Source organism: Pseudomonas sp. Y3 TE3536 (genome assembly GCF_053629175.1).
Genome location: NZ_JBRJHU010000001.1, coordinates 2298944 through 2414286, shown reverse-complemented (window position 1 = coordinate 2414286; position 115343 = coordinate 2298944). Strand labels below are relative to the sequence as shown.

General features: G+C 62.8%; 85 protein-coding genes and 2 pseudogenes (2 of these 87 running past the window's edge). 37 read left to right on the top strand and 50 right to left on the bottom strand.

All coding sequences use genetic code 11. The features are described from left to right. From AB7M33_RS10860 to AB7M33_RS10850, 3 genes and pseudogenes are all read left to right on the top strand, one after another. Positions 1–71 (top strand): annotated as a pseudogene (locus AB7M33_RS10860) (methyl-accepting chemotaxis protein) (its annotated part extends 970 nt beyond the left edge of the window); the annotation flags it as partial. A 9-nt stretch (positions 72–80) separates the two neighbouring features. Beyond that, positions 81–974 carry a methyl-accepting chemotaxis protein gene (locus tag AB7M33_RS10855; RefSeq protein ID WP_371097099.1) on the top strand — a complete coding sequence of 298 codons (894 nt, stop codon included), beginning with the start codon at positions 81–83 and terminating at the stop codon, positions 972–974. A gap of 205 nt (positions 975–1179) precedes the next feature. Continuing rightward, positions 1180–2160 carry an RHS repeat-associated core domain-containing protein gene (locus AB7M33_RS10850; protein WP_454242830.1) on the top strand — a complete coding sequence of 327 codons (981 nt, stop codon included), beginning with the start codon at positions 1180–1182 and terminating at the stop codon, positions 2158–2160. Positions 2161–2287: 127 nt separating this feature from the next. Here the strand turns inward: AB7M33_RS10850 and AB7M33_RS10845 are convergent. From AB7M33_RS10845 to pip, 8 genes and pseudogenes are all read right to left on the bottom strand, one after another. Continuing rightward, positions 2288–2587, bottom strand: a pseudogene (locus tag AB7M33_RS10845) (peptide ABC transporter ATP-binding protein); the annotation flags it as partial. A gap of 325 nt (positions 2588–2912) precedes the next feature. Further along, positions 2913–3647, bottom strand: a complete 735-nt coding sequence (locus AB7M33_RS10840; protein WP_027592407.1) for an amino acid ABC transporter ATP-binding protein — start codon at positions 3645–3647, stop codon at positions 2913–2915. Next, on the bottom strand, positions 3640–4602 hold the full coding sequence (locus AB7M33_RS10835; RefSeq protein ID WP_027592406.1) for an amino acid ABC transporter permease: 963 nt from the start codon (positions 4600–4602) through the stop codon (positions 3640–3642). Before AB7M33_RS10835 ends, AB7M33_RS10840 begins: the two co-directional genes overlap by 8 nt. Before the next feature lie 78 nt (positions 4603–4680). After that, positions 4681–5478, bottom strand: coding sequence for a transporter substrate-binding domain-containing protein (locus AB7M33_RS10830; protein WP_027592405.1), 798 nt, complete (start codon positions 5476–5478; stop codon positions 4681–4683). 273 nt (positions 5479–5751) lie between these two features. Beyond that, positions 5752–8325 carry a glucans biosynthesis glucosyltransferase MdoH gene (gene mdoH / locus AB7M33_RS10825; protein ID WP_027592404.1) on the bottom strand — a complete coding sequence of 858 codons (2574 nt, stop codon included), beginning with the start codon at positions 8323–8325 and terminating at the stop codon, positions 5752–5754. After that, positions 8318–10042: a glucan biosynthesis protein G gene (locus tag AB7M33_RS10820; protein WP_216642083.1), complete on the bottom strand. Its 1725-nt coding sequence runs from the start codon at positions 10040–10042 to the stop codon at positions 8318–8320. The genes mdoH and AB7M33_RS10820 overlap by 8 nt, the downstream gene beginning before the upstream one ends. Before the next feature lie 262 nt (positions 10043–10304). Further along, positions 10305–10742, bottom strand: a complete 438-nt coding sequence (dtd, locus tag AB7M33_RS10815; protein WP_186677192.1) for a D-aminoacyl-tRNA deacylase — start codon at positions 10740–10742, stop codon at positions 10305–10307. Beyond that, positions 10739–11710 carry a prolyl aminopeptidase gene (pip, locus tag AB7M33_RS10810; RefSeq protein WP_027592401.1) on the bottom strand — a complete coding sequence of 324 codons (972 nt, stop codon included), beginning with the start codon at positions 11708–11710 and terminating at the stop codon, positions 10739–10741. The genes dtd and pip overlap by 4 nt, the downstream gene beginning before the upstream one ends. 206 nt (positions 11711–11916) lie before the next feature. Between pip and AB7M33_RS10805 the strand changes: the two genes are divergently transcribed. After that, positions 11917–17481, top strand: coding sequence for a dermonecrotic toxin domain-containing protein (locus tag AB7M33_RS10805; RefSeq protein WP_454242829.1), 5565 nt, complete (start codon positions 11917–11919; stop codon positions 17479–17481). A gap of 95 nt (positions 17482–17576) precedes the next feature. Then, positions 17577–23234 carry an NEL-type E3 ubiquitin ligase domain-containing protein gene (locus AB7M33_RS10800; protein WP_454242828.1) on the top strand — a complete coding sequence of 1886 codons (5658 nt, stop codon included), beginning with the start codon at positions 17577–17579 and terminating at the stop codon, positions 23232–23234. Between the two features lie 38 nt (positions 23235–23272). Here AB7M33_RS10800 and hutG read toward each other — a convergent pair whose 3' ends face one another. The 7 genes from hutG to hutC all read right to left on the bottom strand — a co-directional run bounded on the left by hutG (position 23273) and on the right by hutC (position 31827). Beyond that, positions 23273–24076 (bottom strand): N-formylglutamate deformylase, encoded by an 804-nt coding sequence (gene hutG, locus AB7M33_RS10795; protein ID WP_265969953.1) that lies wholly within the window; start codon positions 24074–24076, stop codon positions 23273–23275. A gap of 10 nt (positions 24077–24086) precedes the next feature. Further along, complete coding sequence (gene hutI, locus AB7M33_RS10790) at positions 24087–25292, bottom strand: imidazolonepropionase (protein ID WP_265969954.1); 1206 nt, start codon at positions 25290–25292, stop codon at positions 24087–24089. 16 nt (positions 25293–25308) lie between these two features. Continuing rightward, positions 25309–26712, bottom strand: a complete 1404-nt coding sequence (locus AB7M33_RS10785) for an amino acid permease (protein WP_265969955.1) — start codon at positions 26710–26712, stop codon at positions 25309–25311. A gap of 167 nt (positions 26713–26879) precedes the next feature. After that, on the bottom strand, positions 26880–28412 hold the full coding sequence (gene hutH, locus AB7M33_RS10780; RefSeq protein WP_027592396.1) for a histidine ammonia-lyase: 1533 nt from the start codon (positions 28410–28412) through the stop codon (positions 26880–26882). A gap of 69 nt (positions 28413–28481) precedes the next feature. Then, on the bottom strand, positions 28482–30155 hold the full coding sequence (hutU, locus tag AB7M33_RS10775) for a urocanate hydratase (protein ID WP_027592395.1): 1674 nt from the start codon (positions 30153–30155) through the stop codon (positions 28482–28484). A gap of 392 nt (positions 30156–30547) precedes the next feature. Then, positions 30548–31120 (bottom strand): HutD/Ves family protein, encoded by a 573-nt coding sequence (locus AB7M33_RS10770; RefSeq protein WP_454242827.1) that lies wholly within the window; start codon positions 31118–31120, stop codon positions 30548–30550. Beyond that, entirely contained in the window at positions 31117–31827 is a 711-nt protein-coding gene (gene hutC, locus AB7M33_RS10765) for a histidine utilization repressor (RefSeq protein ID WP_172960436.1), read from the bottom strand. The genes AB7M33_RS10770 and hutC overlap by 4 nt, the downstream gene beginning before the upstream one ends. Before the next feature lie 143 nt (positions 31828–31970). Here hutC and AB7M33_RS10760 point away from each other — a divergent pair, with 143 nt between their 5' ends. Next, positions 31971–33335, top strand: coding sequence for a formimidoylglutamate deiminase (locus tag AB7M33_RS10760; RefSeq protein ID WP_454242826.1), 1365 nt, complete (start codon positions 31971–31973; stop codon positions 33333–33335). Positions 33336–33448: 113 nt separating this feature from the next. Here AB7M33_RS10760 and AB7M33_RS10755 read toward each other — a convergent pair whose 3' ends face one another. The 5 genes from AB7M33_RS10755 to AB7M33_RS10735 form a co-directional block, all read right to left on the bottom strand. Beyond that, positions 33449–34021, bottom strand: a complete 573-nt coding sequence (locus AB7M33_RS10755; protein WP_186677171.1) for a lipocalin family protein — start codon at positions 34019–34021, stop codon at positions 33449–33451. After that, positions 34018–34272 (bottom strand): outer membrane protein assembly factor BamE domain-containing protein, encoded by a 255-nt coding sequence (gene bamE / locus AB7M33_RS10750; RefSeq protein ID WP_079230016.1) that lies wholly within the window; start codon positions 34270–34272, stop codon positions 34018–34020. The genes AB7M33_RS10755 and bamE overlap by 4 nt, the downstream gene beginning before the upstream one ends. A gap of 203 nt (positions 34273–34475) precedes the next feature. Beyond that, positions 34476–35072, bottom strand: coding sequence for a DUF924 family protein (locus AB7M33_RS10745; RefSeq protein ID WP_454242825.1), 597 nt, complete (start codon positions 35070–35072; stop codon positions 34476–34478). 3 nt (positions 35073–35075) lie between these two features. Beyond that, positions 35076–36086 carry a class 1 fructose-bisphosphatase gene (locus AB7M33_RS10740; protein WP_027592388.1) on the bottom strand — a complete coding sequence of 337 codons (1011 nt, stop codon included), beginning with the start codon at positions 36084–36086 and terminating at the stop codon, positions 35076–35078. A 267-nt stretch (positions 36087–36353) separates the two neighbouring features. Beyond that, entirely contained in the window at positions 36354–38804 is a 2451-nt protein-coding gene (locus AB7M33_RS10735) for a glycogen/starch/alpha-glucan phosphorylase (protein WP_027592387.1), read from the bottom strand. Between the two features lie 198 nt (positions 38805–39002). Here AB7M33_RS10735 and AB7M33_RS10730 point away from each other — a divergent pair, with 198 nt between their 5' ends. Then, positions 39003–39407, top strand: coding sequence for a YkgJ family cysteine cluster protein (locus AB7M33_RS10730; protein ID WP_016712459.1), 405 nt, complete (start codon positions 39003–39005; stop codon positions 39405–39407). 193 nt (positions 39408–39600) lie between these two features. Here AB7M33_RS10730 and typA read toward each other — a convergent pair whose 3' ends face one another. Then, positions 39601–41424, bottom strand: coding sequence for a translational GTPase TypA (typA, locus tag AB7M33_RS10725; RefSeq protein ID WP_027592386.1), 1824 nt, complete (start codon positions 41422–41424; stop codon positions 39601–39603). A 128-nt stretch (positions 41425–41552) separates the two neighbouring features. Beyond that, the gene (gene thiI, locus AB7M33_RS10720; RefSeq protein WP_027592385.1) at positions 41553–43007 is read right to left on the bottom strand and encodes a tRNA uracil 4-sulfurtransferase ThiI; all 1455 of its coding nucleotides are present in this window, start codon (positions 43005–43007) and stop codon (positions 41553–41555) included. A gap of 491 nt (positions 43008–43498) precedes the next feature. On the opposite strand from thiI, the gene glnA reads away from it, so the two are divergent. The 3 genes from glnA (at position 43499) to ntrC (ending at position 47766) form a co-directional block, all read left to right on the top strand. Continuing rightward, positions 43499–44905, top strand: a complete 1407-nt coding sequence (gene glnA / locus AB7M33_RS10715; RefSeq protein ID WP_008095432.1) for a type I glutamate--ammonia ligase — start codon at positions 43499–43501, stop codon at positions 44903–44905. A gap of 342 nt (positions 44906–45247) precedes the next feature. Further along, positions 45248–46333 (top strand): nitrogen regulation protein NR(II), encoded by a 1086-nt coding sequence (gene glnL / locus AB7M33_RS10710; RefSeq protein WP_027592384.1) that lies wholly within the window; start codon positions 45248–45250, stop codon positions 46331–46333. Then, on the top strand, positions 46330–47766 hold the full coding sequence (gene ntrC, locus AB7M33_RS10705; RefSeq protein WP_027592383.1) for a nitrogen regulation protein NR(I): 1437 nt from the start codon (positions 46330–46332) through the stop codon (positions 47764–47766). Before glnL ends, ntrC begins: the two co-directional genes overlap by 4 nt. A 459-nt stretch (positions 47767–48225) precedes the next feature. On the opposite strand, the gene AB7M33_RS10700 is transcribed toward ntrC, so the two are convergent. After that, entirely contained in the window at positions 48226–48663 is a 438-nt protein-coding gene (locus AB7M33_RS10700; protein ID WP_027592382.1) for a hypothetical protein, read from the bottom strand. Here AB7M33_RS10700 and trmL point away from each other — a divergent pair. Next, positions 48662–49123 carry a tRNA (uridine(34)/cytosine(34)/5-carboxymethylaminomethyluridine(34)-2'-O)-methyltransferase TrmL gene (gene trmL / locus AB7M33_RS10695; protein ID WP_027592381.1) on the top strand — a complete coding sequence of 154 codons (462 nt, stop codon included), beginning with the start codon at positions 48662–48664 and terminating at the stop codon, positions 49121–49123. The two genes, AB7M33_RS10700 and trmL, sit on opposite strands and share 2 nt — an antisense overlap. 154 nt (positions 49124–49277) lie before the next feature. Here the strand turns inward: trmL and secB are convergent, their stop codons facing one another. The 3 genes from secB to AB7M33_RS10680 are packed head-to-tail and all read right to left on the bottom strand — an operon-like array spanning position 49278 to position 50472. Then, positions 49278–49763 carry a protein-export chaperone SecB gene (gene secB / locus AB7M33_RS10690; protein WP_027592380.1) on the bottom strand — a complete coding sequence of 162 codons (486 nt, stop codon included), beginning with the start codon at positions 49761–49763 and terminating at the stop codon, positions 49278–49280. 39 nt (positions 49764–49802) lie between these two features. Continuing rightward, positions 49803–50057, bottom strand: a complete 255-nt coding sequence (grxC, locus tag AB7M33_RS10685) for a glutaredoxin 3 (RefSeq protein WP_265969994.1) — start codon at positions 50055–50057, stop codon at positions 49803–49805. Position 50058: 1 nt separating this feature from the next. Beyond that, positions 50059–50472 (bottom strand): rhodanese-like domain-containing protein, encoded by a 414-nt coding sequence (locus AB7M33_RS10680; RefSeq protein WP_027592379.1) that lies wholly within the window; start codon positions 50470–50472, stop codon positions 50059–50061. 206 nt (positions 50473–50678) lie between these two features. Here AB7M33_RS10680 and gpmI point away from each other — a divergent pair, with 206 nt between their 5' ends. The 4 genes from gpmI (at position 50679) to AB7M33_RS10660 (ending at position 55921) form a co-directional block, all read left to right on the top strand. Further along, positions 50679–52214 carry a 2,3-bisphosphoglycerate-independent phosphoglycerate mutase gene (gene gpmI, locus AB7M33_RS10675; protein ID WP_027592378.1) on the top strand — a complete coding sequence of 512 codons (1536 nt, stop codon included), beginning with the start codon at positions 50679–50681 and terminating at the stop codon, positions 52212–52214. Between the two features lie 207 nt (positions 52215–52421). Further along, positions 52422–53726 carry a murein hydrolase activator EnvC family protein gene (locus AB7M33_RS10670; RefSeq protein WP_027592377.1) on the top strand — a complete coding sequence of 435 codons (1305 nt, stop codon included), beginning with the start codon at positions 52422–52424 and terminating at the stop codon, positions 53724–53726. A gap of 102 nt (positions 53727–53828) precedes the next feature. Next, a complete protein-coding gene (locus AB7M33_RS10665; RefSeq protein ID WP_027592376.1) occupies positions 53829–55145 on the top strand; it encodes a S41 family peptidase in 1317 nt (438 codons plus the stop codon). An 8-nt stretch (positions 55146–55153) separates the two neighbouring features. Then, on the top strand, positions 55154–55921 hold the full coding sequence (locus AB7M33_RS10660; RefSeq protein WP_265969995.1) for a divergent polysaccharide deacetylase family protein: 768 nt from the start codon (positions 55154–55156) through the stop codon (positions 55919–55921). Between the two features lie 5 nt (positions 55922–55926). Here AB7M33_RS10660 and AB7M33_RS10655 read toward each other — a convergent pair whose 3' ends face one another. Then, a complete protein-coding gene (locus AB7M33_RS10655) occupies positions 55927–60588 on the bottom strand; it encodes a hypothetical protein (protein WP_454242824.1) in 4662 nt (1553 codons plus the stop codon). Between the two features lie 406 nt (positions 60589–60994). Next, positions 60995–62998 carry a BCCT family transporter gene (locus AB7M33_RS10650; RefSeq protein WP_374707412.1) on the bottom strand — a complete coding sequence of 668 codons (2004 nt, stop codon included), beginning with the start codon at positions 62996–62998 and terminating at the stop codon, positions 60995–60997. A gap of 478 nt (positions 62999–63476) precedes the next feature. Between AB7M33_RS10650 and betI the strand changes: the two genes are divergently transcribed. From betI to selO, 6 genes are all read left to right on the top strand, one after another. Then, on the top strand, positions 63477–64133 hold the full coding sequence (betI, locus tag AB7M33_RS10645; protein WP_027592372.1) for a transcriptional regulator BetI: 657 nt from the start codon (positions 63477–63479) through the stop codon (positions 64131–64133). 38 nt (positions 64134–64171) lie between these two features. After that, complete coding sequence (gene betB / locus AB7M33_RS10640; protein ID WP_027592371.1) at positions 64172–65644, top strand: betaine-aldehyde dehydrogenase; 1473 nt, start codon at positions 64172–64174, stop codon at positions 65642–65644. A gap of 77 nt (positions 65645–65721) precedes the next feature. Then, on the top strand, positions 65722–67419 hold the full coding sequence (gene betA / locus AB7M33_RS10635) for a choline dehydrogenase (protein ID WP_265969999.1): 1698 nt from the start codon (positions 65722–65724) through the stop codon (positions 67417–67419). Between the two features lie 255 nt (positions 67420–67674). Continuing rightward, positions 67675–69417 (top strand): potassium/proton antiporter, encoded by a 1743-nt coding sequence (locus tag AB7M33_RS10630; RefSeq protein WP_027592369.1) that lies wholly within the window; start codon positions 67675–67677, stop codon positions 69415–69417. A 36-nt stretch (positions 69418–69453) separates the two neighbouring features. Continuing rightward, positions 69454–72771, top strand: coding sequence for a mechanosensitive channel MscK (gene mscK, locus AB7M33_RS10625; RefSeq protein ID WP_186677130.1), 3318 nt, complete (start codon positions 69454–69456; stop codon positions 72769–72771). A gap of 180 nt (positions 72772–72951) precedes the next feature. Further along, entirely contained in the window at positions 72952–74412 is a 1461-nt protein-coding gene (gene selO, locus AB7M33_RS10620) for a protein adenylyltransferase SelO (protein WP_454242823.1), read from the top strand. Between the two features lie 110 nt (positions 74413–74522). On the opposite strand, the gene AB7M33_RS10615 is transcribed toward selO, so the two are convergent. Together AB7M33_RS10615 and AB7M33_RS10610 are read right to left on the bottom strand one after the other, a co-directional pair. Continuing rightward, the gene (locus AB7M33_RS10615; protein ID WP_454242822.1) at positions 74523–75296 is read right to left on the bottom strand and encodes a ParA family protein; all 774 of its coding nucleotides are present in this window, start codon (positions 75294–75296) and stop codon (positions 74523–74525) included. A 110-nt stretch (positions 75297–75406) separates the two neighbouring features. Further along, on the bottom strand, positions 75407–76306 hold the full coding sequence (locus tag AB7M33_RS10610; protein ID WP_186677123.1) for a LysR family transcriptional regulator: 900 nt from the start codon (positions 76304–76306) through the stop codon (positions 75407–75409). 165 nt (positions 76307–76471) lie between these two features. Between AB7M33_RS10610 and AB7M33_RS10605 the strand changes: the two genes are divergently transcribed. Beyond that, positions 76472–77659, top strand: coding sequence for an MFS transporter (locus tag AB7M33_RS10605; RefSeq protein WP_238215769.1), 1188 nt, complete (start codon positions 76472–76474; stop codon positions 77657–77659). Between the two features lie 99 nt (positions 77660–77758). On the opposite strand, the gene AB7M33_RS10600 is transcribed toward AB7M33_RS10605, so the two are convergent. The 11 genes from AB7M33_RS10600 to pilM form a co-directional block, all read right to left on the bottom strand. After that, the gene (locus AB7M33_RS10600; RefSeq protein ID WP_099430675.1) at positions 77759–78106 is read right to left on the bottom strand and encodes a YgiW/YdeI family stress tolerance OB fold protein; all 348 of its coding nucleotides are present in this window, start codon (positions 78104–78106) and stop codon (positions 77759–77761) included. Positions 78107–78220: 114 nt separating this feature from the next. Next, on the bottom strand, positions 78221–79285 hold the full coding sequence (hemE, locus tag AB7M33_RS10595; protein WP_027592362.1) for a uroporphyrinogen decarboxylase: 1065 nt from the start codon (positions 79283–79285) through the stop codon (positions 78221–78223). 235 nt (positions 79286–79520) lie between these two features. After that, positions 79521–80939 (bottom strand): FAD-dependent oxidoreductase, encoded by a 1419-nt coding sequence (locus AB7M33_RS10590; protein WP_454242821.1) that lies wholly within the window; start codon positions 80937–80939, stop codon positions 79521–79523. 122 nt (positions 80940–81061) lie between these two features. Beyond that, on the bottom strand, positions 81062–85507 hold the full coding sequence (gene gltB, locus AB7M33_RS10585) for a glutamate synthase large subunit (RefSeq protein WP_099430677.1): 4446 nt from the start codon (positions 85505–85507) through the stop codon (positions 81062–81064). Between the two features lie 372 nt (positions 85508–85879). After that, on the bottom strand, positions 85880–87505 hold the full coding sequence (locus tag AB7M33_RS10580) for an SPOR domain-containing protein (protein ID WP_027592359.1): 1626 nt from the start codon (positions 87503–87505) through the stop codon (positions 85880–85882). Between the two features lie 15 nt (positions 87506–87520). Continuing rightward, positions 87521–88618, bottom strand: coding sequence for a 3-dehydroquinate synthase (gene aroB, locus AB7M33_RS10575; protein ID WP_027592358.1), 1098 nt, complete (start codon positions 88616–88618; stop codon positions 87521–87523). A gap of 96 nt (positions 88619–88714) precedes the next feature. After that, entirely contained in the window at positions 88715–89233 is a 519-nt protein-coding gene (gene aroK, locus AB7M33_RS10570) for a shikimate kinase AroK (protein WP_027592357.1), read from the bottom strand. Between the two features lie 4 nt (positions 89234–89237). Further along, positions 89238–90506: a type IV pilus secretin PilQ gene (locus AB7M33_RS10565; protein ID WP_085272249.1), complete on the bottom strand. Its 1269-nt coding sequence runs from the start codon at positions 90504–90506 to the stop codon at positions 89238–89240. Then, complete coding sequence (locus AB7M33_RS10560; protein WP_454242820.1) at positions 90430–91413, bottom strand: pilus assembly protein PilP; 984 nt, start codon at positions 91411–91413, stop codon at positions 90430–90432. The genes AB7M33_RS10565 and AB7M33_RS10560 overlap by 77 nt, the downstream gene beginning before the upstream one ends. Positions 91414–91442: 29 nt before the next feature. Beyond that, entirely contained in the window at positions 91443–91979 is a 537-nt protein-coding gene (locus AB7M33_RS10555; RefSeq protein WP_454242819.1) for a PilN domain-containing protein, read from the bottom strand. Further along, a complete protein-coding gene (gene pilM / locus AB7M33_RS10550; protein WP_027592353.1) occupies positions 91976–92839 on the bottom strand; it encodes a type IV pilus biogenesis protein PilM in 864 nt (287 codons plus the stop codon). Before pilM ends, AB7M33_RS10555 begins: the two co-directional genes overlap by 4 nt. A gap of 181 nt (positions 92840–93020) precedes the next feature. Here pilM and AB7M33_RS10545 point away from each other — a divergent pair, with 181 nt between their 5' ends. After that, positions 93021–95471, top strand: coding sequence for a penicillin-binding protein 1A (locus tag AB7M33_RS10545; protein WP_454244214.1), 2451 nt, complete (start codon positions 93021–93023; stop codon positions 95469–95471). Between the two features lie 218 nt (positions 95472–95689). Here AB7M33_RS10545 and AB7M33_RS10540 read toward each other — a convergent pair whose 3' ends face one another. The 3 genes from AB7M33_RS10540 to rpmE all read right to left on the bottom strand — a co-directional run bounded on the left by AB7M33_RS10540 (position 95690) and on the right by rpmE (position 98176). Then, positions 95690–96958: a malic enzyme-like NAD(P)-binding protein gene (locus AB7M33_RS10540; protein WP_027592351.1), complete on the bottom strand. Its 1269-nt coding sequence runs from the start codon at positions 96956–96958 to the stop codon at positions 95690–95692. Positions 96959–97136: 178 nt separating this feature from the next. Beyond that, positions 97137–97958 (bottom strand): thermonuclease family protein, encoded by an 822-nt coding sequence (locus AB7M33_RS10535; protein ID WP_454242818.1) that lies wholly within the window; start codon positions 97956–97958, stop codon positions 97137–97139. A 2-nt stretch (positions 97959–97960) separates the two neighbouring features. Beyond that, complete coding sequence (gene rpmE, locus AB7M33_RS10530) at positions 97961–98176, bottom strand: 50S ribosomal protein L31 (protein WP_027592349.1); 216 nt, start codon at positions 98174–98176, stop codon at positions 97961–97963. A 168-nt stretch (positions 98177–98344) separates the two neighbouring features. Here rpmE and AB7M33_RS10525 point away from each other — a divergent pair, with 168 nt between their 5' ends. The 3 genes from AB7M33_RS10525 (at position 98345) to AB7M33_RS10515 (ending at position 103114) form a co-directional block, all read left to right on the top strand. Then, entirely contained in the window at positions 98345–100564 is a 2220-nt protein-coding gene (locus AB7M33_RS10525) for a primosomal protein N' (RefSeq protein WP_027592348.1), read from the top strand. Positions 100565–100677: 113 nt separating this feature from the next. Further along, the gene (argS, locus tag AB7M33_RS10520) at positions 100678–102414 is read left to right on the top strand and encodes an arginine--tRNA ligase (RefSeq protein WP_027592347.1); all 1737 of its coding nucleotides are present in this window, start codon (positions 100678–100680) and stop codon (positions 102412–102414) included. A gap of 1 nt (position 102415) precedes the next feature. Further along, on the top strand, positions 102416–103114 hold the full coding sequence (locus AB7M33_RS10515) for an SPOR domain-containing protein (RefSeq protein WP_027592346.1): 699 nt from the start codon (positions 102416–102418) through the stop codon (positions 103112–103114). 111 nt (positions 103115–103225) lie between these two features. On the opposite strand, the gene AB7M33_RS10510 is transcribed toward AB7M33_RS10515, so the two are convergent. Next, positions 103226–103645 (bottom strand): NINE protein, encoded by a 420-nt coding sequence (locus AB7M33_RS10510; RefSeq protein ID WP_085272247.1) that lies wholly within the window; start codon positions 103643–103645, stop codon positions 103226–103228. A 167-nt stretch (positions 103646–103812) separates the two neighbouring features. Between AB7M33_RS10510 and AB7M33_RS10505 the strand changes: the two genes are divergently transcribed. Beyond that, a complete protein-coding gene (locus AB7M33_RS10505) occupies positions 103813–104439 on the top strand; it encodes a C40 family peptidase (protein ID WP_454242817.1) in 627 nt (208 codons plus the stop codon). A gap of 112 nt (positions 104440–104551) precedes the next feature. Here AB7M33_RS10505 and AB7M33_RS10500 read toward each other — a convergent pair whose 3' ends face one another. Continuing rightward, a complete protein-coding gene (locus tag AB7M33_RS10500) occupies positions 104552–105541 on the bottom strand; it encodes a type IV pilus twitching motility protein PilT (RefSeq protein ID WP_454242816.1) in 990 nt (329 codons plus the stop codon). Positions 105542–105606: 65 nt separating this feature from the next. Between AB7M33_RS10500 and AB7M33_RS10495 the strand changes: the two genes are divergently transcribed. From AB7M33_RS10495 to AB7M33_RS10455, 9 genes are all read left to right on the top strand, one after another. Then, positions 105607–106293 carry a YggS family pyridoxal phosphate-dependent enzyme gene (locus AB7M33_RS10495; RefSeq protein WP_238215592.1) on the top strand — a complete coding sequence of 229 codons (687 nt, stop codon included), beginning with the start codon at positions 105607–105609 and terminating at the stop codon, positions 106291–106293. 38 nt (positions 106294–106331) lie between these two features. Then, positions 106332–107150 (top strand): pyrroline-5-carboxylate reductase, encoded by an 819-nt coding sequence (proC, locus tag AB7M33_RS10490; protein WP_454242815.1) that lies wholly within the window; start codon positions 106332–106334, stop codon positions 107148–107150. Positions 107151–107160: 10 nt separating this feature from the next. Further along, positions 107161–107751 carry a YggT family protein gene (locus AB7M33_RS10485; protein WP_027592340.1) on the top strand — a complete coding sequence of 197 codons (591 nt, stop codon included), beginning with the start codon at positions 107161–107163 and terminating at the stop codon, positions 107749–107751. Between the two features lie 102 nt (positions 107752–107853). Further along, the gene (gene metX, locus AB7M33_RS10480) at positions 107854–108993 is read left to right on the top strand and encodes a homoserine O-succinyltransferase MetX (RefSeq protein WP_099430689.1); all 1140 of its coding nucleotides are present in this window, start codon (positions 107854–107856) and stop codon (positions 108991–108993) included. A gap of 7 nt (positions 108994–109000) precedes the next feature. Further along, positions 109001–109621 carry a methionine biosynthesis protein MetW gene (gene metW, locus AB7M33_RS10475; protein WP_008092977.1) on the top strand — a complete coding sequence of 207 codons (621 nt, stop codon included), beginning with the start codon at positions 109001–109003 and terminating at the stop codon, positions 109619–109621. Between the two features lie 22 nt (positions 109622–109643). Beyond that, on the top strand, positions 109644–110078 hold the full coding sequence (locus AB7M33_RS10470; RefSeq protein WP_274882729.1) for a DUF4426 domain-containing protein: 435 nt from the start codon (positions 109644–109646) through the stop codon (positions 110076–110078). Next, complete coding sequence (rdgB, locus tag AB7M33_RS10465; RefSeq protein ID WP_099430691.1) at positions 110075–110671, top strand: RdgB/HAM1 family non-canonical purine NTP pyrophosphatase; 597 nt, start codon at positions 110075–110077, stop codon at positions 110669–110671. Before AB7M33_RS10470 ends, rdgB begins: the two co-directional genes overlap by 4 nt. Further along, positions 110668–111855 (top strand): radical SAM family heme chaperone HemW, encoded by a 1188-nt coding sequence (gene hemW, locus AB7M33_RS10460; protein WP_099430692.1) that lies wholly within the window; start codon positions 110668–110670, stop codon positions 111853–111855. Before rdgB ends, hemW begins: the two co-directional genes overlap by 4 nt. Before the next feature lie 9 nt (positions 111856–111864). Beyond that, positions 111865–112191 (top strand): DUF3392 family protein, encoded by a 327-nt coding sequence (locus AB7M33_RS10455; RefSeq protein WP_027592335.1) that lies wholly within the window; start codon positions 111865–111867, stop codon positions 112189–112191. Positions 112192–112479: 288 nt separating this feature from the next. On the opposite strand, the gene trmB is transcribed toward AB7M33_RS10455, so the two are convergent. The 4 genes from trmB to AB7M33_RS10435 all read right to left on the bottom strand — a co-directional run bounded on the left by trmB (position 112480) and on the right by AB7M33_RS10435 (position 114735). Beyond that, entirely contained in the window at positions 112480–113202 is a 723-nt protein-coding gene (trmB, locus tag AB7M33_RS10450; RefSeq protein WP_027592334.1) for a tRNA (guanosine(46)-N7)-methyltransferase TrmB, read from the bottom strand. A 9-nt stretch (positions 113203–113211) separates the two neighbouring features. Next, positions 113212–114006: a thiazole synthase gene (locus AB7M33_RS10445; protein ID WP_454242814.1), complete on the bottom strand. Its 795-nt coding sequence runs from the start codon at positions 114004–114006 to the stop codon at positions 113212–113214. A gap of 54 nt (positions 114007–114060) precedes the next feature. Continuing rightward, on the bottom strand, positions 114061–114261 hold the full coding sequence (gene thiS / locus AB7M33_RS10440) for a sulfur carrier protein ThiS (protein ID WP_033693942.1): 201 nt from the start codon (positions 114259–114261) through the stop codon (positions 114061–114063). 102 nt (positions 114262–114363) lie between these two features. Further along, positions 114364–114735, bottom strand: coding sequence for a DUF423 domain-containing protein (locus AB7M33_RS10435; RefSeq protein WP_027592331.1), 372 nt, complete (start codon positions 114733–114735; stop codon positions 114364–114366). 64 nt (positions 114736–114799) lie between these two features. Between AB7M33_RS10435 and mtgA the strand changes: the two genes are divergently transcribed. Beyond that, positions 114800–115343 carry the 5' portion of a monofunctional biosynthetic peptidoglycan transglycosylase gene (gene mtgA / locus AB7M33_RS10430; RefSeq protein WP_027592330.1) on the top strand. The gene runs 167 nt beyond the window's last position, so only the first 544 of its 711 coding nucleotides appear in the window; it begins with the start codon at positions 114800–114802; its stop codon lies off the right edge, out of view.

Below are 115343 nucleotides of genomic sequence, written 5' to 3'. Positions count from 1 at the left end.
TGCGCCAGACGCTGACCTTGGCCGCCCGTATCGCCAAGGGCGACCTGAGCCAGGTCGAGCCGGTGCTGCGCCGCGACGAGATGGGCCAGTTGCAGTCCAGCATGCGCGACATGACCGTGAGCCTGCGCGAGCTGATCGGCGGCATCGACCAGGGTGTCGGCCACCTGTCGCAGGCGGCCTCACAGCTGGCGGCCAGCAGCGAAGACACCAAGCTGCGCATCAGCCAGCAACGCGAAGAAACCGACCAGGTCGCCACCGCCATGAACCAGATGAGCGCGACCGTGCAGGAAGTCGCGCAAAATGCCGAGCAGGCCTCCATGGCCGCGACCAACGCCGACCAGCAGGCGCAGATGGGCGATCAGGTGGTGGCCGAAGCCATCGGCCGCATCGAGCAACTGGCCGGGCAGATGGACCATTGCCTGGCGGCCATGCAGCACCTGGCGGGCGAGAGCCAACGCATTGGCAGCATCCTCGATGTGATCAAGTCGGTGTCCGAACAGACCAACCTGCTTGCCTTGAACGCGGCGATCGAAGCGGCACGGGCTGGTGAAGCCGGGCGTGGCTTTGCCGTGGTGGCCGATGAGGTGCGGGGTTTGGCCCAGCGTACCTCTACGGCAACCGAAGAGATTGGACAGCTGATCGACAGCCTGCACAGCGGTACTGACGAAGTAAACCGTTTACTGGACAGCAGCAAGAGCCTGACCGAGCAGAGCGTGGAGCTGAGCCGCAAGGCCGGGCATGCGCTGGGCCAGATCACCGACACGGTGTCGAGTATCCAGGGCATGAACCAGCAGATTGCCACGGCCAGTGAAGAGCAAAGCGTGGTGGCCGAACAGATCAACCGCAGTGTGCTGAATGTGCGCGATGTGTCGGACCAGACCAGTGCGGCCAGTGAACAGACGGCGGCTTCCAGCGGGGAGCTGGAGCAGTTGGGGCGGCAGTTGCGGGGGATGGTGGGGCGGTTCAGCCTTTAATACTGCTTGTGTTCATGCGCCCCCTGTAGGAGCAGCCTTGTGCTGCGAAGAGGCCGGAGGCATCAGCTGTCCCGGCCTCTTCGCAGCACCAGGCTGCTCTCGAAAGACTGCAGAGTCCGGAGGGTGCGACCTGTTAATAATGCTAGTTGCATGGCTTTGTGAGTTCGGCCAAAAATAAAAAACCCATACTTCAGAGCTGACGGTCATGAAAAACATAAAACACGTCAACAGAATTCATTACCAGAATCAAAAGCCTACCACACTGACAAGCGCTACCCTGTCCATCTCTCTATTCAGGTGTAACCTTGGGCCATTAGCGTTTTCGACGTCTGATGGATCCGCAACGGTCATCGCAAGAGATCAAAGCAACACTGTCATTAATACCAGCACGGCTGAGAGGCGACAAAGCCACACCTATTCCCCGTATGGCTATAGCCCTTCCGTAGACAACTGCCCACTCGGATATAATGGAGAACTGATAGACCATACGCTCGGTGCATACCCCTTAGGTAAAGGCTTCCGATTTTATCTACAAGACCTCGGGCGCTTCAACTCGCCTGACACCGTGCCACCCTTCAGCTCTCTGAATGCTTATGCCTACTGTGGAAATGATCCAATCAATGCGATCGACCCGAGCGGTCATATCATGGAGATGGTGTACAAGCAAACCCCAAGGGATATTTTTACGATTACCACTACCACTATAGTCGAGCACAGAACGCCAAGTTTGTGGACCGCACCAAAAACACACTCACTGGCTTATCGCGCATTAAAATATGCTGACGACATAAGCAAACTTATAACCCAAAAGAAGGATCAAAAGGCATTAATGGCATCAGAACAATCCACAATAAAGGGATATCAATCAGATTTGGATTATGCACGGGGCGATTCTAGGGGATGGAAACATGAGAACAAAATTCAATGGAACATAAAATATCATACAAAAAATCTTCGAAAGATCACAGCATTAGCTCAACCAATAATAGATCAAGTCAACACTGAAATCCCTAACGCCCTACAGAACCTTAATGCCACTGTTCGAGCACTCGGGCTTACACCCTTCGAACAGGGGACTTCCTTTAAGACGTACAAGGACGCACTCGCGGCTCAGATCCGTGCCTCCAAACCCATTGAAAGAACAATAAACAGAAAAACCCGCACTTATCAATTAGGAGTCGCTTAAATACAAAAGAGAGGGGTGAGCTGCACCCATTTATACCAACGTCGTGCGACGATACATTTGAGAGCCCCGGTTCAATTGGCAATTTCAGCTTTTAGAACTGGGGCACTATAAAGGGGTCGGCCTGCGGTTACAGCACCTGACGCAGAAACGCCTGCGCGCGCGGGTCTTTCGGTGCACCGAAGACCCGCGCCGGCGAGGCATCTTCCAGCAATTTGCCGTGATCGAAAAACAGCACCCGATCCGCCACTTCACGGGCAAAGCCCATTTCGTGGGTGACGCAAACCTTGGTCATGCCTTCCTGGGCCAGGGTCTTCATCACGTCCAGCACTTCACCTACCATTTCCGGGTCGAGCGCCGAGATTGGCTCGTCGAGCAGCATCACCCTCGGCTCCATCGTCAGGGCGCGGGCGATCGTCATCCACTGCTGCAAGAGCTGACCCAGCAGAACGTGGCTGAGCCGCAAGGCCGGGCATGCGCTGGGGCAGATCACCGACACGGTGTCGAGTATTCAGGGCATGAATCAGCAGATCGCCACGGCCAGTGAACAGACGGCGGCGTCGAGCGGGGAGCTGGAGCAGTTGGGGCGGCAGTTGCGGGGCATGGTGGGGCGGTTCAGCCTTTAAAACTGCTTGTGTTCATGCGCCTCCCTGTAGGAGCAGCCTTGTGCTGCGAAGAGGCCGGTAGACTACCCGTGATCTTCGCAGCGCTTACCGGCCTCTTCGCAGCACAAGGCTGCTCCTGCAGGGCTGTCGTTACAGTACCTGACGCAGAAACGCCTGTGCGCGCGGGTCCTTCGGTGCATCGAAGAACTGCGCCGGCGAGGCATCTTCCAGCAATTTGCCGTGATCGAAGAACAGCACCCGGTCCGCCACTTCACGGGCAAAGCCCATTTCGTGGGTGACGCAAACCATGGTCATGCCTTCCTGGGCCAGGGTCTTCATCACGTCCAGCACTTCACCGACCATTTCCGGGTCGAGCGCCGAGGTCGGCTCGTCGAACAGCATCACCTTCGGCTCCATCGCCAGGGCGCGGGCGATCGCCACCCGCTGCTGCTGGCCGCCAGAGAGGCGCGACGGGTACTCGTTGGCTTTCTGCGAAATACCCACTTTCTCCAGCAGCGCACGGGCCTTGGCCTCGCGCTCGGCCTTGCCGCGCTTGCGCACGACTTTTTGCGCCAGGCACAGGTTTTCCAGCACGGTCATGTGCGGGAACAGGTTGAAATGCTGGAACACCATGCCGACTTCGCGGCGGTAGGCGTTGATGTCGGTCTTCGGGTCGGCCAATTGCAAGCCGTCGATGGCGACAACGCCTTCGTCGAAATGCTCCAGGCCGTTGAGGCAGCGCAGGAAGGTCGACTTGCCCGACCCCGAGGGGCCAAGCACCACCACCACTTCGGCCTTGGCCACGCGCGTGGTGACGTTGTCCACCGCACGCACGACGTGGCCGCGGGTGTCGAAGACTTTTACCAGATCACGGACTTCAATCACTTTGCGCAAGCCTCCGCTCGAGCCGGCTGGCCAAATGCGACAGCGGCAGGTTGATCAGCAGGTACAAGCCTGCCACGCAGAACCAGATCTCGAACGTCGAGAACGAGGTGGTGATGGCCTCGCGGCCGCTCTTGGTCAGTTCGGTAATGGCAATTACCGACACCAGCGAGGTGTCCTTGACCAGGCTGATGAACTGGCCAGCCAAGGGCGGCAGCACACGCTTGAAGGCCTGGGGCAGGATCACGTGGCGCATCGACTGGCTGGCATTCAAGCCCAGCGAACGGGCCGCCTCGTTCTGGCCGCGGGCAATGGACTGCACGCCGGCACGCACGATCTCGGCGACATAGGCGCCGGTGAACAGCGCCAGCGCAGCCACCCCGGCGAACTCGCGGGACAGGTTGAGCACAGTGCCGATGAAGAAGTAGAAGATGAAGATCTGTACCAGCAGCGGTGTACCGCGCACCAGTTCGACGTAAACGGTCGACAGGTCACGCAGGGTCGGGTTGTTCGACAGCCGGCACAGGCCCGCGAACAGGCCGATCACCAGGCCCAGGGCACCAGACACCACCGACAGCCACAACGTGGTCCACAGGCCCCACGCCAACGGGCCTGCCGCCCAGTGGCGGGTTACGCCGATCTGGTCGCCCTCGGCAACATCATCGCCACGGCTCAGCAGCAGGCTGTTGCTGTCGACGTCGAGCACCTGCTCGGCGCCCCCTTCTTCTTTCAGCGTTACGCGGGCAGTGTCACCGGAAACGACGATGTCCTGCACGGTGCCGTAGCCGGCCGCGCGCTGGGCTTCTTCGGCCTGGTAGGCAAAGTACTGCGGGACGCGGTTCCAGCGCCACTCGTAAGACATCATCGAGGTGGCCAGGTACAGGCTGACCGCCAGGCCCACCAACACCAGCGCGGTCAGCGCGTGCCAGGGCCACTGGGCTTTTTTGTGTTTGATCACGTGGGGTACTTCCGTAAATGCGAACGCGCAGGGTTTGCCTGCGCGTTGGGGTCAAAGGCTGGGCTTGTGGCCTGGGCCTTATTCCATTTCCTTCAGCCAGTCCTTGTTCTTGAACCACTTGTCGTGGATACGATCGTAGGTCCCGTCATGCTTGATCTGGTGCAGGAAGTTGTTGATGAAGTTGATGCTGTCGTAATCGCCCTTCTTCAGGCCGAACGCCAGTGGCTCGTAGGTGAAGGGTTCTTCGAGGAACAGCAGCTTGCCAGCGCCGGCCTTTTCCACCGCCACCACGTTGTACGGCGCATCGTAGACGAAGGCATCGGCCTTGCCGTTGACCACGTCCATCACCGCTTCCTGCTCGTTGTCATAGCCGTGGTACTTGGCTTTGCCGATCAGCTTCTTGGAAACCATCTCGCCGGTGGTGCCGAGCTTGGAGGTGATGCGGTACTTCTCGTTGTTCAGGTCTTTGTAGGTCTTGATCTCGCCTGCCAGCTCCTTGCGGATCAGCAGGGTCTGGCCGACCACGATGAAGGGTTCGCTGAAGTTCAGGCGCAGGTTGCGTTCCTGGGTCAGGGTCATGCCGCTGCCGATCATGTCGAACTTGTTGGTCAGCAGGGCTGGGATGATGCCGTCATAGGCGGTGGAGACCGTCTCCAGCTTGACGCCCATGGACTTGGCCATGGCCTTGAGGATATCGACTTCGAAGCCGATGATCTCGCCACGCTTGTTGGTCATCTGGAACGGCATGTAGGTAGGGTCCATGCCCACTTTCAGGGTGCCGCGCTTGACCGCGTCTTCGATGGCGCCAGCCTGGGCTGCCGAGACCGCGACCAGGGCGGTGACACCGACCAGCAGTCGCGAAAGGTATTTCTTGATCATCACCAAGTCCCCTAGCAAGAAAAGAAGCAAATCTTATTGTTGGCACGGCCGTACGGCCGAAGCGTTCTATCGGAGAGGGATGCTAACGCATGGCGGCCCGGGGACCTAGAGCTGGGGGGGACTTTGTTGGCCAAAATCGAGTAGCGGGGGATATTGCTGGCGAGGGCTGCGCCCTCGTTCGCGGCACAAGGCCGCTCCTACAGGATATGCATGCCTCTGTAGGAGCGGCCTTGTGCCGCGAATGGGCCGCAGTGCGGCCCCAGGGGTCTATCAGGCGCCGACGAGTGCCGGTTGGCCTTCATTCTCCGGATGCAACGGCAACAACGGCGAGTGCGGGTCGTTGTCGATCGACGCACGCCACACATCGATCCACGCCGCGTTCTGCCCGGCCCAGACCTGCTCATGCAGGCGCGACAAGGCAACCGGGTCGCTGAGCAAGGCCAGGCGGGTGCTGAGGTCGAGCCCTTGCGGCCCCACTTCCAGCGCCTTGGCCACACGCTCGGCACGCAGCGCTTCGATCGGCGCTGCCTGGCCATGGCGAGCAGTCGCCATGGCGCAGGCCAGGGCGTTCTGCCGTGGGTCGACCACTGCCCGCACGAAGCCGTCATGCAGGGCATGCCAGCGGTTTTCGTGGGTGTACTGGTCGGTTGCCAGCAGCTCTTGCGGCGTGGCGTATTCCTCAGGGATCAGGAACAGCTTCTCGTCCTTGGCCGCCAGGCCCAGGCGGGTACGGCTGGAAATCACCGACACCGGGATCGACAGCACCAGCGAACCCACGATCGGCGCCAGCCACCACAGGAAGCTCGGGTTCAGCCAGGCCACCAGCGCTGCCCAGGCAAAGCCCAGCAGGGTTTGCGGGCCATGGCGGCGCACGGCTTCGCTCCACGGCGTGGAGTCGTCGTCACGCTGCGGCGAGTTCCAGGTCGCGGCCCAGCCGAGGAACGCGGCCAGCACGAAGCGGGTGTGGAAGATCATGCGCACCGGCGCCAGCAGCATGGAGAACAGCATCTCCATCAGCATCGACAGGGTGACCTTGATGCGCCCGCCAAACTCGACCGCGCCCTTGGCCCAGATCAGGATGATGCTGAGCAGCTTGGGCAGGAACAGCAGCACGATGGTGGTGGAGAACAGCGCGACGGCCTTCTCCGGGTGCCATTGCGGCCACAGCGGGTAAAGCTGGTACGGCTCGATGAAGTACTGCGGCTCCATCAAGGTGTTGGTCGCCAGCAGCGCCGTCGACAGCACCAGGAAGAAGAACCACAACGGCGCCGACAGGTACGACATCACGCCGGTGAGGAACACCGCACGGTGCACCGGGTGCATGCCCTTGACCAGGAACAGGCGGAAGTTCATCAGGTTGCCGTGGCACCAGCGGCGGTCGCGCTTGAGCTCGTCGAGCAGGTTCGGCGGCAGCTCTTCGTAACTGCCCGGCAGGTCGTAGGCAATCCACACGCCCCAGCCGGCACGGCGCATCAGCGCGGCTTCGACGAAGTCGTGGGAGAGGATCGCACCGGCGAACGCACCCTTGCCCGGCAACGGCGCCAAGGCGCAGTGCTCGATGAACGGCTTCATGCGGATGATCGCGTTGTGGCCCCAGTAGTGCGACTCGCCCAGCTGCCAGAAGTGCAGGCCGGCGGTGAACAGCGGGCCATACACGCGGGTGGCGAACTGCTGCATGCGCGCATACAGGGTGTCCATGCCCGACGCCTTGGGCGCGGTCTGGATGATGCCGGCGTCCGGGTTGGCCTCCATCAGGCGCACCAGGCTGCTCAGGCACTCGCCGCTCATGACGCTGTCGGCGTCGAGCACGACCATGTACTTGTACTCGCCACCCCAGCGACGGCAGAAGTCGTCGAGGTTGCCGCTTTTGCGCTTCACCCGGCGCCGACGGCGGCGGTAGAAGATGCGGCCAAAGCCTTTGGTCTCGCGGCACACGTCCAGCCAGGCCTGTTGCTCGGCCACGGCGATGTCGGTGTCGTTGGTGTCGCTGAGCACGAAGAAGTCGAAACGGTCGAGGTTGCCGCTGGCGGCCACCGACTCGAACGTTGCCCGCAGGCCGGCGAACACGCGCGGCACATCTTCGTTGCAAATCGGCATGACCAGCGCGGTGCGTGCCTCGGGTGCGATCGGCTCATTGCCGGCACTGCTGCCGGAAATGCGGTATTTGTCGCGCCCGGTGAGCAGCTCGAGGAAGCCCATCAACGCGGTCCAGAAGCCCGCCGACACCCAGCAGAACAGGATGCCGAACAGAATCAGGATGGACGTCTGCAAGGCATACGGCCAAACCTGCACGACGGTATCCCACAGCGGCTGGTTGACCACCTCGTCGAGGTCGACGAACGACCAGCCCTGGTACGGCAGGATGCCCTTCATGTACCAGCCGGCAACGATGGTCTGGCCGATCATCAGGGTCAGCAGGATATAACGGCGGATCGAGCCGACCGTGCGCCAGCGGGCCTTGGGCAGCTCGCGCTGCTCTGGCTGCGGCGCGTTGGTGCGCCCGGTCATGCGGCGCCACATGCGGATCAGCACGTTGGTGCGCCAAGGCTCGGGCACGACACGGGTGCGCTTGATCGGCGGTGCGATTTTCAGGCACAGCCGGCCGCTGCCGTCGACGCCGAGCATTTCGGCGTCTTCGAGTTCGGCGGCGCTGCCCACGGTCAACCGCGGGCCCACCGAAGCCTGCACGGCCTCGGCGGCGTTGGCGGCCGGGTTGGCCGCCAGGCGTTGGTGCAGCTCACTGAACGAGGTGCAGCTGGCGAGTTCCGCGCGCTGCTCATCGCTCAGTGGGAGGTGGGCCAGGTATTCGCCAAGCGATACCGGCCTTGCGCTTGAGTTACTCATCGGCAGGCAACTGATAGGTCCAGGTCTCGGTCAGCACTTTTTCGGTGGTGGCCGGGGTACCGTTGGTGGACGCCGCATCGGCGGCAGGTTGTTCGGCCTTGGCGTCTTTCTCGGCCTTGGCATGCTTGGCAGCGGCCTTGTCCTGCTTGGCGTCCTTGGCAGCAGGCTTGGCAGGCTCGACAGGCACGTCGCGCACCAGCGCAGCGCGCATTTCCGTCGATTTGTTGGCTTCCTTGACCTTCAACCGCAGGGTCAGGCGCCAGCCTTTGCTCTCTGGGTTATAGCGCAGGTTGTTCTCGACCACCTCGGCGTTGTCGCCGACGCTGACCTGGCTACGTACCGCGGCGTCTTCCGGCAGGGCTGCCAGGTTGGCACCGGCGAAGTCGACGATGAACGCCACGCTGCCGTCAGGCTGACGGATCAGGTTGGACTGTTTGACGTCGCCCGTGGAACGCAGGGTCTGGGTGACCGAGGCCAGGTCCTGGGCCTGGAACTGGGCTTCCTGGATGGTCCAGTGCAGGCGGTAGTCGTACTCGAACGGCTTGCCTGGCTCCGGCAGGGTCTCTGGGCTCCAGAAGGCCACGATGTTGTCGTTGGTCTCGTCGGCAGTCGGGATTTCGACCAGGTCGACGGTGCCCTTGCCCCAGTCACCTTTTGGCTCGATCCAGGCGCTTGGGCGCTTCTGGTAGTTGTCATCGAGGTCTTCATAGTCCTTGAAGTCGCGATGACGCTGCATCAGGCCGAAACCACGCGGGTTCTCGACGCTGAAGTTGCTCACGGCCAGGTGTTTCGGGTTGTTCAGCGGGCGCCACAGCCACTCGCCGTTGCCGGCATGGATCGACAGGCCTTCGGAGTCGTGCAGCGCCGGGCGGTAGTTCATGACCCGGGAAGGCTGGTTAGGGCCGAACAGGTACATGCTGGTGAGCGGCGCGATGCCCAGGCGGCTGACGTGGTCACGCAGGTAGACCCGCGACTTGACGTCGACCACGGTGTCGCTGCCCGGACGCAGGGTCAGTTTGTAGGCACCGGTGGAGCGCGGCGAGTCCAGCAGGGCGTAGATCACCAGGTGCTTGTCGGTAGCCTTCGGCTTCTCGACCCAGAACTCGGTGAACCGCGGGAACTCCTCGCCCGACGGCAGCGCGGTGTCGATGGCCAGGCCACGGGCCGACAGGCCGTACACATGGCCCTTGCCGACCACGCGGAAATAGCTGGCGCCAAGCAGGGTCATGATCTCGTCCTGCTTGTCGGCCTTGTTGATCGGGTAAAGCACGCGGAAACCGGCATAGCCCAGGTTCTTGGTGGTTTCCGGGTCGTGCGGCACGTCACCGAACTCGAAGCGGCTCGGGTCGTACTTGATTTCTTCGACCTTGGTGGCGGTGACTTCGTTGATTTTCACCGGGGTGTCGAAGTGCATGCCCTGGTGGTAGAACGACAGCTTGAAGGGGGTCTTGTCCTTGGCCCACTCGGCCTTTTCCTGCAGGAAGTGAATCTTCTGGTAGTCGGCGAACTTCATGTCGCGGAACACCGCAGGCAGATTGCTCTTCGGTGCTTCGTACTTCTGGCCGGCCAGATCCTTTGCCTTGGCTGCAACATCGTCAAGATTGAATGCCCACAGCTGGCCCGCGTTCATCAGGCCGACCAGTGCCACACTGGCCATCAGGGCCTTACGTAGCCGAATGCCGGGGATTCTTGATGCTTTATGGGGACTAACAATCACGAGCAACCCTCGCCGAAAACAGATCATGAAACCAACGGCCAGCGACTAATGCCGGGTTGGCGAGCACTGTTCGGACCCCGTGAGGGCGTAATGATTCCCCAAACGGATCCAGACAATGCTCGAGTCAGAGTGAAACGAACCTGCGAACGCAGGTCCATGCAGCGCGCGATTATCCAGCAGGTCGCGTGACAACGCATCAGGCTGGACTAACTATTTATCGTACAAAACCCCTTGTTCTCCTACAAACAAGGGGTTTTTGACCTCATATTTGTAACATAAATGTTACGGGGCCATCATTGACCAGGTGCACCTGCATGTCCGCACCGAAGCGCCCACTCGCCACCTCGGCGTGCTGGCCCTTCGCTTGCGCTAAAAGATAGTCGAACAACTCGGCACCGAGGGCAGGCGGTGCTGCCGTCGAGAAGCCCGGCCGCATGCCGCTGCGCGTGTCCGCCGCCAAGGTGAACTGCGACACCAGCAGCAAACCGCCCCCGACATCCTTGAGCGACAGGTTCATCTTGCCCTGCTCGTCGCTGAACACGCGATAGTTAAGCAGCTTGTGCAACAGCTTATCGGCATGTTCCCGGGTATCTTCAGGTTCGACGGCCACCAGCACCAGCAGGCCCTGGTCGACGGCGCCGACGATCTCGCCGGCCACCTCTACCCGCGCGCCACGCACGCGTTGCAACAGCCCCTTCATGCTTCTTCCAGGGGCAGGTCGAGCAAACGCCGGGCCATCTGGTCGGCGGCGCGCACCAGGGCATCGGTGATGCCGGGTTCGGAGGCCGCATGGCCGGCATCGCGAATGACTTTCAGCTCACTGTTGGGCCAGGCCTGGTGCAGGGCCCAGGCGTTGTCCAGCGGGCAGATCACGTCGTAGCGGCCGTGCACGATCACCGCCGGCAGGTGGGCGATCTTGGGCATGTCGCGGATCAACTGGTCCGGCTTGAGGAAGGCATTGTTCATGAAATAGTGGCATTCGATGCGGGCAATCGACAGCGCCCGCTGCGGCTCGGAGAAGCGGTCGACCACCAACGGGTTGGGGCGCAGCGTGGCCGTACGGCCTTCCCAGGTGGACCAGGCCTTGGCGGCGTGCATCTGGGCGATCTGGTCGTTGCCGGTCAGGCGCTTGTGGAAGGCCTTGACCAGGTCGCCGCGCTCTTCTGGCGGGATCGGCGCAATGTAGTCCTGCCAGTAGTCGGGGAACAGGCGGCTGGCGCCTTCTTGGTAGAACCATTGGATTTCCTGCGGGCGGCACAGGAAGATGCCGCGCAGGATCAGGCCGTGCACCCGCTCGGGGTGGGTCTGGGCGTAGGCCAGGGCCAGGGTCGAGCCCCACGAGCCGCCAAACAGCACCCACTTGTCGATGCCCAGGTGCTTGCGAATGCGTTCCAGGTCTTCGACCAGGTGCCAGGTGGTGTTGTTCTCCAGGCTCGCGTGGGGCGTGGAGCGGCCACAGCCGCGCTGGTCGAAGGTGATGATGCGGTACAGGTTGGGGTCGAAGTAGCAACGGCTCTGCGCGTCGCAACCGGCGCCCGGGCCACCGTGGATGAATACCACGGGCAAACCTTCCGGCGAGCCACTTTCGTCGACATACAGCACATGCGGCGCTTCCACGGCCAGATCGTGCCGGGCGTAGGGTTTGATCTGCGGGTAGAGGGTCTGCATTGCGCACTCCGTGTGAGGATTAAGTCTGCCGTTGGGCATCATAAACCTGAATTGCGCTTTGAGCATGTCCTGTTGCCATCCTTGGCCCTATCACGCTTGCGAGGCGGATGGCGGCGCCCGTCAGCCCGGCAAAAACACATAACTACCTCAGTGGCCCCGGCCTGCTGAACATACTTGCGAGCCCACCCAAGCTTGGAGGCTCTTGTATGAACCCGTCTTCCCCTACCCCCTCGCGCAACACGCCTTTGCACGCCGCACGGATAGGCCACGCCACCCCACAATGGCTGAAGGCTGCCTCCAGCGAGGCATACCAGTCGCTACGCGACGCGCAGGGCAAGGTACCGCCGTGGTTTGCAGCAGCGCTGCAGGATCAACCAGACATCGCACGCGCGCTGGCTCAAGAACATGCCCAGCACCGCAGCCACGCAGCGCAGGTCCAGGCGCTGTTCGCCTCGCTGCCAGACCTGCACACCTTTGCCAGCGAGCAACTCACGCAGGCCATCAAGGCACGCTTCGACCTGGATGTTGAGGTGTCCAGCACCTACCTGGTCGATGCCAGGCTGATCCAGACCGAACACGCAATCGATGCCCGACACGCCGTCGACCGGGCAACCCGGTCGCTCCTGCAATGGGCATTGCACAACTTTGATGCTGACGCGTGCGCAGCGGATGGCATGGATGCGCCCCAGGCCTTGCTGAAAAAGTCGGTGGTGCTGGACCACCGGCGCTTCATGGGCACCGTGCCCTTGACCAATACCGTGGCGATTCCCCCCCACGCGTTCGCCGAGCTGTGCCGTACCTTGGATATCGGCGGGCGCTATCACCAGCAGGTCTATGACATTTACTACCCGGCCCCAACCGGCGACCAAGGGCCCCATGAGGCGGCCCTGCAGGTGTACGAAACGCTCGCCCGTGCCGAGCAATCCGCGTTCAGGCAAAGCCTGCACAGCGCCTGGTTGCAGGGGCATATCAGCCAGGGCTTTTATGACGCGGCGCTGGCCGCCCCGCTGGACGCGCCTCTGCCGCACACGGGCAGCTCACTCACGTTCAGCCTGCTGACATTGTGGGAGGTCGAAATTGTCGGCATGGCAGTGCTGCAGTTGCAGCCCGACAGTGGCTCACAAAACGCCAGGGTCGCACTGTACAACCCCGACGACCCGCACACCCCGCTGAAGGAATACGCCTCTTTCGACGCACTGGAAGCCGCGCTGCGCGACGCGCTCCGACTGGACATCCATTACCTGGACAACTGCCTGGCGGCCCGGGACAAACCGTCGATCCAGCAAAAGCTCCAGGACCGGTTGACCCCCATGGGCTGGAGCACCCGCGGCCTGCATGAGCGGGTCACAGACCCGCAGGCAACGCTCGAACCGATACCGCACAAGGCCAGGTACTCGTTTCTAGGCACCTTGGTGACACAAAAGGTGGCCCGTCATGAAAAGGACGCCCTCTTCCATGCGGTCCCCACCTGGGCTGTCGACCTACTGTCTGCCAAGCGTCACCGAGAGGCCATCGCCGGGAAAATACTGACCACGCTGAACATCGCGGGCTTTTTCGTCCCCGGCCTTGGCGAAGCGATGCTCGCGGTGTGCATCGCGCAGCTGGGTTACGAAGTCTATGAGGGCATCGAAAGCTGGAGCAACGACGACAGGGAGCAAGCCCACCGCTACCTGATCGATGTGATGGAAAACACCGCTACCCTGGCTGCCTGGGCGGCGGCGGGCTATGTCGTGAAGGAAGGGATCGGTGCTGTGCTGGCAGGTAAGCCAGAGGCCCCCGTGCTTGAAATCCCCGAAGTGGATACCCCTTCTTACATCGAGGAACTCGAAGAAGTCGATTTGCCGGATGGCGACACCCGGTTGTGGAAACCCGACCTTGCGCCCTTCGCCCACGATACGCCCTTGCCAGCGGGCCTTGAGCCGGATGAAACCGGGCTGTACAGCCATGCCGGCAAGCGTTGGCTGATGCTGGAGGGCCAGCTGTATGCCGTGAAGCAAACCCCGCCGAGCAATGCCTACCGGATCGAACACCCGCGCAGGCCCCAGGCCTACACACCTGCCTTGCAGCACAACGGCGCCGGCGCCTGGCTGCATGAGCTGGACAGGCCCCTGGCGTGGCAAGGCATGGCGCTGTTCCGGCGGGCCGGGCACCTTTCTGCGGCGTTCGATGAAGCAACAGCGACACGAATCCTGCAGGCCTGCGGTATTGACGAAGCGGTGTTGCGCCGGTCGGTCGCTGACAGCCAGCGCCTGCCCGCGCTGCTGGAAGATACCTTGACCCGCTTCAACCTGGACCAGCAGATCGGGCAATTGCCTGCGGACGCTGAGCCTGGCCTGCCAGGCGCCGAGTTCGAAAGCCGCTATCGCCAGCTACCTGCCACCCAGGCTCCTGGCGCCAGTGTGATCCAGCACATTTATCCACAGCTTCCCGACACCATCACCCAGGAGTTGTTGCGCAACGCCAACCCGCTTGAGCTGCAACAGTTGGTGGCCGGGCGAGTGCCCCTGCGCATTGGGCAAGAGATCCACCTTTATCAGGCGAACGTCCGGCTAACGCGTGCGTATGAAGGGGTGTATCTGCAGAGCCTACGCAACTGGGACACCGATCAACTGGTCGTGCAGACGCTCGGGCAACTGCCCGCCTGGCCAGCCGATACCACCCTCGTGCTTGAACAGCGCCAGCACTCACCTATCCAGCTCACGCGTCTCGGGCCGCCGGACGGACCAGGCCGCACCACGATCGTCAGCGCCAGAGCAGGCTATCTCGTGCTGGGCAATGACCACCCGGATGCACGGGTTGTCACGCACAATTCCCTGTACGGCGCGCTGTTCGAGGTGCTGACTGCCGCTCAACGCGAAGCACTGGGTATCGTCGACGAGCAAGGCCTCAGGCACTTGGTTCAACAGGTGCCGCCGATGCCACGTTCGGCCCTGCGCAAGGTGCTCGGCATGCAACCCGTGCGCCCAGGCTTTCGCTCGCCACTGCGCTTGGCCGATGGCCGCCTTGGCTATCCCCTTGGCGGCATGCGCCACCGCGCCGCAAGCATTTCACGGCACACCTTGCTCAGCTCGATCCGACAGATAGGCCAACACGCCCCCAACCCCCGGCCTGCCGAGCAGATTCTCACCGCGCTGGAGCACAGGGCCCTCACCCGCGCCGACATCGAAGAAAGGCTCAGCACCTTGCTGGAACAACGTGATGAACTGCACAGCCGGCTGGACGACTGGCGACAGATAGCGGCGCTGGCGCCTAGTCAATCCCCGGATGACTTCGAGCGGGTGTTGAATGCAATCGCTCAGCATTGGTACGAACGTGCATTTATGACGCCCACCGACATCGCGCCCCCCCTTCGCCTGGAACGCCTGTCACTGCACGATTTCCCGCTCAACCTGCCGGAATTCTTCACGGCCAACGTCACTGACCTGCAATTGATCGAAACAACCCCCGAAGACTTTGCCGGCTGGAGCCACCACGCCCCCCACCTCAATGGCCTGCTGCGACAGTTCGCAAACCTGCGGTCGCTGGAGATCAGCCGCGCCTACCGGCCTGGGGCCTTGCCTTCGCCGTTTCAGTTCAGCCTGCCGGTGATTGCCCAGCACCTGCCCGCGCTCGAATCGCTGAGCCTGACCCATCAGAACCTCTCGCTGTCCTCGACCGACATCGACAGCCTGGCGGGGCTCACTCACCTGCGCCGGCTGGACCTGAGCGGCAACCGCTTGTCCGAGCAGTACCCCCCGCGTTTCAACGAACTGTCACTCGACTACCTGGGCCTGGACAACCTGGCGCTGGACCACTGGCCAGAGGGGGTTGGGTTCAACGCCGTGACCCAAATACGTCACATTGGGCTGCGCAATAATCAGATCACGATGCTGCCACGCTTCCTGCTGGACAACCGAATCCACCTCGCCGATCACGCCGTGCTCTCACTGCAGGGCAATGCCCTGTTCGAGGACGACCTGCTGCGCGTGATGATGAGCGAAGATGGCCGCGCCTCCCGCTTCGAGGTGGACCGCAGCGAAGCCTTCAGCGCCCGCCTGGCCCTGCAACTGCAACGTCGCCAGCAGTTACGCAATGTGATCGACGACTACGTGAACGCCTCCAGCTCCAGCACGCCGGTCAGCCAGGCCGTGATGGCCACCAGGACCCGTGTGGCAACGGCATTGAACGAATTCTGGCATTACCAGGAGATCGGGCTGACGCGGGCAGCCCTGCGCCTGAACGACATTGCACTCGAGCATTTCCCCAGGCTGTTGCCGCCATTTTTCACCGAACAGGTGCATAACCTTGCACTTGAGCGGGTAAGCGGCTCTACCGCCCAGCTCGACGGGCTGTTCCGCCAGTTCCCGCAGGTGACGCGCCTGTCCGTCGATGCTTATCAGCAGGCAGAGCAGACACTGCCTTCGGCCCTGCTGCGCCTGCCCGGGCTGACTGACATTGCCTTGCGCAACGCTGGCCTGGTGATCGACCAGCAGGTGATCAATACGCTCGGTCGCCTGCCCACGCTTAATTCGTTGGACCTCACAGGCAACCGCATGGGGCTGATCACACAGGCGCCTGAAGCGCTGCAAACGCTGCGCCGCCTCGACCTGAACGCCATGGCCCTGGAACAGTGGCCGAGCTGGGTGGACAGCCTACTGCCGCTAGAGCTGCTAGACCTCAGTGAAAACCGCCTCACCGAATTGCCTGCGCACATCCTGGCCAACCTCGACAACAACTTCCCCATCAGCTCGATCTTGCTGTTCAGCAACCCGCTGAGCGACGAAGCCGTCATGCGCGCTCGCGCGTCCTCGGATAGCCAGCACAGCTTTACCTTTGGCATCGACCTCTCGGACAGCATGAGTGAGTCCTCGACAGAAGGCGCGATGGCCGGCCACTTCCACTTACCCTTCCTGGACCCCGCTGCCGATGCGCCCAACCTGCAGGACTGGCTGCTCGCCTCGGACGTCGAAAACGAAGCCCTGAAAGATTGCTGGGACGCCCTCCAGGCATCGGGCAATGCCGGGAACCTTCTGGCGCTGGTAGGCCGCCTGCGCAATGCCGCCCCTTACCAGAATGGCAAAAGCCGTGTGGCGTTCTGCGCACGGGTGCGCAAGGTGTTGGTGAGTGCGGTGGTCAACCCGGACGACCTTGCGCTGTTCAACCATCAGGCCAATGAGGCACTGCTGCAGGAAAACGGCGACCAGACCTGCCACGACGGCGCCTTGCTGGTGTTCCAGAATATCGAGCTGTATATCGCCAACCAGCGTTTGCAGTTCGATGCGGCAGATACCGAAGGCAACCTCTACCGGGAACTGCGCCGTTTGTATCGCCTGCAGGCACTGGATGAGATCGCCAAAAGCGAGACTGCCCGCCGGGATGAAGCAGAGGTGCGCCTCACCTACCGACGCGAGCTGAACACCCCGCTTGACCTGGGCCAACCCGAAGACACCCTGCGTTACGCGATCAGTGCCAGCATCGATGAGTTGGCGCATGCCGAGCTGCAGGTCCAGCGCGGCGAGCTTGGCGAGGATTTCCTGAATTTTGCGGCCGCCAACGCTCGGTGGGTCCAACATTTGCGCCAGGCCTACGCCGGTCGCTTTGCTGAAATCGAGCACAGCTACCAGGCTCAGGTAGCGGACCTGCCGGATCAGTTTCCGGACAGGCCCCTCGATACCCTTACCGAGGCGTTCACGGCCCTGGAGCGAAGTAAGCAAGCGCGCGAGGCACGCCTGATTCGCGAACTCACCTCGTTCGCCAACCCAGACCGCAGGCCACGTTCCTCGACTGAGTAGCCCCCACCCGGCAACCGTCGCAGGTAACTAATTACCACTTGGCGATAAGCCCCCGCAGACAGACTCCGACACTGACCAATCAATCGGAGTCTCTCATGCCTGCCATCACTGCCCCTGTCGGAATCGTCGGCGACGACGCCATTAACCCCGCCTACTCACTGATCGCAGGGCTCGTCCCCGATTGGTTCAAGGCACTGCCGACGCACCAGCACGCGGCCTTGCGCAGTGCTACCCAGCAGCCGTTGGACTGGTATGAACAGGCATGCCTGCAGATGCCGGAGACCGTCGCGACCTTTCACGCCGAGCATGCCCATTTCCGCTGGCTCGAATCCCAGAAGCAACACGCCTTGGGGCAACTGACCACCCTTGAAGCCTTCGCCGAACCCCTGCTCAAAACAGCCATCACACAGCGTTTTGGGCTGGAGGTGGACGTTCGTCGGGCCGTCCTGTTCCACCCCAAGCTTGCGGACACGCCCTGGTCTTTCGCGAACCTGTCGAAAGACCCAGCAGTGGAGGCCGCCGCCGCCGTGCGCCGAGCCACCCAGCCCTTGCTGACCGCCGCGCTGCAAAACTTCGTGGCTGGCGACACTCAGGCTGGGGGGATGGACCTGAGGCGCATGAAAGCAGTCATCTACGACCCCGCCAATGAGGACCACACGCTGGCGATCGCCCCCCATGAATTCGCCGCACTGTGCCGGGAACTGGACCTGGGCGGGCAGTACCAGAAAACCCTCGAAGCCGTGTTCAACCCCGCCTCTTCGGCCGACCAGGCGCCGGGTGCAGCCGCCTTCAATCAGCTCGGCCTGCTCAAACGGTGCGAAAGCTCGACGCTGAAGCTGCATGCCTGCGTGGCGTACATGAAAAAGCACATCAGTGAACGCACGTACGGTTTGCTGCTGGACGTTGCGGATAACAAGCGCGTTGTGCAAGACGCCAGCCCACTGCTGAGCCGTAACCTGCAACTGCGGGATGTCGACCTGACCGGCGTGGTGGCCATCGGCCCGTCGGACGACCAAGGCGGCCTGCGCGGGCCCTTCACGGTCTACATTCCCGAAGACCCAGTGTGCCCTCTCAAGGAGTACACCTCCACGCTCGACTTCGTCAGCGACTTGCGCGACCGAATGTTCAGCCCAGGCTACCTGGACTTCTTCCGTGGCCTGGTGGCCGATGAGCAAGCCGACGCCCTGTTCGCCACCCTTACCGATCGCCTCTATCCGCTGGTATGGGCCGAGGGCGGACAACTGAAGGTTCGCCGCCCGGACCGACAGGCCAAGCTGCACGTGCGCATGCACGACTACAGCCAGTCATTCCTGACCGAGTTCACCCGGCGCAAGGTTCGAAAACTGCAAATGGATGCGCTTTACCATGGCGTGCCCACTGCGGTGATGGACGAAAAGGTACTGGAAGCCCGGCTCGCGTATTTCGCCGGCGGGGTGCTGCAGGCACTGAACATCGGCGCCTTCTTCGTGCCCGTGCTGGGCCAGGTGATGATGGTTGTCACCACCGTTCAGCTGGCCTATGAAAGTTACGAGGGTATCGAAAGCTGGAGCCGTGGCGAGCGTGAGCAGGCCTTTGGTTACCTCATGGACGTGGTCGAGAACGTCGCCTTGTTCGCCGCACTCGGCGCCGCTGGTGCCGGTGCTGGCACCACGCCCGCCCTCGAGCGGATACCGGTCGAAACCCCATCGTTCATCGAAGAGCTGCAAAGCGTTACCTTGGCCAATGGCAAGACACGCCTGATCAAGCCCGATATCACGCCCTTTGCCCATGACATCCTGTTGCCCGCCGGCTTGAAACCTGACGCGTTCGGCCTCTATCACTACCAGGGCAAGACTTGGCTGGCGCTGGAAGACCGCGTCTATTCAGTCAAGACCTCGCCAGGCAATCCACCCCAACAGCGCATTGAGCACCCAACCAAAGCCATCAGCTACGAGCCCTTGCTGCGCCATAACGAAACCGGTGCCTGGCAGCATGAGTTCGAGCGCCCGCGCCAATGGCAGGGCCACACGCTGTTCCGACGCCTGGGGCCTTCGGCCAGCGGGTTCTCTGAAGAAACCGCCCGACGCATCCTCGCCGTCAGCGATACCCATGAAACCGTCCTGCGCCAGGTCCTGACCGAAAACCAGCGCCCGCCAGCACTGCTGGAAGACACCCTGCGCCGCTTCAGGCTCGATCAGGAAGTGTCACAGGACTTGGCCGGCACAGACGCGAACACACGTATCACTGCCTTTCAAACGCGCTACCAGACACCGCCCGTCGATCAAGCCCCCAGCACCCAGACCATTACCCGCCGCTACCCCGCGCTGCCCGTTGGTATCGCGGACGAGTTGGCACGCCATGCCAGCCCAGCGGAGCTGGAGCAGTTGCTGGCGGGCAAGGTGCCGTTGCGTCTGGCTCAAGAAATCCATACCTACCAACAGCAGGTACGCCTGGCGCGCGCCTACGAGGGGCTCTACCTCGACAATGTGAACAACCCGGACACCGACAGGCTTGTTTTGCACAGTGTGGCGCGTTTGCCTGGCTGGGCTGACGATATCTGCATCGAGGTCCGCCAAAGCAGGTTCACCGGCCCCTTGATCGATCAGGTAGGCGCGCCAGACGGGCCTGTTCGCAAAGTGCTGGCTCAACACGCCGATGGCTACCAGGCCTACGATGGCGAAGGGCACGAACTGCATGGGCGCGACACGCTCTACTCGGCCATCTTGCATGCTTTGCCCGACGCGAACCGGGCAGCGTTGGGCTTTCCCAATACCTGGGAAGGCCCCGCGCTCAAGCAGCACGTGCAGCAGTTACCGTTACTGCCACGGCCCGCGTTGCGCAAGGTGCTCCACATGCAACCGGCCAAACCAGGCGCAAACTCGCCCATGCGCCTTGCCGACGGACGAGTGGGCTACCCATTGAGCGGCCGCGGCACGCTCGCCAGCACGGTCTTGAGGGAAGACCTGCTGTATCTGATTCGGCTGCTGGCGCTTGAGCAAGACACGCAGAGCGCCGAAGCGGTACTGGCCGCCCTGGAAGGCGCAGGGCTGTCACGCGTGCAGATCAGCGAGCGCTTGAATGAGCTGATGGCCGAGCGTGATGCCCTGGATCAGAGCCTGACCGCCTGGAGCGACGCAGCCCTTGATCTGCCCGACCTGAACAGGCGCCTGGACAGCCGGACCCGCATTCAGGACGCCCTATGGCAGCATTGGCAGGCCACCCACCTACCGGAAATTGGGCGGGGCGCTGCCACGCTGCGCCTGGAGCGCATCCTGCTGATCGACTATCCCGCACAGCTACCCGCCTTTTTCGAGCAACGCATCGTGCGCTTGCAGCTGGTTGATTACCAAGGCACGGGCCTGCTGAACTCGCACACCCTGGGCGCGAACATCGGCCCGGAACTGCAGGCGGTAGACAACTTCCTGCAGCGCTTCCGGCACCTCACATCCCTGGAAGTCAGCAGCCCTCAAGGGCTCACCTACAGCACCTTGAACCTGCAACCCCGGCAGGCGTTTGCGACACTGCGCGAGCTGCGGCTGCACGACACGCGCCTGGGCCTGAGTGGCGGTTACATCGCAGGGTTGAGTGACCGTTTCCCAAACCTGGAGGTGCTCGACCTGAGTGGCAGCCCGATCAACTACTTCGAGGACACGCCGAACATCGGTAATGTCCGTTTACGTTATCTCGGCCTGGACCGCACAGGCCTGGCACGCTGGCCTGCGTGGCTCAACAGCCAATCGCTCGCCATGATCGATCACCTTTCCATGCGCGATAACGCGCTGACCAGCGTGCCGGACGAGATCGCCCTCGCACCACTAACAGCACAACCACGTGGGCGCATATCCCTGCAAGGCAACCTGCTATCGCGCCAGGCCATTCTAACGCTGTTGGCTGATCAGGCACCCGAGGCGAGGCAGTTCGAACTGGCATTCGACACCCCTCCCAGCATTCAGCAAAGTGCGCAGGCCTACCGGCGGGATCAGCAGGAGGTGCTGGCCATCTTCGACAACTGGGCCAATGCCTCAAGCTCGTCCAACCCCTTGAGCGAACAGGCAACCGCAGCCAGAAGGCAAATCGGCGAGGCATGGCTCACATTCATGCGCACTGACTTCCTGGGGACCACGGGCCCGTTGCAGTTAACCGACATTTCGCTGAGTAACTTCCCACCGCAATTGCCGCCGCACCTGTACGCCCGCGTGCGCGAACTACAGCTGCTGCGCATGACCGCCACCCGCGAGCAGCTCGACAGGCTCCTGGGGCACTTCACACAACTGGAAGCACTCACCCTCGATGGCCAGGTTGCACCGACTGGCGCGCTTCCCAACTTGCTTGCGTCCTTACCGGACCTACACCACCTGACAATCCGTATAGAGGGTGGTCAGATCGATGACGACGCCATGGCAATGTTCGCGCGCATGCCCCAGTTAGAATCGCTCAATCTGGAAGGCAACCGCCTGGCCGCCTCTTTCGACAATGAGAATCTGCGCACGCTGGGCCATCACCTGACCCGGCTCACCTTGGCCAACACCGGCCTGCAAACGTGGCCGGAGTGGGTGGATAACCTTCTGCCCCTGGACATTCTGGACCTCGACGACAACCAGATCGTGAACCTGCCGGACCACATCCTGTACAACCCTCGCAATGACCATGCGCACACGGAAATATCCCTGCGTGGCAACCCGCTGAGCGATTTCACGATGTCCCGCGCCCATGGCTCTGAAGCGCGTAACAGGTCGTACAGTTTTCTGATGGACCTGCCCGACGAAATTCTTCAGGAGCATTGGCGCGAGCGTCACGACTCGGACAGTGAGTCCGATGACAGCGACGATGATGACAGCGTCAGTTCCGGCGACCATGGCCATGCCCACAGCCCCGCCCTGGAACCTGAAATGGATGCCCCCGACGTCGACGACTGGCTCATGGCAAGCGTGGAGGAAAACGAGGCGCACCGCACGGTGTGGGAGACGTTGCAGCAGGGCGGCGAAGCGCCGGCATTGCTCGAACTGGTAGGCCGCCTGGCGCACACGGCCTCGTATCGCACACTGGCCACCCGCGCCGATTTCGTCGCGCGCGTCTGGCGCATTCTGGAGGTCGCCGGCAACAGCGCCGAGGAACGTGCACTGTTCAACGGCATGGCCTACGCGGGCGTCGAGCGCAATGGTCAAGGGCTATACCAGACCTGCCACGACGGCGCCTGGCTGGTGTTCAACCAAATGGAAATCAAGGTCTTCACCGAGCAGGCGCTCAAGGCGCTGCCCGAGCAGTCTCGCGGCCAGGCACTGTATCGGCTGGTACTGCGCCTCTATCGGTTGGAGGCCGTCGAAACCATCGCCCGCGAACGGGCCGGTACCAGGGACGAGGCCGAAGTGCGCATGGCCTACAAGCTGAACCTGGCAGAGGCTTTGGAACTGCCGCTGGCACCCAAGAAAATGCTCTATCAGGCCTGCGCCAACGTCAGTCCCGCAGAGCTGGATGCTGCTCGCACGCAGGTACTTGCAGATGAAAGTGGCGACCCGTTCCTGACATTTGCCGCCCGGCAAGATGCCTGGGTCGACTACCTGCGGGAAACCTATGCGGAGCGTTTCGCCGTATTGGAGCAAGACTACCAACAGCGCGTGCTGGATGCGCCAGATGAAACACGGGAGCCCGGCGGTGCCAGCCCGACCCTGGAAGCACTGGCGCCGCTGTTCGAACGCCTGAAGCTCGAATACGAACAGAAGGTCGCCAACCTGATACGCGAACTGACTATCACCGAAAGCTACAGGTACGCTTGACGACCGTTGAGCGGCGCGCTGCGCCGCTCGACATCCGCTTACCTTCCGTAGCGCTCCCGGCCCCAGGCCAGCAGTGTCTCAAGCAGCGCGCGCAGCACTGCTTGAGTCGGCTGCGCCAGGTCTTCGCGGTACGCGAAGGGCTCCACTTCTTCCATGTAGGTGCTCTGCGCCAGTTCCAGCTGCACAGCATGAATGTGCTCGGCCGGGTTACCGTAATGCCGGGTGATATGCCCGCCTTTGAAGCGCCCGTTCAGCACATGACTGTAACCCTGTACCTCAGCGCACGCCCCCTGCAGCCGCTCGGCCAGCTCGGCATCGCAACTGGCGCCGTTGAAGGTGCCCAGGTTGAAGTCCGGCAGCTTGCCGTCGAACAGGTGCGGGATCAGCGAGCGGATCGAGTGGGCATCCCACAGCAAGGCGTAGCCGAATTCCTTGCGTAGGCGCGCCAGCTCGCGCTGGATCGTCTCGTGATAAGGCCGCCAGATCTGTTCCAGGTAGACCTTGCGCTCGTCCGCGGAGGGTTCCTTGCCGTGTTTGAACAGCGGCTCACCCTCGAACAGCGTGGCCGGGTACAGCCCCGTGGTGGCCCCGGCGTACAGCGGCTTGTCGTCATCCGGGCGGTTCAGGTCGATGACGAAGCGTGAATACTCCGCCGCCACTACGCTGGCACCCAGCTCACGGGCGAAAGCGTACAGGCGCGGGATGTGCCAGTCGGTGTCGGGCAGGCTCTGCGCCTGGTCGACCAAGCCCTCGCGCACGGCCTGGGTCAAGCCCAGCCCGGCGTGGGGCATGCTGATCAGCAGGGGCAGGCGGCCCTGGTGAAAACTCAGTACCTTGTCCATTGCGCCTCGCTCAATTGGATATTTCATGGCCCCGGCGCACCACGCGCTTGGGCAGGTCGCCGCCGAGCCAGTAGGCCAGGTCGGCGGGGCGTTCGATTTGCCAGGCGACGAAGTCGGCCACCTTGCCCACTTCAAGCGAGCCGTGGCTGTCGCCCAGGCCAAGCGCCGTGGCGGCATGGGTGGTCACGCCAGCCAGCGCTTCTTCCGGGGTCATGCGGAACAGCGTGCAGCCCATGTTCAGCATCAGGCGCAGCGACAGCCCTGGCGAGGTGCCGGGGTTGAGGTCACTGGCCAGGGCAATGTTCACCCCGTGGCGGCGCAAGGCCTCCATCGGCGGCAGCTGGGTCTCGCGCAGGAAGTAGAAGGCGCCCGGCAGCAGCACGGCAACAGTGCCGGCCGCGGCCATGGCAATGGCGTCTTCCTCGGTCATGAACTCCAGGTGGTCGGCCGACAGCGCCTGATAGCGCGCAGCCAAACTGGAGCCGTGCAGCGACGACAACTGTTCGGCATGCAGTTTGACCGGCAGGCCCAACTCATGCGCCTTGATGAATACCCGCTCGACCTGGGCCGGGGAGAACGCCAGGTGTTCGCAGAAGGCATCCACGGCATCCACCAGGCCCTCTGCGGCCAAGGCCGGCAGCATCTCGTCGCAGATGTGGGTGATGTAATCGTCGGCCCGGCCAGCGTACTCCGGCGGCAGGGCATGGGCCGCCAGGCAGGTGGCGCGCACCGACAGCGGCAATTCGTCGGCCAGGCGCCGGGCCACGCGCAGCATCTTGCGCTCGTTGGCCAGGTCCAGGCCGTAGCCGGACTTGACCTCGAGCGTGGTCACGCCATCGCGCATCAGCGCCTGAACCCGCTGGCGAGCACTGGCGAACAGTTCATCCTCGCTGGCCGCACGGGTGGCCCGCACGGTGCTGGCGATGCCGCCGCCTTGCGCCGCAATTTCGGCATAGCTCACGCCTTGCAGGCGCTGCTCGAACTCGCCGCTGCGGTTGCCACCGAACACGGCGTGGGTGTGGCAGTCGATCAGGCCAGGAGTGACCCAGGCGTAGCCCAGGTCCACCGTACGCTCAGCCTCGACCGGCCGCAGCTCGCTGCGGGGGCCGATCCATTCGATCAGCCCGGCGCAGGTGACGATCGCCGCGTCCTCGATGATCGCGTAACGGCCGTCCACCATGGTTGCCGCATGGCAGTGCTGCCAGAGGGTTCTCATTTGCAAATCTCCTGTACTAGCGGTGCAGCTCGGCCGGCGCCTGGGCCGCCTTGCCCTGCCCTGCCCGCGGCTTGCACCACAGCAGGTAGGACGCGACCAGGAACACCACCCAGACGACACCGACCAGCAACGCGGCCTGGGTATCCGGGAAGTAACCGAGCACGCCAAAGATGAACACCATGAACGCGATGGCCATGGCGGGGCCATACGGCCAGAACGGTACCGGGAACGCGAGCTGCGCGGCTTCTGCGCGGCTCATGCTGCGGCGCATGGCGACCTGGGTGACCAGGATCATCAGCCACACCCACACGGTGGCGAAGGTGGCGATCGAAGCGATCAGCAGGAACACGTTCTCGGGGATCAGGTAGTTGAGCAACACCCCAACCAGCAGCGCCGCGCCCATGACCACCACGGTCATCCACGGCACGCCATGCTTGGACAGCTTGCTGAAACCACGCGGGGCGTGGCCTTGCTGGGCCAGGCCATACATCATGCGGCCGGCGCCGAAGATGTCGCTGTTGATGGCCGAAATCGCAGCGGAAATCACCACCACGTTGAGCACTGCCGCTGCCGAACCGATCCCCAGGTTGCTGAAGATCTGCACGAACGGGCTGCCTTCGCTGCCGATCTGCGGCCACGGGTACAGGCACATCAGCACGAACAGGGTCAGCACGTAGAACAGCAGGATGCGCAGTGGCACGGCATTGATGGCCTTGGGGATGACCCGTTGTGGGTCCTTGGCCTCACCGGCGGTCACGCCGATGATTTCGATACCGCCAAAGGCAAACATGACCACCGCGAAGGAGGCGATCAGGCCACCGACACCGTTAGGCATGAAGCCGCCATGCTCGACCAGGTTGCTCAAGCCGACGGCATGCCCGGTGCCCACCTGGCTGAAGCCGAAGGCCATGATGCCGAGGCCGGCGAGGATCATCGCGACGATGGCGCCGACCTTGAGCAGCGACAGCCAGAATTCCATTTCGCCGAACACTTTGACGTTGCACAGGTTCAGGCCGCCAATCAGGAAGACGATGCCCAGTACCCAGATCCAGCGGGCCACTTCAGGGAACCAGAAGCCCATGTAGATACCGAAGGCGGTCACGTCAGCGATGGCGACGATGACCATTTCGAAGGCGTAGGTCCAGCCGAGGATGAAGCCGGCCATAGGGCCGAGGTAGGTCGTGGCGTAGTGGCCAAAGGAGCCGGCGACAGGGTTGTGCACGGCCATCTCGCCGAGGGCGCGCATGACCATGAACACGGCGGCGCCGCCGATCAGGTAGGCCAGCAGCACGGCGGGGCCTGCCATCTGGATGGCAGAGGCGGAACCGTAGAAAAGCCCGGTACCGATAGCGGAGCCGAGCGCCATGAAACGGATGTGCCGGGCCGATAGCCCGCGCTTGAGACCTTGAGCTTGTTGCATGTCACGTCCTAATTTTGTTTTTGTGGTCGTGAGATCGAGGGCGCTGCGTTGCAGCCCATTCGCGGGGCAAGCCCGCTCCCACAGGAACGACACAGGTCTGAAATCTGCGGGGCTGCTGTGGGAGCGGGCTTGCCCCGCGAATGGGCCGCAACGCGGCCCCAAAGGCATTACAGGCTAGGCAGAACCCCAGCCGGCAGCAGCCCGGTCAGGCTGCCCTTGGCCAGCAGTTCGACGGCCTTCTCGATATCCGGCGCAAAGAACCGGTCGCGGTCGTAGTGCGGCACTTCGCTGCGCAGCGCCTGACGCGCCTGCTCCAGCTTGGCGGAGGTCTTCAGCCCTTTGCGCAGGTCCAGGCCCTGGCAGGCGCCCAGCCATTCGATGGCCAGCACGCCACGGGTGTTCTCGGCCATTTCCCACAGGCGCTTGCCCGCCGCCGGGGCCATCGACACGTGGTCTTCCTGGTTGGCCGAGGTGGGCAGGCTGTCGACGCTGTGCGGGTGCGACAGCGCCTTGTTCTCGCTGGCCAGCGCAGCAGCGGTGACCTGGGCGATCATGAAGCCGGAGTTGACCCCACCGTTTTCCACCAGGAACGGCGGCAGTTGGGACATGTGCTTGTCCATCATCAGCGAAATGCGGCGCTCGCTCAGCGAGCCGATTTCGGCGATGGCCAGGGCCAGGTTGTCAGCAGCCATGGCCACCGGTTCGGCGTGGAAGTTACCACCCGAGATCACGTCACCTTCAGCCGCGAACACCAGCGGGTTATCCGACACGGCGTTGGCTTCGATGCCCAGCACTTCGGCAGCCTGGCGCAGCTGGGTCAGGCAAGCGCCCATGACCTGTGGCTGGCAGCGCAGCGAGTACGGGTCTTGGACCTTGTCGCAGTTCTTGTGCGATTGCGAGACTTCGCTGGTTTCACCCAGCAGGTCGCGGAAGCACGCGGCGGTGTCGATCTGGCCACGCTGGCCACGCACGGCATGCACCCGTGCATCGAACGGCGAACGCGAGCCCAGCGCCGCTTCCACGGTCAGGCCACCACAGGCAATGGCGGCGGCGTACAGGTCTTCGGCGTAGAACAGCCCGCGCAAGGCGTAGGCCGAGGACGCCTGGGTGCCGTTGAGCAGGGCCAAGCCCTCTTTGGCGGCCAGGGTCAGAGGTTCCAGGCCAGCAACGGCCAGGGCTTCGGTGGCCGACAGCCACTGGCCCTTGTAACGCGCCTTGCCTTCGCCGAGCAGCACCAGCGACATGTGCGCCAGCGGTGCCAGGTCGCCGGATGCACCGACCGAGCCTTTGAGCGGGATGTGTGGGTAGACTTCAGCGTTGACCAGGGCGATCAGTGCATCGATCACCTTGCGGCGGATACCGGAGAAACCACGGCTGAGGCTGTTGATCTTGAGCACCATGATCAAGCGCACCAGGTCGTCGTCCAGCGGCGCGCCGATGCCGGCGGCGTGGGACAGCACCAGCGAGCGCTGCAGGTTTTCCAGGTCATGGCTGGCAATGCGGGTCGAGGCCAGCAGGCCGAAACCGGTGTTGATGCCGTAGGCGGTGCGGTCTTCGGCAAGAATCTGTTCGACGCAGGCAACGCTGTCGTTGATCGGCTGGTCGGCGCTGGCATCCAGGCGCAGGCGCACGGGTGCGGCGTGGATCGCGCGCAGCTGGGCCAGGGTCAGGGTGCCAGGCTTAAGGGTCAGTTCGGTCACTTCGCTACTCCATTCTGTCGGGGCCCGCAGGCCCCTTCTTGTTGTTCAGTATCTCTCAAAGTGCAGCGATCAGCCCGTGATCATTGGCAGGTCGAGGCCTTGCTCTTTGGCGCAATCGACGGCGATGTCGTAGCCGGCGTCGGCATGGCGCATAACGCCGGTGCCTGGGTCGTTGGTCAGCACGCGGGCGATGCGCTCGGCGGCTTCATCGGTACCGTCGCAGACGATGACCATGCCCGAGTGCTGCGAGAAGCCCATGCCTACGCCGCCGCCGTGGTGCAGTGACACCCAGGTGGCGCCGCTGGCGGTGTTGAGCAGGGCATTGAGCAACGGCCAGTCGGAGACGGCGTCGGAGCCGTCACGCATGGCTTCGGTTTCGCGGTTGGGGCTCGATACCGAACCGGAGTCCAGGTGGTCGCGGCCAATCACGATCGGCGCCGACAGCTCGCCGCTGCGCACCATTTCGTTGAACGCCAGGCCCAGCTTGGCGCGCAGGCCCAGGCCGACCCAGCAGATACGCGCTGGCAGGCCTTGGAAGCTGATGCGCTCGCGGGCCATGTCCAGCCAGCGGTGCAGGTGGGCGTCGTCGGGGATCAGTTCTTTGACCTTGGCGTCGGTCTTGTAGATGTCATCGGCTTCGCCAGACAGCGCGGCCCAGCGGAACGGGCCTACGCCGCGGCAGAACAGCGGGCGAATGTAGGCCGGTACGAAGCCTGGGAAGTCAAAGGCGTTGGCCACGCCCTCTTCCTTGGCCATCTGGCGAATGTTGTTGCCGTAGTCGAAGGTCGGGATGCCCTGCTTCTGGAAGTCGAGCATGGCCTGTACGTGCACAGCCATGGACTGCTTGGCAGCCTTGACCACCGCAGCCGGTTCGGTCTGCGCGCGGTCGCGGTACTGCTCCCAGGTCCAGCCGGCCGGCAGATAGCCGTTGAGCGGGTCGTGGGCGCTGGTCTGGTCGGTGACCATGTCCGGGCGCACGCCACGCTTGACCAGCTCAGGCAGGATTTCAGCGGCGTTACCGTGCAAGGCGATAGAGATGGCCTTGCCTTCGGCGGTGTACTTGGCGATGCGCGCCAGGGCGTCGTCGAGGTCGTTGGCCTGCTCGTCGACGTAGCGGGTTTCCAGACGGAAATCGATACGGCTCTGCTGGCATTCGATGTTCAGCGAGCACGCGCCGGCCAGGGTCGCGGCCAGTGGCTGGGCGCCGCCCATGCCGCCGAGGCCTGCGGTCAGTACCCACTTGCCTTTGAGGCTGCCACCGTAGTGCTGGCGGCCGGCCTCGACGAAGGTTTCATAGGTGCCCTGGACGATGCCCTGGCTGCCGATGTAGATCCAGCTGCCGGCGGTCATCTGGCCGTACATGGCCAGGCCCTTGGCATCCAGTTCGTTGAAGTGTTCCCAGTTAGCCCAGTGCGGCACCAGGTTGGAGTTGGCGATCAGTACGCGGGGGGCGTTGCTGTGGGTCTTGAACACGCCGACCGGCTTGCCCGACTGCACCAGCAGGGTTTCGTCGTCTTCCAGGCGGGTCAGGGTCTCGACGATCTTGTCGTAGCAGGCCCAGTTGCGGGCAGCGCGACCAATACCACCGTAGACCACCAGTTCTTTCGGGTTTTCGGCGACCTGCGGATCGAGGTTGTTCATCAGCATGCGCAGTGGCGCTTCGGTCAGCCAGCTTTTGGCGGTCAGCTTGTTGCCACGTGGGGCACGGATTTCAACGTCACGGTATTTGTTGTTGTCGGTCACGGGAAGGGTCCTCTGCGGTCGTCCGCGGGCAGGTGTGTCGTGGTCAATATACAAACACACCTTTACTTGTATGTACAAGCATGGACAACCAAAATATTTGGACCTGTTCGCTCCTGGCTTGAGTTGTGCGGTGGTGCATAGACCGAGCGCCGCCTGCGCGGCGCATCGCGAGCAACGCTCGCTCCTACGTTTGTTTCGGGCCAATTATTCCTGAGGTAAACGCGCGCGACCGCCTTGTTAGTTCGACGCGATATCGCGCCATGCGCAAAGGCGATCGCGCGTCTGTTACAGGTGTTACTGGCCAAAAACAAACGTAGGAGCGAGCGTTGCTCGCGATGCGCCGCGCGGGCGGCGCTCGGTCTCACAGGCGCCAAAAATCTACTGGCGAGCCCTCAGCGCGCTGTCAGCTCGATCAGGCAAAAACGCCCCTGAACCTCCAGCCCCAGCAATTCATCGTTACCCTCCAGCCGCAGGCAGTCATACAACCCCAGCCGCTGCATCTCACGCCCCGCCATGGCCACCTCGACCTGGCTACTGGCCGCAAACAACAACAGCGTCGACGCCGCACTGAACAGCGGGTGGGTACCATCGAACCACTGCAACCGCGCCCGATAACGCTGCGGCGAATAGATCAGGTTGAAATCACGAATCGCCCCACCCAGCAACTTGCAACTGACCTGGCTCTCGCCGGCAAACGCAAAGGCATCGAACGGCAACAGTGGCCGACTGGCCTGGCCATCGACCAACAGGCGCATGCCATCGCCCTGCAGCACGGTGATGATCCGCTGGTAACCGGCGAACGACGAGAACCCGCCTGACTCTTCGATATCGGCAATCGACAAACGCCAGCCGAACCCGTCGAGGCCCTCGCCACTGTCGCGGGTGATTTCCTCGGTGAAGCCCCCGCCGTTCTTCCACGGCATGCGCGGGTAACCCTGCGCACGCAACACCTGCATCTGGCTCATTTGCTGAAACGTCCTTCAAGGCGATGACGGGAACCGGGGTGGATCAACCGCGCAGCGGTGACCGGCTGGCGACCGGACCAGGTGCGGCGGCGAATCAGCAGGCATGGCTCGCCCCGCTCGATCTGCAACAACTGGCACTCGTGCGGCTCCGCCAGGATCGCCTCAACCACGTGCTCACCCTCGGTCAACGGTGCGACCTGGGACAAGTAGGCGTAAGGCGTCTGCCGGGTGAAATCCTGCTTGAGGTAATCAGGGGCGATCGCTGCGTTGACGTAGCGGTCCTCGATTTGCACCGGGATGCCATTTTCGTAGTGCACGATCAGCGAATGGAACACCCGCTGGCCTTCGCGCATGTCCAGCGCCAGGGCGCGCTCGGAGCCGGCCGCTTCTTCGGTAAGGGTGATCACCTGGCAGCTATGCTGGTGGCCACGCCCGGCAATTTCGTCGGCGATGTTGTTGACCTCGAACAGCGCCGAGCGGCTCTTGGGCTCGGCGACGAACGTGCCGACCCCTTGCATGCGCACCAGCAAGCCTTCGGCCGTGAGCTCACGCAGGGCGCGGTTGATGGTCATGCGGCTGAAGCCCAGTTGGCTGACCAGTTCGCTTTCCGAAGGGACCCGGTGATGAGGCGGCCAGCTGCCGTTGTCGATGTGCTGGATGATCATCTGTTTGACCCGCGCGTACAGCGGCGCCGGGCCCTCGCCCATCTGGGCAACCAGCGCGGAGACAGGAGGTGTCGGCACGGCGTTGGATCCTTGTGCGATTGAATGAGCGGTAGCTTGCCGCAGTTTACCCGGCAGGCAAACGCCTGTATATGTATATACAAGTTAACAATAACAGGATTTCACCGATGTCCGCCTACTTCGCCGAACGAGCCCTGCTGCCCAATGGGTGGGCCAGCAATGTCCGAATCGAGGTCGCCAGCGATGGTAACGTGGCCCGTATCGAGCCCGATGCTTCGGCCGAAGGCGCCGAACGGCTGGCCGGCCCGCTGCTGCCGGGCATGCCCAACCTGCATTCCCATGCGTTTCAACGCGCCATGGCGGGGCTGGCGGAAGTGGCGGGCAACCCCAACGACAGCTTCTGGACCTGGCGTGACCTGATGTACCGCCTGGTGGGCCAGATCAACCCGGAGCAACTGCAGGTCATCGCGCGCCAGCTGTATATCGAGATGCTCAAGGCCGGCTACACCTCGGTGGCCGAGTTCCACTACGTGCACCACGACCAGGCCGGCAAGGCCTACGCTGACCCTGCCGAACTGTCCCGGCGCATCAGCGCGGCGGCAGCCAGCAGCGGCATCGGCCTGACCCTGCTGCCGGTGCTCTACAGCCACGCCGGCTTCGGCGGCCAGGCTCCGAACGAAGGGCAACGGCGGTTCATCAATTCCACCGAGCAGTACCTGCGCCTGCAGGCACAACTCGCCCCCCTGCTGGCCGCGCAGCCGGCACAGCAACTGGGGCTGTGCTTCCACTCGCTACGGGCGGTCACGCCAGGGCAGATCGCCCATGTGCTGGAGGCTGGCAGCCCGCACAGCCCGGTGCATATCCACATTGCCGAACAACAGAAGGAAGTCGACGACTGCCTGGCCTGGAGCGGCCGCCGCCCGCTGCAGTGGCTGTACGAACATGTCGACGTGAACGCGCGCTGGTGCCTGGTGCATGCCACCCATGCCGAAGCTGATGAAGTTACCGCCATGGCCCGCAGCGGCGCGGTGGCAGGCCTGTGCCTGACCACCGAGGCCAACCTGGGCGACGGTATCTTCCCGGCGGTGGATTACCTGGCACAAGGTGGGCGCATGGGCATTGGCTCGGACAGCCATGTGTCGCTCAGCGTGGTGGAGGAGCTGCGTTGGCTGGAGTATGGCCAGCGGCTACGCGATCAACGGCGCAACCGGTTGTACCGCGGCGACCAACCGATGGTCGGCCGCACGCTGTATGACGCGGCCTTGAGCGGCGGCGCCCAGGCGCTTGGGCAAGCGGTCGGCGAGTTGGCAGTGGGCAAGCGAGCCGACTGGCTGGTGCTCGACGGGCAGGACCCGTACATCGCCACGGCAAAGGGCGATGCGATTCTCAACCGCTGGCTGTTCGCGGGCAGCGATCGCCAGGTGCGCGATGTGATGGTCAACGGGCAATGGGTAGTGCGCCAGGGGCGCCATGCGCAGGAAGACGAAAGCGCGCGGGCGTTCGTCGAGGTCCTGCGTCAACTGCTGAATTGAGGGTAGATGCAGCCTTGTGCTGCGAAGAGGCCGGTATTACCCCAGCATTTGCTGAATGCATACGGGCCTCTTCGCAGCACAAGGCTGCTCCTACACGCACAGCGTGAATGGCATCAATGAGACTTGACGATCTGCTGGTCAGCCGTGCGCCAGATAAGCCGGCTGGTGTCATACCCCTGCTGCCGTGCCTTGGCCAGCAAGCTTTCGCGCTGCCAGGCTGGCAGGCTCGGTGTGCGGGACAGGATCCACAGGTATTTGCGGTCCGGGCTGCCGACGATCGCCGTGTGGTAGCGGTCGTCCACGTACAGAATCCAGTACTCGCCTCTCGCCACGCCCGGCACCAGGCGCGTAAACCAGTTATCGAACTCGACCCACAGTTTGTCGGTATGCCCCGGTTCCTGGATGTTGGCATGCCCCTCGGCGCGCAGCCATTCGTCACCGATCGTGCGGCAACGATTGAGCACGCCAAACGTGCCATCCTGCTTCAGGTTGTAATGCGCCTCGGACTGCTCGCAGCCCTCCTGGTAGCGCATCGGCAGGCGCGCCAGCTCGTACCATTTGCCCTGGTAGCGCTTGAGGTCGACATTGCCGGCGGTTTTCGGCGCCAGCGGGTCATGCGCAGACGTGGCGCAGCCGCCCAGCAACATCACCAGGCACAACCCCAGCAGCAGGTGGACACGCCTCATTTGAGGCCCTGCCCTGAATACATCAGCACCTTGTCGGCCGCGTATTGCACGCTGATAAAGCTCTTCTCGTCCCCCCAGGTACAGCTGCTCATGCCCAGTGCGCCAGAGCACTCGGTGGGCGTGCCGAGCAATTGCTCGACCTCGGCCTTGTTCATACCGGCCTTGAGCTTGGAATAGTTTTCCTGGTTGATCTTGCTGCACGCAGTCAGAACGACGCACAGGGACAACAGGGCGAGGGAACGCAACGACATGAAGGACACTCCTGAACAGGGGATACAGGCGAGTGGCCTGCAGTGACCTTCGACGGGAAAATCCCTCCCTGGTTCCCTGCCCTCCCCCCTTTTCACCTACACCATTGGTCGGCTGGCCAATGGCAGGCATAAAAAAACCGCGCCTGCAGATGCACGCGCGGTTTATGTGTCGCGACAGGCCTGCGCAGCAGGCCCAGTGGCAATCAGAACCTGGAGCCAGGCTCCAGCAAAAAGTCCATCTCTTCGCTGGTGCTCGGCCGCTCGAGCATCAGGTTGCGGTGCGGGAAGCGCCCGAACCGGGCAATCACCCGCTGGTGCTGCTCGGCGTAGTCGAGGAACCCCTCGAACAACCGGCGATTGGCCTCAGGTTGCTCGTCCAGCAGCATCTGATAACGTTCGACGCACAGGTTTTGCCAGTCCAGCACCTCGGCATGCTCCAGCACCAGCAGCACGAACACCCGCTGGATCGGCAGCAACTGGTAATCCCAGCCTTTTTGCAGGCCCTGCATGGCCACCACCTGCGCACGCCGGTCGCCCTCGAAGGCGCGCGGCGTGTCGCGGTAAATCATGCGAGGCAGCTGGTCCAGCAGGATCAGCAGGCCGAGCCAGCCTTGCGGGCTCTGTTGCCACTCTTCGAGCCCGCCCGCCAGGGCGTGTTCGACCAAGTCGCCAAACAGCGCCTGGGCCTCGGCATCGTGATGCTTGCCGAACCACAGCGTGCTCTTCTCGTCAGCCACGGCCTGGGGACTGGTGCCCCAACCGAACCACCACTCCAGCAACGGCTGCCAAGGTGCGAGCATGACTTACTCCTTGTGATACGCGGTGACGCGCTCGACCTCTTCCTTCGAGCCGAGGATGACCGACACGCGCTGGTGCAGGCTCTCTGGCTTGATGTCGAGGATACGATCGTAACCATTGGTGGATGCGCCGCCAGCCTGCTCGATGATGAACGACATCGGGTTGGCTTCGTACATCAGGCGCAGCTTGCCCGGCTTGCTCGGGTCGCGAGCGTCACGCGGGTACATGAACAGACCGCCACGGGTCAGGATGCGGTGCACGTCGGCGACCATCGAGGCGATCCAACGCATGTTGTAGTTCTTTTTCAGCGGACCGGTTTCACCGGCCAGCAGTTCGTCCACGTAACGCTGTACCGGGGCTTCCCAGTGGCGCTGGTTGGACATGTTGATGGCGAATTCGGCGGTGGTGGCCGGTACCTGGATATTTTCGTGGGTCAGGACGAAGCTGCCCAGTTCACGGTCCAGGGTGAAGCCTTTGACGCCATTGCCCAGGGTCAGGATCAGCATGGTCTGCGGGCCGTAGATGGCATAACCGGCAGCAACCTGCTCGGTGCCTGGCTGCAGGAACGCTTCTTCGTTGAGGCTTTCGTTCTGGCTCAGGTACTGGTTAGGGCAACGCAGTACCGAGAAGATGGTGCCGACCGAGACGTTGACGTCGATGTTCGACGAGCCGTCCAGCGGGTCGAAGACCAGCAGGTAGGCGCCTTTCGGGTATTTGCCCGGGATCTGGTAGGCGTTGTCCATTTCTTCGGACGCCATGCCGGCCAGGTGGCCGCCCCACTCGTTGGCCTCCAGCAGGATGTCGTTGGAGATAACGTCCAGCTTCTTCTGTACTTCGCCTTGCACGTTTTCGGTGCCCATGCTGCCCAGTACGCCGCCCAGGGCGCCTTTGGACACGTGGTGGCTGATCTCTTTGCACGCGCGCGCCACCACTTCGATCAGGAAGCGCAGATCGGCAGGGGTATTGTTGCTGCGGGTCTGCTCAATCAGATAGCGACTCAGGGTAACGCGGGACATGTATGGCTCCGAAATGGAAAGGGGGAGAAAAACCCCCGCAGTTTACAGGGAGAGTGCGATGCTAGCGAGTGATGAGACTCGCCTGGGCTGTCTGACGGCACAATAGGTCGGTAGTTCAGCCTTTGCCAGGCCGGCTGTCGACTGGGGCTGGTGTGCGCCCCATTCGCGGGCAAGCCCGCTCCCACAGGTTTTGCGCAGCCTTCAAGGCAACGCAGATCCTGTGGGAGCGGGCTTGCCCCGCGAATGGGCCGCACCGCGGCCCCATGCTCAATCCAGTGCCTTCCAGATCTCCCCCGCATACTCCCGGATGGTCCGGTCCGACGAGAACCAGCCCATCTTTGCCGTGTTCAGCACCGCCATCCGCCACCATTCCTGCGGCGTATGCCACAGCTCCTCGACCCGCCGCTGAGCATCCCAGTAAGCATCGAAATCGGCGCACACCAGGAAGCGGTCATACGCCACCAGCCCATCGATCAACCCGGTATAGCGCGAGGGATCATCAGGCGAGAACACCCCGCTGCGAATCGATTGAAGCACGTCGTTCAAGCGGCTCGACTCGGCAATCGCCACACTGGCGCCAAAGTCTCCCGCTCGCCGCCGCGCCTCAACCTGCTGCGCCGTCAGGCCAAAGATGAACATGTTGTCGGCCCCCACGTGCTCGCACATCTCGACGTTGGCACCGTCCAGCGTGCCGATGGTCAGCGCGCCATTGAGGCCGAACTTCATGTTGCTGGTACCCGATGCTTCATAGCCGGCGGTAGAAATCTGCTCGGACAGGTCCGCCGCCGGGATGATGCTCTCGGCCAGGCTGACGTTGTAGTTGGGCAGGAACACCACCTTGAGCAGGCCGCGCACGGTCGGGTCGTTGTTCACCACCCGGGCGATGTCGTTGGCCAGTTTGATGATCAGCTTGGCCTGGTGATAGCTGGCCGCAGCCTTGCCGGCGAAAATCTTCACCCTCGGCACCCAGTTGGTGCCCGGGTCGTTGCGTATGGCCTGGTACAAGGCCACGGTGTGCAACAGGTTGAGCAGTTGGCGCTTGTATTCGTGGATGCGCTTGACCTGCACATCGAACAGCGCCTCCGGGTTGACCGTCACGCCGATACGGTCCTGGATGATGCTGGCCAGGGCGCGCTTGCTGTGCAGGCGCTGGGCGGCGAACTGCTTGCGGAAGCTGCTCTTGTCGGCAAACGGCACCAGGTTGGCGAGTAAGCCTTCCGGGTCGTCCTTGAGCTCCGGGCCCAGCGCCTCGACCAGCATTTCGGTCAACTGCGGGTTGGACTGGTACAGCCAACGCCGGAACGTGATGCCGTTGGTCTTGTTGTTGATCCGCTGCGGGTAGAGCTTGTGCAGCTCGGCGAACACCGTGCTCTTCATCAACTTGCTGTGCAGTGCCGACACGCCGTTGACGCTGTGCGACCCCAGAAACGCCAGGTTGCCCATGCGTACCCGACGGCCGTTTTCCTCCTCGATCAACGACACCGCCCGCAGCACGTCGAAGTCGTGCAGGCCTTTCGCGCGCAGGGCGTCGATATGGTAGGCGTTGATCAAGTAGATGATCTGCATGTGACGCGGCAGCATGCGCTCCATCAGCGCCACCGGCCAGGTTTCCAATGCCTCGGGCAGCAGGGTGTGGTTGGTGTAGGCCAGGGTGCCGACGGTCAGCTCCCAGGCCTTTTCCCACGGGATTTCATGCTGGTCGACCAGCAGGCGCATCAACTCGGCCACGGCAATCGACGGGTGCGTGTCGTTGAGCTGGATGGCCGCCGCATCGGGCAGGTTGAGCAAGTCTTTGTGCATGTTCAGGTGTCGCCGCAGCAGGTCCTGCAGCGAGGCCGAAACGAAGAAGTATTCCTGGCGCAGGCGCAGTTCCTGGCCAGCTTCGGTGCTGTCGGCCGGGTAGAGAACGCGTGAGATGCTCTCGGCACGGGCCACTTCGGCGACCGCGCCCAGGTGGTCACCGGCGTTGAAGCGCTCCAGGTGCAGCTCTTCCAGCGCCCGGGCACGCCACAGGCGCAAGGTGTTGACGCTGGCGCCACGCCAGCCGACCACCGGCGTGTCATAGGCCACCGCGCGCACCGTCTCGCCAGGCCACCACACTTGCCGTTGCTGGCCGTGGGTGTCTTGCACCGTTTCGACGCTGCCGCCGAAACTGATCGGGTAGATCACCTCGGCGCGCTCGAACTCCCAGGGGTTGCCAAAGTCCAGCCAGTTTTCGGTCTGCTCCTGCTGCCAGCCATCAACCACCGCCTGGCGAAACAGGCCGTGCTCGTAGCGGATGCCGTAGCCGTGGGCGGCGATACCCAGGGTCGACATGCTTTCCATGAAACAAGCGGCGAGCCGCCCCAGGCCACCGTTGCCCAGCGCCGCATCCGGCTCGAGCAGGCGGATACGCTCCAGGTCGACGTCCAGGCCATCGAGGGCTTCACGGGCGATGTCCAGCAAGCCGAGGTTGCTCAGGCTGTCGTACAGCAGCCGCCCGATGAGAAATTCCAGAGAAAGGTAATACACCCGCTTTTGACTGCGCCGGTAGGCCTGACGGGTGTGGTCCATCCAGTGATCGACCATGTGATCACGCGCGGCCAGGGCTATGGCTTCGAACCAGTCATGGTCGAAGGCATGCTCGGGGTCCTTGCCGACCGCGTAGGTCAGCTTATCCAGTACAGCGGCGCGAAAATCGGCCACCTCGGCGTCACGTGCTTTGGGTTCCTGGGACATGCGGCATCCTCGGGCAAGTTGACGAATACGGAGGGAGAGTGAAGAGACTAGACCCTTCGACAGGGACTTACCGTTCCTGTTCGCAGTTTTCATGCCTGAACACTGAATCAACACCGTGAATCGGGCAAAAGGTTGTTCACAAATTGAACAACTCCGGTATCATCGCGCGCCCCAAGCCCGTGATTCACCCCCATAACGATGAAAACGACCCTGATCGCCGCCGCCGAAGTCGACCGCCTGGAGACTTGGCAGCGCTATGCCAGCCACATGTGCGGTGGCTGCCACTCGACCTGTTGCACCCTGCCGGTGGAGGTGAAGATCAAGGATCTGATCCGCATTGGCGTGGTAGACGAGTTCGAAAAAGACGAACCGCCCAAAAACGTGGCCAAACGCCTGCAGAAGGAAGGCATCATCGAACGCTTCAACCAGAAGTCAGGCATTTTCACCCTGACCCGGATGAGCAACGATGACTGCATGTACCTGGATCGTAAGAGCCGGCTGTGCACCATTTATGACAAGCGCCCGGACACCTGCCGCAACCACCCCAAGGTCGGGCCGCGGCCGGGGTATTGTGCTTACAAGCCCAAGGTGGTTGGTCGCTGACCGATAGCTTGCTCCGGCCTCTTCGCGGGTAAACCCGCTCCCACAGGATTTGCGCAATCTTCAATGCCTGCGCAGTACCTGTGGGAGCGGGTTTACCCGCGAAGAGGCCAGCACCGACAGTACAAAATCTGCAGACAAACAAAAACGCCCCCGGCCTTTCGACCGGGGGCGTTTTCATTCAGCCACAGCTAAATCAGCTGTTCTTGGCTTTCTTGGCAGCGCGGGTACGCTCGCTTTCGTCCAGGATCTTCTTGCGAAGACGGATGGACTTCGGCGTGACTTCGCACAGCTCGTCTTCCTGGATGTATTCCAGAGCCTGTTCCAGGGTGAAGCGAACAGGCGGAACCAGGGCGATGACTTCGTCTTTACCCGAAGCACGCATGTTGTCGAGCTTCTTGCCCTTGGTAGGGTTGACGCCCAGGTCGTTGTCGCGGCTGTTCTGGCCGATGATCTGACCGTTGTAGATCTCTTGACCGTGCTCGACAAACAGCTTGCCACGCGCCTGGAGGGTTTCCAGCGAGTAGGTCAGCGCCTTGCCGGTTTCGACCGAAACCAGTACGCCGTTCTGACGGCCGGACATGTGGCCGGACTTCACGGTGTCGTAGCGGTCGAAGATCGAAGTCAGGATGCCTGCACCGTTGGTCAGGGTCAGGAACTGGTTACGGAAACCGATCAGACCACGCGCCGGGATGTTGTATTCCAGGCGTACACGGCCCTTGCCATCCGGAACCATGTTGGTCAGGTCGCCTTTACGCAGACCCATCTCTTCCATGACCTTGCCCTGCGCTTCTTCAGGGATGTCGATGGTGACGTTTTCGAACGGTTCCTGCTTCACGCCGTCCACTTCGCGGATGATCACTTCTGGGCGGCCCAGGGCCAGCTCGAAGCCTTCGCGACGCATGGTTTCGATCAGTACCGAGAGGTGCAGCTCACCACGGCCCGAGACTTTGAACTTGTCTGGGGAGTCGGTTTCTTCAACGCGCAGGGCAACGTTGTACAGCAGCTCTTTGTCCAGACGGTCCTTGATGTTACGGCTGGTAACGAACTTGCCTTCCTTGCCGCAGAACGGCGAGTCGTTGACCTGGAAGGTCATCGAAACGGTAGGCTCGTCAACGGTCAGCGGCTTCATCGCCTCAACGGCAGTCGGGTCGCACAGGGTGTCGGAGATGAACAGCTCGTCGAAACCGCTGATGCAGACGATGTCGCCAGCTTGGGCTTCTTCGACATCGACGCGGTGCAGGCCGTGGTGGCCCATCAGCTTGAGGATACGGCCGTTACGCTTCTTGCCGTCGGCGTCGATGGCGACAACCGGGGTGTTCGGCTTGATGCGACCACGGGCAATACGGCCAACACCGATAACACCCAGGAAGCTGTTGTAGTCCAGAGCGGAGATCTGCATCTGGAACGGGCCGTCACGGTCAACAGCTGGCGCTGGAACGTGGTCGATGACAGCCTGGTACAGGGCAGTCATGTCTTCGCCCATTTCGGTGTGGTCCAGACCGGCGATGCCGTTCAGGGCCGAGGCGTAGACGACTTTGAAGTCCAGCTGTTCGTCGGTGGCACCGAGGTTGTCGAACAGGTCGAAGATCTGGTCCAGAACCCAGTCAGGACGCGCGCCCGGGCGGTCAACCTTGTTGATGACAACGATTGGCTTCAGGCCAGCTTCGAAGGCCTTTTTGGTCACGAAGCGGGTTTGCGGCATCGGGCCGTCTTGAGCGTCGACCAGCAGCAGCACGGAGTCGACCATCGACATTACACGCTCAACCTCGCCACCGAAGTCGGCGTGGCCGGGGGTGTCGACGATGTTGATGTGGTAGCCGTTCCAGTTGATGGCGGTGTTTTTCGCCAGAATGGTAATACCGCGCTCTTTTTCCTGGTCGTTGGAGTCCATGACGCGCTCGTCGTTGAGCTCGTTACGCTCCAGAGTGCCGGACTGACGCAGGAGTTTGTCGACCAACGTGGTTTTACCATGGTCAACGTGGGCGATGATGGCGATGTTACGCAGATTTTCGATCACAAGTGTATCTCGATCAGAGGATTCGGTTGCCGCCTAGTCTAGGCGACCAATATGTAAGGTATAAGGCTCAGCAGGCCCGGTGGTCGGGAGGGCGATGGCGGATGCTGCCGCCATACAGCCCTGGCGTCTTATGCCGGACGATAAACACGCACATTGGCATGTCCCTCACTGAGCAGGTGGTGTGCGTGCAGTCGGCTCATCACACCCTTGTCGCAATACAGCAGGTACTGGCGTGTTTCATCCAGCTGCTTGAAGCGACTATTAATTGCATAAAATGGCATCACCTGGACTTCGATGCCCTCGATCACCAGGGGTTCGTCTTCCTGGGCATCGGGGTGACGGATGTCGATGACGATCTGGCCAGGCAGCGCTTCGCGCACTTCTTCCACCTCGACGTCCTTGCCCAGCTCATCGATCACGTGGTCGATCGAGATGAACTTGGCGCGTTCGAGGGCGCGCTCCAGCACGGCCATGTCGAATTGCTTCTCTTCATGCTCCATGCGGTGACGCTTGGCGTGGGTGGTCGGGTTTACCGAGATCACGCCGCAGTATTCAGGCATGTGCTTGGCGAAGTCGGCGGTGCCGATTTCGGTGGCCTGGTCGATGATGTCCTGCTTGTGGCTGGCCAGCAGCGGGCGCAGCACCAGCTTGTCGGTCGCCGAGTCGATGATCGACAGGTTCGGCAGGGTCTGGCTGGAGACCTGGGAAATTGCCTCGCCGGTGACCAGCGCGTCGATCTGCAGGCGGTCGGCCATATGGGCGGCGCCGCGCAACATCATGCGCTTGAGGGTCACGCCCATGTAGCTGTTGTCGACCTTGTTGAGGATCTCGCCGACCACTTCTTCGAACGGCACGCTGATGAACAGCACGCGCTGGCTGCTGCCGTACTTTTTCCACAGGTAGTGGGCAACTTCCATCACCCCCAGTTCGTGGGCACGGCCGCCGAGGTTGAAGAAGCAGAAGTGGGTCATCAGGCCACGACGCATCATCTGGTAGGCCGCCACGGTGGAGTCGAAGCCACCGGACATCAATACCAGGGTTTGCTCCAGGGCGCCCAGCGGATAGCCGCCGATGCCCTGGTGCTGGTTGTGGATCACGTACAGGCGCTGGTTGCGAATTTCGATGCGCACCAGGACTTCCGGGTTCTTCAGCTCGATGCCGGCGGCGCCGCACTGCTGACGCAGCTGGCTGCCGACGTAGCGGTCGACGTCCATCGACGTGAAGTCGTGGTGGCCGCCGCGCTTGCAGCGTACGGCGAAGTGCTTGCCTGCCAGCAGGTGACCGAAGTGCTGCTTGCACTTCTCGACGATGTCGTCGAAGTCGCCGAGCGGGTATTCCTCGACCTGCAGGAAGTGGGTGATACCCGGCGTGCAGGTGAGGCGCTCGATCATCTCGCGCTGGACCTTCTCGTCTTCGACGCGGGTGACCACTTCGAGATTGTCCCAGACACCATCGACCGCGAGCTCAGGATCCAGATCCTTGAGCACGTTGCGGATGTTCTTGCCGAGCTGACGGATGAAGCGCTTGCGCACCGGCCGGCTCTTGATGGTGATTTCTGGGAAGACTTTGACGATAAGTTTCATTGGTTAACAGCGCGCGCAGGGCCTGCCGAAAATGAGGGGCGCGAATTATATCGGAAATTGCTCAGGATTTGACCAACTTTTGATCAGAAGCTTTGAGATAAATGCAAGGCCGGGCTTTTGGGGTGCCTGTTCCGGCCCTTTCGCGGGTAAACCCGCTCCTACAGGGGATTGCACAATCTTCGAAATCCCTGCGGTCCCTGTGGGAGCGGGTTCACCCGCGAAGAGGCCCTGAAAGAAAGCACAACACTAAGCACGTGCACACTATTGGTGCACTGGTACTAAAAACCGCATCTTAAGGGTGCACTTTTCCCCGCTACCCTGTCGCCAGATGCCCGCAAACGCCCTCTTTTATCCCGCCCTCGCCATTTTCGGGCACTGGCATGCAATTTGCTCCCTTGTGAGGCAGGTAAGCTTGGCCGACTATCCGCGCCCGGCAACACCCTTTTTCCAGGGCAGCGGCCCACCGCGCTCTAGACCATCCGGAGGACAACATGTCGAAGTCGGTTCAACTCATCAAAGATCATGACGTCAAGTGGATTGATCTGCGTTTCACGGACACCAAAGGCATTCAGCACCACGTGACCATGCCGGCGCGTGATGGCCTGGACGAAGATTTCTTCGAAGTCGGCAAGATGTTCGACGGTTCCTCCATCGCTGGCTGGAAAGGCATCGAAGCCTCCGACATGATCCTGATGCCGGTCGATGACACCGCCGTGCTGGACCCGTTCACCGAAGAGCCGACTCTGATCATCACCTGCGACATCGTCGACCCGTCGAGCATGCAGGGCTACGATCGCGACCCACGCGGCATCGCCAAGCGCGCCGAAGAGTACCTGAAGAGCACCGGCATCGGTGACACCGTATTCGCTGGCCCAGAGCCTGAGTTCTTCATCTTCGACGAAGTGAAGTTCCAGTCGGACATCTCCGGCTCGATGTTCAAGATCTTCTCCGAGCAAGGCTCGTGGATGACTGGCGCTGACGTGGAAGGCGGCAACAAAGGCCACCGTCCTGGCGTCAAAGGCGGCTACTTCCCAGTTCCGCCGTTCGACCACGACCACGAAATCCGTACTGCCATGTGCAACGCACTGGAAGAAATGGGTCAGACCGTTGAAGTTCACCACCACGAAGTGGCGACTGCCGGCCAGAACGAAATCGGCGTCAAGTTCAACACCCTGGTGAAGAAAGCTGACGAAGTACAGGCCCTGAAGTACGTCGTGCACAACGTTGCCGACGCCTACGGCCGTACCGCCACCTTCATGCCGAAGCCACTGTACGGCGACAACGGCTCGGGCATGCACGTGCACATGTCGATCTGGAAAGACGGCAAGAACACCTTCTCGGGTGAAGGCTATGCCGGCCTGTCCGACACCGCCCTGTACTTCATCGGCGGTATCATCAAGCACGGTAAGGCCCTGAACGGCTTCACCAACCCGTCGACCAACTCCTACAAGCGTCTGGTCCCAGGCTTCGAAGCCCCGGTGATGCTGGCCTACTCGGCGCGCAACCGTTCCGCCTCGATCCGTATTCCGTACGTCGGCAGCCCGAAAGCCCGCCGTATCGAAGCGCGCTTCCCGGACCCATCGGCCAACCCGTACCTGGCCTTCGCGGCCCTGCTGATGGCTGGCCTGGACGGCATCCAGAACAAGATCCACCCAGGCGATGCTGCCGACAAGAACCTGTACGACCTGCCGCCTGAAGAGGCGAAAGACATCCCTCAAGTTTGCGGCAGCCTGAAAGAGGCCCTGGAAGAGCTGGATAAAGGCCGTGCGTTCCTGACCAAGGGCGGCGTGTTCTCCGACGACTTCATCGATGCCTTCATCGAGCTGAAGAGCGAAGAAGAGATCAAAGTCCGTACCTTCGTGCACCCGCTGGAATACGAGCTGTACTACAGCTGCTGATCTGATCGGCGCCTAGCGCCGATGACGTGATCAAGACGGCCTCCTTCGGGAGGCCGTTTTTGTTTCTGCCCACGCAGAACCCTCGCCACTCCCGCTATGCTCTATCTTGGTGCACAACTGCCAGCCGTGCCCCTATTTGCTCCCCAATCTGGGTCAAGTGAAACGTTTCATCCAGAGTTTCTGATCCGAAAGTGCGCAGATACAGGCCTTTATGGGCAAATCTCGCTTCTTTTCGGAGCTTTGGTTTGTTTCTTGCATTTTCCTGGCATCAGCGGATCCACAGCGCGCCCGGCTCTGGCCACCCAGTGCCAGGCAAGCGCCAAAAGAGGTCAACGACGCCTTATGACCATCAGCGATGCACAGCACCGTCTGCTTCTGGACAACCTGACCACCGCCACGCTCCTGCTGAACGCCGAGCTGCGCCTGGAATACATGAACCCGGCGGCAGAAATGCTGTTGGCCGTCAGTGGCCAGCGCAGCCATGGGCAGTTCATCAGCGAGCTGTTCACCGAGTCGACCGAAGCGCTCAGCTCGCTGCGCCAGGCGGTGGAACAGGCGCACCCGTTCACCAAGCGCGAGGCGCAGCTGACCTCGCTGACTGGGCAGACCATCACCGTCGACTACGCTGTCACGCCGATTCTGCACCAGGGCCAGACCCTGCTGCTGCTCGAGGTGCACCCGCGCGATCGGCTGCTGCGCATCACCAAGGAAGAAGCCCAGCTGAGCAAGCAGGAAACCACCAAGATGCTGGTGCGTGGCCTGGCCCACGAGATCAAGAACCCGCTCGGTGGCATCCGCGGCGCGGCGCAGCTGTTGGCCCGCGAGCTGCCTGAAGAAGGCCTGCGTGACTACACCAACGTGATCATCGAAGAGGCCGACCGCCTGCGCAACCTGGTCGACCGCATGCTGGGCTCGAACAAACTGCCCTCGCTGGCGATGACCAATATCCACGAAGTGCTGGAGCGGGTCTGCAGCCTGGTGGACGCCGAAAGCCAGGGCTGCATCACATTGGTGCGCGACTACGACCCAAGCCTGCCGGATGTGCTGATCGACCGTGAGCAGATGATCCAGGCGGTGCTGAACATCGTGCGCAACGCCATGCAGGCGATCAGCTCGCAGAACGAATTGCGCCTGGGCCGCATCACCCTGCGCAGCCGTGCGCTGCGCCAGTTCACCATCGGCCATGTGCGCCACCGGCTGGTGGCACGCGTCGAGATCATCGACAACGGCCCGGGCATCCCGTCGGAACTGCAAGACACCCTTTTCTATCCCATGGTCAGCGGGCGCCCGGACGGTACCGGTCTGGGCCTGGCCATCACCCAGAACATCATCAGCCAGCACCAGGGCCTGATCGAGTGTGAAAGCCACGCGGGCCATACCGCCTTCTCGATTTACCTGCCTCTGGAACAAGGAGCCACCGCCTCATGAGCCGAAGTGAAACCGTATGGATCGTCGACGATGATCGCTCCATCCGCTGGGTCCTGGAAAAAGCCCTGCAACAGGAAGGCATGACCACCCAGAGCTTCGACAGCGCTGATGGCGTGATGGGCCGCCTGGCCCGCCAGCAACCGGATGTGATCATTTCCGACATCCGCATGCCGGGCACCAGCGGCCTTGACCTGCTGGCCCAGATCCGCGAACAGCACCCGCGCCTGCCGGTCATCATCATGACCGCTCACTCCGACCTCGACAGTGCCGTGGCGTCCTACCAGGGCGGCGCCTTCGAGTACCTGCCCAAGCCGTTCGACGTGGACGAGGCGGTGTCGCTGGTCAAGCGCGCCAACCAGCATGCCCAGGAGCAGCAAGGCCTCGATGTGCCACAAGCCTTGGCCCGCACGCCAGAGATCATCGGCGAAGCGCCGGCGATGCAGGAGGTGTTCCGCGCCATCGGTCGCCTGAGCCACTCCAACATCACGGTACTGATCAACGGTGAGTCCGGCACCGGCAAAGAGCTGGTGGCGCATGCGTTGCACCGCCACAGCCCGCGTGCGGCGTCACCGTTCATTGCCCTGAACATGGCAGCCATCCCCAAGGACCTGATGGAGTCCGAGCTGTTCGGCCATGAGAAAGGCGCCTTTACCGGTGCGGCCAACCTGCGCCGCGGCCGCTTCGAGCAGGCCGACGGCGGTACGTTGTTCCTCGACGAGATCGGCGACATGCCCGCCGACACCCAGACCCGCCTGCTGCGGGTGCTGGCCGATGGCGAGTTCTACCGGGTGGGTGGCCACGTGCCGGTCAAGGTGGATGTGCGCATCATTGCCGCCACCCACCAGAACCTGGAGTCGTTGGTGCAGGCTGGCAAGTTCCGCGAGGACTTGTTCCACCGGCTCAATGTGATCCGCATCCACATTCCGCGCCTGGCCGACCGCCGCGAAGATATCCCTGCGCTCGCCCGCCACTTCCTCGCCCGCGCCGCGCAGGAGCTGGCGGTGGAGCCAAAACTGCTGAAGCCGGAAACCGAAGAGTTCATCCGCAACCTGCCGTGGCCGGGCAACGTGCGGCAGATGGAAAACACCTGCCGCTGGATCACCGTGATGGCGTCCAGCCGTGAAGTGCTGATCGGTGACTTGCCTCCCGAGCTGCTGAACCTGCCGCAGGACGCCGCCCCTGTGACCAACTGGGAACAGGCGCTGCGCCAGTGGGCGGACCAGGCGCTGGCCCGTGGCCAATCGAACCTGCTCGACAGTGCGGTGCCCAGTTTCGAACGGATCATGATCGAGACCGCCCTCAAGCACACGGCCGGGCGGCGTCGGGATGCGGCGTTGTTGCTGGGCTGGGGGCGCAATACCTTGACGCGCAAGATCAAGGAGCTGGGGATGAATGTCGCCGGCGGCGATGAGGATGACAGCGAAGACCATTGAGTTGTACGTAGGTCATTGAATACTGGGGCCGCTCTGCGGCCCATCGCGGCACAAGGCCGCTCCCACACCGACCGCGTTATGCCCCTATTCACAGGGCATGTGCGAACATTGTGGGAGCGGCCTTGTGCCGCGATGGGCCGCAAAGCGGCCCCAATACAGGCGATGGATAACTTAAGTGAACAGCATGACGCTTTAGAGCGGCCCTTTTTATTTCAGCCGCAATGCACCGATCCTGTGCCCTCTGCACCGCACGAAGGCACAAAAACCCTCAAAACCTGGCAAAAAAGCCCTGAAAGCCAATGTTTCCGGGTTTTGCAAAACTGGCACGCCCCCTGCAATAAGTCCTGTATCTCCCGTTTCGGGGTCCTCGGTACAGGCAGGCCGGGAAAACCCCTCTTTTATTTGCAGTAGCGCAAGTTTTGGGGACCCTGGTACAGGCAGGCCGGGACATCCCCTCTTTTATTCGTGCAGCCTCACCTGCACACGCCAACGCCCAGCGTCCTCTGCACCGGCCCACTCGCCGTGCAGAGGGCGCGCGGCCACCACCGTCAGCAACAGCCCTTCCTCGCTTTTCTGCACACGCCAGCCCACCGGTTTGCCCTGCAGGCTCAATTGCCCCCGCTGGGCCTTGCCCTGGGCCTCGAACAGCACGGCAACCGTCCCCTCGACGTTCTCGCCATGCAGCTTCGGCTCTTCGTTGAACCATAGGTCGAGCCCGTCTTGTACCACCTCAACCTGCTCCAGCACCCGCTCATCGGGGGTGGTCAGGCGGCCGATCATCAAGCCCACCATCAGGCCGACAATGGCCAGCGATAGCATCACCCGTGGGAAGGCCTTCGAACGCAGGTCCGGTTCAGGGGTAGAATGCTCGTCATCTTCACGCCTGGAGCCGTGCATGTTTCACGTCATCCTTTTTCAACCAGAAATTCCGCCGAATACCGGCAACATCATTCGCCTCTGCGCCAACAGCGGTTGCCACCTGCACCTGATCGAGCCCATCAGCTTCGAACTGGATGACAAGCGCCTGCGCAGGGCGGGGCTGGACTACCACGAGTATGCCACGCTCAAGCGCCACGAGAGCCTGGCCGGATGCCTGGAAAGCCTGGGTAACCCACGGCTGTTCGCCTTCACCACCAAGGGCTCGCACCCCTTCCATGAAGTGGCTTACCAGCCGGGCGACGCCTTCCTGTTTGGCCCCGAAAGCCGCGGTTTGCCAGCCGACGTGCTGGACAGCCTGCCGCCCGAGCAGCGCTTGCGCCTGCCGATGCGGCCGGGGTGCCGCAGCCTGAACCTGTCCAATACCGTGGCGGTGACGGTGTATGAGGCCTGGCGGCAGAACGGGTTTGCCGGAAGCTGACCCATTGCCTGCTCTGGCCTCTTCGCGGGGCAAGCCCGCTCCCACAATGGTTTGGCGTAAGCATCTCAATGTGGGAGCGGGCTTGCCCCGCGAAGAGGCCAGAACAGGCAATAAAAAAGCGCCCCGTGAGGCGCCTTTCTGAAACCGGCAGCTATTACTGCACAGTCGGCGTCTCGCCCGCTTCCTGCATACGCTGCAGCTCTTGCGCGTACAGGGCGTCGAAGTTGACCGGCGACAGCATCAGCGCTGGGAACGAACCGCGGGTGACCAGGCTGTCGAGGGTCTCACGGGCGTACGGGAACAGGATGTTCGGGCAGAACGCGCCGAGGGTGTGGCTCATCGACGAAGCGTCGAGGTTGGCGATGAGGAAGATGCCGGCCTGCTGCACTTCAGCGATGAAGGCCACTTCGTCACCGTTCTTGACGGTCACCGACAGGGTCAGCACCACTTCATGGAAGTCGCCTTCCAGGGCTTTCTGCTTGGTGTTCAGGTCCAGGGCAACGCTCGGCTCCCACTGCTGGCGGAAGATCTGCGGGCTTTTCGGGGCCTCGAACGACAGGTCACGCACGTAGATGCGCTGCAGGGAGAACTGAGGGCTGTTGTCTTCGGCAGCTGCGCCGTTGGTCTGTTGGTCAGTCATGGCAGATCCTTATCCTAATGTTTTTGAATGCAGTGCAAATCAGGCCGCCAGCAGCGCGTCGAGCTTGCCGGCGCGCTCCAGGGCATAGAGGTCATCGCATCCACCGACATGGGTGCTGCCGATCCAGATCTGTGGCACCGACGTACGGCCGGCCTTCTGGCTCATATCGGCGCGAACCTGCGGTTTGCCGTCGACCTTGATTTCCTCGAACGCAACGCCCTTGCTCTCGAGCAGGTATTTGGCGCGCATGCAGTAGGGGCAGTAGTCGCTGGAATAAACGATGACGGGCTTCATATCACTTCACCAGGGGCAGGTTATCGGCTTTCCAGCTGGAAACGCCACCGCTCAGCTTGGCGGCGTTGTAACCAGCCTTGAGCAGCTCGCGGCAGAGCGTGCCGGACTGCTGGCCCATCGCATCGACGATGATCAGGGTCTTCTCTTTGTGCTTTTCCAGCTCGGCCATACGGCTGACCAGCTTGTCCTGCGGGATGTTCACGGCACCCACGATGTGGCCCGCGGAATATTCCTTGGCGGTGCGGATGTCAATGACCAGGGCCTTGTCAGCGTTGACCAGGGCAGTCAACTGGCCATTGCTCAGGCTCTGGCCGCCACGGCGGACTTCATTGATGAGCAGCAGGACCAGCAGAACAACGAAGATCGCAACCAGGATGTAGTGATCTGTCGCGAATTGAATCAGGTGAGCAACCATCAGCGGTGTTCCAGGCGATTGAAAATGCCGGCCAGTATACACAGCCCCCCATGACCACCAAAGCCCGACTGGCCGGCCAGAAAAGCAGCTTTGCCCTGGCGCGGTGGCTGCGCCGGTCGGGGGATGGGACGAATATTCGCCGTTGATGGCGCATTTGCCCTAAAATGCGTGTCTTTATCATCTTTGAACAACCGTGAGTTTGATTGATGACGAGTACGCCCAAACCCCTGGTCCTGATCATTCTGGATGGCTTCGGCCACAGCGAAAGCCCCGAATACAACGCCATCTATGCCGCCAACACACCGGTTTATGACCGCCTGCGCGCCAGTCAGCCGCACGGCTTGATCTCCGGTTCAGGCATGGATGTCGGCCTGCCAGACGGGCAGATGGGCAACTCCGAAGTCGGCCACATGAACCTCGGTGCCGGCCGCGTCGTCTACCAGGACTTCACCCGGGTCACCAAGGCTATTCGTGATGGCGAGTTCTTCAGCAACCCGGTGCTCACCGGCGCGGTGGACAAGGCTGTCGGTGCCGGCAAGGCCGTGCACATCCTCGGTTTGCTGTCCGACGGCGGCGTGCACAGCCACCAGGACCATCTGATCGCGATGGCCGAACTGGCCGCACAGCGTGGCGCCGAAAAAATCTACCTGCACGCCTTCCTCGACGGCCGCGACACGCCGCCGCGCAGCGCCGAGTCGTCCATCGAGCTGCTCGACAAGACCTTCGCCAAGCTGGGCAAGGGCCGCATCGCCAGCCTCATCGGCCGCTACTTCGCCATGGACCGCGACAACCGTTGGGACCGCGTTGCCGCGGCCTACAACCTGATCGTCGACAGCGTCGCCGACTATACCGCAGACACCGCCCTGGCCGGCCTTGAAGCCGCCTACGCCCGTGAAGAAAACGACGAGTTCGTCAAAGCCACGCGCATTGGCGAGGCGGTCAAGGTCGAAGACGGCGACGCGGTGATCTTCATGAACTTCCGCGCCGACCGCGCCCGCGAACTGTCGCGTGCCTTCGTCGAGCCGGACTTCAACGAATTCCCGCGTGCGCGCCTGCCGAAGATGGCGGCCTACATCGGCCTGACCCAGTATTCGGCAAAAATCCCGGCGCCAGCAGCCTTTGCACCGTCCAGCCTGGACAACGTGCTGGGCGAATACCTGGCCAAGAATGGCAAGACCCAGCTGCGCATCGCCGAGACCGAAAAGTACGCGCACGTCACGTTCTTCTTCTCGGGCGGCCGTGAAGAGCCGTTCGAAGGCGAAGAGCGCATCCTGATCCCATCGCCGAAGGTCGCCACCTACGACCTGCAACCGGAAATGAACGCGCCGGAAGTCACCGACCGCATCGTCGAAGCCATCGAGCAACAGCGTTTCGACGTGATCATCGTCAACTACGCCAACGGCGACATGGTCGGCCACACGGGCGTGTTCGAGGCCGCGGTCAAGGCCGTCGAAGCGCTGGATACCTGTGTTGGGCGTATCGTCGAGGCGCTGGATAAAGTCGACGGTGAAGCGCTGATCACCGCCGACCACGGCAACGTCGAGCAAATGGAAGACGCCTGCACCGGCCAAGCGCACACCGCGCACACCACCGAGCCAGTGCCGTTCATCTATGTGGGCAAGCGCAAGGTCAAGGTCCGCGAAGGCGGCGTGCTGGCCGACGTGGCGCCGACCATGCTGAAACTGCTGGGGCTGGAAAAGCCTGTGGAAATGACCGGGACGTCGATCCTGATCGACGCCTGAGTTGCCTTCATTCGCAGCACAAGGCTGCTCCTGCAATGGCCTGCGCACCGCCTGTAGGAGCAGCCTTGCGCTGCGAATGGGCCGCAAAGCGGCCCCAGATTCAAGGTTTCCAGACAAACGCCTCGCCGCATCTGCCGCGAGGCGTTTTTTTTTGCAGGCTCGCGCGGGCATACTAGGCCAGTCTCCATCCCTGGTACGCCCAACCCCATGCTCCGCGCCCTGATCCTACTCGCCCTGTCTTGCCTGCTCAGCCCGGCATTTGCCGATGAGCGCGCACAGACCCAGCAACAACTGGACGCCACCCGCCAGGACATCGCCGAGCTCAAAAAGATGCTGGGCAAGCTCCAGGAAGAGAAATCCGGCGTGCAGAAAGACCTCAAGTCCACCGAGACCGACATCGGCAACCTCGAGAAACAGGTGGAGGCCCTGCAACAAGAACTAAAAAAGACCGAGGGCGAGCTGGAGCGCCTTGATACCGAGAAAAAAAAACTCCAGAGCGCCCGCGTTGAACAACAACGGCTGATTGCCATCCAGGCCCGCTCGGCCTACCAGAACGGCCGCGAGGAATACCTCAAGCTGCTGCTCAACCAGCAGAACCCCGAGAAATTCGCCCGCACCCTCACCTATTACGATTACCTGAGCAAGGCGCGCCTGGAGCAACTGCGCACCTTCAACGAGACCCTGCGCCAGTTGGCCAACGTTGAACAGGACATCGCCCGCCAGCAAGAGCAACTGCTGGCCCAGCGCGCCGACCTCGACAGCCGCCGCCAGGCCCTCGAGACCGAGCGCAGCAAGCGCCAGCAAGTACTGGCCAAGCTCAACAACGACATGAAAGACCGCGACCAGAAGCTGCAGGCCCGCGAGCAGGACCAGGCGGACCTTGGCAAAGTACTCAAGACCATCGAGGAAACCCTGGCACGCCAGGCCCGCGAGGCAGAGGAAGCGCGCAAGAAAGCCCTGTTGGCCCAGCAAGAGGCGGAAAAACGCCGCCAGCAGGAAGCCCTGGCCGCCGCCGCTGCGCGCGAAGAAGCCCGCGAGCCGGTCGAGCCGCCGAAAAAGGCCCGCACCACCCTGGGCCCGATGGTTTCCAGCGATGGTGCCAACTACGGCGGCGCTTTTTCTGCTGCACGGGGCAAACTTCCGTGGCCCGTCAATGGTCGATTGCTGGCACGCTTCGGCGATGCACGCGGCAGTGACGCCCGGGCCAAATGGGACGGGGTGATGATCAGCGCCAACCCCGGCACGCAAGTACGCGCCGTACACGGCGGCCGTGTGGTGTTTGCCGACTGGTTGCGCGGTGCTGGACTTCTGGTCATTCTCGACCATGGTAATGGTTACCTGAGCCTGTACGGCCACAACCAGAGCCTGCTCAAGAGCGCCGGTGACATCGTCAAAGCTGGCGAAGCCATCTCCACCGTGGGTGACAGCGGTGGCCAGGACAGCGCAGGCTTGTACTTCGCCATCCGCCAGCAGGGCCGGCCTACCGACCCGTCGCAGTGGTGCAGAGGCTAGGGTTTGTCCGAAAAACAACCCAGTTCACCTTTTTACGGCGTAGCCTGAATGCTGCGCCGATGCTCCTCACGGAGCGCCTTCAGGATCAGGAGTTCGTTCGACATGCTGCACTCGCCTCGTCTCACCCAGCTGGCCCTGTCCATCGCCCTGGCGGTCGGCGCGCCCCTGGCCATTGCCGCAGAGCCGGCCAAGCCAGCAGCGGTGCCAGCTACCGAGGTGACGGCCAAGGCGCCGCTGCCGCTGGAGGAGCTGCGCACCTTCGCCGAGGTCATGGACCGCATCAAGGCCGCTTACGTTGAGCCGGTGGACGACAAGACCCTGCTGGAAAACGCCATCAAGGGCATGCTCAGCAACCTTGACCCGCACTCGGCCTACCTCGGCCCCGAGGACTTCCAGGAGCTGCAAGAGAGCACCAGTGGCGAATTTGGTGGCCTGGGTATCGAAGTGGGCCAGGAAGACGGCTTCATCAAGGTGGTCTCGCCCATCGATGACACCCCCGCCTCCCGGGCTGGCGTGCAGGCCGGTGACTTGATCGTCAAGATCAACGGCGCCCCGACCCGCGGCCAGACCATGACCGAAGCCGTGGACAAGATGCGCGGCAAGGTCGGCGAAAAAATCACTCTGACCCTGGTCCGCGATGGCGGCAACCCGTTCGACGTGACCCTCGCCCGCGCGGTGATCCAGGTCAAGAGCGTGAAAAGCCAGCTGCTGGAAAACGACTACGGCTACATCCGCATCACCCAGTTCCAGGTCAAGACCGGCGACGAGGTGGGCAAGGCGCTGGCCAAGCTGCGCAAGGACAATGGCAAGAAGCTGCGCGGGGTGGTGCTCGACTTGCGCAACAACCCCGGCGGCGTGCTGCAGTCGGCGGTCGAAGTGGCCGACCACTTCCTGACCAAGGGCCTGATCGTCTACACCAAGGGCCGTATCGCCAACTCCGAGCTGCGCTTCTCTGCCGACCCGGCCGACGCCAGCGAAGGCGTGCCATTGGTGGTGCTGATCAACGGCGGCAGCGCCTCGGCGTCTGAAATCGTCGCTGGCGCCCTGCAGGACCAGAAGCGCGCCGTGCTGATGGGCACCGACAGCTTCGGCAAAGGCTCGGTGCAAACCGTGCTGCCGCTGGCCAACGACCGCGCCCTGAAGCTCACCACTGCGCTGTACTACACCCCCAACGGCCGCTCGATCCAAGCCCAGGGCATTGTGCCGGACATCGAAGTGCGCCCGGCCAAACTCACTGCCGAAATCGATACCGACAACTTCAAGGAAGCCGACCTGCAGGGCCACCTGGGCAACGGCAACGGCGGCGCCGAGCGCCCGACCGGCAGCAGCAAGCGCAAGGAACGCCCGCAGGACGATGACTTCCAGCTGAGCCAGGCCCTGAGCCTGCTCAAGGGCTTGAACATCACCTCGGGTAAATGATCGCGCTCATGCGGTATCTGCTGTGTCTGCTGTGCTGCCTGTTAGTCGGCGTCGCCCAAGCGGCGCCGGCCAGCAAGGCCTACATGAGCATCATCATCGACGACCTGGGCCAGAGCACCGAGCGTGACAGCCGCACGCTCGCCCTGCCCGGCCCGGTCACCATGGCAATCATGCCCGACACCCCGCACGCCAGCGATTTCGCCCGCCAGGCACACAAAGCCCACAAGACGGTGATCCTGCACATGCCCATGGACCCGGCTACCGGCCCCTATGCCTGGCACCCCGGGCTACCGCTGCCCGAACTGGCCAGCCGGCTCGACGCGGCCTTGGCCAAGGTGCCGTACGCGGCCGGCATCAACAACCACATGGGCAGCCGCATGACCGCCCAACGCGAAGCCATGACCTGGCTGATGGGCGAACTGCAGCGCCGCCACTTGTTCTTCGTCGACAGCCGGACCAGTGCCGCCACGGTGGCCGCCGCCGAAGCTCAGGCGCAGGATGTAGCACACGTGTCGCGGGATGTGTTCCTGGATGACGTGCGCACCCCCGAAGCCATTGCCGGGCAACTGCAGCTGGGTATCACGATGGCCCGCAAGCAAGGCTCGGCCGTGTTGATCGGCCACCCGTACCCGCAGACCCTCGAAGTGCTGGCGCGAGAAATCCCGCGCCTGAGAAGCCAAGGCGTTGAACTGATCGGGCTCAAGCAGATGATTGCCGAGCGCGGCAACCAGGCCATGCCTGCCCACGGCAAACATGGCCGATACAGCAACCGCTGAACGCCTCAATCGAACGGGATGATGCCGCGCGCCTGTTCCAGGGTGAGCTTGCCTCTGTGCACCCGCTGGGTTGAGCCTTCCTCGCGCCCACTCAAGCGACGCTGGCTCCAGGTTTTCAAATGGCCCAACGTGAAGTCACGCGCCAGCGCGTCGGCGGCAGGCATGTGGAAGTGTGCGGCCCACAACGGCCGGCCTGATGCGGCACCTGGTTGCGCCAGACGCATGATCTTGTACTCGTCGAAGGTGCTGCCATTGGCCATGACTTGGCGCGGGGCGACGTACTGCACCTTGATCAGGTTCTGTTCATGCAGAAAACGTAACGCTTCAGCGCTGGGGTAGCGCGTGTCGGTGTACAGCATGGTCAGCTTGAGGTTTTTTTCCGAGCGCATCTGGTCCGAGGCGACCTCCAGGCGTCTTATGAGGGCGGCGTTGGCGCCCTCCTCGCCCAATGACGTCGCGGCCTGCCCCAGCTTGTCTATCTGAAGATCAAACAGGCGCGCAAGTAACGTGCCTTTAAGGTCATTCACCACGTATTCGTCGGCCCTCAACAGAAGCTGATCGTTCTCATCCAGCAGCGCCTGCACCCGAAACGCCGTATCAGTCGAGGCAGCCTCGGGTGCGACCGGCGCTGGCTCGCGGCTTCGCTCATGCCATTGGCCGTCCCTCCAATCAAAGGTGGCCAACACCGCGTCACTGAACGGATCACGCACCTGATACACCGCCTGACCATCAGCATCGAGCTCTCTTTTGCCGATCAGTATCTGCCCTTCCGCGTTACGCACCGCCCGCTGCGGCTCGCTGGAGATGATGTAGGGCAAGCGCGCGTCAGGCGCACGGGCACCTTCCTGCTCCTTGATCAACGCGACCAGCCGACGCCCTGCATCACGCTTGAGCTTCTCCAACTCCGTCCGGTAGCGGTCCAGCATCGAAACCTCGATCAACGCCCCACCCGTTTCGCGAATTCGCAAGCTGTTGACCAGCGCAGCTGCGTATTCGTCCCATGCCTCCTGCAAGATGGTGATGCGGTCTTCGAGCGGCAGGTTGGCGAAGTCGAGTTCACCGTGGGCACCCGCCGCGTTGCGCAGTGACAGCCCCGACAGCTCCTCCCGGAATACGTTGATTGTGCGCTGACCATTGATGTTATCCAGGTGTAAGGCCAGATCGGCAAGGTTCAACACCTGATGGAAACGGAACTGAACGGTGCTGAACGTACGCTTGGCAATTAGTGAATCAACGCTGCGGCTTTCCGGTTCGGAGGGATTGCTGATGATCTCCTGGCCCGGCACCTCGACCAATAGCTCGTCGAGATGTTCGAATGTAGCCAGCATGCGGTCCTGAAGCCCCACGACGCCTTCGAGCTTGCGGCGAAAAGCCTGATAGGTTTCAAGCACTTGTTGCACAGGCTGCCCATGAAGGCGCTGTTGCATACTGGTCAGCGCCGGGTAATCCGCCAGATCCCAGAGCTCACTGAGGATGAAGTCGCTATTGCGGATCAGGCTGAGCTGAACCTCACGCCGCTGCTCTGTCAGGTCCGCTTCCACCCCCGCTCGCCGTTCGCGGGCATATTTGGGTTCGAACATGGTCTCGATCGTGCGAAGAATCTCCTGGCAGTCCCGAACGACCTCTTCAACCTGCTTTACCGCTTCAATGCGCCTGCTACGAATTTGCGCACCCCATTCGGCTTGACGCGCTTCGTACCGGCCAATCATTTCCCTGGACGCGGCCTGCTCGCTGTCTGTGGTGGCCAGCCCCAGCTTGGCCCGCTCTGTTTCCAACAATTCACCCAGCTTTGTGACCTTTTCTCGCAAAACCGGAATGCTGAAGCCGGCCTCGGCAAAGCGTAGCGTTGCTGCTCTGACCTGCGCATTAAGTTTGGCAACAGTAGCGTGGAGCTTGTGGAAGCGATCGGCGATGTTCCGCCTCATCCCGCCAGCGAGACGAAGCGAACCATCGATACGCCAAACGCCTTGTACATAGCTCAACCATGGGCCGTAGCCACCCTTGCCATCGACCACCCGCACACCGCCGTCGACCACTTCAACACGGTAAGCATCGGCATCTATGGCCGCGTACAGACGCCCGTCGACCTGATACAGGCCTGCGGTCTCGCCCGCGACCTGCAATGCCGAGTCGGGTAGCAACACACCCGTACGCATGGCGCGCAGCGCATGCCGCTGCTCAGGCGCAAGCCAATTGAACCCCTGATTGCCACGCCATGACAGATCCAACCGGCGTTGCGGCAGTGCTGCCAGCTCACCGATTCCCGCAGCCCCTCCGTCAGAGGGGGCCACCGAGACCTCGGCAAAAGCCCCTCGCTGCAGGGCGGGCCCATCGAACGCCGAAACGTTGGGAGATGTTCCGATCGTGGCAGCGTGCGGAGCCGGCTGCCGCGCATGCAGCAATACCATGCTCAAGTTCAGCAACAGATCTGAAACAGCGGCGGGCCGGTCGAACTCGCCGCCCTGCTCAAGCGCCAGCAGGTCATTCTCAAGCGAGGTGATCAGTTGCACCAGCCACGCCACACTGGCCACCGGGCCACGCAGCGCCAACGACACCACATCGAACAGCAGCCAGGCGCCTTGGGACAGGGTTTCCCACCGCCGCTCGGCATTCGAAGTGGATTGCATGTCCGCTAGTTCGATAAGCAGATCCCGGTTGGCGTTGTACAACCTTTCATTGACAGCGGTGGCCCAGAAGACCGGCTCGATGACGGGCGGCTCAGGGCGCTCGGGCAGGCTGGACGGGTCGATGCCAATGCTGGTGACGTGCGGTTCATGGAACCCGCCATGGTCGTAAATATGGCGGACCTGCGGGTTCAGCCAGTCCAAAATACTCGCTTGCAGCAGCGTGGACTCCTGGATGTGAGCGAGTAACGCCGCCAGGGTTGAATACTCACGAAGGGTGTCCTGCGGGTATAAAGGCCGGTACAGCAGCACCAGCGCAGGCTTGGCACAGAACAGCACATACATGCCGCGAACGAGGTCCTGTTGGTGGGAATGCGGCTGGCGTCGAAAGGTCAGCGGCATCAGGGTCATACGGGGTGTTTGCCGGTCGAAATGGCCTGCACAGAAATCAACGACGCACTGCAGCCCAGCTTCCGTGATCTTGCCATCAAGCTTGGCGCTCAATGCGCTGAAACGCAGGGCGTTGCGCCACTCCCGGGCAAAGCGCCGGACGCGCTGTGCACGCTGCAACGGGTCGTCCAGTTGACGGGCGACATAGGCGGGATAGTTGCCACCGACATCAATCTGGCTCACCAATCGACTGGCAGCATCGGCATCCAGCCAGGCTGGGGCAGCAGAACCGTCGGCGCGCTGAATGCGCCGGATAGAGGCATTGCTGAGCGTTCCGAGGTTGCCAATGGCGAACTCAGTCAGCGTCTTGCTGCCTTCGAGCGCCACCGGCTCGCCCCCGCCTGCGCCCGTTCCTGCGCCTCCGGGAATACCCAACGCCACGAAGAATTCGATCAGCAGGTCATCCGGGGAGACAGCCTGCGCGTGAGCGGATTGCATTTGCTCAGTGAGCCGCTGGCGGGTGTAATCCCTGAGGCTCAGGATGCCGTCCATGGCGCCAACCCCTTCGGCGTCGAGCTGATCGACTGCCAGCTGCAACAGCCCCGCACGGTAGGCCACGCTATCGCTTCCAGAGCTGGTCGACAACGCCGGTGGGGTCTTGACCGCCGGGGTATCGTCCGGGTAGCTGTCGAACCACTGCGCAGGGTCACTGATCTGGGCGAACAGTTGCTCCAGCGCGGCGACATCTTCCAGGCGGCGGTAGCTCACCCGGTCCACCTGAGTGAACAGCGTCTCCAGCAACGCCGACACCTGCTGTGCGAATACATTGCCCTCAACCGGATAACGCCGCCAGGACAGGGCATCGAAGCTGTAGCGCTGCGCCAGATCATCACGCAGGGCCAAGGCGAAAGCGGCCAGCGAGGCAAAGCCACGCACCTCGCCAGATGGCGCGCACCAGAGCACCACCTGCCGCTCATCCCACTCACCTGTCACCAGCAAATGGCTAAGCCATTGTTCCGATTCACGCAAACCCTGGGTCAGCTGGACCTGCACGAAGCTCGCCGTGGGCTGGTCGGCACCGCCGCGGATCAGGCCGCGGATGCAGGCCTGCTCCTGGGCATCCAAGCCTTGCAAGGGCAGGCCGCGCAACAGGGCCGTGCTCAACAGCAACTGCAGCCAATGATCACGGCTTGCACCGGTACTCCCGGCGCTCGCCCAAAAGCCGAGCTGTGCCTGGCAAAAAAGCTGCGGCAGTTGCTCGATCAGGTCATTGAGCGGTTCGCTCAGGCCGCTGAGTTGGCGGGTGTCGAGCACGTTGTCGGAGCCGGCAAAGCGGTGAGGATCAACCAGGCCGAGGTTATGATGGCGGCCTTCGACGGGCTCCAAATCAAGAAAGCGCGACTCGAGCATGGCCTGCAGTACACGATCAACCAGCGGCTGAGTGGACCAATAGGGTGTGGACGGGTCCGGGCTGTCCAGTGTGAGCACATCAGCAGACAGCAATGCAGGCTGTACCGAGGCCAGCCATGGCAGTTCTGCCAGCAATAACGTGAGCAATTGGTCGCTGACGACCTGGCGTAGCGTGGGACGGGCGGCGAACTGCCGGGCAGCGGCTCGCTTGAAATCGAATGTCGATGCGTCCGAGGGGGTCATAAGAAGGCACTCCAGGTAAATGAGCTGGAAGCCTGTCGCGCGCGCTCTGCCACCTGGTGCTACTTATTGCAGGGCAAGTGCTTGTCTTGGGTTTTGTGGTGGTGCGCAAATCGAGCGCCGCCCGCGCGGCGCTTCGCAGCACAAGGCTGCTCCCACATCTGTTTCGGGCCAGTTACGCCTGTACCTACGCGCGCGACCGCCTTGTTTGTTCCGCACGATATCGAGGTGGACGCCAAAGGGCCGCGCGCCTCTGCCTCAGGAATAATTGGCCCGAAACAGATGTAGGAGCAGCCTTGTGCTGCGAAGCGCCGCGCGGGCGGCGCTCGATCTCAAAGGCGCATAAAATCCAGCGACAAGCACCCCCAAAAAAAAGCCCTGCTGTTCAGCAGGGCCCTTTTCACAACGATCAGCTGTACACACGCCCCAGCAGCTGGCGATGGCTCTCGAACTGGTCGAGCACATCACGCACGATCTGCTCCGGCGCGAAGCCCATCAGGTCGTATTCCTGGCTGCCATCGTGCAGGTACACCTCGGCGCGGTAGAAGCGCTGTTGCACTTGCGGCTCGCCCTCGACCGGCGCCTCGCTCGGCGCGGCCAGGTAGCCGTCCAGGCTCACTTCATAGACGAAGGGGTTGCCCTCTTCCATCATCACCCGCAGGCCCATCATGTTGCGCGACTGGCCCACACGGGTTTCAACCTCGAAGCCCAGGGTGCGCAGTTGCTCGGCCGCTTCTTTCAGGGCCGGGCTGACCTGCTTGTCCATGAAGCGCTGCACCACAGCCTGGGTCGGCTGCAGTTCCAGCTGGGTCAGGCGCTCGCTGAAGCCGCGGCGGCCACGGGCGGCCAGTTCGGAGCGCTCCTGCTCGACCGCAACGTCCTGCTTCATGGCCTTGTACAAGCCGAACATGAACAGCACCAGCACCACCGAGAACGGCAGGCCCGCCAGCACCACCATGGTCTGCATGGCTTCGAAGTTGCCGGCGAACAGCAGGCCGATGGTGACCAGGGTGATGATCACCGACCAGAACACCACCATCCAGTGCGGGGCATCTTCATCAACCTTGCCGCCTTTGCACGACAGGTTGGCCATCATCACCGCGCCGGAGTCCGCCGGGGTGAGGAACAGCACGAAGCCGACGAACACCGCCACACCGATCACGATCTTAGCGGCCGGGAAGTATTCCAGCAGCTGGTAGATCGACATCGACGGCTGCTCAAGGGCCGTCTTGCCCAGCTCCACGGCACCCTGGTTGATCACCAGGTCCAGCGCGGTGTTGCCGAAGATCGACAGCCAGGCCAGGGTGAAGCCCAGCGGGATCAGCAACACGCCCATGACCAGCTGGCGCACGGTACGGCCCTTGGAGATACGGGCAATGAACATGCCGACGAACGGGCCCCAGGAAATCCACCAGGCCCAGTAGAACACGGTCCACAGGCCCAACCAGCGCTCCGACTTGCCCGCTTCGCCTTCGTAGACGTACAGGTCGAAGGTCTTCAGCACGATGCCATTGAGGTAGTCGCCAACGTTCTGCACGAAGCCATTGAGCAGGTGCAGGGTCTCGCCGCCCAGCAGCACGAAAATCAACAGGCCGCTGAACAGGATGATGTTCAGGTTGGACAGACGGCGGATGCCGTTTTCCACGCCCGACACTGCGGCCACGGTAGCAACGCCGGCCATGACCAGGATGACCACCAGCAAGTTGGTCTTGCTGTGGTCCATGCCGAACAGGTACTCAAGGCCCGAAGACACCTGCATCGAACCGATCCCCAGGTTGGTGACCAAGCCCAGCAGGGTGACGAACATGCCGAATATGTCCACGGCATTGCCGGCAGCGCCCTTGACCCAACGCTCACCCACCAGCGGATACAGCGCCGAGCGCAGTGCCAGCGGCTGGTTGTGGCGGTAGGCGAAGTAACCCACGGCCAGGCCGACCAGGGCGTAGATCGCCCAGCCGTGCAGGCCCCAGTGCAGGAAGGTCAGCTGCAGGCCCTGGCGCGCGGCTTCGAGGCTGGCGGGCGTGCCTTCCGGTGGGTTGAAATAGTGGTCCAGCGGCTCGGAAGCGCCGAAGTACAGCAGCGAAATACCGATACCGGACGAGAACAGCATGCCGGCCCAGGCGCCGTAGCTGAAGTCGGGCTGGTCATCCTTGCCACCCAGCTTGAGCTTGCCGTAGTCGGAGAAGGCCAGGTAAACGACGAACACCAGGTATCCGCAGATCACCAGCATGTAGTACCAGCCGAAAGTGCGCGTCAGCCACTTCTGGGCCACGCCCAGCACTTGGCCTGCGGTTTCGGGTACAGCGATAAGCAAGGCAGTCAACGCAAGGATCAGCAACGCCGAGGTGTAGAACACGACGCTATTGACCCGGACCCTCTCGGCGGGGGGTTTGGTAAGGGAGGCAGAACTCATTGCACGAATGCTCCGGGCAGTACGGCTGTGGAGGCTAATCAGTCTTTTCCCGAGCAATTGGTGGAATACCCCCACTGCGTCAGGTGTTATAAAAGCACCCTGGAAACCGTGATCCCGAATCGATACGTTGCAAAAAAACAGACAGGTGGTCTGCAAAAAACGCCGCATCCAACACCGTGGTGCGCGCATTCGTCACAGAGCACCCCGCCCGCTCCAAGGGCCTGCCGCAGGTCGATGACCGTTCGGCAGAATCTGCATTTCGCATCGCACATGCCCGTCAACGCCTTGTATTCCGGGGGTTACGCGATTTCCTGGGGTGTCAATCCGTGCGCTCGAAACAGCCTGAAAAACTGTCAATGGCACAAATTGTCGCAGAGCTTATTCTTTATTGATTGAACGTTCAATCAAAACAAAATAGACTGGCCTTCGCCGAGTCAGCCGCTTGTCGTCTGCTTGTCAGGCCTGAGGAGAATGCAAGATGCCCAAGGTCGGTATGCAACCCATCCGCCGCCAGCAATTGATCGAAGCCACCCTGCTAGCGGTCGATCAGGTGGGGCTGGGAGATGCCAGCATTGCGCTCATTGCCCGTTTGGCCGGCGTGTCGAACGGCATCATCAGTCACTACTTTCGGGACAAGAACGGCCTGATTGCAGCGACGATGGGCTACATCATGAACATGCTCAACGAAGGCGTTGCAGCACGGCGCCAGGCACTGACGGACGACAGCCCGCGTGCCCACCTGAAAGTGATCATCGAGGGCAACTTCGATGCCAGCCAGGTGAACGGCCCGGCAATGAAAACCTGGTTGGCCTTCTGGGCGTCCAGCATGCACCAGCCCGATTTGCACAGGTTGCAGCGGATCAACGATCACCGCTTGTACTCCAACCTATGCTGTCAGTTCCGCCGCGTCCTGCCGCTTTACCATGCGCGCAAGGCAGCCCGCGGGCTGGCGGCCCTGATCGACGGCCTATGGCTGCGTGGCGCGTTGTCGGGAGATGCTTTCGACACCGACCAGGCGATACGAATCGCTTACGAATACATGGATCTACAACTGGCTAAACAGCAGTCCCTGGGCACAACCGACCAGGCTTCTGAACCACCGCGCACGGCCGTTGCCAACCCGGCAGGAGCGTGACGCGCTAGCCAACCACACACTGCACTTGCGAGGACACTATGGCCCGTTTCGGAACGCAAAAACTCTACATTGATGGTGGTTATGTCGACGCTGGCAGCGATGCCACCTTCGAGGCCATCAACCCGGCCAACGGCGAAGTCCTCGCGCACGTGCAACGTGCCACTCAGGCCGACGTCGAAAAAGCCGTCGAAAGCGCCGAGCGTGGCCAGAAAGTCTGGGCTGCGATGACCGCCATGCAGCGTTCGCGCATCCTGCGCCGCGCCGTCGACATCCTGCGCGAGCGCAACGATGAGCTGGCTCAGCTGGAAACCCTGGACACCGGCAAGTCGTACTCCGAAACCCGCTACGTCGACATCGTCACCGGCGCCGACGTGCTGGAGTACTACGCAGGCCTGGTGCCGGCCATCGAAGGCGAGCAGATCCCGCTGCGTGAAAGCTCCTTCGTCTACACCCGCCGCGAGCCGCTGGGCGTGACTGTCGGTATCGGCGCGTGGAACTACCCGATCCAGATTGCCCTGTGGAAATCCGCCCCAGCCCTGGCCGCTGGCAACGCGATGATCTTCAAGCCGTCGGAAGTCACTTCGCTGACCACCCTGAAACTGGCCGAGATCTACACCGAAGCCGGCCTGCCGGATGGCGTGTTCAACGTGCTGACCGGCAGCGGCCGCGAAGTCGGCACCTGGCTGACCGAGCACCCGCGCATCGAAAAAGTCTCCTTCACCGGCGGCACCACCACCGGCAAGAAAGTCATGGCCAGCGCCTCGAGCTCCTCGCTCAAGGAAGTGACCATGGAACTGGGCGGCAAGTCGCCACTGATCATCTGCGCCGACGCCGACCTGGACAAGGCCGCCGACATCGCGATGATGGCCAACTTCTACAGCTCCGGCCAGGTGTGCACCAACGGCACCCGCGTGTTCATCCCTGCCGAGCTGAAAGCCGCCTTCGAAGCCAAGATCGCCGAGCGCGTTGCCCGCATCCGTGCCGGCAACCCGGAAGACGAAAACACCAACTTCGGCCCACTGGTCAGCTTCCAGCACATGGAAAGCGTGCTGGGTTACATCGCCAAGGGTAAAGAAGAAGGTGCCCGCGTACTGTGCGGTGGCGAGCGTCTGACCGAAGGTGACTTCGCCAAGGGTGCCTTCGTGGCCCCGACCGTGTTCACCGACTGCACCGACGACATGACCATCGTCAAGGAAGAAATCTTCGGCCCGGTGATGAGCATCCTCAGCTACGAGACCGAAGAAGAAGTCATCCGCCGCGCCAACGACACCGAATACGGCCTGGCCGCGGGCGTGTGCACCAACGACATCACCCGTGCCCACCGCATCATCCACAAGCTTGAAGCCGGCATCTGCTGGATCAACGCCTGGGGTGAATCGCCGGCCGAAATGCCGGTCGGTGGCTACAAGCAGTCGGGCGTTGGCCGTGAAAACGGTATCAGCTCGCTGGCTCAATACACGCGCATCAAGTCGGTCCAGGTCGAGCTGGGCGGCTACTCCTCGGTTTTCTAAACCGCGTGTAGTCACGCCCGTGCCAGCGCGCACGGGCGTTCCCCGCTCCCTGATCACCGCCAAACGAGGGTACTTAAATGTCCCAAGAATTCGATTACATCATCGTCGGCGCAGGTTCCGCCGGTAACACCCTGGCCACTCGCCTGACCGAAGACGCCAGCGTCACCGTACTGCTGCTGGAAGCCGGTGGCCCCGACTACCGCTTCGACTTCCGCACCCAGATGCCAGCCGCCCTGGCCTTCCCGCTGCAGGGCCGCCGCTACAACTGGGCCTACGAGACCGACCCAGAGCCGCACATGGACGGCCGCCGCATGGAATGTGGCCGCGGCAAGGGCCTGGGTGGCTCTTCGCTGATCAACGGCATGTGCTACATCCGCGGTAACGCCATGGACTTCGACGGCTGGGCAGAACTGCCAGGCCTGGAAGACTGGACCTACCTGGACTGCCTGCCGTACTTCCGCAAAGCAGAAACCCGCGACATCGGCCCTAACGACTACCACGGTGGCGAAGGCCCGGTCAGCGTCGCCACGCCCAAGGCTGGCAACAACCCGCTGTTCCACGCCATGGTCGAGGCCGGCGTGCAAGCCGGTTACCCGCGCACCGAAGACCTCAACGGCTACCAGCAGGAAGGCTTCGGCCCGATGGACCGTTCGGTGACCAAGAACGGCCGCCGTTCCAGCACCGCGCGCGGCTACCTGGACCAGGCCAAGAAGCGCCCGAACCTGACCATCGTCACCCATGCCCTGAGCGACCGCGTGCTGTTCGACGGCAAGCGTGCCGTGGGCGTGACCTACCTGGTCGGCGACAGCGAAGAGCGCGTCGAAGCCCGTGCCCGCAAGGAAGTCATCGTCAGCTCCGGCGCCATCGCTTCGCCGCAATTGCTGCAGCGCTCCGGCGTCGGCCCACGCGCCCTGCTGGAAAGCCTCGACATCCCGGTCGTGCATGACCTGCCGGGCGTTGGCGAAAACCTGCAGGACCACCTCGAGCTGTACCTGCAGTACGCGTGCACCCAGCCGGTGTCGCTGTACCCGTCGCTGCTGTGGTGGAACCAACCGGCCATCGGCGCCGAGTGGCTGTTCAATGGCACCGGCATCGGCGCCAGCAACCAGTTCGAGGCCGGTGGTTTCATCCGCACCCGCCCTGAATTCGAGTGGCCGAACATCCAGTACCACTTCCTGCCGGTCGCGATTAACTACAACGGCTCCAATGGCGTGAAGGAACATGGCTTCCAGGCGCACATGGGTTCGATGCGTTCGCCAAGCCGTGGGCGCATCCAGGCCAAGTCGAAAGACCCACGCCAGCACCCGAGCATCCTGTTCAACTACATGGCCACCGAGCAGGACTGGCAGGAATTCCGCGACGGGATCCGCCTGACCCGCGAAATCATGGCCCAGCCGGCGCTGGACCCGTACCGTGGTCGCGAGATCAGCCCGGGCGCCGACGTACAAACCGACGAGCAACTGGACAAGTTCATCCGCGAGCACGCCGAAACCGCCTTCCACCCGTCCTGCTCGTGCAAGATGGGCACCGACGACATGGCGGTGGTCGATGGTGAAGGCCGCGTGCATGGCATGCAGGGCCTGCGTGTGGTCGATGCGTCGATCATGCCGATCATCATCACGGGCAACCTCAACGCCACCACGATCATGATCGCCGAGAAAATCGCGGACAAGATCCGCAACCGCAAGCCACTGCCGCGCAGCACGGCCAAGTACTACGTGGCCAACGGTGCGCCGGTCAAAGGCAAGCCGATGCGTGAAGTGAAGCAAGCGTAAGCCAGCCCTGGCCTCTTCGCGGCTGAAGCCGCTCCCACAGGGTTCGCGCAGTTCTTGAAAACTGTGCAGTACCTGTGGGAGCGGGTTTACCCGCGAAAGGGCCCGCCCAGGCAACACAAAAGAAGGCACCCCTCGCGGTGCCTTTTTTTCATCTGCAGAAACGCTTTACATGCTGCCAATTCATCAGGTTAGAATCAGTTGGCACGCGACTTGCCAGTCAAGCCCCCTTCCCGCGATATCCCGGAGTACCTGCCTTTGGATGCCAGCACCATCAACAGCCTGTTTCTGATCGGCGCATTGCTGGTGGGTGCAAGTATCCTGGTCAGTTCGCTGTCCTCACGCCTGGGCATCCCTATTCTGGTCATCATTCTCGCCGTCGGCATGGTCGCCGGCGTGGACGGTGGCGGCATCATCTTCAACAACTACCCGACCGCCTACCTGGTGGGCAACCTGGCACTGGCGGTGATCCTCCTCGACGGCGGCCTGCGCACCCGCGTGGCCAGCTTCCGCGTGGCGTTGTGGCCGGCGTTGTCGCTGGCCACGGTCGGGGTGATGATCACCACCGCCCTCACCGGCCTGGTAGCAGCGTGGCTGTTCAACTTGAGCCTGATCCAGGGCCTGCTGATCGGCGCCATCGTCGGCTCCACCGACGCCGCGGCGGTGTTCTCGCTGCTGGGCGGCAAGGGCCTGAACGAGCGGGTCACCGCTACGCTTGAGATCGAGTCGGGCAGCAACGACCCGATGGCAGTGTTCCTCACCGTCACCCTGATCGACATGATCGCCAGCGGCCAGACCGGCCTGCACTGGAGCCTGCTGACCCACCTGCTGCGCGAGTTCGGCATCGGTGGCCTGCTGGGCCTGGGCGGCGGCTGGCTGATGCTGCAGCTGGTCAACCGCATCAACCTGGCCGGTGGCCTGTACCCGATCCTGGTGGTGGCGGGCGGGCTGGTGGTGTTTTCGCTGACCAACGCCCTGCATGGCAGCGGCTTCCTCGCCGTGTACCTGTGCGGCCTGGTATTAGGCAACAAGCCGATCCGCAGCCGCCACGGCATCCTGCACATGCTCGACGGCATGGCCTGGCTGGCGCAGATCGGCATGTTCCTGGTGCTGGGCCTGTTGGTCACGCCGCATGACCTGCTGCCGATCGCCCTGCCGGCCCTGGGCCTGGCACTGTGGATGATCCTCATTGCACGGCCGCTGTCGGTGGTCGCCGCGCTGCTGCCGTTCAAGGCCTTCCATGGCCGCGAGAAGGGCTTTATTTCCTGGGTCGGCCTGCGCGGGGCGGTACCGATCATTCTGGCGGTGTTCCCGCTGATGGCCGGGCTGCCGGATGCGCAGCTGTTCTTCAACCTGGCGTTCTTCATCGTGCTGGTGTCGCTGCTGGTGCAGGGCACCAGCCTGCCGTGGATGGCCAAGCTGCTGAAGGTCACGGTACCGCCAGACCCAGCGCCGATCTCCCGCTCGGCGCTGGAAGTGCACATCACCAGCGAGTGGGAGCTGTTCGTCTACCGCCTGGGCGCCGAAAAATGGTGCATCGGCGCGGCCCTGCGCGAGCTGAAGATGCCCGAAGGCACGCGGATTGCCGCACTGTTCCGTGGCGAACAACTGCTGCACCCGTCGGGCAGTACGGTGCTTGAGGTGGGCGACATGCTCTGCGTGATCGGCCACGAACATAACCTGCCCGCGCTGGGCAAGCTGTTCAGCCAGGCGCCGCAACGCGGCCTGGACCTGCGTTTCTTCGGCGACTTCGTGCTCGAAGGCGATGCCGAACTGGGCGCCGTGGCCGCGCTTTATGGCCTGAAACTCGACGGCCTGGACGCGAAAATGCCGCTGGCGCAGTTCATCCGACAGAAGGTCGGAGGCGCTCCAGTAGTAGGCGACCAGGTCGAATGGCATGGCACGATCTGGACCGTGGCGACCATGGACGGGAACAATGTCCAGAAAGTGGGCGTCAGATTCCCCGAAGGAACGCGACCCGGACCAGGATTGTTCCTCTAAACTCCGTTTCTGCCTGATCCACAATGTAGTCTGCCTATGTCCCTGCGCGTGTACCTTCGCACAGCCCTGTTCGGGCTGTGCTTGTCCCTCTCGTTCGCGGCCACCGCGAACGCCGCGGCCGAAGCGCCGACCACCGCCAGCATCCAGCACAGCCTCGACAAGATCGCCGAGCGCAAGCTGCCCGAGGCCGATCAGAAGGCCCTGCAGCAGGTGCTCGAACAAACCCTGAGCCTGCTGGCCACCAAGGAAGACAACGAGCGCAAGTTGGCCGCGCTGAAGCAACAGCTGGCCGGCGCACCGAAAGAAACCAGCGACAGCCAAAAAGAATTGGCCCGGCTCAAGGAAAGCAAGCCGCAGCCTGTCGCCCAGCGCTATGCCACCCTCTCGGTGCCCCAGCTGGAGCAACTGCTCAGCGAGCGCAGCACCCTGCAAGGCGAGCTGCAAAAGGCGCTGTCCGAAGCCAACAGCCTGATCATCAATTCCCAGACCCGCCCAGAGCGCGCCCAGGCCGAGATCAGCAACAGCCAGGCCCGCTCCCAGCAAATCAACAATGCCCTCAAATCTGGCAAGGACAACGGCAAGGCGCTCAACGCCGACCAGCGCAACCAGCTCAGTGCCGAGCTCGCTTCGCTCAACGCGCTGACCCTGCTGCGCCGCCAGGAGCTGGCCGGCAACAGCCTGCTGCAAGACCTTGGCAATGCCCGCCACGACTTGCTGATCGAGCGCGCCGCACGCCTGGAGCAAGAAATCCAGGACCTGCAGACGCTGATCAACGACAAGCGCCTGGCCCAATCCCAGGAAGCGGTCACCCAGCAGTCGATCGAAGCCCAGAAGGCCGGCGGCAGCAGCCTGTTGGCCACTGAAAGCACGATCAACCTCAAGCTGTCCGACTACTTGCTCAAAAGCACCGACCGCCTCAACGAGCTGACCCAGCAGAACCTGCGCACCAAACAGCAGCTCGACAGCCTGACCCAGGCCGACCAGGCCCTGGACGAGCAGATCAACGTGCTCAAGGGCAGCCTGCTGCTGTCCAAGATCCTCTACAAGCAGAAGCAGACCCTGCCGCACCTGAAGGTCGACCGCGACCTCGCCGACCAGATCGCCGACACCCGCCTTTACCAGTTCGAAATCAACCAGCAGCGCGAGCAGATGAGCAGCCCGGTCACCTATGTCGACAAGCTGCTGGCCAACCAGCCGCCGGAAGACGTCACGCCGCAACTGCGCAAGGCCCTGCTGGAAGTGGCGATCACCCGCACCGACCTGCTGGAGCGCCTGAACCGCGAACTGTCGGCGCTGCTCAACGAATCGATCACCTTGCAGCTCAACCAGAAGCAGCTGCTGGGCACGGCCCAAGGCCTGCGCACCACCCTCGACGAGCAGATGTTCTGGATCCCCAGCAACAAGCCGCTGGACTGGGACTGGCTGCGCTATGTGCCGGAGCGCTTTGCCAGCCAGGTCGCCGACCTGCCCTGGGGCTCAGGCCTCAAGGAGCTGGCCGATGGCTTGAGCCAGCGCCCGCTGCTGTTCTTGCCGCTACTACTGGTGATTGGCGCCCTGTTGTGGCGGCGCAAATACCTCTACCTGCGCTTGAGCAAGGTCCACCAGGACATCGGCCACTTCCGCCGGGACAGCCAGTGGCACACGCCCCAGGCCATCCTGATCAACATTCTGTTGGCGATGCCGGTAAGCCTGGGCCTGGCCCTGTGCAGCTATGCCCTGCAGATCGACGCCCGCGGGCAAAACGCCAACCTCGGCGCGGCGCTGTGGCAGTTGGCCCAGGCCTGGCTGGTGTTCTACACCGCCTACCGCATCCTCGCCCCTGGCGGCGTGGCAGAAGTGCACTTCCGTTGGCACAAGCCGCAGGTCGAATTCCTCCGGGGCTGGGTGCGCAGGCTGGGTACCGTGGTGCTGGCACTGGTCGGCGTGGTGGCGGTTGCCGAGCACCAGCCTTCGGCACTGGCCGATGATGTACTCGGCATCGGCGTGGTGCTGACCTGCTACGCGCTGATGGCCTGGCTGCTCAGCCGCCTGCTGCTGAGCAGCCCGGCGCACCGCGACACGTCGCTGTTCCGCAAGGCCGTCGGCGTGGCGTTCACCGCCCTGCCGATCGCCTTGTTCGTGGCGGTGTGCTTCGGTTACTACTACACCGCGCTGAAGCTGACCGACCGGCTGATCTACACCCTGTACCTGCTGCTGTTCTGGCTGGTGATCGAAGCGGCATTCGTGCGGGGCCTGTCGGTGGCAGCACGGCGCCTGGCCTACCAGCGCGCCCTGAGCAAACGTGCAGCGGCCAAAGAAGGGCTGGATGGCGAAGTCATCACCGAAGAGCCGACGCTGGACATCGAGCAGGTCAACCAACAGTCGCTGCGCCTGATCCGCCTGGCCTTGCTGGGTGGTTTCATTGCCGGCCTGTACTGGGTGTGGTCGGACCTGATCTCGGTGTTCGCCTACCTCAACAACTTCACCCTGTACGAATACACCAGTGGCACCGGCACCGCCGCCAGCATGGTGCCCATCAGCCTGGGCGACCTGCTCGGCGCGCTGGTGATCGTCGGCATCACCTTCGCCCTGGCCGGCAACTTGCCGGGTTTGCTCGAGGTGCTGGTGCTGTCACGCCTGAACCTGGCCCAGGGCAGCGCCTACGCCACCACCACGCTGCTCTCGTACACCATCGTCGGTATCGGCATCGTCAGTACCCTGTCGACCCTCGGGGTGAGCTGGGACAAGCTGCAGTGGCTGGTAGCGGCCTTGTCGGTTGGCCTGGGTTTCGGCATGCAGGAGATTTTCGCCAACTTCATCTCCGGCATCATGATCCTGTTCGAGCGCCCGGTGCGCATCGGCGACACCATCACCATCGGCAACCTGTCCGGCACGGTGAGCAAGATCCGCATCCGCGCCACCACCATCACCGACTTCGACCGCAAGGACATCATCGTCCCCAACAAGACCTTCATCACCGGCCAGTTGATCAACTGGTCGCTGACCGACACGGTCACCCGGGTGACCTTGAAGCTGGGCATCGACTACGGCTCCGACCTGGACCTGGTGCGCGACCTGCTGCTCAAGGGTGCCCATGAGAACCCGCGGGTGCTCAAGGACCCGGAGCCGATCGTGTACTTCCTCAACTTCGGCGAAAGCTCGCTGGATCACGAACTGCGCATGCACGTGCGTGACTTGGGCGACCGTAACCCGACGCTGGACGAGATCAACCGCTACATCAACCGCGAGTTCAAGGCGCATAACATCAAGATCTCGGTACGCCAGGTCGAGGTGTTCTTGATGGATCAGAAGGGTGGCAAGCAGCAGTTGATTCCACTGGAGCAGCCGAAATCGGATGGCACTGAAGCGGTATAAAGGGGCTCGAATACCGTATTCTGTTCTGAATCCTTGCGAGGGCTGCGCCCTCGATCGCAGGCAAGCCAGCTCCTACAGGGGCTGCGCTAGCCCAAAGCTCAGCGCTGATCCGGTAGGAGCTGGCTTGCCTGCGATGGGCCGCGAAGCGGCCCCCTTGGCACCGATTTCCAGGAGCAACCCGTGAAAGCCCTCGACCAACTCAGCTTCGACAACCGCTTCGCCCGCCTGGGCGATGCGTTCTCCACCCAGGTCCTGCCCGAACCTATCGCAGACCCGCGCCTGGTGGTGGCAAGCGAGTCGGCCATGGCCCTGCTCGACCTTGACCCCGCGCAAGCCGACTTGCCGGTGTTCGCCGAGTTGTTCAGCGGCCACAAGCTCTGGGAAGAGGCCGACCCGCGCGCGATGGTCTACTCCGGCCACCAGTTCGGCTCGTACAACCCGCGCCTGGGGGACGGCCGTGGCCTGTTGCTGGCCGAAGTGCTGAACGACGCAGGCGAACATTGGGACCTGCACCTCAAAGGCGCTGGCCAGACCCCGTATTCGCGCATGGGCGACGGCCGAGCCGTGCTGCGCTCGTCGATCCGCGAGTTTCTCGCCTCCGAAGCCCTGCACGCCCTGGGCATCCCGACCAGCCGGGCGCTGTGCGTGATCGGTTCGAGCACCGCGGTTTGGCGTGAAAGCCGTGAAAGCGCGGCCATGCTCACGCGCCTGGCACAGAGCCATGTGCGCTTCGGCCATTTCGAGTACTTCTACTACACCCGCCAGCCCGAGCAACAGCGCGTGCTGATCGACCATGTGCTGGAACAGCACTACCCCGAGTGCCGCGAGGCCGAGCAGCCCTATCTGGCCATGTTCCGTACGATCGTCGAGCGCAACGCCGAGCTGATTGCCCGTTGGCAAGCCTATGGTTTCTGCCACGGGGTGATGAACACCGACAACATGTCGATCCTCGGCATCACCTTCGATTTCGGCCCTTTTGCCTTCCTCGACGACTTCGACGCCAACTTCATCTGCAACCACTCCGACGACCGTGGCCGCTACAGCTACAGCAACCAAGTGCCTATCGCCCACTGGAACCTCAGTGCGCTGGCCCAGGCGCTGACCACGGTGATCGAAGTGGAACCGCTCAAAGAGGCGCTGGGGCTGTTCTTGCCGTTGTACCAGGCGCATTACCTGGACCTCATGCGCAGGCGCCTGGGCCTAACGACCGCCGAGGATGAAGACCTCGCCCTGGTCGAGCGCCTGCTGCAATGCATGCAAAAGGGCGGCGTGGACTACACCCTGTTCTTCCGCAAGCTGGGTGAACAACCGGTCGCCGAAGCGCTGAATGTCGTCCGCGACGACTTCATCGACCTGCTGGCATTCGATGCCTGGGGCACAGACTACCTTGCCCGCTGCGCGCGTGAGGCCGGCAACGGCGAAGGGCGGCGTGAACGCATGCATGCGGTGAACCCGCTGTACGTGCTGCGCAACTACCTGGCGCAGAAGGCCATCGAAGCGGCCGAGGCCGGGGATTACAGTGAAGTGCGCCGGCTGCACCAGGTGCTGAGCCGGCCGTTCGAGGAGCAGGCCGGGATGCAGGCATACGCCCAGCGGCCGCCGGAGTGGGGCAAGCACCTGGAAATCAGCTGTTCATCGTGATGCCTGGAAGGTGTTTGCCTTGAGATTTTCTGTGCCTGTAAGACCGAGCGCCGCGCGGGCGGCGCTCGGTCTCTGCCCCACCACAACGCTCACGCCCTACCCTTGAACCCCTAAGCGTTTTCTTCCAACAACGAATGCAACTCCACAAACTGCTGGGTCAACTTGTGCCGTGGTTCCAGGTGAATCAGCGGCAAGCTGGCGTGGTGCGACTCGCGCATCTTCACCGAACTGCCCAGGTAAACCGGTAGCACCGGCAGGCCTTCGGCCAGCAGTTCGTCGAGCATCTGCTGGGGCAGGCTGGCGCGGGACTGGAACTGGTTGACCACGATGCCCTCGACCAGCAGGTCCTCATTGTGGTCATCTTTGAGCTCTTCGATTTCCGCCAGCAGGCCGTACAGGGCCTGGCGCGAGAAGCTGTCGCAATCGAAGGGGATGAGCACGCGATCGGCTGCGATAAGCGCAGAAACCGCATAAAAATTCAGCGCTGGCGGCGTGTCGATGTAGATCCGCTCGTAATCCTCGTCCAACTCGTCGAGCAACTTACGCAGCTTGTTGATCTTGTGCTTGGCCTCAAGCTTGGGCTGCAGGTCAGCCAGCTCGGCGGTGGCCGTCACCACATGCAGGTTGTCGAACGGCGTTTCGTAGATATCGACCTTGTTCTTCTTGCTGAAGGGCCCGCTGGACAGGCTTTGCTTGAAGAAATCGGCGATCCCCATGGGGATATCTTCACCCGTCAGGCCGGTGAGGTACTGAGTCGAGTTTGCCTGGGCATCCAGGTCGATCAACAAGGTCCGGTAACCTTCGCTGGCACTGACCGCCGCCAGGTTACAAGCGATGCTCGACTTGCCCACACCACCTTTCTGATTGAACACCACGCGCCGCATGAGAGAACTCCGTGTATCAACGAATGCCCGAGTATGTGGTGGCTCGCCAGCTAAGGCCAGCGGCAATTGTCGGGTGATGATAGCGAACTGATCGCGATGCCCGAGCGCGCCTACGAAGGCTTCGTGACCTGCCCGGTCAACAGCTCGGCAAACGCCTTGGCCATCGCTGAGCTGCCGTGTTCGCGCTGCACCAGCCACACCGCGGTCATCGCGCCTTCATCCAACAAGGTGCGGTACACCACACCCTCGATGCGCATGCGCTGGAACGAGGCCGGCAATACCGAAACCCCTAGCCCCGCAGACACCAGGCCGATGATGGTCATCGCCTCCCCCGCCTCCTGGGCAAAATGCGGGCTGAACCCGGCGTGCCGCGCCAGGCTGAGCAATTGCGCATGCAGCCCACTGCCATAGCTGCGCGGAAAGAACACGAACGGCTCATGCGCCAGGGAGGCCATGCTCACCCCTTGCTCGGTGCCCACGGCCAAGGGGTGCGAGGCATTGATCACGGCCACCAGCGGCTCGCGAAACAGCTCGGTCGCCACCAGCCCCTCCGGCAATGGCATGGGCCGCATCAGCCCCACCTCGATGGACTCGTCAAACACCGCTTCAGCCACATCACGGCTGCTCAACTCCTTGAGGTTCAGGTGCACGGCCGGGAAGCGCTGACGAAAGGCATGGATTGCCTTGGGGATTTTCGAGGTGAACGGCGCCGACGAGGTAAAGCCGATCTTCATCTCGCCGAGCTCGCCAAGTTGCGCCCTGCGCGCCACATCGGCTGCCTTTTCCACCTGTGCCAACACCTGGCGTGCTTCTTCCAAGAACAACCGCCCCGCCTCGCTCAGTTCGACCCGACGATTGGTACGGTCGAACAAACGGGCACCCAGCTCCTGCTCCAGCGCCTGGATTTGTTGGCTCAAGGGGGGCTGCGAAATGCCCAACTGCTGGGCCGCGCGGCCAAAGTGCAACTCTTCTGCCACAGCAATGAAGTAACGCAGATGGCGCAGTTCCATGATCGGCTCCAAACAAGTCGCTAAACGTCTTAAATAGGTCGAACAATATATTGGATCTAATCATTAGCCAGCTATATGCTTTTTTCATTGCGCCAGAGGTACCCGCCCGTGAAAACTGCTGTAGCTCCCCTTCCCGTCGACCCAGAACCTGCCCCCCTTAACGAAATGTGGATCGAGAAAGGCACCCCCGCCTTCATGAAGACCGTGCTGGCCCTGTTCAGCGGCGGCTTTGCCACCTTCGCCCTGCTGTACTGCGTGCAGCCGATGATGCCCCTGCTGTCGCAGGAGTTTTCCATCAACGCGGCACAGAGCAGCCTGGTGTTGTCGGTGTCGACTGCCATGCTGGCGTTCGGCCTGTTGATCACCGGGCCGATCTCCGACCGCATCGGGCGCAAGCCGGTGATGGTGTTTGCGCTGGTGTGCGCGGCCCTGTCGACCTTGGCCAGCGCGGTGATGCCGACCTGGGAAGCGGTATTGGCGACACGTGCACTGGTCGGCCTGTCGTTGAGCGGCCTGGCGGCGGTGGCCATGACTTACCTGAGCGAAGAAATCCACCCGCAGCACATCGGCCTGGCCATGGGCCTGTATATCGGCGGCAATGCCATCGGCGGCATGTGCGGGCGCCTCATCACCGGGGTACTGATCGACTTCGTCAGCTGGCACACAGCGATGCTGACCATCGGCGGCCTGGCACTGGTCGCGGCGCTGGTGTTCTGGAAGGTCCTGCCCGAATCACGCAACTTCCGCCCGCAGGCCGTGAACCCACGCAGCCTGCTGGACGGCTTCGTCATGCACTTCAAGGACGCCGGGCTGCCTTGGCTGTTCCTCGAGGCATTCCTGCTGATGGGCGCCTTCGTCACGCTGTTCAACTACATCGGCTACCGCCTGCTGGCAGGGCCTTATCACATGAACCAGGCGTTGGTCGGCTTGTTGTCGGTGGTGTACCTGTCGGGTATCTACAGCTCTGCACAGGTCGGCGCACTGGCGGACAAGCTGGGGCGGCGCAAGGTGTTCTGGGTCAGTATCGTGGTGATGGCGGGCGGCTTGCTGATGACCTTGGCCAGCCCGCTGCTGATGGTGATTCTCGGCATGCTGGTGTTCACCTTTGGCTTCTTCGGTGCCCACTCGGTGGCCAGCAGCTGGATCGGGCGGCGGGCGTTGAAGGCCAAGGGGCAGGCTTCGTCGCTGTACCTGTTCTGCTATTACGCGGGGTCGAGTGTGGCCGGGACGGCAGGTGGGGTGTTCTGGCATGCATGGGGGTGGAATGGCATCGGGCTGTTCATCGGCAGCCTGTTGGCCGTGGCGTTGCTGGTGGCGTTGCGCTTGAGCAAGCTTCAGCCGAAAACGGCTTGAGGGCCATTCGCGGGTAAACCCGCTCCCACAGGTATGGCGCTGGCCTCAAGGGTAGTGCAATCCTGTGGGAGCGGGTTTACCCGCGAAAGGGGCCTCGGATCAGTTGATGATCTCGACGATATCCACATCCACTTCCCGGCTCATCAGGTGCTTCTCCACCTCACCGGTCAGCTTGACCTTGGTCTTGTCATTGAACGGCGTCGGTGGCAGGTCCTCATCGTCGATCTCGACGGTGATGGTGCCGGTGTTGTCCTTGAATTCGTACTTGTCGTCGTTGTTGATCTTCTTGGTCACATAACCCTGCAGCACCACCGGGGTGTCATCGGCTGCGTCGTTGGCGGCGGCGACAGTAGTGACCGACTGGGCACCTGGGCCGGTATAACCAGCGGCCAGTGCAGCGGTGCTGAACAAAGGGGCGAGGATCAGGGCGAGGTAACGAGCTTTCATGGGGATCAGGTCCTGTTTCGGTTTCGATGGGACCAGATTAACGACGATCGCTGAATTCAAACTTAATACAAAAAACCCGGCATCAAGGCCGGGTTTTTTGTGCAGTGCATCAAATCACTGGTGGTATTGCGCCGACAACTCGTGCACGGCGTTGATGAACGCACCCGCGTGCTCTGGGTCGACTTCCGGGGTAATACCGTGGCCCAGGTTGAACACATGGCCGGTGCCCTTGCCATAGCTGGCCAGAATACGCGCCACTTCCTTGCGGATGGCTTCGGGCTTGGCGTACAGCACGGTTGGGTCCATGTTGCCTTGCAGCGCAACTTTGTCACCGACACGGCGGCGGGCATCGCCGATCTCGCAGGTCCAGTCCAGGCCCAGTGCATCGGCACCGGCTTCGGCGATGCTTTCCAGCCACATGCCGCCGTTTTTGGTGAACAGAATGACCGGCACCTTGCGCCCGTCGTGCTCGCGGATCAGCCCGCTGACGATCTTGCGCATGTAGGCCAGGGAGAACTCCTGGTAGGCCGCCGCCGACAGGTTGCCGCCCCAGGTGTCGAAGATCTGCACAGCCTGGGCACCGGCCAGGATCTGGCCGTTGAGGTAGCTGGTGACCGACTGGGCCAGCTTGTCCAGTAACAGGTGCAGGGCTTGCGGGTTGTCGTAGGCCATGGCCTTGGTCTTGCGGAAGTCCTTGGACGAACCGCCTTCGACCATGTAAGTGGCCAGGGTCCATGGGCTGCCCGAGAAGCCGATCAGCGGGACACGGCCGTTGAGCTCGCGACGGATGGTGCTGACGGCGTCCATCACGTAGCCCAGGTCCTTTTGCGGATCAGGGATCGGCAGTGCCTCGATGTCGGCCGGGGTGCTGATGACTTTCTTGAAGCGCGGGCCTTCGCCGGTTTCGAAGTACAGGCCAAGGCCCATGGCATCGGGGATGGTGAGGATGTCCGAGAACAGGATCGCCGCGTCCAGTGGGTAGCGGTCCAGCGGCTGCAGGGTGACCTCGCAGGCGAACTGCGGGTTCATGCACAGACTCATGAAGTCACCGGCCTTGGCACGGCTGGCGCGGTACTCCGGCAGGTAACGGCCAGCCTGGCGCATCATCCAGACCGGGGTGACGTCTACGGGTTGCTTGAGCAGTGCACGCAGGAAACGATCGTTCTTCAGGGCAGTCATGTCGGCATCCGGCAAAAAAGTGCGGGCATTTTCTCAGACGCCAGCACAAAAGGCACGGCCAAGGCCATGCGTTTTGTCTATTGGGTGCCTTGGATCAAGCAATTTTGTATACAAAACGCCAAAGGGGCTGCTTTGCAGCCCATCGCGGCACAAGGCCGCTCCCACAGGGAAATGCATTCCTCCTGTGGGAGCGGCCTTGTGCCGCGATGGGCCGCAAAGCGGCCCCAGCATTCAATCAGACTTCCAGGTAATCCAGGATACCTTCAGCAGCCGTGCGGCCTTCGAAAATGGCCGTTACCACCAAATCCGAACCGCGCACCATGTCGCCGCCGGCGAAGATTTTCGGGTTGCTGGTCTGGTGCTTGAACTTGCCTTTTTCCGGTGCCACCACGCGGCCCTGGCTGTCCATCTGGATACCATGCTGCTCGAACCACGGCGCCGGGCTCGGGCGGAAACCGAAGGCGATCACCACGGCATCGGCCGGCAGGATCTCTTCAGAACCCGGGATCGGCTCAGGGCTGCGGCGGCCACGGGCGTCCGGCTCGCCGAGACGGGTCTCGACCACCTTCACGCCTTCGACCTTGTCTTCACCGACAATGGCGATCGGCTGGCGGTTGTAGAGGAACTTCACGCCCTCTTCCTTGGCGTTCTTCACCTCTTTGCGCGAACCCGGCATGTTGGCCTCGTCACGACGATAAGCACAGGTCACCGACTTGGCGCCCTGGCGGATCGAGGTGCGGTTGCAGTCCATCGCGGTGTCACCACCGCCCAGCACCACGACCTTCTTGCCCTGCATGTCGACGAAGTCTTCCGGCGACTTCTCGAAGCCCAGGTTGCGGTTGACGTTGGCGATCAGGAAGTCCAGCGCGTCATGCACGCCCGGCAGGTCCTCGCCCGGGAAGCCGCCCTTCATGTAGGTGTAGGTACCCATGCCCATGAACACCGCGTCGTACTCGGCCAGCAGCTGCTCCATGGTGATGTCGGTGCCCACCTCGGTGTTCAGGCGGAACTCGATGCCCATGCCGGTGAAGACTTCGCGGCGGTTGCTCAGCACGGTCTTTTCCAGCTTGAACTCGGGGATACCGAAGGTCAGCAGGCCACCGATTTCCGGGTTCTTGTCGAACACCACCGGGGTCACGCCGGCGCGCACCAGCACGTCGGCACAGCCCAGGCCCGCCGGGCCGGCACCGATGATGGCGACACGCTTGCCAGTCGGCATGACCTTGGACATGTCTGGGCGCCAGCCCATGGCGAAAGCGGTGTCGGTGATGTACTTCTCCACCGAGCCGATGGTCACCGCGCCAAAACCGTCGTTCAGGGTGCAGGCACCCTCGCACAGGCGGTCCTGCGGACAAACACGGCCGCACACTTCAGGCAGGGTGTTGGTTTGGTGCGACAGTTCTGCCGCTGCCAGGATGTTGCCCTCGGACACCAGCTTCAACCAGTTGGGGATGAAGTTGTGCACCGGGCACTTCCATTCGCAATACGGGTTACCGCAGCCCAGGCAACGGTGCGCCTGCTCCACGGACTGCTGCGGCTTGAAGGGTTCGTAGATCTCGACGAACTCTTTCTTGCGCTGGCGCAGCAGCTTTTTCTTTGGGTCTTTACGCCCCACTTCGATGAACTGGAAGTCGTTGCTCAGACGTTCAGCCATTTTTCAAAACCTCTTTACCGCAGTCGCAAGCTACAAGCCGCAAGCTGCAAGTCGATCACTTGGGTCCGGCAAACCTCGCACTGCGTTTACTCGCAGCTGAGGCTTGCCACTTGCAGCTGTTGTTACTGCGGGTTGGCACGGGTGCTGGACAGCAGTTGCTTGAGGTTGGCCGCCTTCGGCTTGACCAGCCAGAAGCGCCGCACGTAGTCGTCCAGGTTCTCGAAGAGCTCACGCCCCCACTCGCTGCCGGTCTCGTCCACGTATTCGCCAAGGACGCGCGCCAGGTGGCTGCGGTACGCCTCCATCGCTTCACCACTGATGCGCTGGATTTCCACCAGTTCATGGTTGAGCTTGTCGACGAAGCTGTTGTCCATGTCGAGCACGTAGGCGAAGCCGCCGGTCATGCCAGAGCCGAAGTTGTAACCGGTCTTGCCCAGGACGCAGACAAAGCCGCCGGTCATGTATTCACAGCAGTGATCGCCAGTGCCCTCGACAACAGCGTGGGCGCCAGAGTTACGCACAGCGAAGCGCTCGCCCGCGGTACCGGCGGCGAACAGCTTGCCGCCAGTGGCACCGTACAGGCAGGTGTTGCCGACGATGGCGCTGTGCTGGGTTTCGAACGGGCTGCCGGCAGGTGGCACGATGGTGACCTTGCCACCGGTCATGCCTTTGCCGACGTAGTCGTTGGCGTCGCCTTCCAGGTGCAGGTTCAGGCCACCAGCGTTCCACACGCCGAAGCTCTGGCCCGCAGTGCCCTTGAAGCGGAAGGTGATCGGCGCAGCGGCCATGCCCTGGTTGCCGTGCAAGCGGGCGATCTCACCCGAGATGCGCGCACCGATGGAGCGGTCGCAGTTGCAGATGTCGAGGCTGAACTCGCCACCGGACTGGTCGCGGATCGCCGGCATGGCCATTTCGACCATCTTCTCGGCCAGCTCGCCCTTGTCGAACGGCGGGTTCTTGTCGACTTCGCAGAACTGCGGCTTGTCCGCCGGAATGTGCGAACTGCCCAGCAGCGGCGACAGGTCCAGGTACTGCTGGCGCTCGGTGTCGCCTGGCAGGATGTCGAGCAGGTCGGTGCGGCCGATCAGCTCGCCCAGGCTGCGCACACCCAGTTTGGCCAGCCACTCGCGGGTCTCTTCGGCGACGAAGGTGAAGAAGTTGATCACCATGTCGACGGTGCCGATGTAGTGGTCCTTGCGCAGCTTGTCGTTCTGGGTGGCGACGCCGGTGGCGCAGTTGTTCAGGTGGCAAATACGCAGGTATTTGCAGCCCAGGGCGATCATCGGCGCGGTGCCGAAGCCGAAGCTCTCGGCGCCGAGGATGGCCGCCTTGATCACGTCGAGGCCGGTTTTCAGGCCACCGTCGGTCTGCACCCGCACTTTGCCGCGCAGGTCGTTGCCGCGCAGAGTCTGGTGGGTTTCGGCAAGGCCGAGCTCCCACGGCGCGCCCGCGTACTTGATGGAAGTCAGTGGCGAAGCACCGGTACCGCCGTCGTAGCCCGAGATGGTAATCAGGTCGGCGTAGGCCTTGGCCACGCCGGCGGCGATGGTACCCACGCCTGCCTCGGCAACCAGCTTGACCGAGACCAGCGCCTGCGGGTTGACCTGCTTGAGGTCGTAGATCAGCTGGGCCAGGTCTTCGATCGAGTAGATGTCGTGGTGCGGCGGTGGCGAGATCAGGGTCACGCCTGGTACCGCGTAGCGCAGCTTGGCGATCAGGCCGTTGACCTTGCCGCCTGGCAGCTGGCCGCCCTCACCCGGCTTGGCGCCTTGGGCTACCTTGATCTGCAGCACTTCGGCGTTGACCAGGTATTCCGGGGTCACGCCAAAGCGGCCGGTGGCCACCTGCTTGATCTTGGAGCTGCGCACGGTGCCGTAGCGCGACGGGTCTTCACCGCCCTCGCCCGAGTTGGAACGCGCGCCCAGGCGGTTCATGGCCTCGGCCAGCGCCTCGTGGGCTTCTGGCGACAAAGCGCCGAGCGAGATACCGGCGGAATCGAAGCGCTTGAGGATGGCCTCCAACGGTTCGATCTGCTCGATCGCCAGCGGCTGGTCAGCCACTTTGACCTTGAGCAGGTCGCGGATCATCGACACCGGGCGCTGGTCGACCAGCGAGGTGTATTCCTTGAACTTGGCGTAGTCGCCCTGCTGCACAGCCGCCTGCAGGGTGTTGACCACATCCGGGTTGTAGGCGTGGTATTCGCCACCGTGGACGAATTTGAGCAGGCCACCTTGCTGGATCGGCTTGCGCGCGCTCCAGGCTTCGGCGGCGAGCAGCTTCTGGTCGCTTTCCAGGTCTTCGAAACGCGCACCCTTGATGCGGCTCGACACGCCCTTGAAGCTCAGGCCGACCACGTCCTCGGCCAGGCCGATGGCTTCGAACAGCTGCGCACCCCGGTAAGAAGCGATGGTGGAGATGCCCATCTTGGACAGGATCTTCAGCAGGCCCTTGGAGATGCCTTTGCGGTAATACTTGAACACCTCGTCCAGATCGCCCAGCACTTCGCCGGTACGGATCAGGTCGGCCAGCACTTCGTACGCCAGGTACGGGTAGACGGCCGAGGCACCGAAGCCCAGCAGCACAGCGAAGTGGTGCGGGTCACGGGCGGTCGCGGTTTCGACCAGGATGTTGCTGTCGCACCGCAGGCCCTGCTCGGTCAGGCGGTGGTGTACGGCACCCACGGCGAGCGAAGCGTGCACCGGCAACTTGCCCGGGGCGATGTAACGGTCGCTCAGCACCAGTTGAGTCTTGCCACTGCGCACCGCTTCTTCGGCTTGGTCGGCGATGTTGCGGATGGCCGCTTCCAGGCCGACGCCTTGCTCGTAGTTGAGGTCGATCAGTTGGCGGTCGAAGCCTTCGCGCTCCAGGTTCATCAGCGAGCGCCACTTGGCAGGCGAGATGACCGGCGAGCTGAGGATGACCCGCGAGGCGTGCTCCGGGGACTCCTGGAAGATGTTGCGCTCGGCGCCCAGGCAGATCTCCAGCGACATGACGATCGCTTCGCGCAGCGGGTCGATCGGCGGGTTGGTGACCTGCGCGAACTGCTGGCGGAAGAAGTCATACGGCGAACGCACGCGCTGCGACAGCACAGCCATCGGCGTGTCGTCACCCATCGAGCCGACCGCTTCCTGGCCCTGCTCACCCAGCGGGCGCAGCACCTGGTCACGCTCTTCGAAGGTGACCTGGAACATCTTCATGTATTGCTTGAGCTGGTCAGCATCGTAGCTGGCCGCGCCCTGGTCGTCGGTCAAGGTCGCCTGGATACGCGTGGCGTGCTGACGCAGCCAGCGCTTGTACGGGTGGCGCGACTTCAGACGGTTGTCGATGGCGTCGGTGTCGAGGATCTGGCCGGTTTCGGTGTCCACGGCGAAGATCTGGCCCGGGCCGACACGGCCCTTGGCGATGACGTCTTCAGGCTTGTAGTCCCATACGCCGATTTCCGACGCAATGGTGATGTAGCCATTGGTGGTGGTCACCCAACGCGCCGGGCGCAGGCCGTTACGGTCGAGCAGGCACACCGCGTGGCGGCCTTCGGTCATGACGATACCGGCCGGGCCATCCCACGGCTCCATGTGCATGGAGTTGTATTCGTAGAAGGCGCGCAGGTCGGCGTCCATGGTCTCGACGTTCTGCCAGGCCGGCGGTACCAGCATGCGCACGCCGCGGAACAGGTCGATGCCACCGGTGACCATCAGCTCGAGCATGTTGTCCATGCTCGACGAATCGGAGCCCACGCGGTTGACCAGCGGGCCGAGTTCTTCGAGGTCAGGGATCTGGTCATTGGCGAACTTGGTGCGACGGGCCATGGCCCAGTTGCGGTTGCCAGTGATGGTGTTGATTTCGCCGTTGTGGGCGAGGAAGCGGAACGGCTGCGCCAGCGGCCATTTCGGCAGGGTATTGGTGGAGAAGCGCTGGTGAAACACGCAGATCGCGGTCTGCAGGCGCTCATCACCCAGGTCTGGATAGAACGCCGCGAGATCGCGCGGCATCATCAGGCCTTTGTAGATGATGGTCTTGTGCGAGAAGCTGCAGATGTAGTGGTCGGTGTCGTGGGCGTTGGCCACGGACGAACGACGACGGGCACTGAACAGCTTGATGGCGAATTCCTGATCGCTCAGGCCTTCACCACCGATGAACACCTGCTCGATCTGCGGCAGGCGCTCCAGCGCCAGGCGACCCAGCACGCTGGTGTCGATCGGCACCTTGCGCCAGCCGACCAGCTTCAGGCCAGCGGCGAGGATCTCGCGGTCCATGTTGGCGCGGGCGGCTTCTGCTTTGACCGGGTCCTGGTTGAAGAACACCATGCCGACGGCGTACTGCTTGGGCAGCTCGACGGCAAACTGTTCCTGGGCCACGGCCCGCAGGAATTGATCGGGCTTCTGCATGAGCAGACCGCAACCGTCACCGGTCTTGCCGTCGGCGTTGATACCGCCGCGGTGGGTCATGCACGTCAGTGCCTGCATGGCGGTTTGCAGAAGGTGGTGACTTGGCTCGCCCGTCATATGGGCGATCAGGCCAAAACCACAGTTGTCCTTGAATTCTTCGGGATGGTACAGACCTGTTTTCATAGACACTTTCTCACCAGGTTCACCTCTCAACGGAGGCAAATCTCTTTTTTAACAACCACTTACCATCCACGCCGATCAAACGCCAGCTTTTTTGCGGTGGTCATGGAAAACCATTGTTGCACAGCGACAGCGATGCCCACAAATTTTCATGTCTCACCATTGAAAATTTATGTCGCAAATTTGAATGTTTTTGCGCCATGCGCCGTGATAGCGGCTTGGCTCGAGTCTGAAGCGTTTCAGCCATGACTGCAAGAGAGGCTTGTGGCCGGCAGCCTGGGACAGAAAAGCCTGCCGCGCTCGGGCGCAGCAGGCTAGTCGAAAGCTAGAATTCGCTCAGCAACTGGGCGGCGGGGTGGTGCCGCCCGGCAGGTATCAGCGGGCCGTGGCCAGCTCTTGTTGGACGCTGGCGACGGTACGTGGCCAAGGTTTACCAGCCTGGACCTTCGCTGGCAAGTTCTTGATTGCCGCAACCGCTGCGTCACGGTTGGCGAAGCTGCCGTAAGTCACGACATACAGCGGCTTGCCCTGCAGGTTTTTCTTGAAGTAGCGATAGTCGCCACCCTGGGCTTTGACGAAGGCCTGGGCCGACGCTTCGGAGCTGGTGCCGAGGATCTGCACCACGTAATTGCCCGGTTTCTGACCTGCATACCAGCCACCACCGCTGCTGCCGGTAGCCGCAGGCTTCTCGACAGGCTTGGCAGCTGGCTTGGCTGTGGCGACCTGGGTTGGCGCAGGCGCAGGCTTAGCAGGTGCAACCGGTTTTGCAGGCTGGGTTGCGACGGGCTTTGGTGCAGGCGCAACCGGCTGAACCGGTGCACTGGCAGTCGGCTTCGACAGCGTCGGTGCCGGGCCGGCAGGCACGCCTTGCGGCGGCGCGATGGTGGTCACGGTCGGCGGGTTGCCAGGCTGCAGCGCGGTATTGCCGGCCGGGCTGCCCTCTTCGCCGTCCCCCATGCCAGCGGCCTGGGCCAATGGTTCGCGCATCACCGGCTGCGACTGCCCTACCAGCGGCAGTGGCATCGGCTGCGACGAGCCGGAGAACTCGATGGCCGGGTTGCCATTATTGGCCTGGGCGGCGCCCGGCTGGCCTTCACCTAATGGCAATTGAGCCTGGGCAGCCGGCACCTCAGCAGGTGCCTTGTCGCCTTTCTTGGGCATGAGAACCGCGGCAGCAACGGCGACCACGACCACAGCGGACAGCGCGAGCACATGTTTCTTAGGCATTTTCAACCCCATGGATGGTCGCTTGGCCGTCGAACGGCTGGCGATCATGGCTTCGATCAAAGTGTCACGGGCGACCTGGTTGATTGTGCCAGGCCAACCGTCGGAGTGTTCATGGATATCGACGATCTGTTCGCGGGTGAACACCTCGATGCCCCGGCCGGCGCCATCCAGACGCTGCTCCAGGTACTCGCGGGTCTCCTCTTCGCTGTAGGGGGCGAGCTCGATAACGTGGAAACGCTCTTCCTCGATACTCAGCTCATCCAGCCCGGCAATCAGCGACGGTTCGCCGAACAGGAACACGTGCGGGCGCCCTTCCGGAACACCCGCCGCCAGCTCCAGCAACGCTTGGAGTGCCGACTCGTCGAGTTGTTCCGCATCGTCCACCAGCAAATAGACTTCCTGCCCGGTCAGCGCCAGTTGCACCACCTTCGACAGTATGGCCTGGACCTCAGGCTGGGCGACCTCAAGCGACTGCGCGACCTGGGCGAGCACGCTGGCCGCATCGCTGGCGCCACGGGCAGAAACCACCACGCTCTGCACCGATTGCTTGTTGGTACTGGCCACCAGGGCCTGGCGCAGCAAGGTCTTGCCGCTGCCCAGGGGGCCGGTGACCACCAGCATCAGCTGGCTGTAACGGGCCAGGTGATGCAGCTGGCCCAGCACAGGCTTGCGCTGTGCCGGGAAGAATTTGAAGCCGGGCACGCGGGGCGCGAACGGATCGTGGCTCAACTGGTAATGGTCGAGAAAGGCCTCATCGGCATGCAAACTGGTCATTGCGCTGTCACAACCTCAAAGCTGGGCCACGATCGCGCGGTAATCCGCCGACAGCGTGGCCTGAAGAATCTCTTTCGGATAGTCGTCGGTGATCACGGCCTCGCCCATCTGGCGCAACAGCACCAGACGCAGACGCCCGTCGAGCACCTTCTTGTCGACCGCCATGTGCTCCATGAAATGCGCCGGGGTCATTTCCTGTGGTGGCACCACCGGCAAACCTGCATCCTGCAACAGGCGGATTCCGCGATCGCGCTCGGCCTGGTCGATCCAGCCGAGCCGCATGGACATTTCCAGGGCCATCACCGTGCCCGCCGACACGGCTTCGCCGTGCAGCCAGACGCCGTAGCCCATATGGGTTTCGATGGCATGGCCAAAGGTATGCCCAAGGTTCAGGGTCGCCCGCACGCCGGATTCGCGCTCATCGGCACCGACCACCGCAGCCTTGGCTGCGCAGGAACGGCGGATGGCTTCGGTCAGGGCCGTGGAGTCCAGGGCACGCAGGGCCTTCATATTGTCCTCGAGCCAACCAAGGAACGGCTTGTCGCAGATCAGGCCGTACTTGATCACTTCGGCCAGGCCTGCGGACAGCTCACGCGCCGGCAGGGTCTTGAGGCTGGTGGTGTCGATCAGCACCGCGTTGGGCTGATAGAAGGCACCGACCATGTTCTTGCCCAGCGGGTGGTTGATGCCGGTCTTGCCGCCGACCGAAGAGTCGACCTGAGACAACAGGGTGGTCGGCACCTGGATGAAATCGACGCCGCGCTGGTAACAGGCAGCGGCAAAGCCGGCCATGTCGCCGATCACGCCGCCGCCAAGGGCCACCACGGTGGTGCGACGGTCGTGCCGGGCAGTGAGCAGGCCATCGAAGATCAGTTGCAGCGTTTCCCAGTTCTTGTGGGCTTCGCCGTCAGGCAATACCACGGGCAGCACCGAATAGGCACCCAGGGTCTTGGCCAGGCGTTCGAGGTACAGAGGCGCGACGGTTTCGTTGGAAACGATGGCGACCTGCCGCCCGGCAATGTGCGGCGCCAGCAACTCGGGCTGGTCCAGCAGGCCTTCGCCAATGTAGATCGGGTAGCTACGCTCGCCCAGGTCGACCTTTAGTGTCTGCATGTATCCCCACAATGTACTTGGGCGCGGCGCCGCTTGGGCGACGCACGCGGTAAGTTGAACCTCGCCTCGGCGCTGGTGGCCGAGAATAGTCCCGGCTTATCGGGGCGGCAACTGCTGCAAGCGTTCGAGAATATCGATCACCACCATGCGCGGTGGCCGCTCGTCGGTTTCAACGACCAGGTCGGCGATCTCGCGGTAGAGCGGATCACGCGCTTCGAGCAGGGCGCGAAGGGTCGCCTCCGGGTTGGCGGTACGCAACAGGGGGCGATTGCGATCACGTGCGGTGCGACCGACCTGCTGCTCCACAGAAGCATGCAAGTAGATCACCCGGCCGCCCTGGCGCAACGCCTGACGGTTGGCATCGCGCATTACCGCGCCGCCGCCGGTGGCCAGGACCACGCCGTCGAGCCCGCAGAGCTCGGCGATCATCGCCTGTTCACGGTCACGGAAGCCCGGCTCGCCTTCCTTGTCGAAGATCCACGGGATGTTGGCGCCGCATCGCAGTTCGATTTCCTTGTCGGAATCTTTGAACAGCAGGCGCAGCTCTTTGGCCAATAGGCGTCCAATGGTGCTTTTACCAGCGCCCATTGGCCCCACAAGTATCAAATTTCGCACAGAATCAACGACTCACAGCAATCGCCTGGTCACTCATGATACGCGGAGTCAGGAAGACCAGCAGCTCGGATTTTTTCTCTTGTAATACATCGCGTCGAAACAGCCGCCCAACATACGGCAGATCGCCGAAAAATGGCACCTTGTCGACCACATTGTTTTGCGTGGTCGAGTAGACGCCACCGATCACGATCGTCTCGCCGTCCGCCACGCGAACCTTGGCATTGACCTCGTTCTTGCGGATCGGCGGTACGTTGTTCAAGGCATTGACGTAATCAGGCTCGTCCTTGGTCACCCTGACCGTCATGATGACCTTGTTGTCCGGGGTAATCTGCGGGGTGACTTCAAGCGACAGGGACGCTTCGCGAAACGACACGGACGTGGCGCCGCTCTTGCTGGTTTCCTGGTAAGGCACCTCAGTACCTTTGAGGATCCTGGCCGTTTCCTTGTCGGCCGTGACCACCTTGGGCTGCGAGATGATTTCGCCATTGCCGCTCTTTTCCATGGCGCTGAGCTCAAGGTCCAGCAGGATGCCGCCACGCAGCAGGCCCAGGCCGACACTGGAGCCGGTACGCTCCACCCCAAGGTCGACGAACAGCTCCTTGCCTGGCCTTACGTTCTCACCGTACAAGGGCCCACCCCAACGCACCCCAAGGCTCTTTTCGTAATCGACATTGGCCTCGACGATGCGTGCCTCGATCGCCACCTGACGCACCGGCACATCCAGCTGCGCCACCAGGTGGCGCAGCTCGGCAAGGCGGTCAGCGGGCTGGTAGGCCACCAGGGTATTGGTGCGCGCATCCACGCTCAAACTGCCTCGCCCAGTGAGGATGCCGTCGTCTGCCAGGGTTGCCAGCAACAGCTCTGCGAGCTCGGAGGCTACGGCATGGTGGATCGGCATCAGTTCACGCTGCAGCGGTTGCAATTGCGCATCCAGCGCCTGGCCTAGTCGGGCGTCGAGCGATTGCCCAGCAAGCTCCGCCGCCGGCGCCACCAGCAGCACATTGCCCTCTTCACGCCGGGCCAGGCCCTTGCTGCGCAGCACCAAATCCAGCGCCTGCTCCCAGGGCACATCCTGAAGCCGCAAGGTGATATTGCCCTGCACCGAATCGCTGGCAACCAGGTTCACGCCGGCATGGTCTGCCAGCACCTGCAATACGGCGCGCACCTGCACATCCTGAAAGTTCAGCGACAGTGGCTCACCCCGAGTGGGCGCTGCCGTCGCTAGCGGGATCGACAAGACGAACGCCGCCGCCCCCATCCATAGCCTTTTCATCCTTGTCCATGACCTCCTTGTCCAGGGGTTTTCGGAGGGTGAGTACGGCTGTGCGCTCATGCCACTCACGCGCCACGAACCACCGCTCGCGCACGTCGACCCGCTGCTCGTCGATGTGCACCACAACACCCTCATCGCGCCCGAGCCGGTCGCCCAGGCGCACGCGATACAACTGGCCTGCAGACAACAACAGCGCTTCATGCGCGCCGCCTTGCGCCAGGCTCCCGACCATTTCCAGCTGCGCCAAGGGCACACGGCCCAATTCGCCAGGTGCCACTTTCGCCGGGGCTGCGGAGAACGGATCGACCAACGGCGGCACGGCCGCTGCCCGAGCGGGCAAATCTGCCAACGACGCAACGGCCGGCGTCGAAGCATCAGCATGATGGGCGTGAACCCTCAGGCGAACGCGCAACAATCCAGGCCGCCCATCGACTTCGTTCATGCTCAGGTCACTCACGCGCAGCAGCCGCAGCTGCCCAAGCCATTCATCCAACCACAGGCGCAGTGCTGCATACCGGCCCACCACCTGAACATCGAGGGGGATGGTTCGGTAGTGCGCCTGCTCCACCGCCTCATGCACATCGAGCCGCTCGAACAGCAGGCCAAATTCATGCCCTGAGGCGGCAAGCGAATCGAGCAGGTCACTCATGCCCTCGCCAGCGGCGAGACGCCACCGGGCAACGTGCAGCGCCTGCTGTGCGGCGGCCAGCGCAGCGCGCATGCGTGCCAGCTCCCGCACCTGCGCTGCCTTGGCCGAATGTTCCTCGCTCAACTGCTCATGCTGCGCATTCACTTGCCCATGGGCGTGCCGCAACTCCGGCAGGCGTAGCCCACACCCCAGCGCCAATACCAACACTCCCAGACCGACCGAAGCGCCCCACCTGAAGCGAGCGGAACGTTCGGCCATGCCCTGCCAGCTCCCCCACCAGGCTGCATTCACGACCAAAACGCCGACACACGCGCTGTCAGGACAAACTCATCGCCCGAAGGCAGGTGCTTCACATACTTGAGCTCCAGGCCTTGCAGCACCGCGGACCGCTCGAGGTCGCGCATGAACTGAGCGACCACAGCACCGGACGCGGCCTGGCCGGTCACCTGCAAACGGCCGCCTGCCAACGTGAGCTCAGTGAGCTGCAGACCAGCAGGCAACGCTGCCTCCAGGTCGCTAAGCAACGCGGGGAATACACCTTGATCGGCGCGCAGGCTGGCCAACACCGCGGCCTGTACCTGGGCAGCATCGTGGGCGGCACGGACATCGGCATGCTGCTCCAATTGTTCATCCAGCAGCGCAACGGCGGATTGACGGCTAACAGTGCTCAACCCTTGCTGCTGTGCACGTTGGCGTGCCAGTTGATCAATCAGCATCACGGCGCACAGGGCCAGCGCCGCACTGCCAAGCAACATCCACTGAAAGCGCCGAAGCATCGACCGGCGCTGCCGCTCGCGCCAGGGCAAAAGGTTAAGACGCATCATGGCTGCATGCCTCCGAGCGCCAAGGCGCATGCCAAGAGCATCTCGCCCCCACCAGGCTCCAACCCCACAATAGAAGGCAGGGGCCGACAGGGCAGCTTCACCTCTGCACTCAGGTTATCCAGCCACGCTTGCTCGATCGGTGAACTGCCGGCGACCAGCACGCATTCCAGTTGACTGTCGTCGCCCAGAAGCGCCGGCCATTGGCCAAGTGCTTGGCCAAGGTGCACTTCGCGGCGCTGCGCGGGCATGCCCTGCCGCCAACAATGCAGCGTCGCGCCTTGCGCTTCGATGCGCAGCAATGCCGAACCCGCAAGCGCGCCCTGCGGCAGCATCCGCTGCAACGCGATACTGTCGACCTCCATCGCCTCGGCCTGCAGCCCGGCTGCATCAAGCAGGGCTTCAACGGGCTCCAGCGCACGCTGGCGACAGGCCGCCACCATGACCTCCTGGCAATCGGCCTGGGCCTCGGAGGCCCCGAGCAACTGAAAGTCCAGCGCCAGATCATCAAGCGGAAATGGAAACAGGCGATCCGCATCAGCCAGCAACTGGGCCTCGATATCGGCTTCACTCAGGCCCGCTGGCAGTTGGCACACCTTGCAGATCACCTGATTTGCCGGCAGCGCCACCGCAACGCGCCGCTGCCGACTGCCGCTGCGCCTGCAGGCACGGCGCAACGCAGCCACTAGCCGGGCAGGGTCGGTCGCCCAATCAGCCCCACTGTACGGTTCATACGGCTCGTGCGCCCAGGCCGCGACCTGGCAACGCCCCTTGCGTCGCTGCAGCTGCACAATCCGAACGGAGTCGGGGGCAATTTCCACCCCCAAGAGTGAACCGGCATCCATGCCGAAACGTCCAAGCATCGCTGTTCCTTTGCTGTATGCCGCAAACCCGCGTCAGCACTAGGCCTCAGCGGCCAAACGGTTCGACGGGCCACCTGGCCGGTCACCCGGCAAGGCGAAAAAATGCTTATAATGCCCAGCGTTTTTGGTCCGCCGGACCCGTACGCAATTCACTTATCAACCTGGACGCCCAAAAGCCTTGATACGTCTGCTGAAGTTCTTCTGGTGGTCTTCCGTCGCAGTCATTAGCGCGCTCGTACTCGGTGTGAGCGGTGCGTTTCTGTATCTTAGCCCTAGCCTGCCCTCGGTCGAGTCCCTCAGAAGCATCCAGTTGCAGATCCCCCTCAGGGTGTACAGCAGCGACGGCAAGCTGATTGCCGAGTTCGGCGAAATGCGCCGCTCGCCGATCCGTTTCGCGGAAATCCCCCCACAATTTATCCAGGCGCTTCTGTCAGCCGAGGACGACAATTTCCTCAACCACTACGGCGTTGACCCCAGCAGCCTGATGCGCGCCGCGACTCAGCTGGTAAAAACCGGCCACATCCAGACGGGCGGCAGCACCATCACCATGCAGGTGGCGAAGAACTTCTTCCTCACCAGCGAGCGCAGCTTTTCGCGCAAGACCAACGAGATTCTGCTGGCCCTGCAGATCGAGCGTGAGCTGACCAAGGACGAAATCCTTGAGCTGTACGTGAACAAGATCTACCTGGGCAACCGGGCGTACGGCATCGATGCCGCCGCACAGGTTTATTACGGCAAGTCGATCCGCGACGTGAGCCTGGCGCAAATGGCGATGATCGCCGGCTTGCCCAAGGCACCTTCGCGCTTCAACCCCCTGGCCAACCCGGTGCGCGCCAAAGAGCGTCGCGACTGGATTCTTGGCCGCATGTACAAGCTCGGCAAGATTGACCAGGCCAGCTACCAGGCCGCCCTGGCCGAGCCGCTCAACGCCAGCTATCACGTGCCGACACCTGAGGTGAATGCCCCGTACGTCGCCGAGATGGCCCGCGCCGAGATGGTCGGCCGTTATGGCAGCGATGCCTACACCGAGGGCTTCCGCGTCACCACCACGGTGCCAAGCGACATGCAGGAGATGGCCAACAAAGCCATTCTCACGGGCCTTTCCGATTACGATGAACGCCACGGTTACCGCGGCCCCGAGGCACGCTTCCCAGGCAAGACCCACGCGGCCTGGCTGCTGGAACTGAGCAAGCAGCGCACCCTGGGCGGCCTTGAGCCAGCCATCGTCACCCAGGTCGACAAAACCGACCTCAAGGTGCTGACCCGCAGCGGCCAGGAAGAAACCGTGGCCTGGGACACCATGAAGTGGGCGCGCCCGTTCCTCAATAGCAATTCCCAGGGCCGCGCACCGCAAAGCCCCGCCGATGTTGCCCAGGTAGGCGACCTGGTGCGCCTGCAGCGCCTGGACGACGGCAAGCTCAAGTTCAGCCAGGTGCCGGGCGCACAAAGCGCGCTGGTCACCCTCGACCCATACAACGGCGCCATTCGTGCCCTGGTAGGCGGCTTCTCGTTCGAGCAAAGCAACTACAACCGTGCCATGCAGGCCAAGCGCCAACCTGGCTCGAGCTTCAAGCCCTTCATCTATAGCGCGGCGCTCGACAGCGGCTACACCGCAGCCAGCCTGGTCAACGATGCACCGATCGTGTTCGTCGACGAGTACCTGGACAAGGTCTGGCGGCCGAAGAACGACACCAACACCTTCCTCGGCCCGATCCGCATGCGCGAGGCGCTGTACAAATCGCGCAACCTGGTATCGATCCGCCTGCTGCAGGCCATGGGCGTCGACCGCACCATCGACTACATCGCCAAGTTCGGCTTCAACAAGCAGGACTTGCCGCGCAACCTGTCGCTGGCACTGGGCACCGCAACCCTCACGCCGATGGAAATCGCCACGGGCTGGAGCACCTTTGCCAACGGCGGTTACAAGATCACCCCGTACCTGATCGACCGCATCGAGAGCCGCAGCGGCGAGACCCTGTTCACCGCCAACCCGCCCCGCGTGCCGCAAGGCGCCCAGGACCAGGTAGGCCTTGCCGCGCCAGAGCAGCCGATCAGCACCGCAGCCATGCCGGGCGAGGCACCGGCCGCCTTTGGCCAAGTCACGCCAGCACCGCAAACGCCGGCAGTGGCGGAACAGATCATCGACGGCCGCACCACGTACATCCTCACCAGCATGCTGCAGGATGTAATCAAACGGGGCACTGGCCGCCGTGCGCTGGCCCTGGGCCGCACCGACCTGGCCGGCAAGACCGGTACCACCAACGAGTCCAAGGATGCCTGGTTCTCCGGCTACAACGCCGATTACGTGACCACGGTATGGGTCGGCTTCGACCAGCCCGAGACCCTGGGCCGCCGCGAGTACGGTGGCACTGCGGCGCTGCCGATCTGGATGAGTTTCATGGGTGCTGCGCTGAAGGACAAACCCAACCACGTACCGGCTGAGCCGGAAGGCATCCTTAGCCTGCGTGTCGACCCGGTCAGCGGCCGTGCGGCCTCGCCGGGCACGCCGAACGCCTACTTCGAGTTGTTCAAGGCCGAAGATTCGCCACCGTCAGGGGATGAACTGGGCAACGGCGCGGCACCGGGAAGCCCGCTGCCGGCGGATGAAGCGGCGCCGATGGACCTGTTCTGATCCCTGACAGGCTAGCGCCGCCTGTGTAGGAGCGGCCTTGTGTCGCGATGGGCTGCGCAGCAGCCCCTTGCGAGACCTTCTGCTGTCGAGATCCTGGGGCCGCTGCGCAGCCCATCGCGACACAAGGCCGCTCCTACAGGGATCTACGCTGCCGACAAACGCACAATAAAAAGCCCCGGCTCATACGAGCCGGGGCTTTTTTGTGTCACTTACGGCAATCAGCCGTTGAACACTTCATCCACGCTGTTCAGCGGGTAGTGCTTAGGATACGGCAGGGTCGCCACACCGGACTCGATAGCAGCCTTGGCGACAGCATCGGAAACAACGGTGATCAGACGGGCATCCAGAGGCTTCGGAATGATGTACTCACGGCCGAACTCCAGGCCTTCGACGCCGTAGGCTTCGCAAACTTCCTTAGGAACCGGCAGCTTGGCCAGGTCTTTCAGGGCGATGGCGGCGGCAATCTTCATTTCTTCGTTGATGCGCTTGGCACGTACGTCCAGGGCGCCACGGAAGATGAAGGGGAAGCCCAGTACGTTGTTGACCTGGTTCGGGTAGTCGGAACGACCGGTGGCCATGATCACGTCGTTACGGGTGGCGTGAGCCAGCTCTGGGGAGATTTCCGGATCGGGGTTCGAGCACGCGAACACGATCGGGTTGGCCGCCATCGACTTCAGGCCTTCTGCGCTCAGCAGGTTCGGGCCGGACAGGCCAACGAACACGTCAGCACCGTTCAAGGCGTCAGCCAGGGTGCGCTTGTCGGTCGCGTGGGCGAACTGCGCCTTGTACTGGTTCAGGTCGTCGCGGCCAGCGTGGATCACGCCGCTGCGGTCGATCATGTAGATGTTCTCGACCTTGGCACCCATGCTGACCAGCAGCTTCATGCACGAGATGGCGGCAGCGCCGGCACCCAGGCAGACGATCTTGGCTTCTTCCAGCTTCTTGCCGGCGATTTCCAGGGCGTTGATCATGCCGGCCGCGGTGACGATCGCGGTGCCGTGCTGGTCATCGTGGAAGACCGGAATGTCGCACTGCTCGATCAGGGTGCGCTCGATTTCGAAGCACTCTGGAGCCTTGATGTCTTCGAGGTTGATGCCACCGAAGGTGATCGAAATGCGGCGAACGGTGTCGATGAAAGCTTGCGGGCTTTCAGACTCGACTTCGATGTCGAATACGTCGATGCCAGCGAAACGCTTGAACAGAACACCCTTGCCTTCCATGACCGGCTTCGAGGCCAGTGGGCCGAGGTCGCCCAGACCGAGGATGGCAGTACCATCCGAAATCACCGCAACCAGGTTGCCTTTACCGGTGTATTTGTAGGCCAGCTCTGGATCACGGCCGATTTCGCGCACGGGTTCTGCAACACCTGGGCTGTAGGCCAGGGCGAGGTCACGGGCGGTGGCGGTGGGCTTCGAGAGCTCGACGCTCAGTTTCCCCGGACGAGGTTGAGCGTGGTATTCGAGAGCGGCGGTTTTCAGGTCTGACATGGTGGGCATTCCGCTATTTACTGTTCTGACGGACCGCCGAGGATACGCAAAGAGCCGGGGAGTCACAAGACTGGTCGGTCACTTGTGTCAAGGCCTTTAGCCTACGACTTTACGCTATAACCCACGGGGCATACGAATCACAGTGTGTACAATCTAATACCGAAATGTCTACATCTTTTCAGCCTGAAATGCGTTCTAACATGCTCGGATCGGTCAATGGCAACACCCAGCGTCGCTGCCCAGGCTTCAGGCCGCCCTTGCGGGAACGATCCAGCACCCAGCCACGCGCCTCGACTTGGCGCCCTTTGAGATTATCGAAGAAGCTGGCCGGGAAGTTGCGTTGCAGACGAGCGGGAACCTGCAGCACCACGGTGCTATCCAGGGTCAGCCAGACGCCGCCGCGGTTACGTTCGACCGCCTCGATTCGGCCACCGATGACAGCGAACCCAGACTGCCTGACATCCCGTGCGCGCAGCACCGGCGAGCTGCGCCACAGGCCGACACCCGCCTTGCGCGCCGCTTGCTCGGCCAATTGCTGGCACCCCACCAGGCGCACATTGGGGGCAACGGCAACGCGGTAGCCGAGCCCCTCGCTGAGCAGTTGTGCTTCCAGATTGTTGCCAGTGCGGCCGTAGATGTGCGCCAGTGTGCGGCCGTATTTGTCTTTGCCCTCGACGCCCTGCACCAGCCCTACACGCCCGTCACTGGCTTTGACCAAGGCTTGCAAGCGCCGCTTGGCCGCCTCGGCATAGGGCTCGCTGGTCCGCCCTTTGCGACCAATCTCCGGGGCGTTGATGCCGATCATGCGCACGCTGCGGCCGTCGGTCAGGCGCAAGGTATCGCCATCCACCACCTGCCGCACTGCTACCTGCTGAGGATTGGCCGGCAGCGGGCAGAACGCCTGGGCAGGAAGATGCCAAATCGCGCCCACAAAAAAAGCGCCCACAAGGGGCGCTTTTTTTTGCAACAGCGCGAAACCCGAGGGATTCGCCATGCGCATTATTACTTCTTGGCACCGAACATGCCGAAGCGATCGGCAAACTTCTGTACGCGACCACCGGTGTCCAGGACTTTCTGCTTACCGGTGTAGAACGGGTGGCACAGGTTGCAAACGTCGATCGACAGGGTGCTACCCAGGGTCGAACGGCTTTCAAACTTGTTGCCGCAGCTGCAGGTGACTGCAACTACTTCGTAGTTCGGATGAATATTTGCTTTCATGGTCACTTCCTCGAGCTGCGTGCCGCCACCCAACACCAATTGTTGAATACCGCACGTAATTAGGCGGCGAATAATACCAGAGCCCAGCCTCAGCGCAAGTTGTCGCTTGCACCGACTGTCGTCTGCTAGGCTCGCCAGTCTTTGAAATGCCCTTGCGAGACCTTCCGCGTGTCCGACGTCATCCTGCGCCTTGCCCTGCCCTCCCCGCTGCGTCGCCTGTTCGACTACAGGGCGCCGGCGAGCATGGCGCGCCAGCCCCTCACACCGGGCATGCGCATTCGTGTGCCATTCGGGCGCCGCGAGATGATCGGCGTGCTGGTGGAGGTGTGCGACCAAAGCGAAGTGCCCGCCGACAAGCTCAAGCCGGCCATTGCGCTGCTGGACCCGGTATCGCCGCTGCCGCCGGCCCTGCTCAAGCTGTGCCTGTGGACGGCCCAGTACTACCAGCACAGCCTGGGCGATACCCTGAGCTGGGCCCTGCCGACCCTGCTGCGCCAGGGCGAACTGGCCGAGATGCGCCAGGAACGCTTCTGGCACGTCGCCGCCGATGCCCGCCACGATGACCCCCGCATCGCCCGCGCACCGCGCCAGCGCGATGCCCTGAAAACCCTGGCGCAGCACCCACACGGCGTGGCCCACAGCCTGCTGGGCAAGCTCAACCTGAACAAGGACAGCCTCGACCTGCTGCTGGCCAAGGAACTGGTCACCGTCGAAGTACGCCGCCACCTGCCGACGCCGCGCCACGAGCACTGGCTGGCGCAGCCCGAACTGCCCCTCAACGAAGAGCAGCGCAACGCCTTCGATGCCGTGTGCCTGGGCCTTGGCAGTTTCAACGCGTTTCTGCTGGCCGGGGTTACCGGCAGCGGCAAGACCGAGGTCTACCTGCAGTTGATCCGCGAAACACTGGAGGCCGGTAAGCAGGCGCTGGTGCTGATCCCGGAAATCAACCTCGGCCCGCAGACACTGGCGCGCTTCGAGCAACGCTTCAACGCCCGCATCGCCTTGCTGCACTCGGCGGTCGGCGACCGCGAGCGGCTGGACGCCTGGCTGGCAGCCCGCGATGGCGAGGCCGACATCATCATCGGCACCCGCTCGGCGCTGTTCACGCCGATGAAAAACCCCGGCCTGATCATCATCGACGAAGAGCACGACGGCTCTTATAAACAGCAAGAAGGCCTGCGTTACCACGCCCGCGACCTGGCCCTGGTGCGCGCCCACCAGGAGAACATCCCGATCCTGCTCGGCTCGGCCACGCCGTCGCTGGAAACCCTGCACAACGCCCAGACCGGCCGCTACACCTTGCTGCGCATGAACCAGCGCGCCGGCGGTGCGCGCCCGCCGCGCATGCTGCGCCTGGACGTGAAAAGCCTGCCGCTGGACAGTGGCATCAGCGGCCCGCTGCAGCAGGCCATCCGCCAGACCCTGGAAGCAGGCCAGCAAGTGTTGGTGTTCCTCAACCGCCGCGGCTTTGCCCCGACGTTGCTGTGCCACGATTGCGGCTGGTTGTCCGAATGCCCTCGCTGCGATGCGCGCATGACCGTGCACCAGCGTTCCGGCGTGCTGCGTTGCCACCACTGCGGTTATGACGAACGCCTGCCGCACCAGTGCCCGCAGTGCAACCATGTCGACTTGCGGCCGGTGGGCGCAGGCACCGAGCGCGCTGAAGAGCGCCTTAAGGTGCTGTTCCCGGACTACCCGATCCTGCGCGTGGACCGCGACAGCACGGCGCGCAAAGACGCCATGCACAACCTGTTCGGCACCATCCAGCGTGGCCAGCCGAGCATCCTGGTGGGCACCCAGATGCTCGCCAAGGGGCACCACTTCCCACGCGTGACGTTGGTGGCCATCCTCGACGCCGACGGCGGGCTGTTCTCCGGCGACTTCCGTGCCAGCGAGCGCATGGCGCAATTGATCGTGCAGGTTGCCGGGCGTGCCGGGCGCGCCGAAGAGCCCGGCAAGGTGATCATCCAGACCCACTTGGCCGACCACCCCTTGCTGGTACAGCTGACCGAACAAGGCTATTTCGCCTTCGCCGAGCAAGCCCTGGACGAGCGCCGCGCCGCCGGCCTGCCGCCTTTTTCGCACCTGGCCTTGCTGCGCGCCGAAGCCCACAAACCGGGCCAGGCCGAAGGCTTCCTCGACGAAGCCTGCAGCGCAGCAGAGCGCCTGGTGGCCGAACAGCGCCTGCCGGGCATTGAACTGTTGGGCCCGGTACCGGCTCCCATGGAGCGCCGAGCGGGCCGCTTCCGCGCCCAATTATTGATACAGGCCAACACCCGGGCACCCCTGCATCGACTGATCAGCGCCTGGTTGCTAGTGTTGGAGCAAATGCCGAGCGGCCGACAGGTTCGCTGGTCGCTGGACGTGGACCCGGTAGACCTCTACTGACACCCTGAGCCTTGGCAAAGGTTGGCAACCCGCTCCCGGCAACGGATAATGCCCAGTTTTTCCACCTGCGCATCGAAGCGCTCCACCGCGCTTGCGGTCGAAAAGAGAACCCCATGAAAGACACCATTCGCCAGCTGATCCAGCAAGCCCTCACCCAACTCGTCACCGACGGTGTGCTGCCTGAAGGGCTATCGCCGGCGATCCAGGTGGAAAACGCCCGGGACAAGACCCACGGCGACTTCGCCAGCAACATCGCGATGATGCTGGCCAAGCCTGCCGGCATGAAGCCGCGCGACCTGGCCGAAAAACTGATCAACGCGCTGCCCGCCAGCGACGACATCAGCAAAGTCGAGATTGCCGGCCCAGGTTTCCTCAACTTCTTCCAGAACACCAGCGCTCTGGCCGACCGCCTGGACGCTGCACTGGCCGATGACAATCTGGGCGTGCGCAAGGCCGGCCCGAGCGAAAAGGTCGTGATCGACCTGTCGGCCCCCAATCTGGCCAAAGAGATGCACGTTGGCCACCTGCGCTCGACCATCATCGGTGACAGCGTGGCGCGCGTGCTGGAATTCCTGGGTGACAACGTCATCCGCCAGAACCACGTCGGCGACTGGGGCACCCAGTTCGGCATGTTGATGGCCTACCTGCAGGAAAACCCGATCACCAGCGACGAGCTGTCGGACCTGGAGAACTTCTACCGCGCCGCGAAGAAACGCTTCGACGAGTCCGAAGAATTCGCCACCCGCGCCCGCGGCCTGGTGGTCAAGCTGCAGGCCGGCGACCCTGAGTGCCTGGCCCTGTGGACGCGTTTCAAGGACATTTCCCTGTCCCACTGCCAGAAAACCTACGAGCTGCTCAACGTCAAGCTGACCATGGCCGACGTCATGGGCGAAAGCGCCTACAACGACGACCTGGCCAACGTAGTCAGCGACCTCAAGGCCAAGGGCCTGCTGGTCGAGGACCAGGGCGCGCAGTGCGTGTTCCTCGAAGAATTCAAGAACAGCGAAGGCGAACCCCTACCGGTGATCGTGCAGAAGGCCGACGGTGGCTACCTTTACGCCACCACCGACCTGGCCGCCGTGCGCTACCGCAGCAATGTGCTCAAGGCCGACCGTGCCCTGTACTTCGTCGACCAGCGCCAGGCGCTGCACTTCAACCAGGTGTTCGAAGTGGCGCGCCGTGCAGGCTTCGTCGGCCACCCGATGCAAATGGAACACATGGGCTTCGGCACCATGAACGGCGCCGACGGCCGCCCGTTCAAGACCCGTGACGGCGGCACCGTGAAGCTTATCGACCTGCTCACCGAGGCCAAGGAGCGTGCCTACGCCCTGGTCAAGGAGAAGAACCCGAGCCTGGCCGAAGACGATCTGCGCCACATCGGTGAAGTGGTCGGGATCGGCGCAGTGAAGTACGCCGACCTGTCCAAGCACCGCACCAGCGACTACAGCTTCAACTTCGAGCTGATGCTCAACTTCGAAGGCAACACAGCGCCGTACCTGCTGTATGCCTACACCCGCGTGGCGGGCGTGTTCCGCAAACTGGGCAAGGGCTTCGACGAGGTCGACGGCAAGATCGTGCTGCAGGCCGAGAAGGAGCTGGACCTCGCCGCGCGCCTGGCGCAATTCGGCGAAGTGCTTAACAGCGTGGCCGACAAGGGTACGCCGCACGTGCTGTGCAGCTACCTGTACGACCTGGCTGGCCTGTTCTCGAGCTTCTACGAGAACTGCCCGATCCTCGCCGCCGAAACCCCGGAGCAGCAACAGAGCCGCCTGCGCCTGGCTGCCCTGACCGGTCGTACCCTCAAGCAAGGTCTGGAACTGCTCGGCCTGGAAACCCTGGAGCGCATGTAAGTTGGCTGCCAAGAAAAAACCTGCTCCAAAACGCGGCGCCAGCCGCCAACAGGCGCCGGCCAAGCAGCCGATCCCGGGTTGGGTATGGCTGGCAGTCGGGTTGACCGTGGGCGCTTTCATCGTCTTTTTGATGAAGCTTGAGCCAGGCGGTGCGGACATCAAGCGCACCAAGCCTGAACAACAAAAACCGGAAAAGGTGGCCGAAGCCAGCAAGACCACCCCGGCCACCCCGCAGCAGCCGGTGAAGCCTAAGTATGACTTCTACACCCTGCTGCCGGAGTCCGAGGTCATCGTGCCGCCGGAAGCCGTGCCAGAGAAGACGCCACCGGTGCCTGCCCAGCCAGTGACCCCGGTCACCCCGGCAGAAGCAGCGAAGATCGACACGGCACGCGCCCAGGCCGCCTTGCTGGGCCAGACGCCACCACCGGCACCGCCGGTGATCAAGCCTGCGGCCACTACGCAGTTCTTCCTGCAGGCCGGCTCGTTCCGCAAGCAGGCGGATGCCGACAAGGTCCGCGCGCAGATCATCCTGCTCGGCCAGTCGGTGAAGGTGGAGTCGGGGACGGTCAAGGATGAAACCTGGTACCGCGTACTGGTCGGCCCGTTCAGCAACCGCGAACAACTGACCGGGGCGCAGAAACAGCTTGCCGGCGCAGGCTTCAGCAACCTGCTGCTGCAACAGCGCCAGACCCGCCAGTAAAACTCGGTAGGCGCAGCCTTGTGCTGCGAAGAGGCCGGTGCAAACACCAAGGATGTTAGGTGTTTGTACCGGCCTCTTCGCAGCACAAGGCTGCTCCTACACGATCTGCAATCAGCGACGATCGCTGTTGGCTTCGGAAATCTGACTGTTCAAAGTCCAGAAGTCGTACAGCACGCCGACCAGGAACAGGCCGCCCGTGAAGAAGTAGATGATCGCGGTGATCCACTTGCCCTGGTACAGGCGATGCAGGCCAAAAATGCCCAGGAAGGTCAGCAGAATCCAGGCGATGTTGTAGTCGATCCGACCGGACCGGAAGCGTAAGTCCGCCTCCTTGTCCATCGCCGGGATCAGAAACAGGTCGATCAGCCAGCCGATGCCCAGCAGGCCCAGGGTAAAGAACCAGATCGTCCCAGTGATCGGCTTGCCGTAGTAGAAACGGTGCGAGCCGGTGAAGCCGAAAATCCACAACAAGTAGCCGATGACCTTGCTGTGGGTGTCGTGAAGCGGCTCACCCTGTTGATAACTGTTCATTCATAGCCCTCGTGGGTTATCCGAAAATTTTCTAAGAAAAAATGTGACTTTCTCGTCGCAGGCCGACGTATGGCACCCTGCCAATCGACCAACGGATCAGAAATTGATCAAAAAGCTGTTATAAAGTTGCGCGCCTAACACATAACTATTCATAAAGAGCTTCATCTATGCCGCCTTTACTCAAGACATGGCTGACCCTCTGTCTATTATTGCCCCTGGCCGCCCACGCCACCAATCGTGAGCAACGTCTTCCCAATGGTTTTACCGGCTATACCACCAATGCCTCGGTGAAACACGCGCCTGCCAAGCACACCACGCTGCGCGCACGCCCAACCAACGCGGCCAGCAGCCGTGGGCTGCCGGTTGCCTCCATGTCGCCGAAGCAGAGCAGCGATGTGCTCAGCCGTGCGGTGAATGTGCTCGGTACGCCCTATGTCTGGGGCGGCAGCAGCCCGAAAAAGGGCTTCGACTGCAGCGGCCTGGTGAAATACGCCTTCAATGATGTGGCCGATGTCGACCTGCCACGCACCTCCAATGCCATGGCCCAGGGCCACGGTGTGAAGGTGGCGAAGGGCGACCTCAAGCCTGGCGACCTGATCTTCTTCAACATCAAAAGCCGACGGGTCAACCACGTTGCCATCTACCTGGGCAACGACCGCTTCATCCATGCCCCGCGTCGCGGCAAGCGGGTGAGCATCGACACCCTCAGCAAGCCTTACTGGCAGAAGCACTATGTCGTGGCCAAACGGGTGTTGCCGAAAGAACAGCAGCAGCTGGCCCTGGCCAAGCGCTGATCGAGCCTCGACCACGGCTCTGGTAGGAGCAGCCTTGTGCTGCGAAGAGGCCAGTGAAAACACAGCGGATCGTCGCTGACGTCACCGGCCTCTTCGCAGCACAAGGCTGCTCCTACACCCATCCCATTACTTTCAGCCTTTGCATCGCCCCTTCCATCGTCCGCATCCCCTCCGCCGCCCCCGTCTGCATCACCGAACTCAGCTGCGCCATCCGCCCTTCGCGAATCAGGTTACGCACTGCCGTGTTAGCCACCAACACCTCCCGCGCCGCTACCCGCCCGCCGCCCCCGCGCTTGACCAGCACTTGCGCCACCACCAGGCGCAGCGACTCGGCCAGCATCGCCCGCACCAGCGGCTTTTCCTCGGCGGCGAACACCTCCACCAGCCGATCGATGCTGCCTGCAGCCGAGCGCGTGTGCACGGTTGCCAGTACCAGATGCCCCGTTTCAGCCGCCCGCAATGCCAGGCGAATCGTCTCCAGATCGCGCAACTCGCCGATCATGATCACATCCGGGTCCTGACGCAGCGCACTGCGCAGCCCTTGGGCAAACCCGCGGCAATCGCGGCCCATCTGGCGCTGGTTGATAAGGCTCCGTTGGCTGCTGTGGATAACTTCCACAGGGTCTTCCAGGGTGATGATATGCAGTGGCCGCTCGTGGTTGAGCTGATCGAGCAGCGCCGCCAAGGTGCTGGACTTGCCACTGCCAGTGGGCCCGCCCACCAGAATCAGGCCATCGGAACACTGCGCAACAGCTTGAAACACTTCCACAAGGTCGAGCTCGTCCAAAGTCGCAATGCGTCTGGGTATCAGGCGAAAGGTCGCCGCAACCCCATTCAACTGGCGGAACAGGTTCAGGCGAAAACGGCCTAACGCTGGCAGCGCCAACGCAAGGTCCAACTCATCCCCCTGCGCCCATTGCCGGCAAGCGTCATCGCCCAGCAAGGGCGCCATGGCATCACTCAGCGCCGCTGCCGTCAGCGGCGGCAGGTCCATGCGTTGCAGCTCGCCATCCAGGCGCAGCATTGGTACCTGGCCCGCGGCCAGGTGCAGGTCCGAAGCCCGCGCATCCACAGCACGGGCCAACAGGTCGGTCACATCCATGAGACTCCCCAAAGGCGATCAAGCAGGTAGAATGCCGCAGACCCTTTCGCCGCCGGCATCGATCTATGTCCACCATAGCAGACAACCTATCCGCCCTTGCCGCCCGCATCGCCAGCGCCGCCCAGGCCGCCGGGCGGGACCCGGCCAGCATCCAGTTGCTGGCTGTGAGCAAGACCAAGCCCGCCAGCGCCATCCGTGAAATCTACGCCGCTGGCGTGCGCGATGTCGGCGAAAACTACCTGCAGGAAGCCCTGACCAAGCAGGAAGCGTTGCGCGACCTGCCCTTGATCTGGCACTTCATCGGCCCCATTCAGTCGAACAAGACCAAAGCCATTGCCGAGCATTTCGACTGGGTACATTCCGTGGACCGCCTGAAGATCGCCCAACGCCTCTCGGAGCAACGCCCTGCTGCACTGGCACCGCTGAACATCTGCCTGCAGGTGAATGTCAGTGGCGAAGACAGCAAGTCCGGCTGCGCACCGGCCGACCTGCCAGCGCTGGCCGAGGCCGTCGCGAAACTGCCCAATCTGCGCCTGCGCGGGTTGATGGCCATCCCGGAGCCCAGCGATGACCGCGCCGCCCAAGAGGCCGCTTTTGCCAGCCTGCGCACCTTGCAGCAGCGCCTGGGCCTTGGCCTGGACACCTTGTCCATGGGCATGAGCCACGACCTGGAGGCGGCGATTGCCCAGGGAGCGACCTGGGTACGTATCGGCACCGCCCTGTTCGGTGCCCGCGACTACGGGCCCGTCTGATTCCATGCTTTACTCACTCTTTCCCACAAGGACCTGACATGAGCAAGACACGTATTGCCTTTATCGGCGCCGGCAACATGGCCGCCAGCCTGATCGGCGGCCTGCGTGCCCAGGGCCTGGAGGCTTCGCAGATCCGCGCCAGCGACCCGGGCGCCGAGACCCGTACCCGCATCCAGGCCGAGCACGGTATCGAAACCTTCGAAGACAATGCCCAGGCAATCGCTGGCGCCGACGTGATCGTGCTGGCGGTCAAGCCGCAGGTGATGAAGGCCGTTTGCCAAGCCCTGCAAGCCCACCTGCAGGAAGGCCAGCTGATTGTTTCCATCGCCGCCGGTATCACCTGCGCCAGCCTGCAGAGCTGGGTAGGCCCACGCCCGGTGGTGCGCTGCATGCCCAACACGCCAGCGCTGCTGCGCCAAGGCGTCAGCGGCCTGTACGCCACCCAGGAAGTCAACGCCGAACAGCGGCAACAGGCCGAACAGCTGCTGTCTGCCGTGGGCACTGCCCTGTGGCTGGACCAGGAGCAGCAACTGGACGCAGTGACCGCCGTCTCCGGCAGCGGGCCGGCGTACTTCTTCCTGCTGATCGAAGCGATGACCACCGCAGGCGAAAAGCTCGGCCTGCCTCGCGAAACCGCCTCCCAGCTGACCCTGCAGACCGCGCTGGGCGCGGCGCGCATGGCCGTGGCCAGCGATGTCGACGCTGCCGAACTGCGCCGCCGCGTCACCTCGCCAGCCGGCACCACCGAAGCTGCGATCAAGTCGTTCCAGGCTAGCGGCTTCGAAGCCATCGTCGAGCAAGCGCTGCAGGCCGCAGCGACGCGCTCCGCCGAGCTGGCCGAACAACTGGGCAAATAAGGAGCTTTAGATGAATGCACTGTCTGGCGCCGCGATCTTCGTGGTGCAAACCCTGGTCAGCCTGTATTTGGTGATCGTCCTGCTGCGCTTCGTGCTGCAACTGGTCAAGGCCAACTTCTACAACCCACTGTGCCAGTTCGCGGTACGCGCCACCCAGCCGCTGCTCAAGCCGATCCGCCGCGTCATCCCCAGCGTTGGCGGCCTGGACACCTCATCGCTGCTGCTGGCAGTGGTCATCCAGGCGCTGCTGATGGGCTTCGTGCTGATGGTCACCTACGGCACCTTCGGTGATGTGCTGCACCTGCTGATGTGGGCCATCATCGGCATCACCTCGCTGTTCCTGAAGATCTTCTGGGTGGCGATGATCGTCATGGTGATCGTCTCCTGGGTCGCGCCCAACAGCCACAACCCGGCGGCGGAGCTGGCCTACCAGATCAGCGAACCGGTGCTGGCACCGTTCCGCCGCCTCGTGCCTAACCTGGGCGGCATGGACATCTCGCCCATCTTCGCCTTCCTGGCGATCCAGGTGATCCAGTCGTTCGTCATGCCGCCGCTGGCTGCCTATGCCGGCATGCCTCAAGAACTGTGGCGGATGATCTGATCCAACGCCCTTGAACATCGACGCCCCCTGCGGCAAGCCTTTGCTTGCCGCAGGGGGTAGCGCTCTTTAGACTTACGCCTCCGTCAAGCGTGAGCAGGGTCGATGTCCACTGTCCTTCCCGAAGATTCCGTCGGTCTGGTTACACCGCAAACAGCCCGGTTCGAAGAACCGCTGGCCCTGGCCTGTGGCCGCTCGCTGGCCAGCTACGAGCTGGTTTACGAGACCTATGGCACCCTGAACGCCAGCGCCAGCAATGCCGTGCTGATCTGCCATGCCTTGTCCGGCCACCACCATGCCGCCGGCTACCATGCCGCCACCGACCGCAAGCCGGGCTGGTGGGACAGCTGCATCGGCCCCGGCAAGCCAATCGACACCAACCGTTTCTTCGTGGTCAGCCTGAACAACCTCGGCGGCTGCAATGGCAGTACTGGCCCGAGCAGCCTCAACCCGGCTACCGGCAAGCCCTATGGCGCCGACTTCCCGGTGCTGACCGTGGAAGACTGGGTGCACAGCCAGGCACGCCTGGCTGACCGCCTGGGCATTGGCCAGTGGGCGGCCATCGTGGGCGGCAGCCTTGGTGGCATGCAGGCGCTGCAATGGACCATCACCTACCCCGACCGCGTGCGGCACTGCGTCGATATCGCCTCGGCGCCCAAGCTCTCGGCACAGAACATTGCCTTCAACGAAGTGGCGCGCCAGGCCATCCTCACCGACCCGGAGTTCCACGGCGGTTCGTTCCAGGACCAGGGCGTGATCCCCAAGCGCGGGCTGATGCTGGCGCGCATGGTGGGCCATATCACCTACCTGTCCGATGATTCGATGGGTGAAAAATTCGGCCGTGAGCTCAAGAGCGACAAGCTCAACTACGACTTCCACAGCGTCGAATTCCAGGTCGAAAGCTACCTGCGCTATCAGGGCGAGGAGTTTTCCGGCCGTTTCGACGCCAACACCTACCTGCTGATGACCAAGGCCCTGGACTACTTCGACCCGGCCGCAGCCCACGGTGGCGACCTTGCCGCCACCCTGGCCTCGGTCACGGCAGACTACTGCATCATGTCGTTCACCACCGACTGGCGCTTCTCGCCTGCCCGTTCACGCGAGATCGTCGATGCGTTGATGGCCGCGCGCAAGAACGTGTGTTACCTGGAGATCGACTCACCTTATGGGCACGATGCCTTCCTGATCCCCACACCTCGCTACATGCAGGGTTTCTCGAACTACATGAACCGCATCGCCATCTGAGGACAGCATGAGAGCCGATCTGGAAATCATCCACGACTGGATTCCCGCCGGCAGCCGGGTACTCGACCTGGGCTGCGGCAGTGGCGAACTGCTGGCCTCGCTGCGTGACCGCAAGCAGGTCACCGGTTACGGCCTGGAGATCGACGCCGACAATATCGCCGCGTGCGTGGCCAAGGGCGTCAACGTCATCGAACAGGACCTGGACAAGGGCCTGGGCAACTTTGCCAGCAACAGTTTCGATGTGGTGATCATGACCCAGGCCCTGCAGGCCGTGGAGTACCCCGACCGCATCCTCGACGAGATGCTGCGCGTGGGCCGTCAGTGCATCATCACCTTCCCCAACTTCGGCCACTGGCGCTGCCGCTGGTACCTGGCGACCAAAGGCCGCATGCCGGTTTCGGACTTCATGCCGTATACCTGGTACAACACGCCGAACATCCACTTCTGCACCTTCGCTGACTTTGAAGAGCTGTGCCACGAGCGCCACGCCAAGGTCCTCGACCGCCTGGCCGTCGACCACTTGCACCGTAATGGGTGGGGCGGCCGGCTATGGCCTAATCTTCTAGGTGAGATCGGCATCTATCGCGTCAGCAGCCCTGGCCTGCAGGAGCACCAGCTCGCGGTCTGACGCCCACCGGAGGAATCGCACCATGCGTCGCCTAGCCCTGTTCCTGATCAGCCTGTGCCTGGCCCTGCCTGTACTGGCTGCCGATGCCGCCCGTCCCGAGCGCAAGGAAGTGTTTGGCGACGTGACGGTACACTACAGCGCGTTCACCTCAAGCATGCTGACGCCGGAGGTGGCCGCGGCCACTGGCCTGGTGCGCAGCAAGAACCAGGGCGTGCTCAACATTGCCGTGATCAAGGCCAACAAGCCGGCCATGGCGGTCGTCAGCGGCACGGTGAAAGACCTGACCGGGCGCAGCAGCCCGTTGTCCTTCAAGCAGATCACCGAACCGGGCGCGATTTACTACATCGCCCAGTTCAAGATCGAACAGCCAGAAACCGTGACCTTCGACATCAATGTCGAAACCGGCGGCATCAGTAACTCTCTCAGCTTCAACCAGGAAGTGTTCCCAGGCGAATGATGAATTTCCAGCAACTCGTATTGGCCAGCCACAATGCCGGCAAACTCAAGGAACTCCAGGCCATGCTTGGCGCGTCCGTACAGCTGCGCTCGATCGGTGAATTCAGCCAGGTCGAGCCAGAGGAAACCGGCCTGTCGTTCGTCGAGAACGCCATTCTCAAGGCACGCAATGCCGCGCGCATCTCTGGCCTGCCAGCACTGGCCGATGACTCGGGCCTGGCCGTGGACTACCTCGGCGGCGCGCCGGGTATCTATTCTGCTCGCTATGCCGATGGCAAGGGTGACGCGGCAAACAACGCCAAGCTGCTGGACGCCTTGAAAGACGTGCCCGAGGCCGAGCGCGGCGCTCAGTTCGTCTGCGTGCTGGCGCTGGTACGTCACGCCGACGACCCGCTGCCGATCCTGTGCGAAGGCCTGTGGCACGGGCGCATCATGTTTGAGGCCAGCGGTGAGCACGGCTTTGGCTACGACCCGCTGTTCTGGGTGCCAGAGCGCAATTGCTCGAGTGCGGACCTCGCCCCTGTCGACAAGAACCAGCTCAGCCACCGCGCCCGCGCCATGGTCCTGCTGCGTCAACGCCTGGGCCTGGCATGATCGAAACGTTGTCCATCCAACCGCACCCGGCGGGTGCGGCTGGTTTCGCCGTGCTGCCGCCTTTGGCGTTGTACATCCACATCCCGTGGTGCGTACGCAAATGCCCTTATTGCGACTTCAATTCCCACGCGGCGGGCCCAGAGCTGCCTGAAGAGGCTTATGTCGACGCCCTGCTGACCGACCTCGATCAAGAACTGGCAGCCGTACAAGGCCGCCCGATCAGCTCGATCTTCTTCGGTGGCGGTACGCCGAGCTTGTTCAGTGCCAACGCCCTTGGGCGGCTGCTGCGTGGCGTTGAACAACGCATCCCGTTCGCGCCGGACATCGAAATCACCCTGGAGGCCAACCCCGGTACGTTTGAGCAAGAGAAGTTCAAGGCGTACCGGCAGACGGGCATCAATCGCTTGTCCATCGGCGTGCAGAGCTTCCAGCCCGCCAAGCTGGAGGCGCTCGGGCGCATCCACAACGGCGACGAAGCGATCCGTGCTGCCGACATGGCGCGCGCCGCCGGGTTCGACAACTTCAACATGGACTTGATGCACGGCCTGCCCGACCAGTCGCTGGACGACGCGCTGGGTGACGTGCGCCAGGCGATCGCCCTAGGGCCGACCCACTTGTCGTGGTACCAGCTGACCGTAGAGCCGAACACGGTGTTCTGGAACCAGCCGCCCGAGCTGCCCGAAGACGACATCCTGTGGGATATCCAGGAGGCCGGCCAAAGCCTGATGGCCGAGCACGGCTACCGCCAGTACGAAGTGTCGGCCTATGCCCAGCCAGGCCGTGCTGCCAAGCACAACCTCAATTACTGGCGCTTCGGTGATTTCATCGGGATCGGCGCGGGCGCCCACGGCAAGCTGACCTTCGCCGACGGGCGCATCCTGCGCACCTGGAAAACCCGCCTGCCCAAGGACTACCTGAACCTGGCCAAACCGTTCAAGGCTGGCGAAAAGCGGCTGCCGGCGGACGAGCTGCCCTTCGAGTTCCTGATGAACGCCTTGCGCCTGACCGATGGCGTCGAAGCCGAACTGTTCACCCAGCGCACCGGCCTGCCGCTGGCGCAACTGGCCGAGGCCCGTCGCGCGGCCGAACAAAAGGGCCTTTTGCAGGTCGAACCGGATCGATTGGTGGCCACGCCGCGCGGCCAGTTGTTCCTCAATGACCTGCTGCAGTATTTCTTGACCTAAGGATGACCCATGGACCTGGTACTTGATCTGCTTGCAACGGCTTCCCGCTGGAGCCGCAGCAACCTGTCGGAGATTTCGCTGGCCTTGGTAGGCTGCCTGCTGGTGCTGTTCGGCACCGATATCAAAGCCACGGTGGAACAACGCCTGGGCAGCCTGGCCGGCGCCCTGCGCGTGCCGTTCATGGCCCTGCTGGTGATGATCGGCAGCGGCGCAGCGCTGATCTATGCCACGCCGTGGGTGGTGAAGGGGCTGGGCCAGTTCAATAATTATGCGTTGGCACCGGTGCTGCTGGTGGTGCTGGTGTTGATCGGCGTGGTGGCTGATCGGCGGGGGTAAGGCACGACTACAGCATTTCACTTTCCCTGTGGGAGCGGGTTTACCCGCGAACACGGGCGAAGCCCGTGCCATATACCGCGTCGCATTCTTCGCGGGTAAACCCGCTCCCACAGAATCCCTTGCGGACTTGAGTACAAACAAGATCCGGATGAGTACGGGGTCTTTCAGTGAAAGCCCGAAGCGAAGGATCCTCAGTCTGATCGCTTCAATAAAAAAACCGCCCTTCTCAGGCGGTTTTTTTTTGTCTGTCATTTCAGCAGGCTGAGCTCGAAAGGCTCAAGCGCCCAATCAATCCACCTTCTCGAACTTCAAATCCCAAACCCCATGCCCCAAGCGCTCACCACGGCGCTCGAACTTGGTGATCGGCCGCTCTTGCGGACGTGGCACATACGCGCCATCCGCCGCCTGGTTACGGTAACCGGGCGCAGCGCTCATCACTTCCAGCATGTACTCGGCATACGGTTCCCAGTCGGTCGCCATGTGGAACACGCCACCCGGCTTGAGCTTGCGGCGTACCAGCTCTGCGAATTCCAGCTGCACGATGCGGCGCTTGTGATGGCGCGCTTTGTGCCAAGGGTCTGGGAAGAACAGCATCAAACGGTCGAGGCTGTTATCGGCCACGCAGCGATTGAGCACTTCGATGGCATCGCAGTCATACACCCGCAGGTTCTTCAGCCCTTGGGTCAGCACGCCATTGAGCAGCGCGCCAACGCCCGGACGGTGCACTTCGACACCGATGAAATCCTGCTCAGGCGCGGCAGCGGCCATCTCCAGCAGGGAGTGGCCCATGCCGAAACCGATCTCCAGGGTGCGCGGCGCCGAACGGCCGAACACCTGGTCGTAGTCCACCGGGCTGTCGGCCAGGGGCAGGATGAACAGGGGGCCACCCTGGTCCAGGCCGCGTTGCTGACCTTCGGTCATGCGCCCGGCGCGCATCACGAAGCTCTTGATACGGCGGTGTGGGCGCTCTTCGCCTTCGGCGGTGATCGGCGTTTCTTGCGATTCAGTCATCAGGAGCTCTTACTTGATCAGACCATCCAGCGGCGAAGAGGCGCTGGCATAGAGTTTCTTCGGCATGCGGCCGGCCAGGTAGGCCAGGCGACCGGCCACGATGGCGTGCTTCATGGCTTCAGCCATCAACACCGGGTGCTGGGCATGGGCGATGGCCGAGTTCATCAGCACTGCCTCGCAGCCCATCTCCATGGCGATGGTGGCGTCGGAGGCAGTACCCACGCCGGCATCGACCAGCACCGGCACCTTGGATTCTTCGAGGATGATCTGCAGGTTGTAGGGGTTGCAGATGCCCAGGCCGGTACCGATCAGGCCAGCCAGCGGCATGACCGCAATACAGCCCGCTTCGGCCAGCTGACGGGCGATGATCGGGTCGTCGCTGGTGTAGACCATCACGTCGAAACCGTCCTTGACCAACACTTCGGCGGCCTTGAGGGTTTCGATCACGTTGGGGAACAAGGTTTTCTGGTCGGCCAGCACTTCCAGCTTGACTAGGTTGTGGCCATCCAGCAGTTCACGGGCCAGGCGGCAAGTGCGCACGGCTTCGACAGCGTCGTAGCAGCCCGCAGTGTTCGGCAAGATGGTGTAACGGTCGGGCGGCAGCACGTCGAGCAGGTTCGGCTCGCCCGGGTTCTGACCGATGTTGGTACGGCGCACAGCGACGGTGACGATCTCGGCACCCGAGGCCTCGATGGCCAGGCGGGTTTCTTCCATGTCACGGTATTTGCCGGTGCCGACCAGCAGGCGCGACTGGAAAGTGCGCCCGGCCAGGGTAAAGGGCTTGTCGCTACGAACGTTGCTCATCGTTGTTCCTCGGGAAAAGGTTACTGGGCTTGCGTGTGAACCGCCGAGCCGCTATCAGCCGCCGCCGATGGCGTGGACCACTTCAACCTGGTCGCCTTCGTTCAGCGCAGTGCTGTCGTGCTGGCTACGCGGCACGATATCCAGGTTGAGTTCCACTGCTACCCGGCGCCCGGTGAGGTCCAGGCGCGTCAGCAGGGCCGCGACGCTTTCGCCAGCGGGCAGTTCGTAAGGTTCACCGTTCAGTTGAATGCGCATGCGCACGGCCACCATTGTGCTTTGGGGCACGCATTCTAGCGCCGAACACCCCGTTTACCCAAGGCCGGTGCACGCCATTAGTCGCGATTGTGGACCACTCGGTCAGCCCAGCCGCCAGGCTGCCAGGCCCAGGCACAGCCACCCTGCGAGGAAGCACAGGCCGCCAAAGGGCGTGATGATGCCGAGCTTGCTCACGCCTGTCAGGGTCAGCAGGTACAGGCTACCGGAGAACAGCAGGATACCCAGCGCGAACAGACCGCCGGCCCAGCCCACCAGGCGCCCCGGCAAATGCGCTGCCAGCACGGCGACACCGAAAATCGCCAAGGCATGCACCAGCTGGTAGGTCACGCCGGTGTGGAAGATGGCCAGGTAGTCTGGCGTCAGGCGGTTTTTCAGCCCATGCGCGGCGAAAGCGCCCAGGGCCACACCGGTAAAGCCGAAAAAGGCGGCAAGCATGAGGAAGCTGCGAAGCATGGGACGACTCCTTGTATCGGGTCTGTATAATGGCCCGTTCCACCCGCCCGGCCAAGCCATCGACATGCTGCCATCCCTTATCCGCCGCCTCACTCGCGCCCTGCTCTGGTTCGCTGCCGGCAGTATCGTATTGGTGCTGGTGTTTCGCTGGGTGCCGCCCCCCGGCACGGCGTTGATGGCCGAGCGCAAGGTCGAGTCCTGGCTGAATGGCGAGCCCATTGACCTGCAGCGCGACTGGGAACCGTGGGAGAACATCTCCGATGAGCTCAAGGTCGCGGTCATTGCCGGTGAAGACCAGAAGTTCGCCACCCATTGGGGTTTTGACATCCCGGCCATTCAGGCAGCGCTGGCCTACAACGAACGCGGCGGCAACATTCGCGGGGCCAGCACGCTGACCCAGCAGGTGGCCAAGAACCTGTTCCTGTGGTCGGGCCGCAGTTGGTTCCGCAAGGGCCTGGAAGCCTGGTTCACGGCGCTGATCGAGCTGTTCTGGTCGAAGGAGCGCATCCTCGAGGTCTACCTGAACAGCGCTGAATGGGGCAATGGCGTGTTTGGCGCCCAGGCGGCGGCGCGCTACCACTTCGGGGTCGACGCCAGCCGGCTCAATC

Excerpts from the sequence above, each read along its gene's own strand:
- pip (WP_027592401.1), bottom strand. The coding sequence starts at position 11,710 with ATGCAGACCCTCTACCCGCAGATCAAACCCTACGCCCGGCACGATCTG.
- metW (WP_008092977.1), top strand. The coding sequence starts at position 109,001 with ATGAGAGCCGATCTGGAAATCATCCACGACTGGATTCCCGCCGGCAGC.
- AB7M33_RS10785 (WP_265969955.1), bottom strand. The coding sequence starts at position 26,712 with ATGCAACAAGCTCAAGGTCTCAAGCGCGGGCTATCGGCCCGGCACATC.
- AB7M33_RS10615 (WP_454242822.1), bottom strand. The coding sequence starts at position 75,296 with ATGCGGCGCGTGGTGTTCAATCAGAAAGGTGGTGTGGGCAAGTCGAGC.
- secB (WP_027592380.1), bottom strand. The coding sequence starts at position 49,763 with ATGACTGACCAACAGACCAACGGCGCAGCTGCCGAAGACAACAGCCCT.
- pilM (WP_027592353.1), bottom strand. The coding sequence starts at position 92,839 with ATGCTTGGACGTTTCGGCATGGATGCCGGTTCACTCTTGGGGGTGGAA.
- gltB (WP_099430677.1), bottom strand. The coding sequence starts at position 85,507 with ATGAAAACAGGTCTGTACCATCCCGAAGAATTCAAGGACAACTGTGGT.
- AB7M33_RS10495 (WP_238215592.1), top strand. The coding sequence starts at position 105,607 with ATGTCCACCATAGCAGACAACCTATCCGCCCTTGCCGCCCGCATCGCC.
- metX (WP_099430689.1), top strand. The coding sequence starts at position 107,854 with ATGTCCACTGTCCTTCCCGAAGATTCCGTCGGTCTGGTTACACCGCAA.
- betB (WP_027592371.1), top strand. The coding sequence starts at position 64,172 with ATGGCCCGTTTCGGAACGCAAAAACTCTACATTGATGGTGGTTATGTC.
- AB7M33_RS10445 (WP_454242814.1), bottom strand. The coding sequence starts at position 114,006 with ATGAGCAACGTTCGTAGCGACAAGCCCTTTACCCTGGCCGGGCGCACT.
- AB7M33_RS10680 (WP_027592379.1), bottom strand. The coding sequence starts at position 50,472 with ATGGTTGCTCACCTGATTCAATTCGCGACAGATCACTACATCCTGGTT.
- AB7M33_RS10605 (WP_238215769.1), top strand. The coding sequence starts at position 76,472 with ATGTGGATCGAGAAAGGCACCCCCGCCTTCATGAAGACCGTGCTGGCC.
- AB7M33_RS10555 (WP_454242819.1), bottom strand. The coding sequence starts at position 91,979 with ATGATGCGTCTTAACCTTTTGCCCTGGCGCGAGCGGCAGCGCCGGTCG.
- gpmI (WP_027592378.1), top strand. The coding sequence starts at position 50,679 with ATGACGAGTACGCCCAAACCCCTGGTCCTGATCATTCTGGATGGCTTC.
- AB7M33_RS10590 (WP_454242821.1), bottom strand. The coding sequence starts at position 80,939 with ATGGCTGAACGTCTGAGCAACGACTTCCAGTTCATCGAAGTGGGGCGT.
- rpmE (WP_027592349.1), bottom strand. The coding sequence starts at position 98,176 with ATGAAAGCAAATATTCATCCGAACTACGAAGTAGTTGCAGTCACCTGC.
- AB7M33_RS10755 (WP_186677171.1), bottom strand. The coding sequence starts at position 34,021 with ATGAGGCGTGTCCACCTGCTGCTGGGGTTGTGCCTGGTGATGTTGCTG.
- AB7M33_RS10600 (WP_099430675.1), bottom strand. The coding sequence starts at position 78,106 with ATGAAAGCTCGTTACCTCGCCCTGATCCTCGCCCCTTTGTTCAGCACC.
- glnA (WP_008095432.1), top strand. The coding sequence starts at position 43,499 with ATGTCGAAGTCGGTTCAACTCATCAAAGATCATGACGTCAAGTGGATT.
- rdgB (WP_099430691.1), top strand. The coding sequence starts at position 110,075 with ATGATGAATTTCCAGCAACTCGTATTGGCCAGCCACAATGCCGGCAAA.
- bamE (WP_079230016.1), bottom strand. The coding sequence starts at position 34,272 with ATGTCGTTGCGTTCCCTCGCCCTGTTGTCCCTGTGCGTCGTTCTGACT.
- AB7M33_RS10670 (WP_027592377.1), top strand. The coding sequence starts at position 52,422 with ATGCTCCGCGCCCTGATCCTACTCGCCCTGTCTTGCCTGCTCAGCCCG.
- AB7M33_RS10770 (WP_454242827.1), bottom strand. The coding sequence starts at position 31,120 with ATGAGCCAGATGCAGGTGTTGCGTGCGCAGGGTTACCCGCGCATGCCG.
- AB7M33_RS10560 (WP_454242820.1), bottom strand. The coding sequence starts at position 91,413 with ATGGCCGAACGTTCCGCTCGCTTCAGGTGGGGCGCTTCGGTCGGTCTG.
- AB7M33_RS10700 (WP_027592382.1), bottom strand. The coding sequence starts at position 48,663 with ATGCACGGCTCCAGGCGTGAAGATGACGAGCATTCTACCCCTGAACCG.
- AB7M33_RS10540 (WP_027592351.1), bottom strand. The coding sequence starts at position 96,958 with ATGTCAGACCTGAAAACCGCCGCTCTCGAATACCACGCTCAACCTCGT.
- betA (WP_265969999.1), top strand. The coding sequence starts at position 65,722 with ATGTCCCAAGAATTCGATTACATCATCGTCGGCGCAGGTTCCGCCGGT.
- trmL (WP_027592381.1), top strand. The coding sequence starts at position 48,662 with ATGTTTCACGTCATCCTTTTTCAACCAGAAATTCCGCCGAATACCGGC.
- AB7M33_RS10660 (WP_265969995.1), top strand. The coding sequence starts at position 55,154 with ATGCGGTATCTGCTGTGTCTGCTGTGCTGCCTGTTAGTCGGCGTCGCC.
- AB7M33_RS10505 (WP_454242817.1), top strand. The coding sequence starts at position 103,813 with ATGCCGCCTTTACTCAAGACATGGCTGACCCTCTGTCTATTATTGCCC.
- AB7M33_RS10470 (WP_274882729.1), top strand. The coding sequence starts at position 109,644 with ATGCGTCGCCTAGCCCTGTTCCTGATCAGCCTGTGCCTGGCCCTGCCT.
- betI (WP_027592372.1), top strand. The coding sequence starts at position 63,477 with ATGCCCAAGGTCGGTATGCAACCCATCCGCCGCCAGCAATTGATCGAA.
- hutC (WP_172960436.1), bottom strand. The coding sequence starts at position 31,827 with ATGGGCGAGGGCCCGGCGCCGCTGTACGCGCGGGTCAAACAGATGATC.
- AB7M33_RS10735 (WP_027592387.1), bottom strand. The coding sequence starts at position 38,804 with ATGTCCCAGGAACCCAAAGCACGTGACGCCGAGGTGGCCGATTTTCGC.
- AB7M33_RS10745 (WP_454242825.1), bottom strand. The coding sequence starts at position 35,072 with ATGCTCGCACCTTGGCAGCCGTTGCTGGAGTGGTGGTTCGGTTGGGGC.
- AB7M33_RS10855 (WP_371097099.1), top strand. The coding sequence starts at position 81 with ATGGGCCAGTTGCAGTCCAGCATGCGCGACATGACCGTGAGCCTGCGC.
- AB7M33_RS10650 (WP_374707412.1), bottom strand. The coding sequence starts at position 62,998 with ATGAGTTCTGCCTCCCTTACCAAACCCCCCGCCGAGAGGGTCCGGGTC.
- proC (WP_454242815.1), top strand. The coding sequence starts at position 106,332 with ATGAGCAAGACACGTATTGCCTTTATCGGCGCCGGCAACATGGCCGCC.
- grxC (WP_265969994.1), bottom strand. The coding sequence starts at position 50,057 with ATGAAGCCCGTCATCGTTTATTCCAGCGACTACTGCCCCTACTGCATG.
- hemE (WP_027592362.1), bottom strand. The coding sequence starts at position 79,285 with ATGACTGCCCTGAAGAACGATCGTTTCCTGCGTGCACTGCTCAAGCAA.
- AB7M33_RS10580 (WP_027592359.1), bottom strand. The coding sequence starts at position 87,505 with ATGACCAGTTTGCATGCCGATGAGGCCTTTCTCGACCATTACCAGTTG.
- AB7M33_RS10610 (WP_186677123.1), bottom strand. The coding sequence starts at position 76,306 with ATGGAACTGCGCCATCTGCGTTACTTCATTGCTGTGGCAGAAGAGTTG.
- trmB (WP_027592334.1), bottom strand. The coding sequence starts at position 113,202 with ATGACTGAATCGCAAGAAACGCCGATCACCGCCGAAGGCGAAGAGCGC.
- AB7M33_RS10665 (WP_027592376.1), top strand. The coding sequence starts at position 53,829 with ATGCTGCACTCGCCTCGTCTCACCCAGCTGGCCCTGTCCATCGCCCTG.
- AB7M33_RS10485 (WP_027592340.1), top strand. The coding sequence starts at position 107,161 with ATGAATGCACTGTCTGGCGCCGCGATCTTCGTGGTGCAAACCCTGGTC.
- AB7M33_RS10510 (WP_085272247.1), bottom strand. The coding sequence starts at position 103,645 with ATGAACAGTTATCAACAGGGTGAGCCGCTTCACGACACCCACAGCAAG.
- AB7M33_RS10565 (WP_085272249.1), bottom strand. The coding sequence starts at position 90,506 with ATGAAAAGGCTATGGATGGGGGCGGCGGCGTTCGTCTTGTCGATCCCG.
- mscK (WP_186677130.1), top strand. The coding sequence starts at position 69,454 with ATGTCCCTGCGCGTGTACCTTCGCACAGCCCTGTTCGGGCTGTGCTTG.
- AB7M33_RS10850 (WP_454242830.1), top strand. The coding sequence starts at position 1,180 with ATGAAAAACATAAAACACGTCAACAGAATTCATTACCAGAATCAAAAG.
- AB7M33_RS10805 (WP_454242829.1), top strand. The coding sequence starts at position 11,917 with ATGAACCCGTCTTCCCCTACCCCCTCGCGCAACACGCCTTTGCACGCC.
- AB7M33_RS10740 (WP_027592388.1), bottom strand. The coding sequence starts at position 36,086 with ATGTCCCGCGTTACCCTGAGTCGCTATCTGATTGAGCAGACCCGCAGC.
- AB7M33_RS10435 (WP_027592331.1), bottom strand. The coding sequence starts at position 114,735 with ATGCTTCGCAGCTTCCTCATGCTTGCCGCCTTTTTCGGCTTTACCGGT.
- thiS (WP_033693942.1), bottom strand. The coding sequence starts at position 114,261 with ATGCGCATTCAACTGAACGGTGAACCTTACGAACTGCCCGCTGGCGAA.
- thiI (WP_027592385.1), bottom strand. The coding sequence starts at position 43,007 with ATGAAACTTATCGTCAAAGTCTTCCCAGAAATCACCATCAAGAGCCGG.
- AB7M33_RS10800 (WP_454242828.1), top strand. The coding sequence starts at position 17,577 with ATGCCTGCCATCACTGCCCCTGTCGGAATCGTCGGCGACGACGCCATT.
- AB7M33_RS10455 (WP_027592335.1), top strand. The coding sequence starts at position 111,865 with ATGGACCTGGTACTTGATCTGCTTGCAACGGCTTCCCGCTGGAGCCGC.
- hemW (WP_099430692.1), top strand. The coding sequence starts at position 110,668 with ATGATCGAAACGTTGTCCATCCAACCGCACCCGGCGGGTGCGGCTGGT.
- mdoH (WP_027592404.1), bottom strand. The coding sequence starts at position 8,325 with ATGAGTAACTCAAGCGCAAGGCCGGTATCGCTTGGCGAATACCTGGCC.
- AB7M33_RS10655 (WP_454242824.1), bottom strand. The coding sequence starts at position 60,588 with ATGACCCCCTCGGACGCATCGACATTCGATTTCAAGCGAGCCGCTGCC.
- AB7M33_RS10500 (WP_454242816.1), bottom strand. The coding sequence starts at position 105,541 with ATGGATGTGACCGACCTGTTGGCCCGTGCTGTGGATGCGCGGGCTTCG.
- AB7M33_RS10535 (WP_454242818.1), bottom strand. The coding sequence starts at position 97,958 with ATGCGCATGGCGAATCCCTCGGGTTTCGCGCTGTTGCAAAAAAAAGCG.
- hutG (WP_265969953.1), bottom strand. The coding sequence starts at position 24,076 with ATGGACAAGGTACTGAGTTTTCACCAGGGCCGCCTGCCCCTGCTGATC.
- AB7M33_RS10760 (WP_454242826.1), top strand. The coding sequence starts at position 31,971 with ATGTCCGCCTACTTCGCCGAACGAGCCCTGCTGCCCAATGGGTGGGCC.
- argS (WP_027592347.1), top strand. The coding sequence starts at position 100,678 with ATGAAAGACACCATTCGCCAGCTGATCCAGCAAGCCCTCACCCAACTC.
- AB7M33_RS10730 (WP_016712459.1), top strand. The coding sequence starts at position 39,003 with ATGAAAACGACCCTGATCGCCGCCGCCGAAGTCGACCGCCTGGAGACT.
- dtd (WP_186677192.1), bottom strand. The coding sequence starts at position 10,742 with ATGAAGGGGCTGTTGCAACGCGTGCGTGGCGCGCGGGTAGAGGTGGCC.
- ntrC (WP_027592383.1), top strand. The coding sequence starts at position 46,330 with ATGAGCCGAAGTGAAACCGTATGGATCGTCGACGATGATCGCTCCATC.
- aroB (WP_027592358.1), bottom strand. The coding sequence starts at position 88,618 with ATGCAGACACTAAAGGTCGACCTGGGCGAGCGTAGCTACCCGATCTAC.
- hutI (WP_265969954.1), bottom strand. The coding sequence starts at position 25,292 with ATGAGAACCCTCTGGCAGCACTGCCATGCGGCAACCATGGTGGACGGC.
- glnL (WP_027592384.1), top strand. The coding sequence starts at position 45,248 with ATGACCATCAGCGATGCACAGCACCGTCTGCTTCTGGACAACCTGACC.